At 68.2% G+C, this 91,162-nt stretch carries 72 protein-coding genes and 1 pseudogene; 48 read left to right on the top strand and 25 right to left on the bottom strand.

The window, feature by feature from the left end:
• Positions 1-15: 15 nt before the first annotated feature.
• On the bottom strand, positions 16-732 hold the full coding sequence (locus tag AB0L70_RS08980; protein WP_363681661.1) for a hypothetical protein: 717 nt from the start codon (positions 730-732) through the stop codon (positions 16-18).
• Positions 733-1,008: 276 nt separating this feature from the next.
• Here AB0L70_RS08980 and AB0L70_RS08985 point away from each other — a divergent pair, with 276 nt between their 5' ends.
• Both AB0L70_RS08985 and AB0L70_RS08990 read left to right on the top strand, forming a co-directional pair.
• Positions 1,009-1,842 (top strand): DUF4397 domain-containing protein, encoded by an 834-nt coding sequence (locus AB0L70_RS08985; RefSeq protein ID WP_363681663.1) that lies wholly within the window; start codon positions 1,009-1,011, stop codon positions 1,840-1,842.
• Between the two features lie 71 nt (positions 1,843-1,913).
• Positions 1,914-2,522: a class F sortase gene (locus tag AB0L70_RS08990; RefSeq protein WP_363681665.1), complete on the top strand. Its 609-nt coding sequence runs from the start codon at positions 1,914-1,916 to the stop codon at positions 2,520-2,522.
• Here AB0L70_RS08990 and AB0L70_RS08995 read toward each other — a convergent pair.
• Entirely contained in the window at positions 2,502-3,554 is a 1,053-nt protein-coding gene (locus AB0L70_RS08995) for a Gfo/Idh/MocA family oxidoreductase (protein ID WP_363681667.1), read from the bottom strand. The two genes, AB0L70_RS08990 and AB0L70_RS08995, sit on opposite strands and share 21 nt — an antisense overlap.
• A 128-nt stretch (positions 3,555-3,682) precedes the next feature.
• Between AB0L70_RS08995 and AB0L70_RS09000 the strand changes: the two genes are divergently transcribed.
• The 4 genes from AB0L70_RS09000 to AB0L70_RS09015 all read left to right on the top strand — a co-directional run bounded on the left by AB0L70_RS09000 (position 3,683) and on the right by AB0L70_RS09015 (position 7,501).
• Positions 3,683-5,047, top strand: a complete 1,365-nt coding sequence (locus AB0L70_RS09000; RefSeq protein WP_363681669.1) for a S41 family peptidase — start codon at positions 3,683-3,685, stop codon at positions 5,045-5,047.
• Between the two features lie 11 nt (positions 5,048-5,058).
• The gene (locus AB0L70_RS09005; protein WP_363681671.1) at positions 5,059-5,676 is read left to right on the top strand and encodes an L-threonylcarbamoyladenylate synthase; all 618 of its coding nucleotides are present in this window, start codon (positions 5,059-5,061) and stop codon (positions 5,674-5,676) included.
• Positions 5,677-5,755: 79 nt separating this feature from the next.
• The gene (locus AB0L70_RS09010) at positions 5,756-6,715 is read left to right on the top strand and encodes a penicillin-insensitive murein endopeptidase (RefSeq protein ID WP_363681673.1); all 960 of its coding nucleotides are present in this window, start codon (positions 5,756-5,758) and stop codon (positions 6,713-6,715) included.
• A gap of 138 nt (positions 6,716-6,853) precedes the next feature.
• Positions 6,854-7,501: a nitroreductase family protein gene (locus AB0L70_RS09015; protein WP_363681675.1), complete on the top strand. Its 648-nt coding sequence runs from the start codon at positions 6,854-6,856 to the stop codon at positions 7,499-7,501.
• On the opposite strand, the gene AB0L70_RS09020 is transcribed toward AB0L70_RS09015, so the two are convergent.
• The gene (locus tag AB0L70_RS09020) at positions 7,502-8,038 is read right to left on the bottom strand and encodes a DNA polymerase ligase N-terminal domain-containing protein (protein ID WP_363681829.1); all 537 of its coding nucleotides are present in this window, start codon (positions 8,036-8,038) and stop codon (positions 7,502-7,504) included.
• A 223-nt stretch (positions 8,039-8,261) separates the two neighbouring features.
• On the bottom strand, positions 8,262-8,399 hold the full coding sequence (locus tag AB0L70_RS09025) for a hypothetical protein (protein WP_363681677.1): 138 nt from the start codon (positions 8,397-8,399) through the stop codon (positions 8,262-8,264).
• 197 nt (positions 8,400-8,596) lie between these two features.
• Between AB0L70_RS09025 and AB0L70_RS09030 the strand changes: the two genes are divergently transcribed.
• From AB0L70_RS09030 to AB0L70_RS09045, 4 genes are all read left to right on the top strand, one after another.
• Positions 8,597-9,529 carry a LysR family transcriptional regulator gene (locus AB0L70_RS09030; protein WP_363681679.1) on the top strand — a complete coding sequence of 311 codons (933 nt, stop codon included), beginning with the start codon at positions 8,597-8,599 and terminating at the stop codon, positions 9,527-9,529.
• Between the two features lie 95 nt (positions 9,530-9,624).
• A complete protein-coding gene (locus tag AB0L70_RS09035; RefSeq protein ID WP_363681681.1) occupies positions 9,625-10,371 on the top strand; it encodes an SDR family oxidoreductase in 747 nt (248 codons plus the stop codon).
• 27 nt (positions 10,372-10,398) lie between these two features.
• Positions 10,399-11,292: an SDR family oxidoreductase gene (locus tag AB0L70_RS09040; RefSeq protein ID WP_363681683.1), complete on the top strand. Its 894-nt coding sequence runs from the start codon at positions 10,399-10,401 to the stop codon at positions 11,290-11,292.
• Positions 11,289-12,023 carry an amidohydrolase family protein gene (locus tag AB0L70_RS09045; RefSeq protein ID WP_363681685.1) on the top strand — a complete coding sequence of 245 codons (735 nt, stop codon included), beginning with the start codon at positions 11,289-11,291 and terminating at the stop codon, positions 12,021-12,023. Before AB0L70_RS09040 ends, AB0L70_RS09045 begins: the two co-directional genes overlap by 4 nt.
• Here the strand turns inward: AB0L70_RS09045 and AB0L70_RS09050 are convergent.
• Positions 11,999-12,907, bottom strand: a complete 909-nt coding sequence (locus AB0L70_RS09050; RefSeq protein ID WP_363681687.1) for a TIGR03564 family F420-dependent LLM class oxidoreductase — start codon at positions 12,905-12,907, stop codon at positions 11,999-12,001. The genes AB0L70_RS09045 and AB0L70_RS09050 overlap by 25 nt on opposite strands.
• 87 nt (positions 12,908-12,994) lie before the next feature.
• Between AB0L70_RS09050 and AB0L70_RS09055 the strand changes: the two genes are divergently transcribed.
• The 9 genes from AB0L70_RS09055 to AB0L70_RS09095 all read left to right on the top strand — a co-directional run bounded on the left by AB0L70_RS09055 (position 12,995) and on the right by AB0L70_RS09095 (position 24,312).
• Positions 12,995-13,846, top strand: coding sequence for a LysR family transcriptional regulator (locus tag AB0L70_RS09055; protein WP_363681689.1), 852 nt, complete (start codon positions 12,995-12,997; stop codon positions 13,844-13,846).
• A 282-nt stretch (positions 13,847-14,128) separates the two neighbouring features.
• Entirely contained in the window at positions 14,129-16,357 is a 2,229-nt protein-coding gene (locus AB0L70_RS09060; RefSeq protein WP_363681691.1) for an MFS transporter, read from the top strand.
• Between the two features lie 111 nt (positions 16,358-16,468).
• The gene (locus AB0L70_RS09065; RefSeq protein ID WP_363681693.1) at positions 16,469-17,740 is read left to right on the top strand and encodes an SWIM zinc finger family protein; all 1,272 of its coding nucleotides are present in this window, start codon (positions 16,469-16,471) and stop codon (positions 17,738-17,740) included.
• Entirely contained in the window at positions 17,737-19,140 is a 1,404-nt protein-coding gene (locus AB0L70_RS09070; RefSeq protein ID WP_363681695.1) for a DUF5691 domain-containing protein, read from the top strand. Before AB0L70_RS09065 ends, AB0L70_RS09070 begins: the two co-directional genes overlap by 4 nt.
• Positions 19,137-20,219 carry an AAA family ATPase gene (locus tag AB0L70_RS09075; RefSeq protein WP_363681697.1) on the top strand — a complete coding sequence of 361 codons (1,083 nt, stop codon included), beginning with the start codon at positions 19,137-19,139 and terminating at the stop codon, positions 20,217-20,219. The genes AB0L70_RS09070 and AB0L70_RS09075 overlap by 4 nt, the downstream gene beginning before the upstream one ends.
• Positions 20,216-22,393: a DUF5682 family protein gene (locus tag AB0L70_RS09080; protein ID WP_363681699.1), complete on the top strand. Its 2,178-nt coding sequence runs from the start codon at positions 20,216-20,218 to the stop codon at positions 22,391-22,393. Before AB0L70_RS09075 ends, AB0L70_RS09080 begins: the two co-directional genes overlap by 4 nt.
• Entirely contained in the window at positions 22,393-23,541 is a 1,149-nt protein-coding gene (locus AB0L70_RS09085) for a VWA domain-containing protein (protein WP_363681701.1), read from the top strand. Before AB0L70_RS09080 ends, AB0L70_RS09085 begins: the two co-directional genes overlap by 1 nt.
• Before the next feature lie 10 nt (positions 23,542-23,551).
• Positions 23,552-23,839: an antibiotic biosynthesis monooxygenase gene (locus AB0L70_RS09090; RefSeq protein ID WP_363681703.1), complete on the top strand. Its 288-nt coding sequence runs from the start codon at positions 23,552-23,554 to the stop codon at positions 23,837-23,839.
• 41 nt (positions 23,840-23,880) lie between these two features.
• A complete protein-coding gene (locus AB0L70_RS09095) occupies positions 23,881-24,312 on the top strand; it encodes a GNAT family N-acetyltransferase (protein WP_363681705.1) in 432 nt (143 codons plus the stop codon).
• On the opposite strand, the gene AB0L70_RS09100 is transcribed toward AB0L70_RS09095, so the two are convergent.
• Both AB0L70_RS09100 and AB0L70_RS09105 read right to left on the bottom strand, forming a co-directional pair.
• The gene (locus AB0L70_RS09100) at positions 24,309-24,653 is read right to left on the bottom strand and encodes a YciI family protein (RefSeq protein WP_363681707.1); all 345 of its coding nucleotides are present in this window, start codon (positions 24,651-24,653) and stop codon (positions 24,309-24,311) included. The two genes, AB0L70_RS09095 and AB0L70_RS09100, sit on opposite strands and share 4 nt — an antisense overlap.
• On the bottom strand, positions 24,650-25,597 hold the full coding sequence (locus tag AB0L70_RS09105; protein ID WP_363681831.1) for an aldo/keto reductase: 948 nt from the start codon (positions 25,595-25,597) through the stop codon (positions 24,650-24,652). Before AB0L70_RS09105 ends, AB0L70_RS09100 begins: the two co-directional genes overlap by 4 nt.
• 127 nt (positions 25,598-25,724) lie before the next feature.
• Here AB0L70_RS09105 and AB0L70_RS09110 point away from each other — a divergent pair, with 127 nt between their 5' ends.
• Complete coding sequence (locus AB0L70_RS09110; RefSeq protein WP_363681709.1) at positions 25,725-26,294, top strand: TIGR03086 family metal-binding protein; 570 nt, start codon at positions 25,725-25,727, stop codon at positions 26,292-26,294.
• Here the strand turns inward: AB0L70_RS09110 and AB0L70_RS09115 are convergent.
• Together AB0L70_RS09115 and AB0L70_RS09120 are read right to left on the bottom strand one after the other, a co-directional pair.
• On the bottom strand, positions 26,265-27,497 hold the full coding sequence (locus AB0L70_RS09115) for a hypothetical protein (protein ID WP_363681711.1): 1,233 nt from the start codon (positions 27,495-27,497) through the stop codon (positions 26,265-26,267). The genes AB0L70_RS09110 and AB0L70_RS09115 overlap by 30 nt on opposite strands.
• On the bottom strand, positions 27,415-28,476 hold the full coding sequence (locus tag AB0L70_RS09120) for a glycosyltransferase (protein ID WP_363681713.1): 1,062 nt from the start codon (positions 28,474-28,476) through the stop codon (positions 27,415-27,417). The genes AB0L70_RS09115 and AB0L70_RS09120 overlap by 83 nt, the downstream gene beginning before the upstream one ends.
• Before the next feature lie 523 nt (positions 28,477-28,999).
• Here AB0L70_RS09120 and AB0L70_RS09125 point away from each other — a divergent pair.
• The 3 genes from AB0L70_RS09125 (at position 29,000) to AB0L70_RS09135 (ending at position 33,626) form a co-directional block, all read left to right on the top strand.
• Positions 29,000-31,834 carry a S8 family serine peptidase gene (locus AB0L70_RS09125; RefSeq protein WP_363681715.1) on the top strand — a complete coding sequence of 945 codons (2,835 nt, stop codon included), beginning with the start codon at positions 29,000-29,002 and terminating at the stop codon, positions 31,832-31,834.
• A 371-nt stretch (positions 31,835-32,205) separates the two neighbouring features.
• Entirely contained in the window at positions 32,206-32,769 is a 564-nt protein-coding gene (locus AB0L70_RS09130) for a TetR/AcrR family transcriptional regulator (RefSeq protein ID WP_363681717.1), read from the top strand.
• On the top strand, positions 32,766-33,626 hold the full coding sequence (locus tag AB0L70_RS09135) for an LLM class F420-dependent oxidoreductase (RefSeq protein WP_363681719.1): 861 nt from the start codon (positions 32,766-32,768) through the stop codon (positions 33,624-33,626). The genes AB0L70_RS09130 and AB0L70_RS09135 overlap by 4 nt, the downstream gene beginning before the upstream one ends.
• Positions 33,627-33,637: 11 nt before the next feature.
• Here the strand turns inward: AB0L70_RS09135 and AB0L70_RS09140 are convergent, their stop codons facing one another.
• Complete coding sequence (locus AB0L70_RS09140; RefSeq protein ID WP_363681721.1) at positions 33,638-34,672, bottom strand: LacI family DNA-binding transcriptional regulator; 1,035 nt, start codon at positions 34,670-34,672, stop codon at positions 33,638-33,640.
• A gap of 135 nt (positions 34,673-34,807) precedes the next feature.
• Here AB0L70_RS09140 and AB0L70_RS09145 point away from each other — a divergent pair, with 135 nt between their 5' ends.
• The 6 genes from AB0L70_RS09145 to aceB are packed head-to-tail and all read left to right on the top strand — an operon-like array spanning position 34,808 to position 42,925.
• A complete protein-coding gene (locus tag AB0L70_RS09145) occupies positions 34,808-36,109 on the top strand; it encodes a sugar ABC transporter substrate-binding protein (RefSeq protein ID WP_363681723.1) in 1,302 nt (433 codons plus the stop codon).
• A 5-nt stretch (positions 36,110-36,114) separates the two neighbouring features.
• Positions 36,115-37,044, top strand: coding sequence for a sugar ABC transporter permease (locus tag AB0L70_RS09150; RefSeq protein WP_363681726.1), 930 nt, complete (start codon positions 36,115-36,117; stop codon positions 37,042-37,044).
• Positions 37,041-37,856, top strand: a complete 816-nt coding sequence (locus AB0L70_RS09155) for a carbohydrate ABC transporter permease (protein WP_363681728.1) — start codon at positions 37,041-37,043, stop codon at positions 37,854-37,856. The genes AB0L70_RS09150 and AB0L70_RS09155 overlap by 4 nt, the downstream gene beginning before the upstream one ends.
• Positions 37,853-39,316 carry a hypothetical protein gene (locus AB0L70_RS09160; RefSeq protein ID WP_363681730.1) on the top strand — a complete coding sequence of 488 codons (1,464 nt, stop codon included), beginning with the start codon at positions 37,853-37,855 and terminating at the stop codon, positions 39,314-39,316. Before AB0L70_RS09155 ends, AB0L70_RS09160 begins: the two co-directional genes overlap by 4 nt.
• A 20-nt stretch (positions 39,317-39,336) precedes the next feature.
• Positions 39,337-41,355 (top strand): alpha-amylase family protein, encoded by a 2,019-nt coding sequence (locus tag AB0L70_RS09165; RefSeq protein WP_363681731.1) that lies wholly within the window; start codon positions 39,337-39,339, stop codon positions 41,353-41,355.
• Positions 41,356-41,359: 4 nt separating this feature from the next.
• Entirely contained in the window at positions 41,360-42,925 is a 1,566-nt protein-coding gene (gene aceB, locus AB0L70_RS09170; RefSeq protein WP_363681733.1) for a malate synthase A, read from the top strand.
• Here aceB and AB0L70_RS09175 read toward each other — a convergent pair.
• Positions 42,907-43,287: a cupin domain-containing protein gene (locus AB0L70_RS09175; protein WP_363681735.1), complete on the bottom strand. Its 381-nt coding sequence runs from the start codon at positions 43,285-43,287 to the stop codon at positions 42,907-42,909. The two genes, aceB and AB0L70_RS09175, sit on opposite strands and share 19 nt — an antisense overlap.
• 63 nt (positions 43,288-43,350) lie before the next feature.
• On the opposite strand from AB0L70_RS09175, the gene AB0L70_RS09180 reads away from it, so the two are divergent.
• Positions 43,351-43,572 carry a hypothetical protein gene (locus AB0L70_RS09180; protein ID WP_363681737.1) on the top strand — a complete coding sequence of 74 codons (222 nt, stop codon included), beginning with the start codon at positions 43,351-43,353 and terminating at the stop codon, positions 43,570-43,572.
• On the opposite strand, the gene AB0L70_RS09185 is transcribed toward AB0L70_RS09180, so the two are convergent.
• Positions 43,567-44,331: a serine protease gene (locus AB0L70_RS09185; protein WP_363681739.1), complete on the bottom strand. Its 765-nt coding sequence runs from the start codon at positions 44,329-44,331 to the stop codon at positions 43,567-43,569. The genes AB0L70_RS09180 and AB0L70_RS09185 overlap by 6 nt on opposite strands.
• A 10-nt stretch (positions 44,332-44,341) precedes the next feature.
• A complete protein-coding gene (locus AB0L70_RS09190; protein ID WP_363681742.1) occupies positions 44,342-45,037 on the bottom strand; it encodes a DUF4386 domain-containing protein in 696 nt (231 codons plus the stop codon).
• Positions 45,038-45,111: 74 nt separating this feature from the next.
• Between AB0L70_RS09190 and AB0L70_RS09195 the strand changes: the two genes are divergently transcribed.
• The 4 genes from AB0L70_RS09195 to treZ all read left to right on the top strand — a co-directional run bounded on the left by AB0L70_RS09195 (position 45,112) and on the right by treZ (position 52,076).
• Positions 45,112-45,771, top strand: a complete 660-nt coding sequence (locus AB0L70_RS09195; protein ID WP_363681744.1) for a TetR/AcrR family transcriptional regulator C-terminal domain-containing protein — start codon at positions 45,112-45,114, stop codon at positions 45,769-45,771.
• A gap of 63 nt (positions 45,772-45,834) precedes the next feature.
• Complete coding sequence (gene glgX, locus AB0L70_RS09200; RefSeq protein ID WP_363681746.1) at positions 45,835-47,952, top strand: glycogen debranching protein GlgX; 2,118 nt, start codon at positions 45,835-45,837, stop codon at positions 47,950-47,952.
• The gene (treY, locus tag AB0L70_RS09205; protein WP_363681748.1) at positions 47,949-50,345 is read left to right on the top strand and encodes a malto-oligosyltrehalose synthase; all 2,397 of its coding nucleotides are present in this window, start codon (positions 47,949-47,951) and stop codon (positions 50,343-50,345) included. The genes glgX and treY overlap by 4 nt, the downstream gene beginning before the upstream one ends.
• A gap of 3 nt (positions 50,346-50,348) precedes the next feature.
• Positions 50,349-52,076 carry a malto-oligosyltrehalose trehalohydrolase gene (gene treZ, locus AB0L70_RS09210; RefSeq protein ID WP_363681750.1) on the top strand — a complete coding sequence of 576 codons (1,728 nt, stop codon included), beginning with the start codon at positions 50,349-50,351 and terminating at the stop codon, positions 52,074-52,076.
• Between the two features lie 629 nt (positions 52,077-52,705).
• Here treZ and AB0L70_RS09215 read toward each other — a convergent pair.
• The 4 genes from AB0L70_RS09215 to AB0L70_RS09230 are packed head-to-tail and all read right to left on the bottom strand — an operon-like array spanning position 52,706 to position 57,850.
• Positions 52,706-54,349 carry a right-handed parallel beta-helix repeat-containing protein gene (locus AB0L70_RS09215; RefSeq protein WP_363681752.1) on the bottom strand — a complete coding sequence of 548 codons (1,644 nt, stop codon included), beginning with the start codon at positions 54,347-54,349 and terminating at the stop codon, positions 52,706-52,708.
• A complete protein-coding gene (locus AB0L70_RS09220; RefSeq protein WP_363681754.1) occupies positions 54,349-54,996 on the bottom strand; it encodes a helix-turn-helix transcriptional regulator in 648 nt (215 codons plus the stop codon). The genes AB0L70_RS09215 and AB0L70_RS09220 overlap by 1 nt, the downstream gene beginning before the upstream one ends.
• Positions 54,993-56,264 (bottom strand): hypothetical protein, encoded by a 1,272-nt coding sequence (locus tag AB0L70_RS09225; RefSeq protein ID WP_363681756.1) that lies wholly within the window; start codon positions 56,262-56,264, stop codon positions 54,993-54,995. The genes AB0L70_RS09220 and AB0L70_RS09225 overlap by 4 nt, the downstream gene beginning before the upstream one ends.
• Positions 56,261-57,850, bottom strand: a complete 1,590-nt coding sequence (locus tag AB0L70_RS09230) for an AfsR/SARP family transcriptional regulator (RefSeq protein WP_363681758.1) — start codon at positions 57,848-57,850, stop codon at positions 56,261-56,263. Before AB0L70_RS09230 ends, AB0L70_RS09225 begins: the two co-directional genes overlap by 4 nt.
• A gap of 53 nt (positions 57,851-57,903) precedes the next feature.
• On the opposite strand from AB0L70_RS09230, the gene AB0L70_RS09235 reads away from it, so the two are divergent.
• From AB0L70_RS09235 to AB0L70_RS09265, 7 genes are all read left to right on the top strand, one after another.
• Positions 57,904-58,581: a response regulator transcription factor gene (locus AB0L70_RS09235; protein ID WP_363681833.1), complete on the top strand. Its 678-nt coding sequence runs from the start codon at positions 57,904-57,906 to the stop codon at positions 58,579-58,581.
• Positions 58,582-58,592: 11 nt separating this feature from the next.
• A complete protein-coding gene (locus AB0L70_RS09240; protein WP_363681760.1) occupies positions 58,593-59,849 on the top strand; it encodes a HAMP domain-containing sensor histidine kinase in 1,257 nt (418 codons plus the stop codon).
• A gap of 92 nt (positions 59,850-59,941) precedes the next feature.
• Positions 59,942-60,904, top strand: coding sequence for a MoxR family ATPase (locus AB0L70_RS09245; RefSeq protein ID WP_363681762.1), 963 nt, complete (start codon positions 59,942-59,944; stop codon positions 60,902-60,904).
• A 1-nt stretch (position 60,905) separates the two neighbouring features.
• Positions 60,906-62,966 carry a fibronectin type III domain-containing protein gene (locus tag AB0L70_RS09250; RefSeq protein ID WP_363681764.1) on the top strand — a complete coding sequence of 687 codons (2,061 nt, stop codon included), beginning with the start codon at positions 60,906-60,908 and terminating at the stop codon, positions 62,964-62,966.
• Between the two features lie 4 nt (positions 62,967-62,970).
• Positions 62,971-64,107, top strand: coding sequence for a DUF58 domain-containing protein (locus AB0L70_RS09255; protein ID WP_363681766.1), 1,137 nt, complete (start codon positions 62,971-62,973; stop codon positions 64,105-64,107).
• A complete protein-coding gene (locus tag AB0L70_RS09260) occupies positions 64,104-66,197 on the top strand; it encodes a DUF3488 and transglutaminase-like domain-containing protein (RefSeq protein WP_363681768.1) in 2,094 nt (697 codons plus the stop codon). Before AB0L70_RS09255 ends, AB0L70_RS09260 begins: the two co-directional genes overlap by 4 nt.
• A gap of 119 nt (positions 66,198-66,316) precedes the next feature.
• Positions 66,317-67,126 carry an SAM-dependent methyltransferase gene (locus AB0L70_RS09265; protein ID WP_363681770.1) on the top strand — a complete coding sequence of 270 codons (810 nt, stop codon included), beginning with the start codon at positions 66,317-66,319 and terminating at the stop codon, positions 67,124-67,126.
• A 4-nt stretch (positions 67,127-67,130) separates the two neighbouring features.
• On the opposite strand, the gene AB0L70_RS09270 is transcribed toward AB0L70_RS09265, so the two are convergent.
• Genes AB0L70_RS09270 through AB0L70_RS09285 form a run of 4 tightly spaced genes read right to left on the bottom strand, consistent with a single transcriptional unit; the run spans position 67,131 to position 72,139 of the window.
• Entirely contained in the window at positions 67,131-69,494 is a 2,364-nt protein-coding gene (locus AB0L70_RS09270; protein ID WP_363681772.1) for a fibronectin type III domain-containing protein, read from the bottom strand.
• Between the two features lie 54 nt (positions 69,495-69,548).
• Positions 69,549-70,898 (bottom strand): protein kinase, encoded by a 1,350-nt coding sequence (locus AB0L70_RS09275; protein WP_363681774.1) that lies wholly within the window; start codon positions 70,896-70,898, stop codon positions 69,549-69,551.
• Positions 70,899-70,922: 24 nt separating this feature from the next.
• The gene (locus AB0L70_RS09280; RefSeq protein ID WP_363681776.1) at positions 70,923-71,522 is read right to left on the bottom strand and encodes a hypothetical protein; all 600 of its coding nucleotides are present in this window, start codon (positions 71,520-71,522) and stop codon (positions 70,923-70,925) included.
• The gene (locus AB0L70_RS09285; protein WP_363681778.1) at positions 71,519-72,139 is read right to left on the bottom strand and encodes a hypothetical protein; all 621 of its coding nucleotides are present in this window, start codon (positions 72,137-72,139) and stop codon (positions 71,519-71,521) included. Before AB0L70_RS09285 ends, AB0L70_RS09280 begins: the two co-directional genes overlap by 4 nt.
• A 164-nt stretch (positions 72,140-72,303) precedes the next feature.
• On the opposite strand from AB0L70_RS09285, the gene eccD reads away from it, so the two are divergent.
• Positions 72,304-73,686 carry a type VII secretion integral membrane protein EccD gene (gene eccD / locus AB0L70_RS09290; RefSeq protein WP_363681780.1) on the top strand — a complete coding sequence of 461 codons (1,383 nt, stop codon included), beginning with the start codon at positions 72,304-72,306 and terminating at the stop codon, positions 73,684-73,686.
• A gap of 1 nt (position 73,687) precedes the next feature.
• The gene (gene eccB / locus AB0L70_RS09295; protein WP_363681782.1) at positions 73,688-75,112 is read left to right on the top strand and encodes a type VII secretion protein EccB; all 1,425 of its coding nucleotides are present in this window, start codon (positions 73,688-73,690) and stop codon (positions 75,110-75,112) included.
• 54 nt (positions 75,113-75,166) lie between these two features.
• Here the strand turns inward: eccB and AB0L70_RS09300 are convergent, their stop codons facing one another.
• The 3 genes from AB0L70_RS09300 to eccCa are packed head-to-tail and all read right to left on the bottom strand — an operon-like array spanning position 75,167 to position 81,226.
• Positions 75,167-76,864 carry a hypothetical protein gene (locus AB0L70_RS09300; RefSeq protein ID WP_363681784.1) on the bottom strand — a complete coding sequence of 566 codons (1,698 nt, stop codon included), beginning with the start codon at positions 76,862-76,864 and terminating at the stop codon, positions 75,167-75,169.
• Positions 76,864-77,226: a hypothetical protein gene (locus AB0L70_RS09305; protein WP_363681786.1), complete on the bottom strand. Its 363-nt coding sequence runs from the start codon at positions 77,224-77,226 to the stop codon at positions 76,864-76,866. Before AB0L70_RS09305 ends, AB0L70_RS09300 begins: the two co-directional genes overlap by 1 nt.
• 40 nt (positions 77,227-77,266) lie before the next feature.
• The gene (gene eccCa / locus AB0L70_RS09310) at positions 77,267-81,226 is read right to left on the bottom strand and encodes a type VII secretion protein EccCa (RefSeq protein WP_363681788.1); all 3,960 of its coding nucleotides are present in this window, start codon (positions 81,224-81,226) and stop codon (positions 77,267-77,269) included.
• Positions 81,227-81,381: 155 nt separating this feature from the next.
• On the opposite strand from eccCa, the gene AB0L70_RS09315 reads away from it, so the two are divergent.
• Both AB0L70_RS09315 and AB0L70_RS09320 read left to right on the top strand, forming a co-directional pair.
• Positions 81,382-81,693, top strand: coding sequence for a hypothetical protein (locus AB0L70_RS09315; protein ID WP_363681792.1), 312 nt, complete (start codon positions 81,382-81,384; stop codon positions 81,691-81,693).
• A 28-nt stretch (positions 81,694-81,721) separates the two neighbouring features.
• Complete coding sequence (locus AB0L70_RS09320) at positions 81,722-82,021, top strand: hypothetical protein (protein WP_363681795.1); 300 nt, start codon at positions 81,722-81,724, stop codon at positions 82,019-82,021.
• 63 nt (positions 82,022-82,084) lie between these two features.
• Here AB0L70_RS09320 and mycP read toward each other — a convergent pair whose 3' ends face one another.
• The gene (mycP, locus tag AB0L70_RS09325; RefSeq protein WP_363681797.1) at positions 82,085-83,383 is read right to left on the bottom strand and encodes a type VII secretion-associated serine protease mycosin; all 1,299 of its coding nucleotides are present in this window, start codon (positions 83,381-83,383) and stop codon (positions 82,085-82,087) included.
• A 120-nt stretch (positions 83,384-83,503) separates the two neighbouring features.
• On the opposite strand from mycP, the gene AB0L70_RS09330 reads away from it, so the two are divergent.
• The 3 genes and pseudogenes from AB0L70_RS09330 to AB0L70_RS09340 all read left to right on the top strand — a co-directional run.
• Positions 83,504-83,887 carry a YbaB/EbfC family nucleoid-associated protein gene (locus AB0L70_RS09330; RefSeq protein ID WP_363681799.1) on the top strand — a complete coding sequence of 128 codons (384 nt, stop codon included), beginning with the start codon at positions 83,504-83,506 and terminating at the stop codon, positions 83,885-83,887.
• Positions 83,884-84,234, top strand: a complete 351-nt coding sequence (locus AB0L70_RS09335; RefSeq protein ID WP_363681801.1) for a hypothetical protein — start codon at positions 83,884-83,886, stop codon at positions 84,232-84,234. Before AB0L70_RS09330 ends, AB0L70_RS09335 begins: the two co-directional genes overlap by 4 nt.
• Positions 84,231-91,162: pseudogene (locus AB0L70_RS09340) on the top strand (hypothetical protein); the annotation flags it as partial. The gene AB0L70_RS09335 and the pseudogene AB0L70_RS09340, both read left to right, overlap by 4 nt.

Genomic DNA, 91,162 nt, shown 5'->3' on the forward strand with positions numbered 1-91,162 from the left:
CAGGACAGCGTAGGCTCAGCGCGGCAGATTGAGCTGCAGTACGACGAGGGCCTTGCTGGCGGGGATGTCGGGCTGGATCGCGAGGTTCGGCGGGTCGCCGACCGCGCACCGGATATCGGTCAGCAACGGGCAGACGGCGTTGAGCAGTCCGCTGGTCACCGAGACACTGGTCGGCAGCGTCCCCTCGGCGGCCGAGCTGATCGGCCGGATCGCCGCTCCGGCCCGGTTCGTCGTCGACGGCTTGCTGATGACCGAGGATCCGGACAGCCGATAGGTCAGCCGGAGCTGGGTCGCCGCGATCGTCAACGGGATGTCGGCCTGCCGGTTGATCGTGGTCTCCTCGAGCGGCACCGGCTGGTCGTCTGCGACGATCTTCAGGTTCGTCACCTTGGGAGTGGTCTTGACCATCATCCCGGACAGGTGCTCGCCGGAGTCCGGCAGCTGGACCTGCAGGATGTTCAGGGCCTCCGGCAAGAGCACGTCCTCGGTGATGTCGAACGACCCGTCCTTGTGCGGTACGGCGACCAGCCGGATGCCCGGCTTGCTCATTCCGGTTCCGGGCGCTACCGGAACGGTCGGCTCCGACGTCGGGCTGACGGAGCCGGTGTCGACTCCCGGACTGGGCGCGACCGGGGTGTCGCCACCGGTCGAACAGGCGGCGGTCGCGCTGAGCCCCAGAGTCAGCGCCACCGCCGCCATCATCCGCACTGCGGTGCGGCTGAGATCCTCCACCCCCGATGCACCAGGGAGGAGCTCACGAGCCGGAAACCTGAGTACCGGCATGAGTCATCGCCCCCCAAACGGTCCTGGCCGGAAAACCCTACCTCTGGCGGTCGGAACGAACTTGGGCATACGATACGCCCGAATTAGTGGGGTGCGGCAATTAATGCCGTATTTTTCCGTGATCTTCGGAGGGGGAAGAGAATGCAGAGACGGAGCGTGTCCGGGCAATTCCGGTCAGTATCTCAACAGATATTATCGAGAATTCCCGGTCCGGTAATTCGGAGGGTGATTCCGCTGCTGCTGGGGGTAGCGGTGGTGGCGGTTCCGGTCGTACTCGCGGCGCCGTCCGACGCCGCCGCCGGCGGCAACCTGTACGTGGTGCAGGGTCTGCCCGGCCGCAGCCTGGACATCAGCATCGACGGCAAGTCGGTCGCCACCGGCGTCCAGACGGCGAAGCTGGTCGGGCCGTTCGGTGTTGCCTCGGGCAAGCGGATGATCACCGCCAAGCAGGACGGAAAGCTGGTGATCCAGCGTCAGGTGACGGTGGGCTCCGGCGCGAGTATGGACGTGGTGATCCACCAGCCGGCCTCGCCGACCGGTGCACCGGTGATCACGTCGTACCCGAACAAGCTGAACTCGATCCCGGCCGACAAGGCCGCGCTGCGGGTGGCGCACACCGCCGCCGTCGGCCCGGCCGACATCCGGGTGAACGGCAAGGTGCTGTTCTCGAACGTCGCGAACGGTGAATCGCTGGACGTGGTCGTTCCGGCCGCGACGTACAAGGTCGAGATCGTGCCCACCGGCGCGACTTCACCTGTTGTTCTCGGTCCGTTGGACCTGCCGGCCAAGGCCGGTTATCTGACCCGGGTATTCGCGGTCGGCGCACCGAGCCAGAAGACGATGACCGTTGCCGTCGGCACCATCAAACTCCCGGCCACCGGCTCGGGTAAGCCGACGTTGGTGAACACCGGAACCGGAGGACAGGCGGCAGGGCTTGACCAGGCGCGAAACTCTGCCGCGTCCAACGGATCCGGCCTCTGGGCCATCGCGATTCTGGCCGGGTTGCTGGCCGTCGTGGTGTCGGTCCGGAGGACGGCCCGGAAGGCGGTCCGTCGCTGAGGGCGTGGCTGATCGGGCCGGCACTGTGCTGTCTGGTCCTGGCGGGTTGCACCGCCAGGGCGGACAGCGCCGTGTCCACCTCTGGGACGGGTGGCGGCGCCTCAACGCCGGCGCCGTCGTCCGTCCCTGGTTTCACCGGCGAGATCACTCCGACAATCCCGCTGCCGACCGATCCGGGCACCGCACCGCCCGGCCGGGTCGGTACGCCGGCTCCCAGCCAGCGCATCCGCTTCGTCCCGGAACAGGTCGTGCTGCCCGGCGGCGCGGCGGCACCGGTGCTGCGGGCAACGACCGTCAACGGTCAGCTCCAGGTTCCGGCCGAGCCCAAGCGGGTCGGCTGGTGGGACGGTGGTGCGCAGGCCGGAGACCCGTTCGGCTCGGTCGTGCTGGCCGGTCACGTGGACAGCAAGAACGAGGGCATCGGCTACTTCGCCCGCCTGCGACAGGTGAAGACAGGCGAGGTCGTCGTGGTGCACGGCGCCGGACACACGGCGTCGTACCGGGTCACCTCGATCGTGTCCGTACCGAAGGACGCGCTCGCGACCAAGAGCGGCGCCTTCGACCAGACCGGCGCACATCGACTCGTGCTGATCACCTGCACGGGTGCGTACAACGCCTCCCGCGGTGGCTACGCGGACAACCTGGTGGTCACCGCGATCTCACTGGGCCTGGCGAAATAGCTCGTACAGCTTGAGGATCTCGCGGACGTCGGCGAGCGTGCCCTTCTCCGGTGGCTTCCCGGCCAGCACGCTCTCGCAGAAGTGCACCACCTCGGGCACGTAGCCGAGGTAGAACAGGTTCTTGTTGTAGAGCTGCCCGAGCGAGAACTCGGGCTCCCAGTGCAGCGGCGCGACGGCGTCGTCGGTGATGAACGACGCCGATCGCCCGTACGGAAGGTTGGCGCCGGCGCGGTAGTACGTGAGCCGGACCCCGTTGTCCACAACGATGTTCGCGCCGTCGCCGACGACCTCGACCCGCTCGAGGGGAGCTCCGTTCGCGGACCCGGCCGCGAGGTGGAGGGTGCCGACGGCGCCGGATTCGAAGAGCAGGCTGGACACGCTCGCGCCGGTCCGCGGCTCCCATTCGTAGCTGAGCCGCCGTACCGGGCCCATCAGGTGGGTCAGGATCGCGCCCGGATGGAAGATGTGGTCCAGGAAGCCGATCATCTTCACGGCGTCGGACCGGTCGGCCGGGGCCGGGAGCGCCTGCGGGTACCGGACCGAGATCGAGGTCGCCGGACCGAACTCCGGCGTGGTCAGGATCGCCTTCACCTTCTCCATCGCCGGGGTGAAGATCTTCTTCAACCCGGTCATCACCGTCAGCCCGGTCTCGTCGGCCACCGCCTGCAACTGGTCCAGCTGGACGAGCCCGGCCGCGGTCGGCTTCTCCATCCACACGTGGGCGCCCGCGCGCAGGCAGTCCTCGGCCAGCGCAGTCGCCTGTACGTCGCCATCCGCCGTGTAGGACGTGACGATGAAGACGGCGTCGGGCCGCTCCGTCGCCAGCATCTCCCGGTGGTCCGAGTACGCCGACGGTGCGCCGAAGGTCCGCGCGTACGTCTGGGCCCGGTCGAGCTGGACGTCGCAGACGGCCACCAGCTCGACGGGCGCGTACTGGAAGGTGGGATAGACGTTGCGGTACGAGTGCCCGCCCGCACCGATGAAGGCGCAGCGCAGGCGCTCGGCGTACTCGAATTGATAGGTCACGGTCATAGCCCGCCAGCTTGGCCGCTCGGGAGGCGCCGGTACAGGGCCATCTCGGCAATAGTGGACCTAGGTCTACCGCCGCCTGGGGAGCTCGCTTCCTGTCGGGGCGGCCCGCCGCCGACAAGGCTGGCGGTATGAGATTGACGAGGATTCGTCCTGCCCGTCGACTACTGGTCGCGGTCGGGATCGCCGCCGGACTGGTCGCCGTGCCGCTGTCCGTCCCACTCGCGGCCACCGCCGCCGCATCGCCCAACGGGGTCTGGCAGGCCGACGGCTACGGCACGCTAGTTGCCATCGACAACGGTAAGGCCCGGCTCTACCAGACGACCGGCATCAGTTGCACGCCGAACCCCGCCGAGTACACCCAGGACGGGACCACCTTCGCCGCCGACGGCGAGCAGTCGTTCACCTTCACCGTCCGGCGCGACCGGGCCGCGCTGCACCTCGAAGGTGACGTCGGCGAGAAGCGACTGCGCCGGCTGCCGAAGCTCCCGGCGCTCTGCACCAAACCGGGGGCGACCGGTCCGCTGGCGACCTTCGACCAGTTCTGGACCACGTTCGACGAGAACTACCCGTTCTTCGCCGCGAAGGGCATCGACTGGGACGCGGTCCGGGCGAAGTACCGCCCGCAGGTGACCTCGGACGCCGCGCTCTTCGACATCTTCACGAAGATGATCCGGCCGCTCGGTGACGCCCATACCGCGATCACCACGCCGGACCGCAGCGTCACCGGCGTCCGGCCCGGAACCACGTTCCCGACCCCGGACCTCGAGACGAACGTGATCCGCCCGTACATCGAGGACACCACGTTGCGCGGCGTCCACTACACGTCGTACGCGAACGACCTGATCGGGTACGCCCAGCTCCCCGGCGGGATCGGGTACCTCCGGGTCGTCGGTTTCCTCGGGTACGGCGACGTCCCGCACTACGCCCCCGAGAAGGAGGTGCTCGACCGGACGCTGGACACGATCCTCGCCACCAAACCACGCAAGCTGATCCTCGACCTGCGCCTCAACGGCGGCGGCTCCGACCAGCTCGCGCTCGATCTGGCCTCCCGGCTGACCGCACGGCCGTACTTCGCCTACGCGAAGCGGAACCGCAACGACCCCGCCGATCCCACGGCGTTCACTGCGCCACAACCGGCGTACGTCGTACCGACCTCGCGGTCGAAGTTCACCGGGCCGATGGCGATCCTGACCGGCGGCTCGCAGCTGAGCGCGGGCGAGACGTTCACGATGGCGATGATGAACCGGACCCCGCGGCCGATCCGGATCGGCCAGAACACCCAGGGCGTCTTCTCCGACACCATGAACCGCACGCTGCCGAACGGGTGGCAGTTCAACCTGCCGAACGAGGAGTACCTGACCGCCGGCGGGACGACGTACGACGGTGCCGGGATCCCGCCCGACCTCCGCCGACCGGTCTTCACTCCGGCCGAGCTCACCGGCCACCGCGACTCCGCCTTCACCACCGCATTAAGGCTGCTGAAGCAGCGGTAGGCTCGGCCGTTATGGCCAGGTATTTCGACGTCCATCCGGAGAATCCGCAGAAGCGGTCGATCGGGCAGGTGGTGGAGCTGGTCCGCGAGGGCGGGCTGATCGCCTACCCGACCGACTCCTGCTTCGCGCTCGGCTGCCAGCTGGGGAACCGGGACGGGATCGACCGGATCAAGATGATCCGGCACCTGGACGATCGGCACCACTTCACGCTGGTCTGCCAGGACTTCTCCCAGCTCGGGCAGTTCGTGCACATCAGCAACGCCGTCTTCCGGTCGATCAAGGCGGCGACGCCGGGCAGCTACACGTTCATCCTGCCGGCGACCAAGGAAGTGCCGCGGCGGTTGCTGCACCCGAAGAAGAAGACCGTCGGGGTGCGGATCCCGGATCACGTCGTCGCGCAGGCCCTGGTCGCCGAGTTGGGTGAACCGCTGGTCTCCAGCACGCTGCTCCTCCCGGACCAGGAGGAAGCGATGACGCAGGGCTGGGAGATCAAGGAAGAGCTGGACAACCAGGTGGACGCGGTGATCGAGGGCGAGGCCGGGACCGAACCGACCACGGTCATCGACTTCTCCGACGATGTGCCGGAGATCGTCCGCGTCGGAGCGGGGGATCCGAAGCTGTTCGAGTGAACCCTTGCGGTCGGGTAACGAATGCCCGATCGTGGCGGATGAGCGTTAATCAGTTACCTCACCCGCCCCGGAGGAACTCATGCGACGTCTGCTGTTCGCTGCGCTGGCCCTGATAATGATGGCCGGCGTCCCGGCCCCGGCGTACGCGTATGCGAACGCCTTCTTCCCGACCCAGAGCAGTGGGAACCGCGGTGCCGACGTACAGGCTCTCCAGTTTCTGCTGCAGCACAACGGTCAGTCGGTCACCGCGGACGGAGTGTTCGGCGCGACAACGGTCACCGCAGCCAAGGCGTTCCAGACGGCGAAGGGCCTGGGCGTCGACGGGATCGTCGGCCCGCAGACCTGGACCGCGCTCGTGCCGACGATCCGGTCCGGTGACAACAACGCGGCAGTGAAGGCCCTCCAGGTCGAGCTGAACGCCAAGCGCCGGCTGAGCCTGCCGGTCGACGGAGTATTCAGTACGGCGGTCCGCGACGCGGTCGTCGCCTTCCAATCACACGCGGGGATTGGCGCGGACGGGATCGTCGGCCCGATCACCTGGAAGAACCTCGCCTGGCACTACGACTACCCGGACTTCACCGCGAACTTCTGCGACCAGGACCCGGACGGCAACGGTACGGCGGCCAACTGGGCCGCAGCCGCTCCGGTCGCCCAGATCGAGGCCGCCGCCCGTTCGTTCGCAGCCACGGGCCAGGGCAAGGTGCCGTACGGCGATGCCGGGTTCGAGCACGGCGGTGACATCCCCGGTCACGCCAGCCACGACAACGGCATGGACATCGACATCTGGCCGATCCGCACGGACAACGGGCAATGCACCGCGGGCCGGATCACGTGGGAGTCGGCCACCTACGACCGCGCCGCCACCCGGCAGCTGATCCAGGCCGTCCGCGCGGCCGCCCCGGGCCACGTCAAGTACATCTGGTTCAACGACCCGACCCTGATCAACGAGGGCCTGACCATGAACTGGCCGGCCCACGACAACCACTTGCACGTCCGCTTCTGCGAGAAGGTCCACCCGAACAGCACCTACGTCTGCTGAATTGCGTACCTAAGGACAGGTAGTAGTCGGCATTCCGTGGCCGGACCGGGCCTGCCCAGGCGGGCGACGGGGTCTACGTATACGACTACTACCTGTCCTTCGGTACGGATCGAGTGACTCGGGAGGTAGAAATGGTGCGTGACGGAAACCCTGGAACTGAGTCCGGACGAGTTGTTGACCACCACCCGGACGGTCCGTAAGCGGCTGGATCTCGAGAAGCCGGTGCCGATGGAGTTGATCCGGGAGTGCATCGAGATCGCGCTACAGGCGCCGTCGGGGAGCAACCGGCAGACCTGGCACTGGCTGGTGATCACGGACGCGGACAAGCGGGCGGCGATCGGTGAGTACTACCGGCGCGCGGTCGAGTCGTACCTGGAGGGCCCCGGCGCGGCCGGCAAGTTGTACGCCGACGACCCGGTGCGCGCGCCGATCCAGCGCCGGATCGGCGACGGCGTGGCCTACCTGGGTGAGCGGATGGGCCAGGTCCCGGTGCTCGTGATCCCGTGTCTCGAGGCGAAGAACCTGCCGGCCGGGAACCAGGCCGGTCTCTGGGGCTCGATCCTCCCGTCGGCCTGGAGTTACATGCTTGCCGCCCGCGCCCGCGGACTGGGTACGGCGTGGACCACCCTGCACATGAACTACGAGCAGGAGGTGGCCGACGTACTCGGGCTGCCGGAGGAGATCCGGCAGACGGTGCTGATTCCGACCGCCTACACGATCGGGACCACCTTCAAGCCGGCCCCGCGGCAGCCGCTGGACGACGTACTCCACGTCAACGGCTGGTAGTCAGGAGGCAGCCATCTCCTCGATGGTCAGACCGCTCAGCACCGAGCGCGGCTCGGTCACGGTCAGGTCCACCGAGGGGTCGGCCGCCGAATCCTTCACCTTGACCAGCAGCCAATCCGCGCCGGTCCGGGTGAATGCCCATGCGCCATCCAGCTTGACGCCGTGAAATTGCACTTTCAAATGCCCGCGTTCGATCGCCGCCGCCGGGTCCACCAACTGCCGCCGATCATCGCGGGTCAGATTGGTGAACACCCCGGCGTCCCAGACGATCACCGCGCCACTGCCGTACTTGCTGCCTTCGTGCACACCTTCGTACGACGCGTACTCCAGGTCGTGGTCGGTGGTGAACACCGCGAGCCGTTTCACGGTCGGATCCAGCGACGGACCACGCGGAACCGCCCACGATTTCAGGACGCCGTCGACCTCGAGCCGGACGTCGTAGTGCAGCCGCCGGGCATCGTGCAGTTGCACCACGAAGATGGGCTTGGACGACGCCAGGCCGTGGCTGCCTGGGTCTGCTCCTGGACGTCCGGCGATGCCAGAATCTTACGCCGAGGCCCGGGGGACAGTGCTTCGTGAACAATCGGAGTTACCGCTAACGGTCTTTCCTGTAACGGTTGTAGGGTGGCCTTTGGTTGAGAAGCCAGCCCCCGAGCGCTGGCTTTGTTTCCCTAAGAGGGCGACGATGACCGATCTCCAGCACCACCCCAGAGCAACGCGACACCACCACCCCGTTCCTTCCGCCCCTGTCCAGAAGAAGTCAGGTGCCATGCCAGTAGCCACTGCCCCGGCTCGGCCCACCGCAGTCCAGGTCCGCATCGGCGGTCGCTGGATCGCCGGCCAGGAGGTCGGTCGCCGCGCCGGGACGTCCGGTGCCGACGAGGTTCTCGTCAGCCACCACGGCCATCTCGTCTGGATCGACGAACAGTCGGTGCGCGAGCCAAGCTGAAACTCCTTACAGGTAAGGGATTTCAGCAGAGAGCTTTCGCAACCAGACTACCGATCTCGACCGCCGTCGCCCGTCACTAGCCCGTTCGCCTCGCCCGAGGGCCTGGCCGGCGGCCGCTGCCTGCTGTTCTTCCGTACGCTCTCCTCGTGGAGTTGCGGCAGTTGGAGTACTTCGTGGCGGTGGCTCATGAGCGGAGCTTCACGCTGGCTGCGCGGCGGCTGCATGTGGTGCAGAGCGCGGTGAGTGCCGCGATCGCCGCACTCGAGAAGGATCTGAAGGTCACGCTGTTCGAGCGCAGCGCCCAGCGGGTGGTGCTGACGGAGGCGGGTACGGCGCTCCTCCCGGAGGCGCTCGCTGTGATGGACGCGGTGCAGGGGGCTCGGGATGTCGTGGACGAGCTTGGTGCAGGGATGCGCGGATCGGTGCGGGTCGGACTGTTGCCGGGGCTCGGGCTGATCGACCTGCCTGCGGCGGCCGGCGAGTTCCGTCGGCGGTATCCGAACGTCGAGTTGCAGTTGAGGGTCGACGCCGAGGGGTCGGCCGGGGTTGTGGTCGGGCTGCGGAACGGGGATATCGACGTCGGGTTCCTGGGGATTGCGGCCGGGAGTGTGCCGCGGGAGCTGACGGCTTGGGAGTTGCTTCGGGTGCCGCAGGTCCTCGCGGTGCCGGTCGGGCATCGGCTCGCCCGGCGGCGGTCGGTGGCGCTTGCTGATCTGGCCGATGAGGCGTTCGTGGACTTTCCGCCTGGGTTCGGCACCCGGACCTTGATCGATCAGGCCTTCGAGGCGGCTGGGATCGCTCGGCATGTGGTGGTCGAGGCGCTGGGGATCGAGAACGGTGTGCAGTTCGTGGCGCACGGGGTTGGGCTCGGCATTCTGCCTGGGTACGCCGTGAGTGGGGTGGAGGCGATCCGCGTCGTACAGATCGCGGACGAGTCGTTCCAATGGTCGCTGTACATGGCGACGCTGAAGAAGCGGAAGCCGACCGCCGCCCTGCGTGCCCTCCTCGGCCTCGTCAGCACCCACCTTCGCCAGCCCGAAGGCACCCAACTCGGCCGCGACGTGCATCAACAGAATTGATTTACCCATCGAGTTGATTCGTTGGACTTGATGCAGACTCCGCAGCAAGATCTTTGGTGTCAGCAAGAACCGCACCGAGATCGAGGAGTAGGACGATGACCGAGAACACCACCGCCGGACGGGTCGCGATCGTGACCGGTGGATCGAGCGGGATCGGCCGCGAGGCAGCGGCCCGGTTGGGCCGGGACGGCTACGCGGTGGCGATTGTGTACGCCGGCAACCAGGCAGCTGCCGAGGAAGCCGTCAAGGAGGTCGAGCAGGCCGGCGGCCGGGCGATCGCCGTACAGGCCGATGTCGCCGACGAGACCGCGGTGGCCGCGCTCTTCGACCGGACCGAGCAGGAGTTCGGCGGGGTCGACGTGGTCGTGAACGCCGCCGGCATCATGCCGCTGTCGCCGCTCGCCGACCTGGACCTGGAGGTCTTCGACCGGGTCGTGCGGACCAACCTCCGCGGGACGATCGTGGTCGACCAGCAGGCGGTACGGCGACTCCGCTCCGGCGGCGCGCTGATCAACGTCTCCAGCTCCCTCACCAAGCTGGCCCGGCCCGGGTACTCCGCCTACTCCGCCACCAAGGGCGGGGTCGAGGCGATCACGCTGATCCTGGCCCGCGAACTGCGCGGCCGCGACGTCACCGTCAACACCGTGGCGCCTGGTCCGACGGCGACCCCGTTGTTCTTCGAGGGCAAGCCGCAGGAACTGATCGACCGGATCGCCGCCGAGCCGCCGCTCGAGCGCCTGGGTGAGCCCTCCGACATCGCCGAGATCATCGCCTTCCTGGCCGGCCCGGCCCGCTGGATCAACGGCCAAACCATCTACGCCAACGGTGGCTCCGCCGCCTGAATCCCTCCACGTGGAAAGGAAAGTGTTGTGAGCAAGACAGTTCTCATCAGCGGTGCGTCGAGTGGCTTCGGTGCTCTGACCGCTCGCGCTCTCGCCGACGCCGGACACACCGTGTACGCCGGGATGCGTGATGTCGCCGGTCGCAACGCAGCTGCCGCGGCGGAGGCCAAGCAGTACTCGACCGAGCACAACGTCGACCTTCGCGCCGTCGAGCTGGACGTCAGCACCGACGCCTCCACCCAGCAAGCCGTCGCGACCGTGATCAGCGAGCAGGGGCGTCTCGACGTACTCGTGCACAACGCCGGTCACATGGTCACCGGGCCGTCCGAGGCCTTCACCCCGGAACAGCTCGCCGCCCTCTACGACACGAACGTCGTCGGCACCCAGCGGCTCAACCGCGCCGCCCTCCCACACCTTCGTGACCAGCAGGACGGCCTGCTGGTGTGGGTCGGTAGTTCGAGCACCCGCGGCGGCACCCCGCCGTACCTCGGCCCGTACTTCGCGGCGAAGGCAGCGATGGACGCCCTGGCGCAGAGCTACGCGCTCGAGGTCGCGCGGTTCGGGATCGAGACGACGATCGTCGTACCGGGCGCCTTCACCCACGGCACGAACCACTTCGCCCACAGCGGCTCACCGGCCGACGCGGACGTGGTCGCGGCGTACGAAACGAAGTACGCCGGACTGATGGAGCAGGTCAGCCAGAAGCTCGCCGAGCTCGAGCCGGAGTGGGCCGATGTCGCTGAGGTCGCCAAGGCGATCGTGACTGTGGTCGGCACCGAGAAGGGCCGGCGGCCGTTCCGGGTCCACATCGACCCGTCGGACGACGGTGCCATGGTGGTGAACGGCGTCGCGGACCGCGTCCGTACCGAGCTGCTCCGCCGGATCGGCCTCGACGACCTCCTCCACCCGGTGGCCGGATGATCGACCTTCACGCGCACTTCCTGCTGCCGGAGTACGTCGCAGCGGCGGAGCGAGCGGGACACCTTCGGCCAGACGGGATGCCCGGTTGGCCGAAGTGGTCTGTCCGGGAGCACCTGGACGTCATGGACGCGGCCGGCATCGAGAAAGCCGTGCTGTCGGTGCCGTCGCCAGGCGTGTACTTCGGCGACGACTTCCGCGCCCAGGTGCTCGCGCGCCGCGTCAACGAGGCCGCGGCAGAACTGGCTCGCGAGCACCCCGACCGCTTCGGCTTCTTCGCGAGCCTGCCGCTACCGGATGTCGAGGGCGCGCTGGTCGAGGTCGACTACGCGTACGACGTCCTGCACGCCGACGGCGTCGCTCTCCTGAGCAATGCCGGCGGGATGTATCCGGGCGAGCCGTCCTGGGAGCCACTGTGGCGGGCGTTGAACGCCCGGTCGGCGATGGTGCTGCTGCATCCGACGTCCCCACCACAGTGGCGGCAGGTCGCGCTCGACCGGCCCCGACCGATGATCGAGTTCCCCTTCGACACCGCCCGCGCGGTCACCGATCTCGCGCTGACGGGCGTGCTCACCCGCTACCCCGACATCCGCTTCGTCGTCGCCCACGGCGATCTGCTCCCGGTGCTCGGCGAACGCATCGACTCGTTCCAAGGGACGTCGAGCGTGGCCACCCAGCTGAAGAACCTCTCGTACGCCGTCGGCAGCGGCTACTGCTGCACCGTCGCCGCGTAGTCGAGCACGAACTTGATCGAGCGCTCCTGCTCCTCGGCCGTCCCGACCGGGCAGAACAAGAACTCGGTCGCCCCGGCATCGGCATACCGCTGGATCTCCTTCGCGACCGCCGCCTCGTCCCCCAGGATGGCCGTGTCCTCGGGTCCGGCCTTGCCGCCACGATCCAGCACCGCCCGGTACGCCGGCATGTCGCCGGCCGGTCCGAACCGTTGCCGGATCCATTCCCGGGTCCCGTCCGGATCGTCGGTCAGCGCCACCGCGACACCTGCGATGACCTCGGGCCGCGGACGACCGGCGGCGGCCTTGTCGATGGTCGGGCGGATGTAGGTCTCGATCACCTCGGGTCCGACCCAGCTGGTCGTCGTACCGGCGGTGAGTTCGCCGGCGATCTTCAGCATCTGCGGACCGAGGGCGGCCAGGATCAGTTCGGGGGTCTCGGTTCCGTGGATCTCGAGGTGGCCGCGGGCGGTCAGCCGCTCGCCGGTGTAGTTGGTGGGTTCGCCGGCGAGCAGTGGCCGCAGGGCTTCGACGTACTCGCGCATGTACCTGGCCGGCCGGTCCATCGAGAGCCCGAACATGCCCTCGATGATCTGCGGGTGGCTCGACCCCACGCCGAGGGTCAGTCGGTTGCCCGACACCGCCTGCACGCTGAGCGCCTGCGCCGCGAGGGCGATCGGGTGGCGCGGATACACCGGCACGATGCCGACCCCGAAGCGGATCGTCGAGGTGTACGGCGCCGCTCCCGCGATCAGCGTGAGGGCGTCCCAGCCGGTGCGTTGGCTGAACCAGATCCGGTGGACACCGGCCTCTTCAGCGGTCTTGGCGGCCGCGCCGACCTCGTCGATCCGGCGGCCTTCTTCGTCGATCCACAGTCCGATTCTCATGTCTTCCAGTGAATGAGCCACGGGCCTGTCGACCAAGACGCAGCTACGCTGTGCAGCGATAGCGAATCGTGATCGCTGGGGGTCTCCATGGAGCTGCGGCAACTGCGCTACTTCGTCACCGTCGCCGAGGAACTCCACTTCGGCAAGGCCGCCGAGCGGCTCAACATCGTCCAGCCCGCGGTCAGTCAGCAGGTCGCCCGGCTCGAACGCGAACTCGGCCTGAAGCTCCTCGACCGCTCGTCCCGGCACGTCCGGCTGACCGGCGACGGTGAGCGGATGCTGCGGGAGGCACGGACGGTTCTGGCCGCTGCCGACCGCGCCACCGAGGTCGCCGCGGAGCTCGCCTCCGGGCAGGCCGGCGTACTGCGGATCGGCACCGCCGCGGGTCTGCGGGACCGGCTCGAACGCGGGCTCGCGGCACTGCGGCAGACGACTCCCGGGATCGAGATCAAGCTCAGCTCCGGATCGGCCGCTGAACATCTGGAGGCGATTCGGGCCGGGGAGTTGGACGTGGCGTTCGTTCGGGGCGAGGTCGCGGCCGCCGATCTGCGGGTGGACGAACTGTGGCGGGATCCACTCTCCGTTCTGGTGCCGGCGGCGTACCGGGCTGATGACGGGGTCAAGCTGATCGACCTCGCCGGTTTGCCGCTGCGGTTGCCTCCGGATCCGTGGCTGCACGAGTACGTCGTCAGTGCGTGTCGCCAGGCCGGATTCGAGCCGGAGCTGGGTCGGCCGGTGGATGACCTGGAGGCGGCGGTCGTCGAGATGTCGGCCGGAGCGCCTGCCTGGACCGTGGTCTACGGGACGTCGTGCGAGACCGCGGAGGGCGAACCGTTGTGGATGGGACCGCTCGCTCCGTCGCTGAGCGCGCCTGGTCAGTTGGTCGTGTCCAGCCGGGCGCCGGCGTGTGTCGACGTACTGATCTCCGCCTTCGGCTGAGCGGGTGGCCCCCGGCGGGCCCTGACAGCACCGCCGGGGGCGAGTGTTGATCTCTCAACAAGACTGGGATCGTACGCGGGAAAACCTGTTCCGAGGAGGGCTCGTCTCATAAATGAACGCGTCGACGGTTTGGTGGCTCCCGGTGAGCGGTCGCTGACGCTGCGGGCTTATCGTTGGTACTTGCAACCAAATATCCGGCTGGGTGAGGACCCGACGGCCGTTTCCGCCCCGGGGTAGCGCTGTACGGCTGCTCCGGCCGCTGCGACCCGAAACGGAAATCGATTGTCTGCCCAGACCTTGGAGACGGCCCCGGCTACCGCTGTAGCGCCGTCCGCTGATCCTGAGCTCTCCCACCGCGAGATCCTGGAGATCCTGGCCGGACTGCTGGCCGCGCTGTTCACCGCCGTCCTGAGTTCGACCATCGTCAGCAACGCACTGCCGACGATCATCGCGGACCTGGAAGGCTCCCAGACGCAGTACACCTGGGTCATCACCGCGAGCCTGCTCGCGATGACCGTGTCCACGCCGGTCTGGGGCAAGCTGTCAGACCTGATCAGCAAGAAGCTGCTCGTCCAGCTCGCGATCGTCATGTTCGTGACCGGGTCGGCGCTCGCCGGCGCCGCGCACAACGTGCCGTTCCTGATCGGGGCGCGCGTTCTGCAGGGGCTGGCGATGGGCGGTCTGATGGCGCTGGCCCAGGCCATCATCGGTGCCGCGATCCCACCGCGTGACCGCGGTCGGTACTCCGGCTACATGGGTGCCGTAATGGCGGTCGCCACTGTGTCCGGGCCGCTCGTCGGTGGGGTCATCGTCGATACGTCGTGGCTCGGCTGGCGTTGGTGCTTCTACGTTTGCGTGCCCCTCGCCGTACTGTCGCTGATCATCCTGCAGCGGTTCCTTCACCTCCCGCTGATCAAGCGCAAGGTGAAGATGGACTACCTCGGCGCACTGCTGATCGCGGGGGCGGCGAGCCTGCCGCTGATCTGGGTGTCGTTCGCGGGGGAGCACTTCCCGTGGTGGTCGTGGCAGACCGGGGCCTACCTCGGAGGTACGGCGGTACTGGCGATCCTGGCCGTCGTCGTCGAGACCCATGCGTCCGAGCCGTTGGTGCCGGTGAAGGTGGTCCGGGAGCGGACGACCGCGCTGGCGATCCTGGCCAGCCTGTCGGTCGGGATCGCGATGTTCGGCAGTGCGGTGTTCCTCGGGCAGTACTTCCAGGTGGCCCGCGGATACAGCGCGACCGAGGCCGGGTTGCTGACGATCCCGATGATGTTCGGGTCGTTCCTCGGGTCGGTCGGGGCCGGGCAGTTGATCACCCGGTTCGGGAAGTGGAAGCGGTACCTCGTACTCGGTGGGCTCTTCCTCAGCGCCGGACTTGGGTTGCTCGGCACGATCGATCACACCAGTCCCTACTGGTACGTCGGCCTCGGGATGCTCTCGATGGGCATCGGCATGGGCATGATGATGCAGAACCTGGTGCTCGCCGTACAGAACACCGTCGATGTCAGCCAGGTGGGTGCGTCGAGCGCGACGGTCACGTTCTTCCGCAGTCTCGGTGGTGCGGTGGGAGTGTCGGTCCTCGGTGCGATCCTGGCCACGCGGGTGACGGACCTGATCAAGGAGAACATCGCAGCGCTCGGGCCGGAGGCGGCAGCTGCTGCGCAGGGCGGATCCGCGGGCAGCGTGCTGGATGTGAACGCGTTGCCGGCGCCGGTGGCGGAGATCGTGCGGCATGCGTACGGCGACGCGACCGGGAAGATCTTCGTGATCGCGGCCGGGGCTGCGGTGGTGAGCCTGCTCGCGGTGCTGTTCATCCGGGAGGTCCCGCTGCGTCGTACGGTCGCCATGAACGGAACCGCTCCTGATGGCCCTGACGGTGCTGGCGCTTCGGTGCGGGAGACGGTGCCTGACGATCCGGCTGAGCGGGCTGCGGTGGTCGCGCTGGAGGTGATCACGTCGGCTGAGCGGACGGCGCGTGAACGTGAGCGTGAGGCTAATGAACGGGTTCAGGCGGCGGCCAACGTCGTACGGCAGATGCGGACCGATGTCGCCGATCTGTTCACTCGGGTCGACCAGCAGATCGCCGCTCTGGAGGACACGCTGCCTGACGCTGTGCCGCAACCGGCTGCCGCGATCCTCGACTCCCAGCGGCCGGCTGGCGAGCTGGTCGATGAACTCCGTCGCTACGAGCTCAGCGTCCTGAGCGCCAGCCAGCGGACCGCCGATCACCTCCGCTCGACGGCCAAGTCGGAGGCCGATCACCTCCGCCAAGAAGCTCAAGCCGACGCCGACCACCTCTTGGCCCAAGCTCAGGCCGAAGAACAAGAAATCCGCCACCGCATCACCGAACTGGAAGCCGTAGAACACCGCCTCCTAGGCACCATCCGCGACAACCTCTCGACCACCCCACCCCCACCAGCCCCCCACCTCAACGGCCACCAGGAAGAGTCCCACCACGCCAACGCCAACGGCTACCCAGAAACCTCGCCCCACCGCCAAGCCTTCGGCTGATTCATCGCATCCCCTCACCTCCCACCTCCGGTGTCGGGGGTGGGTGGCATGCTTTTGGGGGTCGGGTGACTAGTGGGGAGTGCTGTGGGGCCTTGGGATGTGGAGCAGGTGGTGGGGCTGGCGCCTGATCCTGCATCCGCCAAGGCCGGGCAGGGACAGGCCCGTACGGCGAAGTGGTCGGGGACTGGGGCCTCGGAGCAGGCGGTGTGGGGGCTCTGCCAGGGGAGTGGGAAGCAGCCGTACCAGACCACGGTCGACCTGAGCGGACCGGCGTACAAGTGCTCCTGTCCCAGCCGGAAGTTTCCGTGTAAGCACGCGCTGGGGTTGATGTTGCTGTGGGCCGGCGGCGAGGTCCAGGCGGGGGATGAGCCGGACTGGGTGAGCTCGTGGGTCGAGCAGCGGGCCGCGCGTGCGGACCGGCCGGAGCGTAAGCCGGGCGAGGTCGCTGACCCACTGGCCGCGCAGCAGCGGGCATCACGGCGGGCTGACCGGGTATCGGCCGGGATGGCTGAGCTTCGGAGTTGGCTGGACGATCAGGTCCGGCAAGGCCTCGGCGGGTTCGACCAGCGGGCCTACACCGAGCTGAGCCGCTTGGCCGCGCGGATGGTGGACGCGCAGGCGCCGGGAGTAGCCGGAGCGGTACGGCGAGCAGCCGGCGTAGTCGGACGTGGTCACGGCTGGCCGGGTGAACTCCTGGAGGAGCTTTCGCTGATCCACCTGGTCGTGTCCGCGCACGACCGGCTCGCCGAACTCCCGCCGTCGCTCGCCGACACAGTGCAGTCCCGGATCGGCTGGACCGTCGAGACTGCCCGCGTACTGGCCGAAGGCGAGAAGGTCGAGGACGACTGGCTCGTACTCGGCCGCGTGATCGAACCCGACGACCGGCTCACGGTCCGCCGGGTCTGGTTGCGTGGGGCAACGACTGGCCGGCTCGGGTTGATCCTCAACTTCGCCGCTGCCGGCCGCCCACTGGACCCACTCCCGGGCCGACCGGGCGAATACGTCCCCGGCGCGCTCTCCTTCTACCCCGGTGCCCTCCCCATGCGCGCCCTCCTCACCCAGACCGCTCCCCGCCTACCCGCACCTCGACCGACCGGATTCACGGCTCAACAGGCGTTGGCGTCGTACGTCGAATCCGTTGCCGCCGACCCGTGGAACGAGCGCTGGCCACTGGTGCTGCAGGACGTCCGACCCGCCCGGTACGGCGAGGGCTGGGCGCTCGTGGACGCGGACGGCGACGGGCTGGAGTTGTTGCCCGGTGTGGATCCGTGGAAGCTGCTCGCGGTATCGGCTGGCGATCCGGTCACCGTTGCGGGTGAGTGGAATCGCGCCGGGTTTCGTCCGATGACGTGCTGGCACGGCGATCGGCCGGTGATCGTGTGAAGGGTTGGGACGGACTGGTCAGCTCGGCGCTCCTTGGTACGGAGCGGCGGCCGGCGCACTTCGAGGAACTGCCTGAGCACATCCAGGAACAGTTGGGTGAAGGCGGTCTGCTGGACGCGGCTGCGCTGGCCACCGTCTACAAACGGGCGGGGCGGAAGCCACTCAGTGAGGTCGAACCGTTGCCTGCGGCCCCTGGCGAGGATCGTCCCTTGCCTCGACCGGTTGCGATCAGGCGGTTGGCGGCGATGCTTGGCGGGTTCCAGACGGCGGCGTTGGGTGAATGGTTGCGCGCCGCCGACGCCCGTGGTTGGGGCGTGCCGCCGGAGCATCTGCCGGCGCTGGCGGACCATGCGCGCAACCGGGCTGAGTACCGCCCACTCGTCATCGCCGCGGCTGGTCGGCGGGCGCAGTGGCTCGCGGATCTCAACCCGGAGTGGAGATTCCTGCATGCTGGGGTTGCCGACAGCAACAACCCGGAGCTCTGGACCCACGGCAACGCACTGCAGCGTCGCAGCTGGCTTCGCGCCCTCCGTCAGCATGATCCAGCGGCGGCCCTCGACGCGCTGGTCGAGGTCTGGCCAACGGAATCCGCCGCCACCCGCGCGGACTTCCTCGGCCTCCTGACCAATGGATTGTCCTTACAGGATGAGGCATTCCTGGAGGCAGCCCTGGACGACCGCTCCAAAGAAGTCCGCGGAGCCGCCGCCCGTTTGCTGTCCCGAGTCCCAGGGGCCCAGTACGGCGTACGCATGACCGAGCGTCTGCATCCCCACCTCACCCCCACCCAAGGCGTCCTGGCCGTGGATCTCCCGCACCGCCTGACCCAGTCGATGGAACGAGACGGCCTGACCTCCCAGCCCCCAGAAGGCCTGGGCAAACGAGCTTGGTGGTTCCACCAGATCCTCGCCAACACCCCCTTGGCGGCGATGGAACTCAAGTGGTTGGAGACGCCCGTCGAGGGTTGTGCTGTCGAGGTGTTGCAGAGCGCTTGGACGGAGGCTGCAATCCGCGAAGGCTCAGAGATGTGGGCGCGTGCGTTGTTGCGTACCAATTCCAACACCGGCACTCGCAGTCCCGCGGAGCTCCTCCGCCTTCTCCCACCCGACGAGTGGGCCCAGGCCGTGGAGGCTCTCCGCACCACCGTGGACGTTGCCGAACTGGTAGGCGGACTGCCCGTCCCCTGGCCCGCCTCGCTCGCGAGCATGATCCTCGATCAGCTCGCCAAGGTCGGCGCCAACCGAGCGTGGGCACGCCTCGCGAGTATCACCGCCCGTGCCGCGCCCTTCGACGTACTGAATCATCCGATCACCAGAGAACCAACAGGTGAAGAAGACACCTGGCGTCGTCGTCTCGTCGAGACCCTGATCTTCCGCCGCGAAATGCACGAGGAGCTCTCATGACCACCGAAGTACTCAGGCCGCACGCGGAAGAGGAATACGCCCACGAGCTCGCCGCGCTGGCCGCCGTCGACGACAGGATGCGACCGCCCGCCTGGCGGCTCTCGCCAGCCGCCGTCGTCACCTACCTCCTCGGCGGGAAGGCCGGCGACGTAGAGATCTCACCCAAGTACGTCGGACCACGCCGGCTGATCGAGGTCGCGGTGGCCACCCTCGCCACCGACCGAGCCCTCCTGCTCCTCGGCGTACCGGGTACGGCGAAGACCTGGGTCAGCGAGCACCTGGCCGCGGCGATCAGCGGCGACTCCACCCTGCTCGTGCAAGGTACGGCGGGAACCGCGGAGGAATCCATCCGCTACGGCTGGAACTACGCCCAACTGATTGCCCAAGGACCCAGTGAGGCCGCCCTCGTCCCGAGCCCGGTCCAACGGGCGATGACGGATGCGAAGATCGCCCGGATCGAAGAGCTGACCCGGATGCCGTCCGACGTCCAGGACGCGCTGATCACGATCCTCTCCGAGAAGGTCCTCCCGATCTCCGAACTGGCCACGGAAGTCCAAGCCCGCAAGGGATTCAACGTCATCGCCACCGCGAACGACCGGGACAAGGGCATCAACGAACTCTCCAGCGCACTCCGCCGGCGGTTCAACACCGTCGTCCTGCCGCTGCCCGACTCGGCCGAGGACGAGGTGGAGATCGTCTCGCGACGTGTCGCCCAACTCGGTACGGCGCTCGAGCTGCCGCAACCAGACGACGCCCTCGACGAGATCCGCCGCGTGGTCACGATCTTCCGCGAACTCCGCTCCGGCCGGACCGAGGACGGCCGCACCGCGGTCAAGTCCCCGTCCGGCACGCTCTCCACCGCCGAGGCGATCAGCGTCGTCACCGGTGGTCTCGCCCTGGCGGCCCACTTCGGCGACGGCGTCCTCCGCCCGACCGACGTTGCCGGCGGCATCCTCGGCGCGGTCGTCAAGGACCCATCCGCCGATCGTGTCGTCTGGTCCGAGTATCTCGAAACCGTCGTCCGCGAACGCGACGACTGGGCCCCGTTCTACCGGGCCGCCCGAGAGATCACCGGATGACCGTTCATTTATTGGGGATTCGGCATCACGGGCCAGGCTCGGCGCGGGCAGTCGCGACCGCGCTGGCCGAGCTGCAGCCCGACCTCGTCCTGATCGAGGGACCGCCGGAGGCCGACAAGGTGGTCGAGCTGGCCGCGTCGGAGGAGATGGAGCCGCCGGTCGCGCTGCTCGCCTATGCGGTCGACGACTCGACCAAGGCGGCATTCTGGCCCTTCGCGGTGTTCAGCCCGGAGTGGCAGGCGATCAAGTACGCGCTGGCCGCCGACGTACCCGTGCGGTTCTGCGATCTGCCCGCCGCGTATCAGTTCGCGTCCTCCGGCCGGGAGTCCCGTCGCGCGGCGTCGATCGATCCGCTCGCCACGCTCGCGAATGCCGGTGGGTACGACGATCCTGAGCGCTGGTGGGACGACGTGATCGAGTCGCGACGCGACGGCGCCGAGCCCTTCACCGTGATCGCCGACGCCATGCGCGAACTGCGACTCGGCGAGGAAGCAACTGGCCGGGAAGCACAGCGTGAGGCCTACATGCGTACGACGCTACGCAAGGCGATCCGCGAGGGCTTCGAACGCATTGCGGTGATCTGCGGTGCGTGGCACGTCCCAGCCCTCGAACTACCGTTGCCTCCGGCAACGCACGATCAGCGGATCCTGAAGGGACTGCCGAAGCGAAAGGTCGCCTGCACCTGGGTCCCGTGGACGCACGGCCGTCTCGCGGCGACGAGCGGGTACGGAGCCGGCATCACCTCACCCGGCTGGTACCACCACCTGTTCTCCGCCCCGGACCAGATCACCACCCGCTGGCTGTCGAAGGTCGCCCGGGTCCTCCGCAAAGAGGATCTGCCGGTCTCCAGCGCGCACGTGATCGAGGCAGTCCGGCTCGCGGACACGTTGGCCGCCCTGCGAGAACGCCCACTCGCCGGACTGAGCGAGGTCACCGAGGCAACGAGGGCGGTCCTGTGCGGCGGAAACGACGTACTGCTTGACCTTGTGACCAGGGAAGCGGTCGTCGGCGAGCTGCTCGGGACGGTGCCAGGGGAGACGCCGCAGGCGCCGGTGGCGGCCGATCTGGCCGCGCAGGCGCGCCGGTTGCGGATGAAGCGGGACGCGACCGAGCGCGTGATCGAGCTCGACCTGCGCAAGCCGAACGACCTGGAGAAGTCCAGACTCCTGCACCGGTTGCGGATTCTCGGCGTGCACTGGGGTGTTCCGGCGGCGGATGAGCGACGGGCTCAGGGCACGTTCCGGGAGATGTGGCGGATGACCTGGGATCCCGGACTCGAGGTCGAGCTGGTCGCCGCCGGTGCCCACGGTACGACGGTGCTCGGTGCGGCGACGACCGTGATGCTGCGCGCCGCCGACGACTCTTCCACGCTCGCCGACGTCACGGCCGCGCTGGAGAAGTCGCTGCTCGCAGACCTGAGCGAGGCCATGCCGTCGCTGCTCCAAGGCGTCGACACCCGCGCGGCCGCCGATGCCGACGTCGGCCACCTGATGGCGGCGCTGCCGGCCCTCGCCAGGTCGTCGCGGTACGGCGATGTTCGCGGCACCGACTCCGCCGGGCTGGCCTCGGTCGCCGGCCGGATGGTGTCGCGGATCTGCGCCGGCCTCGGCCGGACCGTGCACGGACTCGATCCGGATGCGGCTGCCGCCGTACAGGAGCGGATCGACGGCGTGCAGGATGCGACCGCCCTACTGGTCGAGGATGTGCGGCTGGAGTGGTTGAACACGTTGGAGGGGTTGAGCGATCGCGCCTCGGTCCCGCCGTTGATCTGCGGGCGGTTGACCCGGTTGATGCTCGACACGTCCCGGCTGCCGGATCATGAGGTCGCATTGCGGCTCGGGCGGGCGTTGTCGCCGGGTACGCCAACCGCGGACGCGGCAGGATATGTCGAGGGCTTCCTGGCCGGCGGTGGTTTGCTGCTCGTGCATGACGAACGCCTGCTGGGTCTGGTGGATGCCTGGCTGGGCGCGATCCCGGACGATGCATTCCTCGAGGTGCTGCCGTTATTGCGTCGTACCTTCGGGACGTTCGCGGCGCCGGAGCGCCGGTCGATCGGCACGCGCGCTCGTGCCCTCGGCGATCCGGCCGCGGTGATCGTTGCTGATGACAACGAGCTCGACACCGAACTGGCCACGTCCGTGCTGCCGGTCGTCGCACAGTTGCTGGGGGTCTGATGAGCGACGAGAAGATGCGCCGCTGGCGACTGGTGCTCGGTGGCGAAGCCGAACCCGAGACGGGTACGACGCTCTCCAAGGCCGACCAGTCCGTTGATGCGGCTTTGGCGGCCCTGTACGACGCCGAGCCGGGCGAGTCGGGGACACAACGGTCGGCCGGTCTCGGTTCGTCGGCGCCGCGGGTGGCGCGGTGGTTGGGTGACATCAGGCAGTACTTCCCGAGCACCGTCGTACAGGTGATGCAGCGGGACGCCGTCGAGCGGCTCGGGATCACGCGGATGTTGATGGAGCCGGAGTTGCTCGGCGCGGTCGAGCCCGACGTACACCTGGTCAGCACGCTGCTCGCACTCAACGAGGTGATGCCGGAGGAGACCAAGCAGACCGCGCGGGACGTGGTCGGGCGGGTCGTCGCGGAGCTGGAGGCGCGGTTGGCCGAGCGGACCCGGGCGGCCGTCACCGGCGCGCTGGATCGGGCCGGGCGGACCGGGCGGCCGCGGCACTCGGACATCGACTGGGATCGGACCATCCGGGCCAACCTCAAGCACTTCTCGCCGGCGCTCGGCACCATCGTCCCGGACCGGCTGGTCGGGTACGCGCGCCGGAACCACAGCGTCCAGCGGGACGTGATCCTCGCGATCGACCAGTCGGGCTCGATGGCGGAGTCCGTCGTGTACGCGTCGCTCTTCGGCGCGGTGCTCGGATCGATCCGGACGCTGCGGACGAGCCTGGTCGTGTTCGACACCGCGGTGGTCGATCTGACCGATCAGCTGGAGGACCCGGTCGACGTACTGTTCGGCACGCAGCTCGGCGGGGGCACTGACATCAACCGCGCGCTCGCGTACTGCGAGGAGCTCGTCACCAAGCCGGCCGAGACGGTCATGGTGCTGATCTCGGATCTCTACGAGGGCGGCGTCCGGGAAGAGATGCTGCGTCGGGCGCGTTCATTGGTGGAGTCCGGCGTACAGCTGATCGCCCTGCTGGCGCTGGCCGACTCGGGCACTCCGTCGTACGACGCCGAGAATGCGACCGCGCTCGCGGACCTCGGCGTACCGACGTTTGCCTGTACTCCTGACCTGTTCCCCGATCTGATGGCGGCGGCGATCCGGCACGAAGACATCACCGGCTGGGCCGCCACCAATCTGAGCTGAAAGGTATTTCATGACGACCGTCGAGTTGACCCGCTTCCGCGTGCTGCCCGAGAAGGCCGAGGAGTTGCTGGCCGCGCGGGTGGACATGCTGAAGGACTTCGAGGCCGACCGGACCGGCTTCCTCGGCGCGCGGCTGGTGCGGCTGCCCGACGACGAGTGGCTGGACATCGTCGAGTGGGCGACGTCGGAGGACTACGCCGCGTCCCGCGACAAGGGTCCGAACCTCCCGGGTATCGCCCGTTTCTTCGCCGCGATCGACTCCCTGGTCAGCGCCGAAGAAGGCGTTGCCGCGGGGTAATCCACCTGACAGCGGCCGGACGCGGTGCGACGGTTGACGGTATGAACATCACGCCGATCCGGCCGGACGAGTACGACCGGGCGACGGAGCTGTGGGAGGCGTCCGTACGGGCGACCCACGACTTCGTCACCGACGCCGATCTGGACGTGTTCCGGCCGCTGGTACGGGCGTCGTTCGGGGAGATCGCGCAGTTGGCCGGGCTCCGGACCGAGGACGGGCTGCTGGTCGGGTTCATCGGGGTTGCCGAGGGCACCGTCGAGATGCTGTTCCTGGACCCGGCGTACCGGGGTCAGGGCGGCGGTTCGCTGTTGCTCTCACATGCCTTCGAGAATTTCGCCGCCACGGCGGTCGACGTCAACGAGCAGAATCCGCAGGCCGTCGGGTTCTATCTGCACCACGGCTTCCGGGTCGTGTCCCGGAGCGAGACCGACTCGACGAACAAGCCCTACCCGATCCTGCACCTGGTCCTCTAGCCGGCGATCTCGAGGATGTCGATGGGCGTGTTCGGGTCCGCCTCGGCGAAGCGCAGCGCCCACTTGATCGCCTCGTCCTTGGAGTCGACGCGGATGATCGACAGGCCCGCGACGAGCTCCTTGGTCTCCGCGAACGGTCCGTCGAGCACGCGCGGCTGTCCCGGAGTCGGGAACGTGACCCGGGCGCCGCGCGAGCTCGGCATCAGGCCCTCGCCGAGCACCAGGACGCCGGCCTGACGCATCTCCTCGAGCACCGCGTCCGCCCGCGCCATCATCTCCGCATCGGGCGGGTTGCCCGCCTCCAGGCTGTCGTTGGTCTTGTGCAGCAGCATGAACTTCATAGGGCAGACCCTAATGCCGCCCAGAAGTCATTCGGGATGTCGTGATCGAGCCACCCCGCCACCTCGGTGATCTCCTGCGGACTCCGCGCCCCGACAACCACAGCGGGCACGGCGGGATGCGCGAGCGGGAACTGGATCGCGGCGGCCAGCAGCGGTACGCCGTACTTCCGACAGAGCTCCCGCAGTACATCGATCCGCCGGAGCAGCGCCGGTGGGACCTTGGCATACCCGTGGGGCGCGCCCTCGGCGGTGTCCGCGAGTACGCCGCCCTGGAAGACCCCGGCGGCCAGTACGGCGACGCCGAGCTGTTCGCACAGCGGTAGGAGCTCGTCTGCGCCGGTCTGATCGAGCAGGGTGTACCGGCCGGCGAGCAGGATGCAGTCGGGACCGGTCGGCCCGGTCTCGCGGAGGAACTTGGCGGCCACGTCCGCGTGGTTCACGCCGAGGGAGATCGCGCGGATCGTGCCGCGACCCCGGAGCTCGCTGAGCGCTCGGAGCGCCTCGGTCGACGCGGTCAGGAAGTCGAGATCGGGATCGTGGATGTGCAGGATGTCGATCCGGTCGATGCCCATCCGCTCCAGGCTCGCTTCGAACGAGCGGATGACTGCGCCGTACGAATAATCGAGCCTCGGGCCGAGACCGGCGGGCGGCTCCGCCCAGATCGGCTGGACGTCCGGTCCGCCTGGCTCGATCAACCGGCCGACCTTGCTGCACAGGACGAACTCGCTCCGCGGCCGCCCGCGCAGGGCGAGCCCGGCCCGTTGCTCGGAGAGCCCGTAGCCGTACACCGGCGCGGTGTCGAACAGCCGGACGCCGAGCTCCCAGGCCCGATCGACCGTCGCGACGGCCTGGCCCTGCGGCACGGCCGAGAACATCCCCCCGATCGAGGCAAGCCCCAACCCGAGCCTGCTCACCGTCAACCCCGTCCGCCCAAGCTCCACCATCCGCACCCCCAAGACCCTAGAACCCGCCACCGACACTCCGCTTTTGTGCATCTCCAGCCGCTCGGTCCGTGCGCAAAGCGTCGGGCTCGGTCTTCCGTGACGGTGGCGGGGGCGGCAGGATGCGGGGATGGGTGAGATCGCGGAGCGGTACCGGCGGCGGGCCGAGGCGTTCGAGCGGAAGGTTGCGGCGGTGGAGCCGGACCAGTGGGAGGACCAGTCACCCTGCGCGCGCTGGACCGCCCGCGACGTCGTCGAGCATGTCGTGATGATGCACGGCGTCATGCTGCAACCGGTCGCCCGCAAGCTCGAGCCGGCCGACGACCCGCTGACCGCCTTCCAGGAGGCCCGCGCGGCCGTCGAGGAGGTGCTCGACGACCCGATCCTGGCGCTTACCGAGACCGATACCCCGACCGGTCCGTTGACGACCGAGCGGCACATCGACCAGGTGGTCTCGGACGACCTGGTCCTGCACGGCTGGGACCTGGCCCGGGCGACCGACCAGGACGAGACGATGGAGCCCGCCGACGTCGAACGGCTCTGGGCTGCCGCGGTGAAGATCCCGCCGGACCTGATGGAGAAGTTCCGTACGCCGGACGCATTCGGCGAGGGCATCGAGGTTTACGGACCCGAGGTCCACGTTCCAGCGGATGCGCCCCTGCAGGACCGCCTACTCGGGCTGATCGGCCGCGAGCCGTAGGAAATCGCTCGGCGCGTAGTATGCGCTGGGGTCGGTGCACAGCGGGGCGTCGGTGAGTTGCTTCGGGTTGGACATCAGGAGTGCGTGCCCACGCGCGATGGCGGGCTCCAGGTACTCGTGCCCTGGCAGGTTGGCCACCGCGGTCCGGCAGCCCAGCGCCATGCCTTCGAACAGCGCAGTCGTCGAGACGCCTACCTGGTACGTGGCTCTCGTCAGGAGATCGAGGGTGTCGCCGTCGGTCGACAGGTGCACGCCGGCGGGGATGGTGTAGTCGGAGGCGCGCTCGCTCGGGTGCAGGCGGTAGTGCACTTCCAGCTCCGGGTGTTCCTTCACGACCGCCTCGGCGACGTGCAGGAGCTCGGCGCCGATCGTGCCTTGCGAGAGGAACACGACCCGCTGCGGATCCTTCGGTCCCGCCGGCGGGAGGAACGTCGCGCCGACCACCTCCGTCTTCATCCCCGCGGGCAGGTCGGCGACGTCGGTCCAGTAGGAGCCGAAGCACCACAGCTCATCCGGTTGATCCGCGACGACCGGTCGTCCGGGGTAGCTGTACCCGAGGTGGAACGGGCTGATCGCCCCGTGCTGCAGCTCCACCACCCGGATCCCGAGATCCCGTGCAGCGCCGACGATGTGCTGGTGGAAGTAGGCGACCACGACGTACACGGTCTTGATCTGGTGCCGCCTCAGCAGGGCGCGGTAGAGCGCTCGCAGCCGTTGGTGCTTGGGGACCTCGCGGGCGAGGAGGGCGCCTACCGGGACCTGGACACCGGTCAGTTTCTGCAGTGCGGCGCTGATGCCGCGGTCGTCCAGGTGCTTCTGGTGGATCGCACCGGCGGCCGACGTGAAGAAGTCCAGGTTCTTGCTGCCGGGCAGCGGGGTGCCGTTGATGCCTGAGTCGAGGATCAGGGCTGACGAGCCGAGCTCGGCGCGGAGTTCGTCGGTGTAGATCTCGACACCGCCCGGTTTCCGGGGATGCGGTACGACGAGAGCGTCGTACCGGCCCAGGAACGGGTTCCGGGTGACCAGGCCGGCGATGTGACGGCCCACGAGTCGTGCTTTGTCGTACGGCGAACGTCGTACCGGATGGGGTGCTCCGTGGATGCCGCTGCGACGGGTCAGTTCATGGAAGACGCGCATCCGGATGATCGGCCACGGATGAGCGTCCTGGATCCGCCACTCGAGCAGATCCAGGTCCTTCTCCACCTGCCAGATCGCCTGACACAGGCTCGTCACGGTCGGCCGCTGATTCGGCCCCGTGGCGCTCCCGGTACTCGTCATGGTTGATCCCCACTATCCCCGCAAGACTGCCGACGCCCGAGAAGAACCGGCGGACCGCCTTCAGCAGGTGCGTCTTCCGGCCGAGCAACAGCCCGGCGAGGGCGAACCCGATCGCCGAGACCACCCGGGCCGAAGCATAGGCCAGGACCAGCACGTAGCTCACCGCGCCCGGGCGGATCAGCAGCCGGCTGATCGTGTCCCCGCTGCCGGACCGGAAGGCACGCCGTACGAGCCATTGCAGGGTGGTCCGGCCGACCGGGACCTCCTCGGCGATGCACGCCTCCTCGCACCACACGATCCGGAACCCGGCCCGGTGCACCCGGAGGAAGAAGTGCAGGTCGCTGGAGCCGGTGTAGCGGAACGCAGGATGGAATCCGGGCGTGACCGCGTGGTACACCCGCCGGCTGACCAGGGTGTTGTTCGTGTACGCCTTCTTCAGTTCCTCGCCCGAGGTGTGCCTGCCGGTCGAGTCGTGCACGTCGCTGTAGTGGCTCCACGGCGGGGCGCCGGGCGGGAGGTTGCCCTTCACCGGGCCGGTGACAACGTCGGCGCCGGACTGCTCCCAGGCGGCGAGGAGGGTCTCGAGCCAACCGGGCGGCGCCACCTCGTCGTCGTCCACGAAGATCAGGGCGTCGTCGTTCCAGCAGAGCTCGACCGACTTCTCGCGGGCGAAGGGGATTCCAGGCTCCGGTTCCACCACCGATTCGATCGGGTACGGCGTACCTTGTCCGAACTCTCCGATCACCTGGGCCGCCGACCCGTCCGCGTCGTTGTCGACCACCACGATCCGGATCGCGTAGTCGGAGTTCTCCGGCAGTTCCTGAGCTTCCAAGCTGGTCAGCAGGCCGTGCAGCAGAGCAGGTCGCCTGAACGTGATTACCGCAATGGCGACGCTGGTGCTCATGGCGCCCGAGACTATCGGTCCCCCCCAACAACCGCCTCCCGGCCGCCCGTGTTGCGAGCGAGTGTGGTTGGGACGTGGCGACGCGTAAAGGACACCGCTGCGCGGCGGCTGACTCTTGCCGCCTTCGGCGGGGCCGCGGATTGGGATCACGGGTGGAGGTGCTCGGCGGGCAGGCTGTGGATGGGCGGGCCGGGAGCGTCGAATCGTGGTCGAGGTAGGGCAGGATCGCGCGGATCCACGACCCGGTGGATCGGGTGGCGCCAATCGCCACGACTCGATGGATCGGGTGGGTGTGCTTGACAGGTGGGCTGTGGATGGTGATTGAAACGAGCGTTTGACGTGGTTTGGGAGGAGTGAACTTGTTGTCGGGGGCATCGGTTTGGTTTCGGTTTGGGTGGGGGTGGGGGTGGGTGTAACGCCGAGGGGTGGTGGAGCGATTTAGGGGCGGGCCGGGTCTCGGTCCTTCCGCCCGTGGCTCTTGGGGGTCCCGTTGTTGTCCCGTGCTCGATTGTTGCGACTGGCCGTGCCCGCGGCAGTGGTCGCAGGTGGTTTGGTTGCCGTCACCGGTTCGTCCGGGTCGGCGGCCGAGCCCAGGCCTTACCGTCCGGGGTTCGCCGCTCACCACAGCCCTGCGAAGGCTGAGTTCGAGCCGAACACGGTGATGGTGAAGTTCAAGGCGAAGTCCACCTCCTCGGCCCGGAAGGCCGCGGTCGCGAAGGTTGGTGCCGCCCAGGAGTCGGTGAGCTCGACCGTCGTGAAGATCAAGGGTGACCTGCCGGCGCCGGAGCTGCTGAAGAAGGTCAAGGCGGACCCGGCGGTTGAGCTCGTGTCGCTGAACTACAAGCGCCACGCGACCGCCGTACCGAATGACGAGTTCTACGGCTCGGACCAGGCGGCGTACCTGAACACCGTCCGGATGCCGCAGGCGTGGGACGTCTCCAAGACCACTGGAAGCCAGATCGTCGCGGTCCTGGACACCGGCGTCGACGCCGGCCACCCGGACCTCGTCGGGCACCTGGTCACCGGCTACAACGCGACCTCACCGAACCGCGGCCCGATCGACGACAACGGTCACGGGACCATGACGCTCGGCATCATTGCGGCCGCCGCGAACAACGGCGGAGGCGTCGCCGGAGTCGGCTGGAACGTGAAGGCGATGCCGGTCAAGGTCCTGGACTCGGAGGGATCCGGGTACGACGTGGACATTGCCGAAGGCATCGACTGGGCCGTTGCCCACGGCGCCAAGGTGATCAACATGTCGCTCGGCGGTCCGGGCGACAACCCGATCCTGCACCAGTCGGTCAGCAACGCGGTCAACTCGGGTGTCACCGTGGTCGCTGCCGCCGGCAACGATGGCAGCGACGACCTTCAGTACCCGGCGTCCTACACCGAGGCGATCGCCGTCGCGGCGACGGACTCGAGCGGTGCGCTGACCGACTTCAGCTCGTTCGGCGACTGGGTCGACATCGCGGCACCGGGCTGGGACATCCTGAGCACCGGTCCGCGGTCGCTGACCCCGTCCGGCTACCTGCCGTACTGGTACTGCACCGGCACCTCCTGCTCGGCGCCGATCGTCGCGGGCGTCGCGGCGCTGGTGAAGAACAAGTACCCGACGCTCGGCGCGTACGACATCGCGCAGCGACTTGAGGCACTCTCCCGGGATGCAGGTCCGCGCGGCATCGACCCGTACTACGGCCACGGCATCCTGGACGCGTACGCCGCCCTCGGCGGCCGGTTCGCACCGGACTTCCCAACGGCAGTTGCGGATGGCAACGACCAGCCGATCCGCGCCAAGAAGCTGAGTGGCTTCGGCTCGACGACCGGCACGATCGACTCCGAAGGTGACGTCGACTGGTACTCGGTCGACCTGGGATCGGACCAGAACGTCCGGGCCACGCTCACCAGCCCGTCCTTCGACGAGCGCAGCTTCTCCTCGAATGTCGGCCCGGTCGTCGACGTCTACAACTCGGACCTGAAGTTCCTCGGTCACGCCGAGAACGAGTTCCCGGTCGTTGATCCTGTCAACGGTCCGAAGTGGGGTCCGCTGACCTCGTCCGTCGACGTCAAGGCCACCACCTCCGGCACCATATATGTTGCCGTGCGCAACTACAATGGCTCGAAGGTCACGCGCCCGTACACACTGAGCGTGGGGAGTTCCAGCGCAGGCGCCGCCGCGACGGGTACGGCGTACCCGCTGCGTGACGTGTTCCCCGCGAACCTGGCGTCGGGTGTGCCGGCGTCCGCGAAACCGACCGTGACGTTCGCGCGGGACGTGATCGCGGCCTCCGTCAGCAGCGCCAACGTGGTGGTGCGTGACGCGAAGACCGACCTGCAGATCGACGCAGTGACGACGTACGACGCCGCGTCGCGCACAGCCACCATCACGCCGCAGCAGCCGCTCCTCGACAACCGCCCGTACAAGATCGAAGGCTGGGGTGTGCTCGGGGAGGACGGCACGGAGGAGCACTGGTTCCGGACGGTCTTCAGTACGGCGGACCTGGCGCCGCAGGCGCTGACCACCTTCACCGGCAGCGGCGCGTACCTGGCCGCCAACCTGGCCTGGAAGATCCCGCCGACCAACGACCTCGACCAGGTGATCGTCCGGCGCAACGTCGGCAGCAAGGCGCCGACGCCGACCACCGGCACACTCGTGTACGCCGGCACCGGGACCTCGGTGAAGAACACCGGCCTGGCCCAAGGCACGACGTACACGTATGCCGGCTGGGTCCTCGACCGGACCGGTCACTACAGCCCGATCGCGATCAAGCAGCTGCTCGGGATGAAGTCCGGGATCTCGACGACCTCCACCCTGATCAACTACGGCGGCTCGATCACCATCAAGGGCAGCACGCTGCGGATCGACAACCTCGCGTACGCCGGTCTGCCGGTCAACGTCTACGTACGTCCGAAGAACGTCTCCACGTTCAAGCTCCTGGCCGCACTCAAGACGTCCTCGACCGGGACCCTGTCGATTGTCGACAAACCGACGGTCTCCTCGGTGTACATGCTCACGTTCCCCGGCAACGCGGACCTGATGGGCACCCGCACCGCCGACATCACCGTGCAGGTAGCGCCGACGATCTCAGCGACCCTGGCACCGACGGCGATCACGCTGGGCAAGAGTGCTGCGTTCAGCGGGTATGTGGCTCCTGCGCATGCGGGTCAGTCCGTGTACCTGCAGCAGTACGGCAACAAGGTCTGGAAGTCGATCGCGTCGGTGAAGCTGACCACCTCCGGCAAATACGCCTTCGGCATCAAGCCAGCCACCCGAGGCCAGATCGCCTACCGAGTCTGGTTCCCGGGCGACGCCGACCACGCCCAGTCCTACACCGCAAACAAAATCCTCACCATCAGCTAAGAACCCAACGTCAGCCCGCCCGCGACCTCCCGTCGCGGGCGGGCTGCTTTGCGAGTGGGCGCCCCGAAAGGACACCGCTACGCGGCGCCTGCCTTTCGCCGCCTTCGGCGGGGCCGCGGCCTGTGCTTCCGTGCCGGCGTGCTCGGCGGGACGACTGTGGATTGAGTGGGCACCATCTGCCACGACTCTCGATGGACGACGAGGACCGTGGACAGCTGGCGCAGGTTCGGGCTGTCCCTCGCAGAGTGCAGCTGCGTGTGTCAGCGGTGTGCGGCGCCGACGGAGTCGGCTGAAAGGCAGGCGCCGCGTAGCGGTGTCGTTTTCGTGCGGTGTTGGCTGTTTGATCCTGTACCTGTGGGTACAGTGGTGGGGTGGAGACGGTGGAGCGGTTGATTCGTAGTACGCAGGAGCTGTTGTGGGAGCGGGGGTATGTGGGGACCTCGCCCAAGGCGATTCAGCGGGCTGCGGATGCGGGGCAGGGGAGTATGTACCACCACTTCACCGGCAAGGCGGAGCTGGCGAAGGCGGCGATCGAGCGGTCTTCGCAGGAGTTGAAGTCGGCTGCGGTTGAGCAGTTCAGTGGGTCGGGTACGGCGACGGAGAAGATCAGCGGGTATCTCGAGCGGGAGCGGGATGTACTGCGCGGATGCCGGATCGGGCGGTTGACGGCTGATCCGGATGTGATGGGTGATCCGGAGTTGCGGGCGCCGGTGGCGGAGACGTTCGACTGGTTGCGGCGTGAGCTGGCCGGGATTGTTGCTGAAGGCAAGCGGAACGGCGAGTATCCTGACTCGCTGGACCCTGAGCAGACGGCCGCAACCATCGCCGCCGTCTTGCAGGGTGGGTATGTGCTGGCGCGGGCGGCCGGTTCGGTCGAGCCGTTCGAGCTGGCGATCCAAGGGCTCGTCAACTTGTTGCCGGAGGCTACGAAGTGAAGATCGGTGCCGTGTTCCCGCAGCTCGAGATCGGTGCGGACCCGTCGGTCGTACGCGACTGGACGACGACCGTTGAGCAGGTCGGGTACAGCCACGCGCTCGCCTATGATCACGTGCTCGGCGCGGATGCGGCGAATCGGCCGGGGTGGACCGGGTATACCGACAAGTCCTTGTTTCACGAGGTTTTCGTCTTGTTCGGGTACATGGCGGCGATCACCACCAGTCTTGAGTTGGTGACCGGCGTACTGGTGTTCCCACAGCGGCAGACGGCCCTGGTCGCGAAGCAGGCGGCTGAGGTGGATGTGCTCTCCGGCGGACGGCTGCGGTTGGGTGTTGGCATCGGGTGGAACCAGGTTGAGTATCAGGCGCTCGGGGTGCCGTTCCGGCAGCGTGGTGCGTTGCTGGAGGAGCAGGTCGACGTACTGCGGAAGTTGTGGGCGGAGCCGGTGATCTCGTACGAGGGGAAGTTCCACGAGATCGTCGAGGCTGGGCTCAATCCGTTGCCCAAGCGGCAGATCCCGGTTTGGTTCGGTGGTGGTGCGGACGCCGTACTGCGTCGTACCGGCCGGATCGGGGACGGGTGGATGCCGCAGGGTCCGCCGGACGATGCGGCGAAGGCGAAGCTGCAGCTGATTCGTGAGGCGGCGGAGGAGGCGGGCAGAGATCCGGCCACCATCGGGATCGAGCCCAGGTTGACGCTTGGTGCCGTGCCCGAGCAGGACTGGCGCAGGTACGCCGACGCCTGGCGAGACCTCGGCGCCACCCATCTGACCGTCAACACCATGAACATGGGCCTGTCCAAACCCGAAGACCACGCCGAACTCCTCAGCAACGTCCTCCCACGACTCCAAGGCTGACGGGGGGAAATTCAGGCGCTGCCGGAGGCGGTGTCCTTTTTCCAGGGGGTTCGGGCTGTGGAGCCTCGGATTTCTAGGGGGCAGGGGAGGGTTACTACCTCTGTGGGGCGGTCGGGGTCTTCTATGCGTTTGCGGAGTAGCGACACCCCGGTTTCTACGATGGCGTGGACCGGTTGCGCGACCGACGTCAGGTCGAAGGACTCCCACGCCGCCAGGTCGGTGTTGTCGAAGCCGATTACCCAGACGTCGTCGGGGACCTTGCGGCCCAGGGCGCGGGTGCCGTCGAGGATGCCGAAGGCCAGTAGGTCTGTGACCGTGTAGATCGCGGTCGGCGGTTTCTTCTTGGAGAGCAGCTTCAAAGCCGCCGCGTGCCCGTCAGCGTGCGGTACGCCGACCGACACCACGTTGCTCGGTTTGATCTTCACCCCGGCGTCGTTGAGCGCCGCCCGGAAGCCGAGGTCGCGGTCGCGAGAGGTATTCCCGGTGTGGGTCAACGTCACCAGCCCGATGTCGGTGTGACCCGCCTCGACCAGATACCGGCCGGCGTCGTACGCGCCCTGCCAGTTGTCGCCGACGACCTGGTCGCAGTCGAGGCCGTCGATCCCACGGTGCAGCAGTACGGTCGGAGTCCCCGAGGCGAGCGCCATCGTGTGCAGCCGGGAGTCGTACGTCGCCGACGTCAGCAGGAACCCGTCGACGAGCCGCTGCTGCAGGACGTCGGCGATCGTCTCCTCGGGATCGTGCTCGATGTTCCACAGGATCATGTGCAGCCCGACCGAGCTGAGCACCCGGCCGATCTCGTCGAGCAGCTCGGCGTGGAACGGGCTGGTGACCCGGGTCATGAACACACCGATGGTGTCGGTCTTGCCGGTCTTCATCGCGCGGGCCAACGCGTTCGGGGTGTAGTTGGCGTCTTTCAGCACCTGCAGGACGCGGGCCCTGGTCTCCGGGTTGACCTTCGGATTGTTGGTCAGCACCCGGGAGACCGTCGCCTGGGACACCCCTGCCAGCCGAGCCAGATCCCTGCTCGTCGGTGGTCGCACCATGACCCCCGCCTCCCCTCAATGTCCGAATGCTGAACCCTACTCAAGAGTGTGGCCACGCGCCGTTGACCTCGGCATCCGCAGTGTGTATACGTATTCATTGTATACGTATTCATCCCACATGGATGGGAGATTCCGGTGCAGACACATCTCTCCGACCTGAGCCGCCGCAGGTTCCTCGCAGGGCTGGGAGGACTCGCGGCCGGTGGTGCACTCGCCGCTTGTGGGGGCAACGGCAACGCAGGTGGTGGTGGCAAGAAGGGCCTGACCTTCCTGAACTGGGAGCAGGTCAAGGGCAATCCGCTCGAGCAGGCGATCAAGGCCTTCGAGAAGGATTCGGGTACGTCGGTCACGATCCAGCCCGCGGTCACCACCGAGTACGACACCAAGATGCGCACGCTGATCGCGGGTGGTAGCCCGCCGGACGTGATGCGGATCAACGACGATTTCGTCCGCGGCTTCTCCACCCAGGGAGCCCTGCTGGACCTCAATCCGTACATCGAGAAGGACAAACTCGACACGTCGCAGTTCGCGAAGGAGACGTTCGAGTTCCCCAGGCAGCCGGACGGTTCACATACCGCGTGGGTGCTCGGGTACGAGCCCCGGCTGATCTTCTACAACGTCGATCTGTTCAAAAAGGCCGGCGTACCGCTGCCGCCGACGACCTGGTCGCCGGACGGCTGGACCTGGGCCGATTTCACCGAGAAGGCGAAGACGCTGACCGACCCGGGCAAGAAGCAGTACGGCGCTCTGGTCTATCTGGACACCGGGTACGAGCAGACGTTCACGGTCAATCACGGCAGTCAGACCGGGATCTTCTCGACCGACGGGACTCAGTTCACGCTACCCGGCGCCAAGGAGGTCGAGGCGTTGCAGTGGGCAACGGACCTGACCTGCAAGGACAAGGTGCAGCCGCCGTGGTCCGCTCTGCAGCAGGACAATGCGGAGACGCAGATGTTCGCGCAGGGCAAGCTGGCGATGATGTTCGCGACCTTCGGCACCGTGCCGTACCTGCGGACGACGGTCAAGGACTTCACCTGGGACGTGGCCGCACCGCCGGCCGATGTCGAGCAGAAGACCGAGTCCAGCGTGATCGTGTTCTGCATCCCGAAGAAGGCGAAGAACCCCGACCAGGCCTGGGCGCTGCTCAAGTACCTGGCCAGTGAAGCGGGCGGCAAGATCCTCCTGCAGGGCGGTGCCTTCACGCCCATCAACAACAAGGCCGCGGCCGACCTGGCGCCGAACGGGAAGATGCCCGAGCACATCGGGCTGTTCGCCGAGGCGGCCAAGCACCTGACCGCGACCAACCAGACCAAGAACACGCTCGGCGCCCGTGAGCTGTACCGGCCGGCGCTGGACCAGGCCTACAACTGCGAGAAGCCGGTCGGCGATGTTCTCTCCCAGATCAAGCCACAGGTGGAGACCGCCTTGAAGGGTTGATGTCGATGGCAACGATCACGATGGAGCGCGGCAGCACCGTCCACGTCACCGAGATCAAACGGGCCCGGCGCAAGCAGAACCTGGTGGGCTGGTTGTTCATCAGCCCGATCGTCGTCGGTGTGGTGGCCTTCCAGTTCTTCCCGATCCTGGTCTCGATGGGCGCGTCGCTGACCGACTGGAACGGCATCTCGGCCCCGAAGTTCGTCGGTCTGCGCAACTTCACCGATCTGTTCGGGAACGATCCGCTGTTCCTGCAGACGTTCAAGAACACGATCTACTTCACGCTCGCCAGCATTCCGCTCACGATCGGGATCGGGCTGGTCCTGGCCCTGTTGTGTTCCCGGCCGATCCGCGGTGTCGCCTTCTTCCGGACGGCGTACTTCGCGCCGTACGTCACGAATGTCGTCGCGATCGGATTCGTCTGGTTCTGGTTCTTCCAGCCGGACGACGGCGTGGTCAACGGGCTGCTCAGCCAGGTCGGGATCCACGGTCCACAGTGGTTGTCGAGCTCGAGCTGGGCGATGCCGGCCGTGATCCTGGTCAGCGTCTGGCAGGGCATCGGGTATCCGATGATCATCCTGCTGGCCGGTCTGCAGGGCTTGCCGACCGACTACTTCGAGTCCGCGAAACTAGACGGCGCCGGGGCGTTGCAACGGCTGCGGTACATCACGTTGCCGCTGCTGACGCCGCACTTCCTGTTCCTGTTGATCACGCAGTTCATCACGTCGTTCCAGGTGTTCGGCCTGATCTACGTGATGACGAAGGGCGGACCGGGGCACGCCACCAGCGTCTACATCTTCAACATCTACCAGAACGCGTTCGGCTTCGGGAAGATCGGCTACGCCTCGGCGATGGCGTGGATCCTCTTCGCGGTGATCGCGGCCGTCACCTACCTGCAGTGGAAGCTGCAGAAGAGGTGGGTGTTCTACTCATGAGGCTCGTCGGCAAGACCTCGCAGTACGTCGTGATGTCCCTGTTCGCACTGGTGTTCCTGGCGCCGTTGGTGTGGATGGTCAGCGCTTCGCTCCGGCCCGAGGCCAAGGTGCTGAGCGTGCCGCCGCAGTTCCTGCCCACCGATGCGCAGTGGGACAACTACCGGCAGGTCTTCGAGCTGATCCCGATCTTCTTGTGGAACAGCGTGAAACTGGCCGGGCTGAACGTGGTCGGGATCCTGATCGTCGCGTCGATGGCCGGGTACGCGTTCGCCCGGTTGAAGTTCGCCGGCCGGGATGCGGCGTTCATGGTGCTGCTCGCGACCTCGATCATCCCGGGCATCGCGTACCTGATCCCGCAGTACATCGTGTTCCGCCAGATCGGCTGGGTGGACACGCAGTACCCGCTGTGGGTGCCGAAGGTGCTCACGCCGGTGTTCGCGACGTTCCTGATGCGGCAGTCCTTCCTCACCATCCCGCAGGAGCTCGAGGACGCGGGCAAGATCGACGGGGCCTCCACGTTCGGCATCTACTGGCGGATCATGCTGCCGCAGACCAAGCCGGCGCTGGCCGCGATCGGGGTGTTCACGTTCCTCGAGTCGTGGAACGACCTGTTCGGTCCACTGATCTACATCAATTCCGAGAACCTGCAGACGCTGCCGGTGGCCCTCGCTCAGTTCCAGGGCGAGTACTTCACCCAGATCAGTCTGCTGATGTGCGGTGCGACGGTGTCCGTCGTACCCGTGATCGCTGTCTTCCTCTTTGCCCAGCGCTATTTCATCCAAGGCATCACGATGACAGGAATGAAGGGGTGAGCTCCGTGCCGGACCGGCTCGTTGCCATGCAGATCGGAGCGGTTTCGTTCGTCGACGAGGGCGTCGACCAGACATTGGACATCCTGGCCGACCGCGGCGCGGTGAACGCGCTGTTCCTGGCCACACCGACCTGGACCAGGGGGACGGGCGGGCGGCAGATTCCCGGACACCCGATCCCCGACCACGGCGGATCCGAGTACGACCTCGGTTGGGTCGGCGGCAACTATGCGACGCCGCATCCCGAGTACTACGGCAACACGGTGCTCGGCTCGGTCGGCCGGGCGCCGGAACACCCGGAGCTCGATCTGCTCGAGGAGGTCATCCCGAAGGCGCGTGAGCGCGGGATGAAGTCGTTCGCCTGGATGGAGGAGAGTGGTGGTGCCCGTCAGCTGCGGACCTACCCAAACTTCGCCAAGGTGCTCGAAGTGGACGCCTGGGGTCGTCCTGGCCGGCGGCCATGCTTCAACAATCCGGACTACCGCAACTGGCACCTCGGGTTCGTCGAGGACTACGTGCAGAGCTACCAGCTCGACGGCCTGGCCTGGTGCTCGGAGCGGCCCGGACCGCTGAACATGCTGATGCAGGGCACGGTCGACGTACCCGAGATCGGCTGCTTCTGCCAGCACTGCCGTGGGATCGCCCGCGACCGCGGGATCGACGTCGACCGGGCGATGCGGGGCTACCGCGAGCTGGTCGAGTGGAACCAGCGGGTTGGTGCCGGCGAGCGTCCGGTCGACGGCGCGTTCGTCACGTTCTGGCGGATCCTGCTCAACTTCCCGGAAGTCCTGGCGTGGCAGACGCTGTGGACCGAGAGCCAGCGGCAGTTGTACCGCGACATCTACGGTGTCGCCAAGGCCATCTCGTCCGACGTCCAGGTCGGCTGGCACGTCTACCACAACATCTCGTTCAGCCCGTTCTACCGGGCTGACCAGGACTACACCGAGATGGCGAAGTTCTCCGACTTCATCAAGGTCGTCATCTACAACAACTGCGCCGGGCCGCGGTTCTTCACCTGGGTGAAGAGCATCTGCGGTGCGTTGTTCGCGGACGCGGAGCCCGACGACGTCTACCCGTTGATGATGAAGCTCCTGCAGCTCGACGAAGGCTCGTACGAGAAGCTGCCGCAGACCGGCTTCAGTGCGGACTACGTACGGCGGGAGACCGTGCGGGCCGTCGCGGGGGTCGGTGGACAGAGCGCGATCTACCCGGGCATCGACATCGACATCCCGGTCGGCGTCGCCAAGCAGCGCGGGCTGGAGAAGCCTCGTGACGTCGGTACGAAGATCAACTGGGACGACAACGAGGGTGACCTGACCACGTGCACCCGTGAGTCCGTGCGGGACGCGACGCTGGCCGCGTTCGAGGGAGGCGCGGAGGGCGTCGTACTGAGTCGCAAGTACTCCGAGATGCTGCTGGAGAACGTGTCCGGGGCGGGCGACGCCGTACGGAGCCTGAAGTGAAACCTTGGTATCAAAGGACCTTGAGGTGGGCGCAGACCAATCTCACCGAGAAGGATCCGGCCCGGTACGACGCCGACTGGTGGCGGCAGCACTGGCGTCGCACCAAGGTGCAGGGGGTGATCGTCAACGCCGGCGGGATCGTTGCCTACTACCCCAGCAAGTTCGAACTGCAGCACCGCGCGGAGTTCCTCGGCGATCGCGACCTGTACGGCGAGATCGCCGCGCTCGCCAAGGAGGACGGGCTGACGGTACTGGCCCGGATGGACTCGAACCGGGCCCACCAGCCCTTGTACGACGCCCATCCGGACTGGTTCGCGGTCGATGCCGAGGGCAACCCTTACCGGGCCGGGAAGCTGTACGTCGCCTGCGTCACCGGGCCGTACTACCGGGACTTCCTGACCGGGATCCTCGAGGAGATCATCGAGCGCACCGCACCGGACGGGCTCACCGACAACAGCTGGAGCGGCCTCGGCCGGGACTCGATCTGTTACTGCCCGAACTGCCGGGACAGCTTCGGTCAGGACCTGCCGCGATCGCCCGACTGGAGCGATCCCGTCTACAAGCAATGGATCCGGTGGAGTTACGACCGCCGGCTGGACGTCTGGGACCTCAACAACGAGGTCACCCGGAAGGCCGGCGGGCCGGACTGCCTGTGGATCGGGATGAACGGCGGCGAGGTCGTTGCGCAGAGCAAGCGTTTGCGCGACGACCTGGAGATCTGCAAGCGGGCCTCGATCTTCATGCTCGACTCGCAGTGGCGGCACGAGGAGTCCGGGTTCCAGGCCAACGCCGACACCGGCAAACGGCTGCACGGACTGCTCGGCTGGGACACGCTGATCCCGGAGAGCACCGCGATGTACGACGCCGGCGTACCGACTTTCCGGCTCGGGAGCAAGCCCGAGCCGGAAGCGCGGATGTGGGCGCTGGAAGGGTTCGCCGGCGGCATCCAGCCGTGGTGGCACCACATCGGGTCGGTGCACGACGACCGGCGGCAGTACGCGACAGCCGAGCCGTTGTTCGAGTGGCATGCGGCGCACGAGAAGTACCTGGTGAACCGGGAGCCGGTCGCCACGGTCGGGCTGCTGTGGAGTCAGCGCAGTGTTGACTTCCACGGACAGGACGACCCGGAGACGGTCAGCCAGTTGCCGTACCGCGGCTGGGTGGACGCACTCGTCCGGGCCAGGATCCCGTACCTGCCGACCGCTGAGATCGACGATCGCTTCGAGGTGATCGTGGTCCCGAACGTCGGCGTACTGACCGACGACCAGTGCGCACAACTGCGCGCTTATGTGGAGGCAGGTGGGCGCCTGGTCGTGACTGGGGAGTCGGGGTTGTACGACGAGTGGGGTGATCGACGGGACGACTTCGCGCTCGGTGACCTGCTCGGGATTCGCTGGACCGGGAAGCGGCTCGGCGACGGCAAGGTGACCGACTGGGAGAACTACGACAGTCACAGCTACCTGCGGATCGAGGACCGATCGGTTTTCGAGGGCGACACCGACGTGCTGCCGTTCGGCGGGCAGTTGGAGGTGGTCGAGGCGGACTCCGGCAAGGCGCTCACGTGGATCCCGCCGTTCCCGATCTACCCGCCGGAGAAGTCGTGGATGACCGAGCCGCGGAGCGACGTACCGGCGGTGGTGCTCGGTGAGCGGACGGCGTACCTCGCGGCGGATCTCGACCGGCAGTACGCGCGGCATCATCATCCGGACCACGGCCGGGTGCTCGCGAATCTGGTCCGGGGTGCCGGGATCCCGCTCCAGGTCGACGGTGCCGGCGTACTCGACTGCCAGCTGTACCGGCAGGGCGAGTCGGTCGTCCTGCACCTGGTCAACCTTGACCAAGGCGGTGCCTGGCGTGGTCGCCTGGAGGAGTTCACCCCCGCCGGTCCCTTCACGGTGCGGCTCAAGGCGAGCGGCCGGCGGGCCCGGTTCCTGGTGGCTGGTGGGGAGGCGGAGGTGAACGAGCGGGACGGCTGGATTACGGTCGAGGTGGCGCGGATAACCGATCATGAGGTCGTCGTCTTCGACGAGAAGGAGTGAGTTCGTGACAGTCGAGGTCACCGGGGCACGGGGCGAGCGGTACGACGAGATCCTGACCGAGCAGGCGCTCGGTCTGATCGAGACACTGCACCGCGAGTACGACGGGCGGCGGCACGAGCTGCTCGAGCGACGCAAGCAGCGGATCGCGGAGATCGCGGCCGGGGCGTCACTCGGGTTCCTGCCGGAGACCAAGGATGTCCGGGACGACCCGGACTGGCGGGTCGCTCCCGCGGCACCGGGGCTGGTCGACCGGCGGGTGGAGATCACCGGGCCGACCGACCGGAAGATGACGATCAACGCGCTGAACTCGGGCGCGAAGGTCTGGCTGGCCGACCAGGAGGACGCGAACACGCCCACCTGGGAGAACGTGGTCGGCGGTCAGCTGAACCTGCTCGACGCGATCAAGCGGCAGATCGACTTCAGCACCGACGCGAAGAGCTACGCGCTGAAGCCGGACGACGAGCTGGCGACGATCGTCGTACGGCCGCGAGGCTGGCACCTGCCGGAGAAGCACCTCAAGGTCGACGGCGTACCGGTGAGCGGCGCGCTGGTCGACTTCGCGCTGTACTTCGCCGCCAGCGCGCAGCTGCAGCTGGATCGCGGGCAGGGGCCGTACTTCTACCTGCCGAAGATGGAGTCGCACCTGGAGGCGCGGCTCTGGAACGACGTGTTCGTGACCGCGCAGGATGCCCTCGGCATCCCGCAGGGCACGATCCGGGCGACGGTGCTGATCGAGACCTACCCGGCCGCGTTCGAGATGGAGGAGATTCTCTACGAGCTGCGGGACCACTCGGCCGGGCTGAACGCGGGTCGCTGGGACTACATGTTCAGCGTGATCAAGACGCACCGGACCCGCGGCACCGACTTCCAGTTGCCGGACCGGAACAGCGTCACGATGACGGTGCCGTTCATGCGCGCGTACACGGAGCTGCTGGTGCGGACGTGTCACAAGCGCGGGGCGCACGCGATCGGCGGGATGGCGGCGTTCATCCCGAGCAAGGATCCGGCCGTGAACGAGCAGGCGTTCGCGAAGGTCGAGGCGGACAAGACGCGCGAGGCCGGCGACGGCTTCGACGGTTCGTGGGTCGCGCACCCCGGTATGGTCGAGACCTGCCGGACCGTGTTCGACTCGGTCCTCGGCTCGGAGCCGAACCAGCTCGGCAAGCTCCGTGAGGACGTTTCGGTGACGGCCGAGCAGCTGCTCGACGTCGCGGCCACGCCTGGCGAGGTGACCGAGGCCGGTCTCCGTAACAACGTCAGCGTCGCGATCCAGTACCTGGCGGCCTGGCTGGAGGGGACGGGTGCCGTCGGCATCTTCAACCTGATGGAGGACGCCGCGACCGCCGAGATCTCGCGCTCGCAGATCTGGCAGTGGCGTCAGAACGGCGTGGTCCTCGACACCGGCGACACCGTCACGACCGAGCTGGTCGAGCGGATCGCGGACGAGGAGATCGCCAAGCTCGACCAGTACCTGCGCTACCAGTCCGCCCGGGCGCTGTTCCTCGAGGTTGCCCTGGCCGACGAGTACGTCGACTTCCTGACGCTCCCGGCCTACGAACGTTTCAGCTGAGGCGCATCGACGTTCACCGTAGGAATCCCACCGCCGGCCCGCGCGATGATCGCGAGCGACGGGTCGGCGGTGGGGTTGCTCTCGCGGTGAATCGTGAACGCCGGCACGTGCACGAAGTCGCCGGCGACCGCATCGAGGTACTCATCGGTGCCTTCGAACTCCAGCCGCAGTACGCCGGACACGATGTAGAGACTGCTCTCGTTCTTGTCATGGTGATGCCAGCCGGAGATCGCACCGGGCTGGGTGATGACCTGCCCGGCCCAGAGGATCGGCAACTCGAACGCCCGCATCCGCAACATCCCGGCCGTCGGATCCGCCGACACCAGCTCGCCCGCCTTGATCACCCGCACCGGCTCACTCATAACCCTCAGTCTGCCCCCGCGCGAGCTCTCCTGCCTGCACGGGGGCACGCGTAGTCTGCGGGGATGACGAGCATCGTGTTGCGGGTTCGGCTCCTCAGCGGTGACCAGCTTGACGTCACCTACGAGGGGGAAGGCGCGTCCGACGACGACCTCGTCGCACATGCGGTCGAGGCACTGACGGGGACCGACGGGGTGCTGCGCTGCAAACACGGCAACCGCCTGCTCGTGCTGTACGCCCGCGGCGTAGCCGCCATCGAGATCGCACCCCGAGGCGCAGTCCTATAGCTGGGCTGCGACTGCCTTCGCGACCGCGGCTGTTTCGGCGTAGACGCCGGGGTAGCCGGGTTGGGCGCAGCCCTTGCCCCAGGAGACGACGCCCAGGAGACGGCCGTTGAGGACCAGTGGGCCGCCGGAGTCGCCTTGGCAGGCGTCGGCGGTGCCTTGGAGGTAGCCGGCGCAGACGTTGGACGCCGCGGCGTACCCGTTGGCGACGTACTCCTTGTTGGCCAGGCAGGTCGCGTCACCGAGGTCGGGGGCCGCGAGTTTCTGCAGGGTGTCGTCGGGGCCGGTGCCGTTGGTGTCGCCCCAGCCGTAGACCGTCGGTACGGCGCCGCGTACGTCGGCCTTGGGGTTCGTCTCCAACGTGATCACCGGGACCCCCGTGAACGGCTTCGACAGCGTCAGTACGGCCAAGTCGTTGCGACTGTTCTTCGGGCTGTACCCGGGGTGGATCCACACCTTGCTGATCTTGGACACGCGCCCGGTGCTGTCGGCGGTGAGATCGGCCCGGCCCTGGATAGCGGCGTACGTCGAGATCGGTTTGCTCATGCAGTGAGCGGCCGTGACGAGCTTGTCCGGGCGGACGAGCACCGCACCACACCAGCGACCGGTCGGCCGCACGGACTGCGTGTTCGTCAGCGCGACCGCCCACGGGGCCTCACTCACACTCGCCAGCGTCCCACCGATCACCAGCGGCTGACCCGGGGAGGCGCCGGCGGTGACAAGCACGAGAATGCCCACGAGAAGGAGGGCCCGTTTCACCATGCGCGCGAATTTACTCCAAGTAAGCCCGCGTGCGCTTTAGGTGAACGGCCAGTCCTACGCCCAGCAGGATCGTCCAGACGCCCCACGCCGTACTGCCGAGCAGTCCGGCCGGCTCCCACACCGGGAAGCCGGGTACGGCGGTCGCCATGATGTCGCCCTGATTGAGGAAGTACAGGACGCTCGCGACCAGGCCGGCCCAGCCGATCCACCGCGGCAGGACCTGCGTCTGCAGGATGACGACGCTGACCCCGACACTCCACGCGATGGCGAGAATCTCCCCCAGGTGCTCGCCGAGCAGCGCACCGCCGTACTGGTGTTGTGCGTTCCATGCGGCCGCGACCGTGGTGTCGCCGGCAGCGTGTGCCCGAGCCAGCGGCGGTACGACGAAAACCCAGCGCAGGAAGCCGATCATCGACAACAGGACCGATGCCGCACCGATCACGGTGGCGATCCGCAGCACGGTCGATCCCTCCCGATTGATTGCTTTGGGCAACATCAAGATCGGGATCGCGAGCAGCCCGTAGCTCCACGCGACGGCAAGCCAGGTCCAGGTCAAGCCGGCCCCACCGGCGACGTACTCGGTCAGGACCTTGTCCGCCGGTTCGCGCAGGATGTCCGGCCAGTCGAAGGTCGCGGACAGGACGGACGCGGCGATCGCGAAAGCGACGGCGGCGACGATGAACAGCACTCCGGTGATGCGGCGCATGATGTGGGTTCCCCTCCCAGAAATTGTACGGCGTACAGAGATAGGATGCATGTAATCCTGTACGCTGTCCAGAGATGGCGACTAGAGGGCGGCCCGGGCCGCGGCGGACACTGAGCGAGGACGAGCTGCTGGCCGCGGCGCTCGAGCTGCTCGACAGCGAGGGGCAGCTGTCGATCCGGGGGATCGCGGCGAAGGTGGGGGTCGCGCCGAATGCGGTCTACACCTATTTCCCGGACAAGTCGGCGGTGATTCGCGCGCTGGTGGAGAAGCTCCTCGGGGAGTCCGACACGGGTGCGTTCACCGACGAGACCAAGCCGTGGCGCGACCGCATCGAGGCACTCGCGCTCGGTGTTCGTGAGCGGCTGGTCGCCCACCCGAGCGCGGCCGGCCTGCTGATGAGTGCGCCCATGGACGGCCCGCGCACCACCGCCCTGAACGAGCGCCTCCTGGACGTCCTGATCGGCGCCGGACTCGATCCGGCCGACGCGGCCCGGGCGACGTACCTGCTGATCGTTTACGTCCTGGGTGCGATCGCGCTCGAGGTGGCGGACGAGACCGACCCCGGCCCGCTGCCGCCCGAGGAGGACCGGATCACCCGCCGCCGAGCCACCTTCGACCAGATCCCCGCCGAGATCTTCCCGCGCTCCGCGGCGGCGGCCCCCACCATGGCCCGCTTCATCAGCACCGATCAGTACCTCTGGGGTCTACGCCGCTTACTCGACGGCCTCGAGTGAACAGTCAGACCTAAAATTCGCACCGATGAGGTCTGAACGGCTTGAGGTGGCTACTGTCGTCGGGTGCAGAAATGGCCTGGTCGTCCTTATCCCCTCGGAGCCACGTACGACGGCTCCGGGACGAACTTCGCGGTGTTCTCGGAGGTAGCTGAGCGAGTAGATCTGGCTCTGATCGGTGACGACGGGACCGAGCAGCTGGTGCAGCTGTCCGAGGTGGACGGTTTCGTCCACCATGCCTACCTGCCGGCGGTCCAGCCGGGGCAGCGGTACGGGTTCCGGGTGCACGGACCGTACAACCCGCCCGAGGGGCACCGGTGCAACCCGTCCAAGCTGCTGCTCGATCCGTACGCGAAGGCCATCGACGGGCAGGTCGACGCCGACGAGTCACTGTTCAGTTACCGGTTCGCCAAGCCCGACGAGCTGAACACGATGGACAACCGTGAGCACACGATGCTCTCGGTCGTCACGAACCCGTTCTTCGACTGGGGCAACGACCGTCCGCCGGGGCACGCGTACCACGAGACCGTGATCTACGAAGCGCACGTCAAGGGCCTGACCAAGACCCACCCGGGCCTGCCGGAGGAGATCCGCGGCACGTACGCCGGAATCGGGCACCCGGCGATCATCGAGCACCTCAAGGAGCTCGGGGTGACCGCGATCGAACTGATGCCGGTGCACCAGTTCGCCCAGGACGGGCACCTGCAGGAGCGGGGCCTGTCCAACTACTGGGGCTACAACACGATCGGCTTCTTCGCCCCGCACAACGCCTACTCCTCGCTGGGCGGCCGCGGTCAGCAGGTGACCGAGTTCAAGACGATGGTGCAGGCCCTGCACGAGGCCGGCATCGAGGTCATCCTCGACGTCGTCTACAACCACACCGCGGAGGGCAACGAGTTCGGTCCGACGCTGTCGTTCAAGGGCATCGACAACGCGGCGTACTACCGGCTGGTGGACTCGGACAAGTCGCACTACTACGACACCACCGGCACCGGGAACAGCCTGCTGATGCGGCACCCGCACGTACTGCAGCTGATCATGGACTCGCTGCGCTACTGGGTCACCGAGATGCACGTGGACGGGTTCCGGTTCGACCTCGCGTCGACACTGGCCCGCCAGTTCCATGAAGTGGACCGGCTGTCGGCGTTCTTCGACCTGGTCCAGCAGGACCCGGTGGTGAGCCAGGTGAAGCTGATCGCGGAGCCGTGGGACGTCGGCGACGGCGGCTACCAGGTGGGCAACTTCCCGCCGCTGTGGACCGAGTGGAACGGCAAGTACCGCGACACCGTCCGCGACTTCTGGCGCGGCGAGAAGTACACGCTGGCCGAGTTCGGCTCGCGGCTGACCGGCTCGTCGGACCTGTACCGCGACGACAGCCGCCGCCCGCTCGCGAGCATCAACTTCATCACCGCGCACGACGGCTTCACGCTGCGCGACCTGGTCTCGTACAACGAGAAGCACAACGAGGCGAACGGCGAGGGCGGCAAGGACGGCGAGAGCCACAACCGCTCCTGGAACTGCGGCGCCGAAGGCCCGACCGACGACGCCGAGGTCGTGAAGCTGCGGGCCAAGCAGCAGCGCAACTTCCTGGCCACCTTGCTGATCTCGCAGGGCGTCCCGATGCTGGCCCACGGCGACGAGCTGGGCCGGACCCAGTCCGGCAACAACAACGTCTACTGCCAGGACAACGAGCTCGCCTGGGTGAACTGGGACCTGACCGAGGAGCAGCAGGACCTGCTGGAGTTCACCGGCGAACTGGTCCGGTTGCGCAACGAGCACCCGGTGTTCCGGCGCCGCCGGTTCTTCCACGGCGACCAGGGGGTCGACGGGCTGGGTGACCTGGTCTGGTTCACCCCGGACGGCCAGGAGATGCAGGACGGGGACTGGAGCCGCGACGACGCCCGGGCAGTGGCGGTCTTCCTCAACGGTGACGCGATCTCGGAGCCGGACCCGCGCGGCGAGCCGGTGGTGGACGACTCGTTCCTGATCCTGCTGAACAGCAACTACGAGCCGGAGGACTTCCTGCTGCCCGTGAAGGAGTACGGCGAGGCGTGGTCCGTGGTGGTCGACACCGTCAGGCCGACCGGCCGGGCCGAGGAAGGCGAGCACATCGCGGGCAGCACGATCCGGATCGAGGCCCACGGCATGCTGGTCCTGACCCGGCCGCGACGGGCAGCTCAGTGACAGCAGTCCCACAGGCCACCTACCGGCTGCAACTGCGCGCGGAGTTCGGCTTCGACGACGCCGCGGCGGTAGTGCCGTACCTGAACAACCTCGGGATCTCGCACGCGTACCTGTCCCCGATCCTGCAGGCCGCGCCCGGTTCCACCCATGGGTACGACGTGGTCGACCACAGCCGGCTGTCCGAGCCGGCGGGCGGTCGCCCGGCGTTCGATCGGCTGTCCGCACAGCTGGCCGATCACCGCATGGGCGCTGTGGCTGACGTCGTACCCAACCATGTCGCGGTGCCGACGCCGGCCCGGTTGAACAAGGCGCTGTGGTCGGTGCTGCGGGACGGGCCGGGTTCGCCGTACGCCGAGTGGTTCGACGTGGACTGGGGTTCGGGGAACCAGCCGCTGCTGATGGCGGTGCTGGGTCAGCGGATCGGGAAGGTGCTGGCGGACAACGAGCTGTCGATCGATGGCGACGTACTTCGGTACTACGACCACGAGTACCCGCTCCGGCCGGGCACAGAGGGTCTGCCGATCGAGGAGCTCGTGACCGAGCAGTGGTACCGCCTCGCGCACTGGCGGGTTGCGGACGAGGAGCTGAACTACCGGCGCTTTTTCGACGTCGACACGCTCGCAGCGGTCCGTGTGGAGACGCAGGAGGTCTTCGAGGCGACGCATGCGCTGCTGCTGGAGCTCTCGCACGAAGGCAAGCTCAACGGCTTCCGCATCGACCACCCGGACGGTCTGGCCGACCCACGCAGCTATCTGCGCCGGCTGGCCGAGCGCACCGGCGGTGCGTGGGTCGTGGTCGAGAAGATCCTCGAGGGCGACGAGGACCTGCCCCGTGACTGGCCCTGTGCCGGCACTACTGGGTACGACGCTCTGCTCCGGGTCGGTGGCCTCTTCGTCGACCCCACGGGTGCCGCGCCGCTCTCGGCGCTGCACTCCGAGCTGACCGGCGAGCCTGCCGACTTCGGCCGGGTCGTCGAGGAGGCGAAGCGCGAGATCGTCCAGCACGGTCAGTACGCCGAGGTGCACCGGCTGGTGGAGTTGCTGGCCCGCATCTGCCAGGACGACGTACGACTGCGCGATCACACCCGCAGGGCGTTCCACGAGGTCGTTGTCGAGCTGCTGGTCCAGTTCGACATCTACCGGGCGTACGTCGTACCTGGCGAGGAGCCGTCGCCGACCGCGGTGGAGGCGCTGGAGCGGGCGGCCGAGAAGGCGCGGGTGAATCTTGACGACGACCGGCAGGAGACGCTGGACGTCGTACTGCATCTGCTGCTGGGCCGGGAGACGAGCCGGATCGACGAGCACGCGCGGCACGAGCTGATCGTGCGGTTCCAGCAGACCTGTGGGCCGGTGATGGCCAAGGGCGTCGAGGACACCGCGTTCTACCGGTGGTTCCGGCTCACGGCTCTGAACGAGGTCGGTGGGGACCCGGAGCACTTCGGGGTCTCGCCCGAGGAGTTCCACGCCTTCGCGGGCCGGTTGAACCAGCACTGGCCGAAGACGATGACCACGCTGTCCACCCACGACACCAAGCGGTCCGAGGACGTGCGGGCCCGGCTCGGTGTGTTGTCGGAGCAGCCCGCCGCCTGGGCCGAGGCGGTCCGGGAGTGGCGACGGCTGTCGGAGGACCACCGCAGTCCCTTGCTGGACGGGAGTACGGAGTACCTGTTCTGGCAGACGCTCTTCGGCACCTGGGACGACGGACCGATCTCTGCGGAGCGTCTGCAGGGCTACCTGCTCAAGGCGATCCGTGAGGCCAAGCGCCTCACCACCTGGACCTCGCCGGACGAGGAGTACGAGCAGACCGTCGCAACCTTCGCCACGGCGGTCCTCAACGACCAGGCCGTGCTGGAGTCGGTACGGCGCTTTGCCGCCAACCAGACCGAGTTCGTCCGGGCGGCGACGCTCGGGCAGAAGCTGGTCCAGCTCACGATGCCCGGCGTACCTGATGTCTATCAGGGCAGTGAGCTGATCGACCTGTCGCTCGTGGACCCGGACAACCGGCGGCCGGTGGACTACCAGCACCGGGTCGACCGCCTGCGCCGACTGGACGACGGGGGCGCGCCGGCGGACCTGTCCGACGAGAAGCTGCTCGTCACCTCGCGGGCGCTCCGCATCCGCCGGCAGTACCCGGAGGCGTTCGCCGGGAGCTACACCCCGCTGCCGACGTCCAACGGCCACGCCGTCGCGTTCGCCCGCGGGGATGCGGTCATCACCGTGGCCACCAGACTCCCCGCGGCCCTGCACCGCCTCGGCGGGTGGGGCGACAGCACGCTGGTTCTCCCGCCGGGCCAGTGGAAGAACGTGTTGACCGGCCGTGAGCTGGGTAGTGGAGCAGCCCGAATCCACGAGCTGCTGGAAGACCTCCCGGTAGCGCTGCTGGTCAGGAGCTGAAGCATGCACACGTTCCGCGTCTGGGCCCCGTCCGCGTCAGCTGTCGACGTGGTGCTCAGGGACGGCACTCTGCCGCTGAACTCGGTGGATGACGGATGGTGGGAGCGGGAGGTCGTGGAGGCTCACCACGGGACCGACTACGCGTTCTCGGTCGACGGGAGCGAGCCGCTGCCGGATCCGCGGAGTGCATGGCAGCCGGACGGCGTGCACGGGTTCAGCCGGGTCTTCGACGCGGACCGATTCGAGTGGACCGATGAGGTCTGGACCGGCCGGGATGTACGCGGCTCGGTGTTCTACGAGCTGCACATCGGGACGTTCACGCCGGAAGGCACTCTGGACGCGGCGGCGGACAACGTGGACTACCTGGCGCTGCTGGGCGTCGAGGTGGTGTCGCTGCTACCGGTCGCGGCGTTCCCCGGCACGCAAGGCTGGGGGTACGACGGTGTGCACCTCTATGCCGTCCATGACCCCTATGGCGGACCGGAGGCGTTGCAGCGGTTCGTCGACCGGTGTCATGAGGCCGGACTGGCCGTGTGCCTCGATGTCGTCTACAACCACCTCGGTCCGAGTGGGAACCGGCTGGCCGAGTTCGGTCCGTACTTCACCGATCGTCACTCGACCCCCTGGGGTCCGGCGGTCAACCTCGACGACACCGGCAGCACTGAGGTACGCCGGTGGATCTGTGACAACGCGCTGCGGTGGTTCCGGTCGTTCCACTTCGACGCTTTGCGACTGGACGCCGTACACGCGTTTCTGGATGACAGTCCGACGCATCTGCTCGCGCAGCTGTCGACCGAGACCGCGGAACTGTCCGCGGAGGTGGGCAGGCCGTTGGGGCTGGTGGCCGAGTCCGATCTGAACGACCCGCGCATGGTCGAGCCGGTGTCTGCGGGCGGCCGTGGGATGACCGCGCAGTGGAGTGACGACTTCCACCATGCGCTGCACTCGCTGCTGACCGGCGAGCGGTTCGGGTACTACGTGGACTTCGGTCCGGTGGAGGTCTTCGCGAAGACGCTGACCAAGGTGTTCCTGCACGACGGGTCGTACTCGACCTTCCGGGGCGCGAACTGGGGCCGGCCGGTCGACCCGGCGAAGCACAGTGGTGGTGAGTTCCTCGTGTACACGTCGAACCACGACCAGGTCGGCAACCGTGCGCTCGGCGACCGGCCCGCGCTCACGCCGGGACAGTTGGCGATCGGTGCGGCGCTCGTACTGACGTCGCCGTACACGCCGATGCTGTTCATGGGGGAGGAGTGGGGCGCGTCGACGCCGTGGCGGTTCTTCACCGACTACGAGGAACCTGAGCTGGCCGAGGCGGTGCGGACCGGTCGGCGGCGTGAGTTCGCTGCCTTTGGATGGGATGCCGAGCAGATCCCGGATCCGCAGGACCCCGAGACCTGGCGCAGTTCGGTGCTCGACTGGTCCGAGCCGGACGAGTCGCCGCATCACGAGCTGTTGCACTGGTACCGGCATCTGCTCACGTTCCGGGCCAAGATGCCTGAGCTGCGCGATGACCGGCTGGAATCGGTCGGGATCTCGTACGATCCGGGCGGTGCCTGGCTGGTCGTGACGCGCGGGAGCCTGCGGGTGGTGGCGAATCTGCAGGCGGCCGAGGCCGTGGTGCCGATCGACGCGGGCGACGCGTGGATCGTGATGGCGTACGGTACGGCGGATACGGTCGATGGCGGAGTGCGGTTGCCGGGTCACGGTGTCGCGATCGTCGCTGTCTGAGACTTTCCAACAGCTCAGATTTCCAGCGCAATCCAACAGAACACGGCGTTCATCCGTGTTCATCGGTGGTGATTTCTGGAATCCCTTGTGCCGTGGGGGTCTGGTGACGGACTGTTGTTGAGGCAGCAGGGGACGGGGGGTCGAGGGAGGATTTCTGGATGACCGTCGGAGGCGTTGACACCTACTACGACTACGAAGAAAAACAGTGGAAGAGCCGGCGACTGGGAGGCGGACCGATCCGCCGAGGACCCGTGTGCCCGGCCCCACGGACTGCTGATCGCAGCGCCCATGAACCATCCCGTGAGCGGCGTCCGGCCGGCGCTCGGGAGCGCGCGACGAAAGCACCGCAGTCCTAGGCTGATCCACCCGGTGGCAGGGCCCGCCAGACCAGGTCACCGAACACAAGCCGCCACCCCAGTGGCCGTCGTGCCGGAACCCGACGGCCACTGCGGCACGTCCTCTCGCAAAAGAGCAAAAGAAGAAAAGATAGGTGAGGGGGAGGGGAACCCGACGGCCACTGCGGCACGCCTTCTTGCAAGAAGAGGAAGTTGGGATGCCCCCGACCTCAGGGGTTGGGGAGGATTGTGGACCGGATCGGGTGGGTAATCCTCCCCAGCTTCGGGCGGGAGCTAGGTGGCGGCGACTTTTACGTCGGCGGCCTGGAGGGAGCGGAGTTCTTCCAGGGTGGGGCGGCGGCCTAGGGATCGTAAGCGTTGGGATTGGGCTTTTCGCATGGCTTCTACCAGGCGGCGGGCCTCGCGGGCGTTGCCGAAGTTTGCGCCGCCGGCGATCCGGTCGAAGTACGACGTGAGCGGTGGCGCGGCCGCCGGATCGAGCTGATAGTCGCCCCCGGCAACCATTCGCCCGGTGATCAGCAGCAACTCCTCCGCCGAGTAGTTCTCGAACTCGATCGTCTTCGAGAACCGCGACGCCAACCCAGGGTTGGCCGCCAGGAAATCCGTCATCTCCGCCGTATACCCCGCCACGATGATCGCGATCTCGTCCCGGTGGTCCTCCATCAACTTCACCAGCGCATCGATCGCCTCCTGCCCGAAATCCCCACCAGTCCCGGCAGACCGCGACAACGTGTACGCCTCGTCGATGAACAGCACCCCACCGAGCGAATTCTCGAACACCTGCGTGGTCTTCTCCGCGGTGTGCCCGATGTACTGCCCGACCAGATCCCGCCGCGACACCTCGGTGAACCCACCCTCAGGCAGTACGCCGAGAGCCTTCAACAACTTCCCGTACAACCGCGCAACCGTCGTCTTCCCGGTCCCAGGCGCCCCGGCGAAGATCAGGTGATGACTGACCGCGCCCACCGACAATCCGGCCGACCGCCGCCACTCGTCCACCTGAATCTCGTCCACCATCGCCCGGACCTCGGCCTTCACCCCCGGCAGCCCGACCATCGTGTCCAGCTCGGTCAGCAACTCCTCAACAGGCCCACCCTCGCCGACAGCCGCCGTACTCTCCTCGATCACCTCCACCGTGCTGCCCGCCGCGATCGACAGCACCGGTTCGGCGGTGTTGGACGCCCGTAACCCCTCGACCGTCCCACCGCAGCCGACCGCGACCGTGATCGCGGACCCCCGGGTGTCATGTACGCCGGCCCGCCGGATCGCCGGCGTACTCCCGTGCGCGACCCCGATCCCCTCAGTGCCGGTGTGCCCGACCTCGACATCCACGAGCTCGGGCCGGCTGTACTGGTAGATGTACACACCCCGCCCACCGCACCCGGAGATCGTGCAGCCGCGGATCAGCGGATCGGCGCCCAAGGCAACGACTATCCCGTCGCCGGAGATGTCCCGGATCGTCGTGTCCACGATCTGTCCACCGGCACCCTCGACCACGATCCCGGTCTCCGCGCCGCTCACCGTGCATTTCTCGATCGAGAACGTCGTACTGGCGTGCACACTGATCGCCGGCCTGGTCCGGCCGGTCACGGTGCACTCCTCGAGCGTCAGCGCCGTACGGTCGACCGAGACGCCGACGCCCGCCTCCGCGCGGATATCCAGCCCGCGCACCGTGAGCTCGCAGTCGACGGCCCGGATCGTCGGCCAGTCGGCGCCGGAGCCGTCCAGGATCACCGTCGCGCCGTTCTCGGCCAGCAGGGTGACCGAGCGGCCGGTGAGTTCGAGCGTCTCGGCGTACGTCCCGGCGGCGATCGCGACCGCGGCACCCTCGGGCGCCTCGAGCAAGGCCGTGCCGATGGTCGGATACGCGCCGGGACGGTCCGCCGCGACCGTCAGGACCCGGGTCGGCGTGGGCATCAGGACGCCCGTTCCAGCAGCCAGCCCCGGTCGGCGGCCTTCACGCCGGCCTGGAAGCGGCTGCGCGCCCCGAGCCGGTTCATGATCTGCGCGACCATCCGCCGTACGGTCCGGACCGAGATGTCGAGCTGTGCCGCGGCGACCTCGTCGGTGGCGCCGAGGGCCAGCAGCCGGAGCATCTCCTGCTCGCGCATCGACAGGTCGGTGTCGTCCGGCAGGTCCTGGTCGGCCAGCGGTACGGCGTCCGGCCAGATCCGCTCGAACAGTTCGAGGGCCGTGACCACCACGCTGCTCAGCCGCAGCACCGCGACGCTGCCGGTGCTCGAGTCCGCGGGCAGGACCGCGACCGAACCGTCGATGACGATCGCGTTCATCGGTACATGTGGGATCGTCCGGACCGCGACCCCGGCCAGCGAGAGCGAGCCGAGGTGGCGGCTGGCGGTTGGGGTGGTGCGCGCGGTGTCGGGATAGATCGCCCGGTACCGAACGCCGTGCCGGACCTCGCGCGGCCCGAACACCGGCCCGGCCGGAGTCAGGTTGCTCATCGCGATCACCTCGTGCTCTGCTCCCGCCAGCAACTCGGCAAGCCCACTGTGCGCAGGAATCTGCTGAAAACCGCCGGCGCGGTTGATCATCGTCACGGTCATGAGATGGGGACCCCCAGAGGTAGCGTGGCGGCTACGCCGGTGGCGTGGCGGCCGTCGAGGCGTTCCGGCTCGATCCCGAAGGACCGGGCCAACGTGGTCAGGACGGAGAAGGCTGTGTCCAGCGTGGCCGGATGTGAGGCGGCCAGGCGGAGCACGATGTCGTGATGGGCAGGAGTCGCGCGGCCTGCGCTGGTGACGGTGACCGCGATCGTCTGGGCGGCACCGGTGCCGGTGCCGAGAAGCGTGCCGATCAACGCCTGCGAAGTTGCCGCAGGCAACGATGCGGACCCGGTCAGCCGGACGCAGAGCTGCCGGACCGGCCCGCAGGACCAGGACAACCAGCGCTCGTGGATCTGCCCACGCCCGGCGTTCGCATGTGCGAGCGCACCAACGGAAGCGAGCACATCAGTGGTGTCCAGCGGCAGACACTCGATCCGCTCGCGGTCCAAGCGCCGTACCAATCGACGGACGGTGTTGGCCAGCACCTGACCCAGCTGCTCGTCGGTGGCGATGTCCGGCGTCCGCTCGGCCGCGATCGCGATCCAGGCCCGCGGCGGCTGGTTCTGCTTGACCCCGGTGTGAAGCACTAGTTGTACGCCGATGCCGACCGGTTGCTCGTCCGTGGCGTCAGCCAGCGAGCCGAGCCGGTCCAGCAGCTCATGTTGCGCTCCCGGGCCGAGCCGCAGGGCCACGCTGGCCCCGGACGGCCGGCTGAGCACGCCGTACGGCTGCTCGCGAACGATCACCTCGGCGGTCGTCGTCCGGCCATGGAACGTGCTGACCAGCCGGACCGCGATGTCGTCGCCGAGATCGTGCTTGCGCCGCCGGATCACGAAGACCAGCAGGAGCCCGGCCCAGCGGTACAGCCACAGACCACGGACGCGGATCGTAGTGAGCAGAATCAGCGACACGGCCGCGATCGAGGTCAGGATCAGCACGGTCCGCGAGGCGGCGGTCGCCGCGCCGATCGCGACCACCGCGAGCTGCCAGCAGACGATCTGCCCAACGTGAACGACCCGATCCGGACGCTTGATCTCATCCGCCACCGGCTCTGCGGCGGGCGGTTCGGCCACTAGGCTCAGGCGCTCCGCTGCCGGAGCCGCCGCCGACGCCGCGGCAACCAGGGTCCGCCGCAGGGGCGCCTCGATCCTGGGCTGGGCGAGCGGGACCCCGACCGATGTGGCCTGCGGGACCGCTGTGGTCGCCGCGGCGTCCGCGACCGCCCGCTCGTGCGCGGGGGCAACAGCCGCGGAGGCAGGCGGCTTCATGCGACCAGCTCAGCTTTCGGCTCGGTCGCGGTCAGCAGCTGGTGAGCGTGATCGCGGACCAGCGGGAGCAGCTCGAACTGGCCAGGCGCCGACTCGGCGATCAGGTTGAGATCCATCAGGCGATCGATCATCAGCTCCACCTCGGACTGGTCGGTACCCGCGAGCCGTGCGGCCCGGCGGAGATCGAAGTGCGGTGTCATCGCGATCAGCCGGTAGAACTGCTGCACCGGTTCGGGCAGGGCGTCGTACCCGGCGTCGAAGCGGGCCAGGACCTCGGTCAGTGCCTGGCAGCGGGCGGCCGGGTCGTCCAGGCGGGCGGCCATCCGCGCAACCGTCCAGGGCTGCCGGTTGCGCAGCCGCTCGACCAGGTGCCGGATCGCGCCGGGGTGTCCGTCGCAGGACCGCAGGACCTGCTCGACATCCGTGAGCTGCGCGGCCTCGTTGGGCGTCAGGGCTGTCAGCGTGATCGCGTCGGTGCGGTCCAGGCCGGCCAGGCGGTGGCGGCTGATCACGAGGACCAACGCAGCCGGGTCGTTCGGCAGCAGGCGCCGTACCTCGTCGGCGTCCTCGGCGTTGTCGAGGATCAGCAAGCCCGTTGCCTGGGGCAACGAGATGCTGGCGCGGAGATCGACGTACTGCTGGGTTTCGAAGCCGGAGGCCGCGGCAGCCTCGAGGGCGAACGCGGTCTTGCCGATGCCCGGCATGCCGTCGATCGTGACCACGCCGGTCGCGCCGCGCAGGACCCGCAGCTCAGGCGTGCGGCCGACGAAGCCACTCACCCGCGGCGGAAGGTTCGAACTCACCGGGGCGGTGATGAGCTTGGGTGCCTCCTCGCTCAGGATCTGCTGGTGCAGCGCGGTCAGTTCGGCACCCGGCTCGATCCCCAGGTCGCGGACGAGCGCGGTCCGGGCCCGCTGGTACGCCGTCAGTGCGTCCGGCCGGCGTCCCACCTGGCGGTACGCCGCCATCAGCCGGGCCCAGGCCAGCTCGCGCAGCGGCTCCTCCGCGGTCAGCGCCCGCAGTACGGCGATGGCCTCCGTCGGCCGCCCGAGCGCGAGATGTGCGTCGGCCAGGTCCTCGCGCAGCGTCCGGTGCAGCTCCACCAGCCGGTCGACCGCGGAGGCCGAGTCGACGGTCAGACCGTCGTACGGCGCTCCACGCCACAGCCCGAGAGCCCGCTGGACCAGCGCGATCGCCTCAGCGGCGGCCTTGCGACTGAGCAGCTCACGGGCCTCGTCACACAGGCCGGCCGCGACGTCGGCGTCGAGCTCGCCGGGCCGGACGCACACCCGGTACGCACCCGGGCGGCTCTCGATCCGGTCCTCGGGCAGGGACCGGCGCAGCTGCCACACATAGGTCTTCAGGTTGTTCTGGGCCGACGCCGGAACGTCCCGGCCGGCCCAGACCGCGTCGATCAGCTGGTCGGTGCTGACCCAGGCGTTGCGGTGCAGCAGGAGCAGCGTGAGCACCGTCGCCGGCTTGCCGCCGCAGACGTCGAGCGGGTGTCCGTCCGGGCCGTCGACCTCGAGCGGGCCCAGCACCCGGAAGCTCAACCGCTCTGGTGTATGCGCTGAGTGACCGTTCATGACACATACGATCCGGGGTGACGATGACATTTCGATGACACCGGGGGATGACTGTGCGCGTACTGGTGGTAGAGGACGATCCGGACCTGCAGATCGCCGTCCCGGCCGCGCTGCGATCGGCCATGCTGGCGGTCGACCTGGTCACCGACATCGCGGCGGCCGACGAGGCCCTCTTCGTGAACGAGTACGACTGCGTGGTCTTCGACCGGAGGCTGCCGGACGGCGACTCGATCCGGTACGTTCGCAGCCGGCGCCAGGACGGCTGGGTGGTGCCAGTACTGTTCCTGACCGCGATGGACACCCTGGCCGACCGGGTGGACGGGTTCGAGCACGGCGGTGACGACTACCTGGTCAAGCCGTTCGCGGTCCAGGAGCTGATCCTCCGGGTACTGGCCCTGAGCCGCCGGGGTCTCACCATCCGGCCACCGATCCTGCGGTACGCCGATATCGAGCTGGACGCCGGCCGCCGTGAGGTCCGCAGGGCGGGAGTCCTGGTCACGTTGCGAGCGAAGGAGTTCTGCGTGCTGGAGTACCTGATGGCCCGCCCCGAGCAGACCGTGTCCCGGACCGACCTGCTCGAGCACTGCTGGGACGCGGCCGCCGATCCGATGTCGAACGTCGTCGACGTCACGATCACGCGGTTGCGGGCGCGGTTGCGCGGTGGTCCCGATGTGATCCAGGCGGTCCGCGGTCGGGGCTACAAGCTGCTCAGCGCGGGCGGCGCGGGATGAGCCGGCGTGGGATGAAGGGCCCTGCGGCTGAGCGGCTCCGGCGGCTGCGGTGGTGGCTGACGGTGCTGTTCACCGCGACGAACACGGTCGGCCTGATCATCCTGGCGCCGGTGATCATCACGCTGGACGCGCAGCGCGGAGCGGCCGAGATCGACAACCAGCTCAACGTGGTCACGCAGCCCGTGCTGCGGCTGATCAACACCAGCAACGACGCCCTGATCACCGCCCGGGTGTCGGGCGATGTGCTGAACACGAAGTGCCCGCAGTTCGCCATCCTGCCGGGCACCGCGGCCGAATCCTTCCCACGCGCGGACAGCGGGCGCAACTGCACGCCGGTCGATCCCAAGGTCCTGGAGGATCTCGCCAACACTGCGGTCACCGACGGGAACCCGTTGCTGGCCGACCGGAAGGCACAGAACGGGCACCGGATCCGCGTCGCGATCGAGCCGTTCAAGAACCCGAACGGCCTCCCGGCCGGCGCCGTACTCGCGTGGGTCGACACCGAGGACCAACTGCACCAGCACAATCGGCTGACCACGGTTGTCCTGCTCGTCTGCGCCGTACTGATCGGCGCGGCCGCGTTACTCGGCTATTGGTTGTCCGGGCGGGCGATCCGGCCCGCGATGGCGGCTCTGGAGCAGCAGGAGACTCTGCTGGCCGAAACCGCCCATGACCTGCGTACGCCGGTTGCCGCACTGCGAGCCCTCGCCGAGACGGCGGCACGTGATCCAGAGCAGCGAGCGGAACTGCTGCCGCGGACTGTGCGGCTGGCCGGCCGGATGGGCGACATCATCGACGGACTGCTGGTCCGGGCCCGACTGGCCGCGGGCGTGGAACACCTTGCGGTGCAGCCGGTCTGGCTCGATCAGCTCGTTGCCGGTGTGGTCGAGGACCTGCCGACCGAGGGCGCCCGGATCTCGCTGGTGAGCGCGCCGACCATGGTCCGGGCCGATCCAACCCTGCTGCAACGGGCCATCGGCAACCTTCTCGACAACGCCATGCGGCACGGCCGCGCGCCGGGCGCGGACCAGGCGATCGTCACGGTCACGGTCGCGGACGGCCGGGTCACGGTGGCCGATCAGGGGCCGGGAATCGATCCGGCCGTCGGCGCGGATCTGTTCGACTCGTTCACCAGCGGGGCGGGCTCCACCGGTCTCGGGCTGTCCATCGTGCGGTGGGTCGCACTGTCCCACGGCGGTGACCTGAAGGTCTACAACGCCGAAGAAGGCGGCGCGATCTTCGAGTTCGAGCTGCCTACGGCTCAGTAGCGAGCCGGCCCTGGACCGGTTTTGGACGGTTGATGGACCGTGCCCAGGTAGTGTCACTCGGTGCAGTCTGGCGAACACCACGGGAGATCATCATGAGCGCGACGATTCCGCCTGGCGAGGCGTACCGGCTGGTGGCCGACAACCTCGGCAAGGTCATGCACGGCAAGCCGGAGGTGATCCGGCTGGCGCTGACCGCGCTGTTCGCCGAGGGGCACCTGCTGATCGAGGACGTCCCCGGCCTGGGCAAGACCACGCTGGCCCGGTGTATCGCCCGCAGCATCGACGCGAGCTGGAACCGGATCCAGTTCACCCCCGACCTGCTGCCTGGTGACATCACCGGCGTGATGGTCTATCACCAGGGCAACGAGACGTTCGAGTTCCACCCGGGCGGCATCTTCGCCAATGTGGTGGTCGCCGACGAGATCAACCGCGGTACGCCGAAGACGCAGTCCGCGCTGCTCGAGGTGATGGCCGAGCGCCGGGTCACGGTCGACTCGAACACCCGCGCCGTACCGGATCCGTTCCTGGTCATCGGCACCCAGAACCCGATCGAGATGGAGGGCACCTACCGGCTGCCCGAGGCCCAGCTCGACCGGTTCCTGATGCGGATCGAGATCGGATACCCCGACCACGAGGCCGAGGTCCGGATCGTGCTCGGCGACACCGGGAGGGTCGGCCCCGACTCACTCAGCCCGGTCATCGACGTACCCGCGCTGCGCAACGCGATCGCGGCCGTCCGGTCCGTCCACGTCGACCCCGCGATCAGCTCGTACGCCGTGAAGCTGGCGGCCGCGACCCGCGAACACACCGCGGTCAGGTACGGCGCCAGTCCGCGCGGCAGCATCGCCCTCGTCCGGGCCGCCCGGGCGTTCGCCGCGACCGACGGGCGTGCGTTCACCACGCCGGACGATGTCAAGGAGGTCGCGCAACCGGTGCTCGCACACCGGCTGGTGCTGACCCCCGATGCGGAACTGAGTCAGCGTCCACCCTCGTCGGTCGTCGACGAGGTGATGGCTTCCGTGCCGGCCCCGACGGCCGGTGTGAGCGCGGGCTGAGATGAGGTCCCTCAAAGCGGTCCTGCGCCACGAGGCGTGGCGATCGCGAGCGGGACTGGCCGCTGTCGTCGGGGTCTGCATGGTGGCCACGACGCTGGCGGTGACCGGAGCCGGTGCGGACACGGCCGGGATGAAGTTCCTCCAGTCCGGTCACCTGATCTACAACAGCACGCTCGGTACGGTCTTCCACATCGACGGCGGTACGAAGAACGTCGACGGTCACCTGTCGGTGCCTGGGCTCGGCCCCGGGGTGCGGACGGTGCAGACCGATACCCACGGGTTCCTGCTCGCGCGTGGCAGCGTCACCGAGTTCGGCAAGTCCGATCTGAAGGTGGCCGACCCGGTTCCGGCCCCGTCCGACGAGCAACCTGCCGCGCTCGAGGCCCCCGGAGCGGCGTACGCGATCTATCGGGAGGCCGGGTCGATCAGTCGGCTAGGCCTCAACCCGGTGACCCTGCCGGCCGGCGGTGCTCTCGGCCCGCCGATCGTGACCGCGGACGGGACGCTTTGGGTGCACCGCCTCGCCAGTCGCGAGCTCTGCCAGTTGCCTGTGCAGGCAGCCCGGCTGTCCTGCCCGGCCGAACTCCCCAGTGGACACGCGGGTGCGCTCACGGTCGTCGGTGACCAGGTCGTGTTCGTCGACACCACCGCCCGCGAGCTGCGCGCGGTCAACGCCGACGGGTTCGGCCGGACAGTACCGGTCCCCGAGGTCCCGATGGCGCCGACGTCGATGGTTGCGCCGTACGACGTGAACGGGCGGATCGCGATCGTGGATCCGGCGACGAACCAATTGCAACTCGTCGACGCCGCCACTGTGGTGGGTGACCGCGATGCGGCCGCACCGGTCGCCAAGCCACTCCGGCCGGGCAAGTACTCGCAGATCGCGTCCTCCGGGCACGGCCTCGCCTTGATCGACTCGACCAGCGGCACTCTCGTCACGTTGGATGCCGACGGCAAGGAAAAGTCCGTCAAGCGGATCCCGCCGCCGTCCGCGGCCGCCAAGCCGGACAAGGCCGACCAGCCCGGCCTGTTCCGGGGTGCGGACAAGCGGGTGTACGTCGACAGCGTCGCCGGCGAACATGTGATGGTCGTCGATGACGATGGTGGGGTGACCGACGTCCCTGCTACCGGCGAGGAGAAGACGAAGCCGCGGAAACCCAAGCAGAACAGGCCGCCCAGCACACCACCGTCGACCCCGCCCTCGACGCCCCCGCCTGTTGAGAAACCCGTCCGGCACCAACCCAGGCAGCCGGAGCACACCCAGCAACCGGACAAGCGCCGCAACCAGAAGACCACCCCGCCGGAGAAGACCCGACCGCCGGAGAAGACCCGGCCACCGGAACGGACCGAGCCCCCGCGGACCCACAAGCCGCCGGTGAAGACCAATCCGCCACGAAAGCCACAGCCGAAGCCGACTCCCCAACCGACACCGAAACCCAAGCCCAAACCGAAGCCGAAGCCGCCGGTGAAGGCGAGCCCGGCCGCGGCCCCGACCGGAGTAAAGGCGACGCCGGGCGACGGACAGGTGCGGCTGAGCTGGCGCCGGCCGAACCTGAACGGCGGCAAGCTGATCGGGTACAGCGTGATGCTGAACGGCGATCCGGAGTCGACCGCGACGACGTCGTACACCTGGGACGGACTGACGAACGGGAAGACCTACACGTTCCAGATCCGGGCCGCCACCACCGGAACGGACGGCGAGACGCTCGTCGGTGTGGCCGCGACGGTGACCGCGACCCCGGGAGGTGCCGGCAAGTTGTCGATCAGCCAGGGACCGCACGTCACGAAGTTCACCGACTCGAACTGCCCGAAAGGCAGTAAGGACGACTGCTTCTACATCATGATGCACATCAGTGGCTTCGCGCCGAACTCCGACTACGTCTTCAAGGCGTACTCGAACGGTCAGCAGATCCACGAGTCCTACACCCTGACCACCGACGACAACGGCGACCTGAGCCAGGAGAAGTTCCACAACTCACGGGTCGGCGAGGTCGTGTACGTGACCGCGACGGGTTCCGGCGGCACGTATCGGTCGAACTCGTTCACCTGGAAGAGTGGATAACGGCATGCGTCTGACTGGTCGCGGGATCGCCGTACTCCTCGGGTCGATCGCCGCCTACGCAGTAGGAGAGCTCGCCGGGTACGCCGTGTTCCGCGCGCTGGCCGGGATCGGGCTGGGAGCGCTGATCGCGGCGACCGTGCTGACGGTGCGGCAGCCGCAGGTCACCGTACAGCGGGTGCTGTCACCGGATCGGGTCGAGCGTGGACGTCCGGCGCTGGCCACACTCCGAGTGCGGAACGAGGGCACCCGATGGCAAGCAGCCTTCGCAGCACACGATTCGGCCGGCCTCGAGCAGCAGGAAGTCCGGATCCGGCGGCTCGGTCCGGGGAGTGAGGCGACGTACCGGTATGAGCTGCCGACCTCGCGTCGCGGCCGGATCGCGGTCGGCCCGTTGACCTTGGAACGACGTGATCCGTTGGGGCTGGCGCGGAACAGCAAGGCAACCGGCGAGGTCGCGACGCTGTGGGTGCACCCGAAACGGCATCCGACCAAGACCGTCGTGGCCGGCCGTCCGCGGCATCACCACGTCGGGCGGACCGCGGACGACTCGCTGCGCGGCTCGGCCGACCTGCGCGATGTGCGTCCGTACGTCGTCGGCGACGAGGTGCGGCACCTGCATTGGAAGGCGACCGCGCGGACCGGGCAGTTGATGGTCCGCGACTATGCGGATCCCGACCAGCCCCGGCTCACCGTGCTACTCGACACCCGCAGCGAACCGTTGTCTGAGGCAACCTTCGAAGAAGCGACCGAGGTGGCGGCCTCGATCCTGTTCGCCGCGTCGACGGCCGGCCATCGCTGCCGGCTCGTCACCACGGCGGGCGCCGACCTGGCCGCTCCAGGTGGTGCGACGGCCTCCCGGATGTTCCTCGACGAGTTGTGTGTGGTCGAGCAACGGGACGACAAGTCCGGGTTGTTGCCGGCGGCACTCACCACTGGGGTGTCGGCCGGCGGTGCGATCGTCGTCGTTACCGGTGCGCGTGGTTCGGCCTCGGAGTTGGCTCCGCTGCTCAGTCGCTACTCCTCGGTGACCGTCCTCGGCCTCGGTCCGGCCCAGGGAGTCGCGCCGATCCTCGGTGCGCAGGTCATCCTCGGCACGACCGCGTCCGAAGCTCTCCAGCAGTGGACGGGGGTGCTGCAGTGAGTCGGCGTCGTACGGTCGCGGTCCTGGCCGGCGTACTCATCGGTGGGCTGTGTTTCGGGCCGGTGTTCGGGCTCGGCAATCTGTGGCTGCCGGTGGGTGCGGTGTGTCTGGTCACGTTCGTGGTCACCGAGATCTGCCGGCAGTGGCTGCCGTCCTGGCGGCCGTTGTTCGTGGTGGTCGCGGGATTGCTGGCGATCGTGGAAACGGTGCTCAGGACAACGACCACGGCCGGATTTCCCACGCTGGCGTCGATCCGGGCGATCGGGCACGGCCTGACCTCCTGGCGGTTGACGCTCGAGTCGACCTGGCCGGCCCGGCCGGATCCCGAGCTGGTGGTGTTCGTTCCGCTGCTGACGTTGGTGGCGTGCCTGCTGGCTGTGGAGTTACTCGATCGCGCGCCACCTCTGGTCGCGCTGATCCCCGGGATCGCGGTCGTCGGCGTCAGCCAGCTGTACATCGCGGCTGACGGATGGACCGCCGTACTGATCGCGGGCGCGCTCGGCCTGATCGTGGTCGCGTTGCTGATCCCGGACAACCTTGATTACCGCCGGATCGCGCCCTGGGTCGCGACCGCGGCGGTCACCGTAGCCGCCGTCGTCTGCGGACTCGTCATCGGTGCGCTCGATCCGGTCGGACGTGCGCCGTACTCGCTCCAGCAGGTCCAGTCGGCGACCGCGCCGGGGACCCGGCTGACGAGCCCGCTCGATGAACTGGGCAGCCGGGTGAGCACGGGCTCCCGCGATGATGTGGTGTTCCGGTACCAGTCGTCGCAGCCGGTCGATCGGTGGCGGCAGGTCGCGCTGGATGATTTCGACGGCGTGAACTGGACGACGGATCACCCGTTCCTGCGGATGGGTTCCACGTTGTCGCCGAGTTCGGCCATGGCCGTCTCGACCACGACCGAGCACGCGTCGGTCCAGCTCGACGACCTGGACGGCCCGTGGTTGCCCGGTCAGTTGCTTCCGGCAACTGTGGCCGGTGTGACCGAGCCGCAGGTCGAGCCGATCGGCAGCACGTTGATGGCCGACGTACGGCCGGATCACTACGACCTGACCTGGCGGAAGCCGACGGTCGACGCGCAGTACCTGCTCAGCGCCGGCATCGACGGGAACGCACCGGGCGGCCTTGCCGACCTCGTCGCGGTGCCGGCGGAGATCGCCGCAATCGACCCGCTGCAAGGCAAACGGGCCACCTTCGCGACCGCGATCGCGCTGGAGAAGTACATGCGCGACCACTACAAGCACGCCGTCGGCCCCACCCTGCCGAGCGGCTACGGCTGGCCGCAGCTGAAGACCTTCCTGGTCGACGACCAACCGGGCACGAGCGAGCAGTTCGCCGCCGGGTACGTCGCTCTCGCCCGGCTGAACGGGATCCCGGCCCGGCTCGTGGTCGGGTTCCGCGCACCGACGAAGGCGGACGCGGACGGGTACTACACGGTCCACAACCGGGATGCATACGCGTGGCCCGAGGTCGCGGTCGACGGCGTCGGTTGGTGGCCGCTCGATCCGGCCGAGGACGCGGCCAGCGGTAAGACGTCGGTGGCCGGGTCCATCGACGACATCACCAACCAGGCGCGGGCCGCCGTTCCGCCGGTGGAGAAGATCAAGGATCCGGACGTACCGCCGCAGACCGACAAGCAGGGCACGGACCCGACCTGGACGCCACCACGGCCTCCGCTGTTGGTCGTCTTCCTCGTGTCCGCGGGCCTGCTGCTGGCGTGGTTGCTCGGCGTACCGCTGTTGAAGTTCGTCCGTTCGTTGCGGCGTAGGCGTCGTACCGGCAGCGCGGCGGTGGTGGGGGCCTGGGCCGAGGCACGGGATCGGCTGCGGGCGCACGGCGTACCGGTGACTGCGGGGATGACGGTGCGGGACCTCGCTCATGCGGCCCGGGAGTTGCCGGACACGGCCGGCGGGCTGACCAGCGTCGCCCAGGCGGTCGACCGCGCGCTCTGGTCCGGTGGGCCGACCACGCCAGAGGTCAGTCACCAGGCTTGGTCAGGCGTGCACGACCTCCGGAAAGCGCTTCGCGCGCGGCCCTGGACGGATCGGCTGCAGGCCTCACTGGAGCTTCGCACGCTGTTCAGTCGTTGACGCCGCAGACGTCCGGGAACCGGTCAGTTCAGTAAGGCGCGCCGGGGTGCCGGACGCGGTAGTTTCCGGGTCGCATAGAGTCACCTCTGGCGCTACCGAACCGGATCGGAAGGACCGCGATGGCCGACGCAGAGAAGCCGCCGTACCCAGGCTTCGACATGAACAAGCCCAGCATCGCGCGGACGTACGACTACCTGCTCGGCGGCAAGGACAACTTCGCCGTGGACCGTGCGTTCGGGGACCGGTTCATCAACGACCTGCCCGGCTCCCGGCAGATCCCGTTCGACAACCGCGGCGCGCTGATCCGGGCCGTCCGCGAACTCGTCACGACCACGCCGGTGCGTCAGTTCATCGACCTGGGCAGCGGTCTGCCGACGGCGGACAACGTCCACCAGGTCGCCCAGCGGTACGCGCCCGAAGCGAAGGTCGTGTACGTCGACAACGATCCGATCGTGCTCGCCCACGGCCGGGCGCTGCTGGCGGAGAACGACAACACCGCCGTCATCCAGGCCGACCTGCGTGACCCGAAGGCGATCCTCGACCATCCGGACACCCAGCGGCTGATCGACTTCGGCAAGCCGGTCGCCGTGATGTTCAGCGCCACGCTGCACCACGTGAACGACGACGAGGACCCGGCCGGTCTGGTCCGGTTCTGGTACGACCAGATCGCCTCCGGTAGCCACGTCTTCATCAGCCACTTCCGCAGCGAGAACGACCCGCGCAGCCAGGAGCTGGAGCAGGTGCTGCAGGGATCCCTCGGCCGCGGCCGCTGGCGCACCGACGAGCAGATTCTCGCGTTGTACGGCGACGGTTTCACCGTCCTCGAGCCCGGCATCGTCCCGTCGGCCGAGTGGCGCAACCCGGAGGCCCCGGACGACCTCGGCGACTACCAGCGCCTGATCGCCACGGTCCTCGCGGTCAAGGACTGACCCGTCAGTCGTCCGCCTTCCAGAAGAACTTGTTCGACGTGTAGGTGCCTTCGGGTCCGGTGACCGTGACCCAGGTGAGCTGGCCGACCGCGCTGCACGGGAACTGGTCCGGGATCAGCAGCTGGCCCTTGTTGCTCGTCGTACCGGTGTAGCCGCCGTTGAAGTTGCCCCAGTCCTCGGTGTACGGCTTGACCGAGTAGGCCGTGTTCGGCTTCAGGTTCTCCAGACGGACCTGGATGAACGCGCAGTCGCCCGGAGGACACTTGTCGTACGACGTCCCTGCACCGCGGGAGGCGACGATCCGGGTGGTTGCGACGTCGTGGCCGATCGAGGCCGCGGACAGGCTGGCGTACTTGCCGACGACCTCCTGCCCGTCCGAAGCCCGGGTGATCGCGCGAACGTAGTACGTGTACTTCCGCCCGTCGACCAGCCCACTGATCGTTGCCGTCAGCCCGGTTGTGGTCTTGCTCGGTGGCGCGGTCCGCGAGTTGATGCTCACCTCGTAGCGGAGGAACGTGCCGTCGCCGAACGTCGGCTGGTCCCATTCAAGGCCGATCGAACCGCTGGTGCCGTCGGTCCTGACGAGTAGCTCGCGCGGCGACTCCGCCGGCGCCCACTTGAGCTCGATCCGGTTCGACCGGACCGCCGGTCCGGTGCCGACGCTGTTCACCGCGCTGACCGTGAAGTAGTACCCGGTCTTCGTCTTGAGGTTCGGGACGGACGCCGACAGGCCGGTGACAGTCGTCGATCCACCGGTCCAGCTCACCTTGTACGACGAGACCGTCGCCCCGTGCGCCGCAGCGGCCTTCCAGGTCACGGTCGCGCCGCCGTCGATGACGCGGGCCTGCACACCGACCGGCGCGCCGGGCTTGCCGGGCTTCGCAGTCGGCTGGTTGGTGGGCTTCTTCGCCGGCGGTGTTGTCGGGGGTGTCGTCTTCCGGGGTGGGGTCGTCCTGGTCGGATCCTGCCGAGGTGGCGTGGTCTTCTTCCCCGGGTTCGGCTTGTGCTCCGGCGGGGTCGACTTCTCACCGTTGCCCGGCTTGTTCGGCTGCTCGGGCTGGTGCGTCGGCGGCTGCGCCGGCTTGTGCGTGACGGGCCGCTCGGGCGTGACCGGGGGCTTCGGTGTCTTGCCGGGCGGAGGAGTGGTGGTCGGCTTCACCGTGGTCTTGCCTTGACCGGGCTTGCCGTTGCCGACGTCAACGACATCGGCCTTGCCGCCGCGGTCGACGACGATGACCCGGTCACCGGTCCCACTCTCGACGTATACCCGGGAGTCGTCACCGCGGTAGAGGTTCGGCTCCGGCTTGTCCTTGCCGCCGTCGGCCTGGCTCGGGATCTTCTTCTCGTCGATCTGCCGGCCGTCCGCGTCCAGCGTGACCAGAGCAGCGTTCTTGCGGTCCAGCAAGGCCAGGCCGTCGCCGGAGGACGCGACCCGGTCGTAGTGGCCCGGCGTGATCTTCTGGCTGATCGGTGCCTGCGGCTTGTCCCGATGGCTGATGTCAACCAGGTGGACGACGTTGTGTTCGGGATCGACGATCGCGACCCTGCCACGGACATCGTTGCCCGCCACCAGCGCGTCATCGGGTACGTCGTTGTCGCCGAGGCTCAGGTCCGTGCGGTTGTCGATGCCATCGCCCTTCAGCGAGTACACCTGCCCCGCGGTGAGGTCGACGAAGACCGCGCCTTCGCCGACCGCGGTCAACCCGCCCCTGTGACCCTTCGGAACCGAGGCCGGGCAGGACATCCGGTCCGCGGTCAGGGCCAGCTGGCACAGGTCGCCCTGGTCGGTCCGATGCACCCACAGCGTGCCGTCCGAGGTCACCACCGGATCGCCGAGCTTCCCGCCCGGGAAGGCGACCGTCTGCTTGTCACCGAGCCGTACGACCCGGCCGGAGTCCTTGTAGACCGCGAACGCCGCGCCCGCGGCCTCCAGGCCGACCGGCTGCTCGTTGGCGGCCGGAGCCTCAATCGGGTCCGCCACGGTCAGATCGGACTTGCCGAACTGGTCGATCCGGGACCGGGACAGCACGAACCCGCCCTTGTCCGTCTGCACGACCTGGGCACCCGGCGTGCCACCGGGGAGTTCGACGCCCTGGGCATCGACCTCGCGGGTCGCACCGTCCAGGTGGAAGACCTTGCCGACCACGCTGTTGTAGACGAAGTGGCCGGACTGGGTGAACTTCAGCCCGGTGTTCGGGTTGCCGGCGCCGGTCAGCACGACCACGCTCATCAACGCGACACACCCGGCCACCACGGCTGCGAGCCCGACGCGGGACTTCCGGCTGGAGCCGGCTTCGCGCGTGGAGCGACGCAGACGCCGGCGCGCCAGTTCGGTGAGCCGCCCGGGGCGGAGTCTGATCGGCTTCACCACCACAGCCTAGGTGACGAAGGTCCAGGACCGGTCCAGTTCCCGTCTAGGGGGTCAGCTCCGGGTGCAGGTCGCGCCCCGGATACCGAGCGGCTGGCTGATGAAGAACTCGACCCCATCGGTGCCCTGCACCTCGAAGCAGTACTTGAGCCCGGCGCTCACCTGGACGGTGAGGCTCGTCCCCGGGCCCTTGTACGTCGGCTGCGGCTGCTTGCTGCCCTGCTCGGCGACGAACACGTAGTACGTCAGTTTGCGCGGGAACGTCCAGTTCAGGACCACGGACGTGCCCTTGTCCTGCGGAGCGTTCAGCCGGATGCCCTGTTTGGGCACGGGCGTCGGTGTCACGGAGGCACTCGGCGTACTGATCGTTGGTGGCGGTTCCGTGGTGGTGTCGTCATCGCCAGGCTGGAGCATCACGGGTACGACGGCAACGAGTGCCAGGGCCGCACCCGCGCCGATCAGCAGGGTCTTGCTCGGGCGCCAGGACTTGCGAGCAACGATCGGTTTCGCCTGCCGGGGCTTGGGTTTGGGAGAGACCGTTGCTATCGGCACGCTTCGACCCGCGGCCAGTTCGTCGCGGAAGTCGTCGAAATCAAGGTCGTCCTCGGCGCCGGCCGCCGTACCGGCGAGCAACGACTCGAACTCGCCCACCACCGCTGCCGCCTCGGGACGCAGATCGGGGTCCTTCGCCATCATCCGCTGCAGCAGCGCGGACAACGCCGGCGGCACGTCCCGCCCCGACACCGCAGGGGGCGGCTCCCGCAACACCCGCAGGACAACGTCATCCGGCGATTCACCCGTCCGCGTCGGGAACGGCGGACCACCGGTCAGAGCCAGATACAGTACGGCGCCCAGCCCGTAGACGTCGGCCTGCTCAGACAATTCGCCGTCCCGCAGTACCTCCGGTGCCGTATACGCGGCATCACCCATCAGATCGCGCGGGAACCGTAACCGCAGTACCAACCCGAAGTCCGCCAGCGCAGGCTGTCCGTTGGGCCGCTCGAGAATGTTGGCCGGCGTCACCCCGCCATGCACCAGCCCGGCGTCGTGAGCCTCGGCGAGCACCGAGCTCAGGATCTGCCCGAGCACGATCACATCGCTGATCGGCAGCGGCCCGTTCGCGACCAGATCCGGCAGTGCCTGCGGGCAGAACTCCATCCGCAGCCCGGTCCGCCCGTCCGGCAGGTCGTCCAGCGACTCGATCCGCAGGATCGACGGCGCGCACCGCAGCCCGGCCAGCTTGGCCTGCTCGACCTCGATCCCGTTGTACGTCCGCCGATCCAGCGGCTGCGGATAGACCTTCAGTACGGCGGTCCGCCCACCGGCCGGCGGGGTCATCAGGAACACCGAGGCCACCGGCCCGGTGGCCCGCGGCACCAGCGCGTCGGGCGAGATCTCAGCCATCAGAGTCATTTTCGCATCCCACCTTCAGCCGGCGACGTCCAGACAGACACATCCATGGGCGAGGAGGTACCGCAGATCTCCGAGGATTTCGGCCAACGCGTCGACAGGCTCGGCCGTCTGCCCGAGCCGCGCGGTGACCGTGGCCCGGACCTCGCAGCTGTGCCAGAGCGTCGGCGCCACCGATCCCCACTGCCACAACTCGTAGCAGTCCGGATCGAGGATCGCGGCCGTCCCGAGCCCGGGTATCCCGACCGCATGCCCATCCAGCCGATCCGGTGCGTTCCCCAGGCCGATGAAGAGCACGTCCAGCCGATGCCGCTGCGCGAACTGCGTGGCCAGGAGCGAGTTGTCCTCGACGACCGCCAACAGCCCGGCGTCGGCCAGCCGCTCGACCTGCATCGCCGGATCATCCACGTCCGACTGGTCTGCCTGCTTGAGGACGTCGTCCACCGTCCACGCACCCTTGCCGCCTTCCGGCAGTCCATGCGCCATCACCCACACCGCAAAGGCATCCGCCCCGATCCGGTGCTGGCTCCACCCGACGCGTACGACGTGTTCCGGCGCATCCCCTTCTCCCGGGCGAACCCCGCCGTACTGGCCGATGGGGAACACCAACGCGCTCATCGCTTCCTCCGCCGGTCGAAGTACGCCGCCCGCACACACAGGAGCCCGTGCACCTGACCGAGTACGCCGGTCAGGACCTGCCGGGGATCCGTCTCCTCCGGACTCGTCGAGCCGACCTGCTCGGCCACCTTCGCCGCGTGATGGCAGCCGGTCCACAACTCCGGGGCGAGATGTGCCCAGACCCAGACGTCGTACACGGTGTTCGACACCTGCGCGATCGGCCGGTTCGTCAGGCCCACGCTCTGCAACCAGGGCTGATCCGGATCCGCGCCGAGCCCGTGCATCAAGGGGAACAGCTGATGCGCTTGGGCGAAGTCGATCGCAGCGTCCGCAGTCGGATCCACCGCCACCAGGAGTCCGTCGGCCAGGAACCGCTCGATCACGCCGTCGACCGGCAGGCCGAGCCGTTCGGCCCGCTCGGTCAGCGATGCCCGGGTCGGTCGATCCTCGTCATCGGCTCCGTGGGCCAACACCCAGACCGCGAACTCGGCATCGGCCAGCTCGAACAGCTCGACGCCGACCCGGACCTGCTGTCTGCGCTGGTCGGCGCCACCACTCCCGGAGTAGAGCACGCCGATGTCGTGCCCCACCGGGATCAACAGCTCCTGCTCGGTCACGGGTGCTCCTTCAGCTCTGTCCCGGTCAGGTTAGGGCGGTCCGGAGCGCCGTACCGGGCACGGCAGGAAGCTGACGCGGACCGTTGCCCGGGGCCCGGTCGGCCGATGGTTGAGGCACCGGCCGACAGCAGGAGCAGGGCCGATCTTCAGGGAAAGAGGGGTCGATGAACATCACAGGACTGGTCCGGGTCACGGTGTCCGCGCCGCAACGACGCGTCGACCTGGCTCTGCCCGAGCAGTCGTCGGTGGCCGAACTGGTGCCCGGCCTGCTCGCCAAGGCGGGCGAGCACCTGGCCGACGACGGCGTACCGGATGGAGGGTGGGTCCTTCGTCGCGCCGACGGTTCGCCGCTGACGCTCGGGCGCAGCCTCGGTTCACACCGGATCAGGGACGGCGAGGTCCTGCATCTGGTCCGTCGTGAGGTCGACTGGCCCGAGCTCGAGTACGACGACCTCGTCGACGCGGTCGCCCGTGGTTCGAGTCGGCTCGGTTCGGTCTGGACTGCCTGGCACACGCGGGCAGCGGGGCTGTGCGTTGCCGTGGCCGCACTGCTCACCGCCTTGGTCACCGTGCTCCGCGGCGGTGCGCCGTGGGCGGAGACGTCCGGTCGGCTGCTCTTGCTGACGTTGCTTCTCGTCGGCGCGGCCGTCGTACTGGCGAGGGTGGTCGGCGACTCCGGAGCGGGCGCAATCGTTGGTGGAATCAGCCTGCCGTTCGCGGCGGCTGGTGGTGGTCTGCTGCTGGCCGGGACCGACGGCGCGCCGGCGATCGGCGCACCACAGTTGCTGGCGGCATCGGCCGCCGTACTGGTCGTTGCGGTTGCTTGTTACGTCGGCGTGGTCGACGGCGCAGCCTTCTTCGCGGGCGCGATCGCTGCGGGGGTCCTTGGCGTCATCAGCGGCTGGATCGGTACGTCGAGCGCATTGGGTGGCGCCGATGTGGCAGCAATCGTTGGCCCGGCGCTGCTCGGGTTCTCGCCACTGCTGGCACCACTGGCGCTCCGGATCGGTCGCCTGCCCATGCCGATCCTGCCGCGCAGCACCGCGGACCTCGTCCGCGACGATCCACTGCCACCACGCCGTCAGGTGTACGGCGCAGTCGTTCGCGCCGACGGGCTGCTCACCGGAATGCTCGGCGCCCTCCTGGTCACGGAGACGGTCTGCCTGATCCATCTGCTCCGCGAGGAAAGCCGCTCAGCGACCGTCCTCGTCGGCCTGCTGACCGTCGGCTGCCTCATCCGCTCTCGCCTGTACCCGATCGTCAAGCAGCGATTGATGCTCCTGCTACTCGGCCTGGTCGGTGCGGTCGGTCTGGCGATCGGCCCGCTGAGCCACCAGTACGCCGATGCCGTGCCGGTCGTGGTTCCACTGGTCTGCGCCGTCGCCGCAGCGGCCATCTTCCTAGGCCTGCGCTACAGCACCAGACCGCCGAGCCCCTACTTCGGCCGGTACGCCGAGATCCTCGAAGTACTGATCACCCTGGCCCTGATTCCGGTCGCCTGTGCCGTGCTCGGCCTCTACGGCATCGTCCGCGGATTCGGAGGCTGAGATGGCGACCCGCAAGGATCAGCTGCAGTCCCACCAGTTCTCGGTCCAGCGGATGGTGTCGGCGCTGGTGACGCGTGAGTCGGATCCCGAGCAACCACCCTTCAAGCGTTCCACCGGAGCGGCCTTCGGCAGCGTCGCGATCGCGGTTGTCGCACTGGCCGGCGTGTGGGTCTACGGAATGGTCGTCCCCGGCGGCAGCAAAGCCTGGGCGACCGGCGACGCCGTCATCGTCGAGAAGGAGACCGGCACCCGATTCGTCTATGTCGACGGCCATCTGCACCCGGTCACCAACTACACCTCGGCGTTGCTTGCCTTGGGCAAATATGCGGAGACCCGCCGGATCTCGGCGAAGTCGCTGCGCGGCGTCCCGAGGGGACCACTCATTGGCATCGAGGACGCACCCGACGCGCTGCCACCGAAGAACCGGTTGCTGGCCGGTGGGTGGACCCTGTGCTCGCAGCCCGCTCTCGACGCCACCGGTGCCAGCACCAGCGAGTCCGTGCTGATGGTCGGTCAGCAGCCGGCCACCGGGCAGCCGATGAGTGACACGGCGATGCTCGTCCAGGTGATCGAGACCGGCGACCAATACCTGATCAGCAAGGGCTACCGGCACAAGATCGCCAGGGCCGACATGGTCACGGTCGGGCGAGCGCTCGCCGCGAAACCCTGGGCCCGGGTCGGTGCGGCCTTCGTCGCTGCGCTCCCGGACGGGCAGCCGATCGCGCCGATCAAGCCGGCCGGCATCGGTCTGCCGTCGCAAGCGATCCCGGACCGCCCGGCCACCCGGATCGGCCAGTTGTTCATGGTACGAACGGCCGCTGGGACTCTGCAGTACTACCTCGCGGCCAAGGATCGCCCGATCGCGATCTCGCCGCTGCAGTACGACGTACAACGTGCGTACGAACCGATGCGGGCGGCGTACGGCGGTAAGTCGCCACGAGCCATCGAGCTCGGTCTGCTCTCCGTAGGGCAGGCGGTTCAGCCGGACTCGGACAGTGATCCCGGCCGGGCGCCACACACCTGGCCCGAGTTCGTCGCGCCTCGGGACGGACAGGGGACCGTTTGCGCGGCGTTCGCCCCCGGTAGCGCGCTGCCGCAGATCACGGTCGATCCGCGGATGCCGCCGCGTGATCCGGCCACCGCGACCGCTCACCGCGAGCCGATCGGTACGCCGTTGGCCGATCGCGTGCTCGTCTCACCGGGCTCGGCGGCCGTGGTCGAGGCGATGCCGACCAATCGCGCGCCGGCCGGGACGGTGTCGATCGTCACCGACATGGGCCGCAACTACCCACTGGCGAAGCCGGAGGTACTCGAGGTGCTCGGCTACAAGGACATCGTACCGGTGCGGATCCCGGCCGCGCTGGTCAGCCGGATCCCGTTGGGCAGTGGACTGAACCCGGCCACGGCGACCCGGTCGGTCCAGTAGCCCAAGGCAACGAAACGTCCCGGCCGTGCTGGCCGGGGCGTTCGTTCGTGCGGTTCAGTGGGACAGGCGGCGTACCGGGGCCGGAGCCGCGTCCGGTGTGTCGACGGTCCACAACTCGTCGTCGAGGACTTCCAGGGTGTCGGACTCCGCCTTGACCCGCCGTTGCGGCTTGGCCGCGGCCTGGAAACTGGCGGGCCGGCCGGACTTACCCTGCAGACCTTCCGGTACGCCGGGTGGCGCGCCGGCCGGCCGCTTCCGCTCCCGGCCACCGGCCCGGATCGCTCCGGACCCCGGCTTGCCGCCACTGTTGCCCGCGCCGCCCATGCCACCGCCCATCGGCGGCATCATCGGTGGGACGCCACCGCCGCCGGCGCCGGCCGGACCTGCCGTGCCGGTTCCGATACCCGACGGCAGAGCCGGTGCCTGACCGCTCCCAACAGGCGCGGCCGGTGACATCTTGGCCGCCTGCGCGATCTGCTGCTCCCCGTTGACCAGTCCGCCGGTTGGCTTGCCCAGCTCGGCGTGCTTACCCAGACCGCCGATCCCGCCGGTGCCGATCCCGCCGCCGATCCCGCCGCCGATCCCGCCCTTGCCGAGGCCCCCACCGATTCCGCCACCGCCGATCCCGCCGGGGATGCCGCCGGTGGGGATCCGTGCGGCGTTGTTCGCCGCGGGGGAGAGGAGACCGGGAGTGATCGGTGCCAACGGCATACCGACCGGTGGCGAGGACGACGGCATCGGCATGTTGGATCCCGGCACCATCGGCACGCCCGTCAGCGGTGGCGGGGTCAGCGTCTGACTTCCCGCCAGCCCTGGCCCGGTGGGCACTCCGCCACCCGGCAGCTCGCCACTGGGCTGCTCCCCGCCAGGCTGTACCGCCCCGGCCTGGTCGCCGCCCGCCTGCTCACCACCGGCTTGCTCTCCACCCGCCTGCTCTCCGCCCGCCTGCTCTCCGCCCGCTTGCTCGCCGCCGGCTTGGTCGCCGCCGGCCTGTTCCCCGCCAGCCTGCTCTCCGCCGGGTTGCTGTCCACCGCCCCCGGCCTGCTGACCGCTCGGTCCACCCGGCGAACCTCCAGGCGCCGACGTCTTCCCGGTCGGTCCGACCCACTTCAACTGCTGAGCCGCATCCAGGATCTGCCGGCCGATCGACTCGTACGACGTGTTCTGCGTCGTCAGCAGCCCACCCGTCGCCTGGACGCCGGGCAACGCCGCCTTGACTGCCGCCGCCTCCTCAGCCGCGGCGGACACGTACTCCAGATGCCCTTCGACCGTCCCGATCTTCTGTCCGTTCGGGTACTGATCGAGGAACTCCTGCCAGGCCGCGTGGACGGCCTCGACGCTCTTGCGGGCGCTGTCCGTGGTCGTCGTCATGTAGCGGACCAGGTCGGTGCACATCATCTCGATGGTGCCGCGGCCCTGCCCGGGTCCGCCCGCCTCGACGCCGTCGATCGCGCCGGCCGAACTGACCATCGCACTCTGAGTGGCATCGCTGGCGCTCTCGAACTTCACCGACTCGCGCTTGCTGGTCCAGCCCTGCATGAGCTCACCGGCCGCGCTCTTGAAAGAGTCCGCCATCGTGTGAACGCCCTGGCCGGTCGCACTCCACAACGGACCCTCTTGGGTCAGGGTCTTGCCGGTGGTGTCCAGTTCGGCCTGGGCCACGTTGGCCATCGCCACCGCGGCCTCGCGCAGTACGGCGAACGTCGTCGCCATCGTCGCCTTCTGGATGGAATCTGCTGGTTCGTTCGCCATCAGTGGCCTCCGTCCTTGGATGACCGCACGGTCTCGACGGCTTTCATCAGTCCGGTCGTCGCGGACCCGAACTTCGTGTGCTCGGCACCGACGGCGGTCATCACGGTCTCGTAGCCCTGCAGGCCGGTGTTGGTCGCGTCGATGTACTCCGCCCGGAGCTGGCCGGCCTGGTCCAGCTGCCCGATCAGGCCCGGGCTTCCACTCAACGGCCCTGGGGTCCCGGGTTCGGCCGACCGCGCCTGGCCGGTGGTGCCCCGGAACGCACTGCCGTTGTTCTCGATGGTCGAGGCGAAGCGGGTGAAGATCGCCGGTGAGGTGATGCCGATGTCGGGCTGGTCACCGGCCTGGTTGGGAGTGCCCATCGTGAGCATCCTTTCTGGTTGTCTGACGACATCCGATGGCTCATTCGTCCACCGGGGCTTGGGTGAGCTGGATCAGCCGGCTGCTGCCCTGGCGGGCGATCAGCCAGCCACGGCCGGGCGGAAGTGGCTGTGGCCGTAGGCCCCCGAGCAGCGGGCCTTCCTCGCGGCCGCCGGACATCATCAGTCCGGGCGAGCCGACATCGCGGAGACGGGCGAGCACCGGCTCGAAGAAGCCGCGGCCGGCGCCGCCGATCCGCCGGGTCACGATCACCCGAAGGCCGATGTCGGAGGCCTGGGCGATGTACGGCATCAGCGGCATCAGCGGATGGCCTTCGGCCGCGGCGACCAGGTCGTAGTCGTCGACCAGCAGGAAGAGATCGGGTCCGCGCCACCACGACCGGTCCCGCAGCTGTTGCGGCGTCACCTCAGGACCGGGCAGCCGCGCCTCGAGTGCGTGGCAGGCATCGGAGATGAGCTGCGCGCTGTTCTGGTGGTTGGTGCCGTAGCCGATCAGGTGGTCGCCTTCGACGCCGCCGATCAGGCTGCGCCGGTGGTCGATCACGAGCAGCCGAGCCTGATCCGGTGCGTAGGTTTGCTGCACCCGCCGGGCCACACCGCGCAGGAAGCTGCTCTTCCCGACGCCCGTGTCACCGAGCACGATGAAGCACGGATGGGCATCCGGATCGAGCCGGACGGGGGACAGATCGCTCTCCGCGATACCGATCGCGAGGCCGCGCTCGGTGTCGCTCTGACCGTCGAGCTCCTCGAACGGCAGGCTGCCCGGGAGAAGCCGGACCACCGGTGCCGGCGCTGCGCTCCAGGCCGACCGGATCCGTTCCACCAGGGCCGCCATCCCGGTCGCCCGGTCGCTCGAAGCGGCGTCCATCCGCGGCTGGGCCATCAGGAAGTGATGTTTGCTGCTCGTCACCCCACGACCGGGTGTGTTGGCCGGTACGAGCGTCGCCGTCCGCCGATCCACCATCGAGTCGGTCGGATCGCCGAGATGCAGTTCGAGCCGGGTCCCACACAGGTCGCGCACGTTGGTCCGCAGGTCGAACCACCGGGCCGCGCCGATCATCAGGTGAACGCCGTACGCGAGTCCGCGGGTGGCGATGTCGGCCAGCACCGGTTCGAGATCGTCGAATTCGTTGCGGATCGTCAGCCAGCCGTCCACGACGAGGAACACGTCGCCGTACGGCGAATCGGCGTACGCACCGTTCCTCCGCAGGTGCCGGTACGCCGCCATCCCGTCGATCCCCGACTGCGAGAACTCACGCTCGCGGGCCGCGATGATGCCGATCACCTCGGCGATGGTCCGGCGTACGGCGTTGACGTCCTGACGGCCCGCCACCCCGCCGACGTGCGGTAGCCCGCGGAGGCCGCCGAGCACGCCACCACCGAAGTCCAGGCAGTAGAACTGGACTTCGCGGGGAGTGTGGGTCAGGGCGAGGCCGGTGATCACGGACGCGAGCGCGGTGCTCTTGCCGCTCTGCGGACCGCCGACAACGGCGACGTGGCCACCGCTCGCGGACAGGTCGAGCGTGAGCGGATCGCGGCGTTGCTCGAGCGGCCGGTCGACGATCCCGGCGATCGTGGTCAGGCTGCCCGCGAGCTCGGCGGGACCCGCCATCAGGCCACGGTCGGAGGTGATCGTCGGTGCGCCGAGTACCTCGTCCAGGCCGGGCGACTTGTCCAGCGGCGGCAGCCAGATCTGGTGGGCCATCGTTCCTTGCCCAGCCAGTCGATCAACGAGGATGTCCATCAGCGATTCGCCGATGGCGTCGTCGAACGCGTCGTCAACGGTAGGCTGCTCGGCGTCCTCGTCCTCGACCTCGGCGGCGACGTACGAACTGGTGTAGTCGTGCAGGATCAGCGAGTTGTCCGCAGCAACAGGCAAAGCACCGGCCACCGGCCGACGATGTACGCCGGACACGTAGGCGGCGCGGAACCTGTCGAGCTCCTCGGTCCCGACCCGGAGGAAGCCGTGACCAGGTGCCCTCGGCAACCTGAACGCGTCACCGATGCCGAGCACCGTCCGGCTGTCCATGTCGGAGAACGTGCGCAGCCCGATCCGGTACGAGAGGTGCGCCTCGAGCCCGCGCAGCCGGCCCTCGTCCAGCCGCTGGCTGGCGAGCAGCAGGTGGACGCCGAGCGATCGGCCGACCCGGCCGATCTGGACGAACATCTCGATGAAGTCCGGCCGGATCGTCAGCAGCTCGCTGAACTCGTCACAGATCACAAACAACGTCGGGACCTCCGGCAGCGGCGCGCCGGCAGCACGTGCCTTCTCGTAGTCGCGCAACGACGAGAAGTTGCCTGCGGCCCGTAACAGCTCCTGCCGGCGGATCAGCTCGCCGTTGATCGCATCCGTCATCCGGTCGACCAGGTGCAACTCCTCGGCCAGGTTGGTGATCACCGCGCTGGTGTGCGGCAACTTGTCCAGCCGGGTGAAGGTCGCGCCACCCTTGAAGTCGATCAGGGCGAAGTTCAGCGACCGGGGCGGATGAGTGATCGCGAGAGCGAGGACGAGGGTGCGCAGCAGCTCGCTCTTGCCCGAGCCGGTCGCACCGATCAGCAGGCCGTGCGGGCCCATCCCTTCCTGGGCGGACTCCTTCAGGTCCAGCTCGATCGCCTGACCGTCCGGGCGAATCCCGAACTTGACCCGGAGCCGGTCCCGGTTGGGCCGCTGGATCCAGGTGTCCGTCGGGTCGAAGTCGTAGGGATCGCCGAGGTCGAGCAACTCCGCGAGCCCGAGGTCCGCGGTCAGGGACTGTTCACCGATCGAACCCACGGTCAGCCGCAGCGGCGCCAGTTGCCGGGCCAAGCCTTCCGCGCTGACCAGATCCAGCTCGTCCGCGACTCCCAGCCGTGCGTCGCCGTCCATGGTCTCGCTGGTCAGCGCACCGTCGGCGTCGACATCCAGGATGATCGCGCCGCTGTCGGTCGCTCGGGGCGGTACCGAGCTGAGGTCGATGACGGTGACCCCTTCGAGGCCCGGACCGACCAGGAGGTGATCGGATCCGTCGGCGATCCCCCCGTCGATGACCACGATCAGGTGCGGCCCCGGAAGCCGTGTATCGGATTGCGGATCGAAGCGGGGCCGGTTCGCCAGTACGTCGTCCAGCATCGCCTCGATCGCGGTGATCGAGCCGGCCAGTAGTCGCAGTGGTCCGAGTGCGTCGGAGCGGTCCGGATGGAGTGCATGCGGCAACCACTTGACCCAGTCCCACTCCGACCGTACGTCGTCGCCTGCGCAGACCGCGACGCGCAGGTTGTCGGGTGCCTGCAGAGTGACGAGTTGGGCCAGCATCGCCCGTACCAGCGCCGCCGAACGGGTCCGGTCACCCAGCAGGTAGATCCGGGCGAACCCGGTCACGGCCATCGCGATCGGCAACCCGGGGACGGTCGCGTACGTGGACACGAAACGCCGCAACGCCAACGCAGACAGGGGTTCCAGCCGCTCGAGCGGTTGGGTGTCCGGCGATACGATGGTGACCGCCGGACCCTGTGGACCGACACCGATCCGGGCGATCCCGAAGTCGGCGTCGTCGCGGCGTCGCTCCCACAACCGATAGCTACCGGCCAACGCCCACAGGCTGCTGGGCTCGGGATGCACGTAGAACAAGGTGGTTCGCTGCTGGTCGATCGAGCGGCTGAGCCGGGTCCGGTGCTGGGCCAGCTGGCGAAGATAGGTCCGGCGGGCGGTCCCCATCTCGGCCTTTCCGCCGCCGGACCTGGCCAGCACGCCGACCAGGATCATCCCGACCATGGCCAGCCCGAACAGGCCGAAGATGACGTAACGCAGGCCGCCCGCGATGCTGCCGGAGAACATCAGCATCATCGCGCCCATCATCGCGACCATGGGCACGACCATCATCGCCTGCATCCACTGCCGGCCACCGGGCTCGGGCACCTCGGGTGGTGCCGAGAGCAACAATTCGCCGGTGGGCAGCTCGGGAGCCGGGCGTCGCTCGGGCCGTCGGACCACCATCGTCGCCATGCCGAACCTCGTTTCTCGCCGGGATCTGTCCCGATCATCACGGCGCGCGGCCCGGGTTTCGGCGTACTGGCAGGAACGTGCCGTAGGCACCGTCGGCGGTCCACCGGTTCCTACCGTCGAAGACGGTCCTATCCATCCATGAAAGGAATCGACCGATGGCCCACTCCTTCATCCATGTCTTCTCCGGAGACGTGAGCAGACTCGGCACGCACGCCGATCACACCGCCGACCAGCACCAGGCGCACGTCGGGCGGTACGTGTCCGAGACCGACATGCTGGGTTCGTCGTTCCAGTGCACCGCGGCCGACATCAACCAGCAGGGCGTCATGAACGCCTCCGACCGCACCAAGCTGCACTCGATCGAGCGCGGTCGCAACGAGGCCTCCGGGCTGTACCAGTCGGCGAACCTGGTCGACGGCGCGATCGGGCACACCACCCAGCTGATGATGCAGCAGCTGAACCTCTGATCATCCGTCCCTGACGAAAGGATCACTCATGCAGAGCGACTTCATGATGCAGAAATTCGAGGGTGTCTTCGCAGCCGGTACCGGCTACAAGGGCATCGGCCAGGCCCAGGGCGAGACCGCTGGCGACCACATGTCGACAATCAACGCGGCCGGTGCGAACTGGACCAGCCCCGAGTTCCTCGAGCTGCACGGCAACATGCTGGCGATGACGAACGACGGCCTCGACGAGAGCCAGCGGACCATCAGCCGTGGTGACGCGACGATCGGTTGTGGTGAACTCGGCCAGGCGTGCTCGAGCCAGGTCTCGGGCATCCTCAGCGCCCTGTAAGGCCGTACAACCAGTGAGCCTCGGCCGAGCAGTCGGCCGAGGCTCACAGCTCTGTGGGGTGGCTCAGTCGCGATCGCCCGCGAACAGGTACTCCGGTGGAAGATCGTCCGGGCGACCGGACGCGCCGGCCCGCACGATCGGGGTACGCGCTGCCGCCCAGCGCCGACGGCGGCCGGCGAGCAGGATGCTGCTGAGCAGAGCCACCACCAGAGCGGCTCCCGTTGCGAGCAACGTCAGCTCGCGGGCGCGATCACCGGCCGATCGCCACCACCCCAGGACAGCCAGCTTCTGCTGGTCGGGTGGCGGTATCGTCATCCCCGGGATCTTCTTCGCCGGTGCGACGATCAGCCCCTCGGTCACAGCCCGGTAAGGGTCGACGATGCCGGCGCCGTACTCCACACTGTCGCGACCGCCGCGCGCTGGTGTCGCGGTCGCCTTCAGTCGCTGGATCACCTGTGCTGCCGTGAGTTTCGGCCACGCGGACCGGACGAGTGCGGCGGTCGCCGCGACGAAGGGCGTGGCGAAGCTGGTCCCGGACACGTAGGCATGCCCGGTCCGGCGGGTGGCCGCGAGTACGCCGTCACCGGGCGCCATCAGGTCGACGTACGGACCGATCTGGGAGTCCTCGGAGCGCGCGCCGGCCATGTCGACCGAGCCGACTCCCAGTACGCCGGAATAGGCGGCCGGGTACGACGGCAACGATCCGGCGCTGTTGCGTTGATCGTTGCCCACGGCAGCGACCACGACGACGTCTTTGCGGACGGCGTACGCGACGGCCTTGCGGACCGGGGCTTGATCCTGGTCGCCGGCCATTGACAGGTTGATCACCTTCGCGCCGGCGTTGACGGCGTACACGATGCCTCTGGCAAGGACATTCGGATCGACGTAGCGGACGCCGCCGGTGTCCACAGTCTCCCGATCGGTCACCCGGACCGGCAGGATGCGCGCGCCGGGGGCGACGCCGCGGAACCCGACCCCGGCGGTGGCATCGGCGACGATGATGCTCGCGACACCGGTGCCGTGTGAGACACAGTCGAAGTTCCCGGGCAGGTTGCCGACCAAGAAGAAGTCGCGGCCGGGCAATACCTTGCCGGGTCGGTGCAGCTGCGGATGGTCGGCGTCGACGCCGGAGTCCACCACGGCCACAGTCACTCCGGTGCCGGTCGTGTAGGGCCAGGCACGTTGGGGCATCAGCGCGTCCTGGGCCCACGGCAACAATCGGACCGCTTTGCGTCCCGGTTCCGGATTGGAGCACGCGCCCTTGGGTGGCGCGGCTGCAGCGGTCGCGGGCAGGAGGGCAGGGACCAGCAGTCCGCCGGCCAGCAGACCTGATGCCAGTGATCGGATCCGTGTGATGGTCACCCGAGCATCGTCGGGGCCGCGCGTCTGACCTCAGCCGCGATGGCCTGAACCGGTCACCGGCGCCGGAGCGGCCGGATCGACAGGCACCGTGAGTTCGACTGCTCGGGAACGGGAGGCGTGATGAACGACGATCACAGGATCCGTGGCGGCTGGCTGGACGACCTGGAACAGATGGAGAAGCAGACCCGCAACGCCCAGCGACTGATGGAGACAGCCACCGGTACGGCGGAGGCCGCCGACGGACTGATCGAGGCGAGCGTCACCGCGCGCGGTGAGCTGACCGAACTCATCCTGGATCCGCGGGTCTACCGGGAGCTGGATTCGGAAGCGCTGGCGGCGGAGATCCGTACTGCCGTCAACGATGCCCACACCCGGGCGCAGGAGGAGGTCCTGCTGGCCTTCGCCGCGCAGCTGCCACCGGCGGATCGGCCCGCCGACGACGATCCCGCCTTCGGTCCGTTTCTTGCGGAACTGGCCAAGCTGCAAGGGAAGTCGCCGCGATGAGCCCGCAGCCGGTCAACTTCGGCGGCATTGGCGATATCGACATGTACCCGGATGACACCTTCCGCGCCTCCCAGCAGATCTATCAGGCTGGCGGACTGTTCGGGTCGAAATGGCCGGGGTTGCTGAAGGCAATCGATGACGACGAGCAGGTCGTGTCGACCGGGTTCGACGAGCTCAGCGTTGCTTATCGCGCTGCGTACAACGCGTACAAAGAGGTGGTCCCGAAGCAGGCCGCCGAGGTCGCGCCGAAGCTCTACAAGACAGCCGACGCCGGCCGGCGCGGTGTGGTCGAGTACCTCCAGCTGAGTGAGCAGGATCAACCTGCCTACATGCGTGCACTCGAGTGATTCCCGAACCGACGACGGTGCTGTGGCTGTGGCTCCGTCAACAGATCGACGGGTTCTTCCCGGTCTGGGTCAACGAGGACGCCGCCAACCGGATGGGGGACAACTGGGCGGCCGCGGCCCAGGCGCTGACCGCGACCAAGGACGCGGCCACGGTGGGGATGAACGCGCTGCCCGCGGCCTGGGCCGACGCGAACGGGATCCTGTACCACGCCAAGGTCGACCAGACGATCAACGGGATCGCCGGTAGCGGTGGGTTCGACGAGCTCATCAAGATGATGAACGACATGGCGGTGATGTCGCACGACTACGCCCGCCAGATCGCCAACATCAAGGACTCCATCTACGCCGAGCTGATCGCGAACGGGGTGGCGTTCGCGGCCAGCTTCGCGTTGCCTTTGCCGCTGGGGCAGTGGATCCGCGGCCGGATCGTGTCGGGGATCGCGATGCGGATCGCGGCCATCGTTCGGGCTGCCGCGGCGACGATGAGGCTGTCGGAGGGTGCGGCCGGGCTGCTGGCCAAGGCCGCGAAGGAGGTCGGCAAGGAGGTCTTCGAGGAAGCCGGGGTCGAGGTCGGTGGCGAGGGGATCGACATGCTCCGTGGGTATCGGGACCACCTCGATCCGAAGCAGATCGCGGTCGCGGCCGGGGCGGGCGGTGGTGGGGCTCTACTGGCCCCTGTCTTCACGCCGGCTGGTTGGTTGGTGTCGAAGCCGGCCGGAGCGCTGATCCGTGCGGTGCCGGCGCCGCAGCGTTTCCGCCCTGCCGTGAACGGCATCGGCAACTCGATCGAGCGACAGTCCCAGGCCTTCGTCGTCAACGGTGTCTCGTCGCCCATCACGTCAGTCACGGCGCAGGCGATCGCCGACGGAAAGCTCGGCGACCTCAAACGAGAAGACTTCGAGAAGGCGATCGGCCAGCAATTCCTGGGCTCAGGTGCCTTAGCCGGCGGCCGAGTAGCAGCCCACGACACCGGCCACGCCGCAGGCCACTACGCAGCCACGAAACTCAACCCACCGGCCACAGCCTCTAATCCCGGCGGCGGCGACCCACCCCACACCCCACCCCCCGGCAACCCCACAACCCCCAACCCAAATTCCCCCACCCCAGACCCCACCCAAACCCAGCCCCCGACCTCCCAGGACGCGGGCTCTCAATCCACCAACTCCCAAAACACCACCTCTCAAGACACCAGCTCCCAAAACACGAGCGCTCAAGACACCAGCTCCCAAAACACGAGCTCTCAGGACTCCGGCGCTCAGAGCACGAACTCAACCTCAGACGCCAACTCCACAACCAACCACCAAAGCCCCGCCCATTCGACCGGAGACCAACCCTCAACCAACAACCAATCCACCACCAATACCCACGACCCAGGCGCCACCACCCGCCCACCCACAGCCACCCTCAACCCAGCCCCCCACGCCCCCACCACCACCTCAACCCCAGAACTCCACACCCAACACCCCACCCCCACCCAAGCAACCCAACAACCCGCCCCCACCCAACCAACAACCGCCCAACCGGCATCCACCCAACCCGCAGCCACCCAACAACCAGCGACCACCCAGTCCGCCGCCACCCAACAACCAACAACCACCCAACCCGCCGCCACCCAACAGCAACCCCCAGCCACGCAGCAATCGCCAACCACACAACAGTCCTCAGCCACCCAGCAGTCCTCAGCCACCCAGCAGTCCTCGTCCACCCAACAACCCACCACCAACCAGCAGCCCACCAGCCCCCAGTCCCAGACCTCCTCCCAACCCCAGACCTCCTCCCAAGCTCAGACCGCCAACACCCAACCCCCAGCCCAGTCCCAAAACACCCAAGCCACTCAGAACACCAACCCAGCCCAGACCCCCAACCCCGCCCAGGGATCCACCACCGCAAGGCCATCTCAAGCCGACTCCACCACCACACCCCGCACCAAGAACCCCGCCAACGCCACAGACCCCATCACCCCACCCAACGACGACCCGCCACCCCCCAACACCCCCACCGAGGACCTCGACACCAACCTCACCCCCAACCCCACAGCCCCAGACCCCACGAGCCCTGGCCCAGCAACCCCCGGCCCCGCAGCTCCAGGAACCATGGCCCCCGACCTCACCGCGCCCGGCCCCCTCACCTCAGCCCCCGGCGCACCAGGAGCCCTCGCGGTTGCGCCCGGGACCGTGCAGCCCACGACCGAGAAGCAGGACCCGCGGACCGAGCTAACCCACGCCTCACGCCCATTACCCACGCACTCCCACGCCGGCCCAGCCACCCCCGCAGAGAACGCCGACCCGGCCGGCCCCGCCATACCGCACGCACCGGCCGATCTCACCGCACCACCTGAACCCGGTGCACCGGCCGATCTCACCGCACCACCTGAACTCGGTGCATCGACCGATCCCGCCGCATCGACCGATCCCGCCGCATCGGCCGATCCCGCCGTACCGGCCGATCCCGCCGTACCGGCCGATCCCGCCGTACCGGCCGATCCCGCCGTACCGGCCGATCCCGCCGTACCGGCCGATCCCGCCGTATCGGCCGGTCCCGTCGTACCGGGTGGGTCGCGGACATCGCATTCGCCCGCGCCGCAGCGGACCAACCGGGGGGTGTTTGAGAGTGGTGAAGGTTTACCTCGTACTGCGGAGACCGTGGCTGAGGTGGCTGCGGCTGCTGGTGTGGACTTGAGTGATGTTGACGTTGTGATTGTCGACGATCTTGCGGAGATTGACCTGCTCGACAGCGAACCGGCGTACGCCACCACCCCGCACGAATACGGCGGCGACCAGATCCGCCTCGGCCCGGCGAGCTTTGCTGACCGCGAGACGCTGGCCGCGACCCTCGCGCACGAGCGCACCCACGTCGACCAACTCCGGGCCGGCATCGATCCGACGACGGACAACATCGAGGACCTCGAGGCCGAGGCGGTCTCGAGTGAAGCTCCAGCACTCGAAAGGATGCATGACCATGACGGAGATCGAGTTCACGGTCGAGACGACGTTCGACCTCCCGAGCCGGGGCGGGATCCTGGTACCCGGGCAGCTGAAGACCGGCGTGATCCGGCGCGGAACGACGCTCCGGACGGACACCGACCGGACGGTGCGCGTACTGGGCGTCGAGTTCCATTCTTCCGTCCCATCAACCCCGGGGACTCGACGAGTGACCCTGCTGATCGAGAGGGCGGACGCGACGGCGATCCAAACGGGAACAGTGCTGACGAACCAAACCTGACCCCGCCCGCCGACCGGATGCTCGAGGTCGAACCCGGGACCGCAGGGTCGTTCGAGCAGGCGGCGTACGACGCCTTCGTAGCAGCCCTGAACGAGGTCGACGCCAACGGCGAACTCACCCCAGCCGCCCAACAACTCCGCGAGTACTACTACCAGAAGCCCGACATCGCGAAGGCGACCGGCAAGCCCACCACCGTGGTCAAGCGCTTCGGCCGTGGGAAGCCGGCCAGCGACATGACGTTCCCGGCGAGCGAGCCGGGCGGACCGGTGCGGCACATCCCGGTCCCGGTCCTCCGCTACCTGCAGAACGGTCGGTTCGCGCCGATCGAGGTGGTGCCCGGATGGCCGATCGGACGTACGGTCGTCAACTTCGACGATCCCGTACTCCGGTTGACCCAGGACGAGCGCATCCACCTGCAGCGCTGGACCGACCGCTGGATGAAGAGCATGGGCAAGCTCAAGCGAGTCGTCCGGCGCCCGACCCAGGCGGAGAAGGAGGCCCGGCGCGGTCTGACGAAGGAGGAGGTACGCCGCCTGCTCGCCGAGGAGGCCGCACGTCAGCCCGGTAGGCCGCAGGCGGCCGGCGAGAACATGGGCGAGTCGTACGCCATGGCCATGCTGCGCTGGCTCGAAGCGCAGTTCCCGGGCGAGGAGATTCTCCGCGTTCCCGGTACGTCGATGGGTGGGTCAGGCCGGTTCGACCAGATCTACGTACGCATGGACGCGGCCAGCGGGAAGATCCTGGGCTTCGCCGTGATCGAGGCGAAGAGCGCCGGCGGCACATTGGGCACCCGCCGCGGTGCCGACGGAAAGTCCTACGAACAAGGGCATCGCGAGTACGTTCGCAGCATCCTGGCCGCGATGAACCGCCGCAACGGCCCCGACAACGAACGCGGCGTAGCAGCCGCAATGGAAGCGGCCCTGGACGCCGGCGACCTCCAGTACTTCGTCGTCAAAGCCCGCGTAGAACTCCTCCCCAGCCGAGCCCGCGCCAAGGGCATAGCTATCACCGAATACGACCTAACCCCCGATCCGGGAACCGATCACACCACCGACTCGCCACCCACCCACCTGCCGACCGACAGCACGTCTCCCACCAACGACGAGCCCCACGACCCACCCGAGGAGAGTCGTGGCCGTCCGGAGAATCTGCCGGGACGGCATCGGTTGCGTGATCTGAGCAACGAGAACGGCCGTCATCACGCGGTGGAGGACGGGCCGCGGGTCGAGGACGGGCCGCGGGTCGAGGTCGGGCCGCCGGGTGAGCCGGGTGAGTTGGCGCGGGTGTTGAACCCGTATGTGGTCGGTGCGCGGGTGAATGCCGCGGACGGGCCGGTGTCGGGGGAGGTGATGTCGAACCAGTCGGCCAATCGGGCGACCTGGAGCTTCGGTACGGCGGGGCAACCGGACGAGGTCGTGCTTGAACTACACGAGATTCTTCCGCCGGAAGGACTTCCGGTACCTGGGACGGGTCGGGTGGAGGCGCTACCGCGGATCGCCCTCGACTGGGCCTTCGCGCGAGACCGTGCGCGGGGATTGATCCCGCCGGGTGTCTCGGTTTCGGACGAGTCGTTCGCCGAGCTGGAGCAGCAGGTACGCCGATTGCTCGAAGCCGGTCAGGTTGTCACCCTCAGACTTCAAGCGATCCCAGGACCCGAGGGCCGACCGCACATCGCAGTCACCACAGACGTCACCGACCCCCAAACCAACCGCACCACGGTCTACCGCGCCCGCCCCCTGACCACCGCAATCGATGCCCTGGACAACCACCACCTACACCCAACCGAACAACACCACCAGCAGCCGCCCGAGCCCACCCAACCCCAGCACACACAAGCCGAACACCCGCAACCTGAGCACACGCAGGCCGACCAGGCGGAGGGCGAAAGCGCTCCGGTGGGCGAGGTGCGGACTGGGGAGGTGGAGAGCGGGCAGGTGGAGGGCGAACAGGCTCCGGTGGGCGAGGTGCGGCCCGGGGAGGTGGAGAGCGGGCAGGTGGAGGGCGAACAGGCTCCGGTGGGCGAGGTGCGGACTGGGGAGGTGGAGTTGGTTGGTGAGGTTGGGGTGGCGGTTGGGTATGGGGTGGGGGTTGTTGCGCCGGATGCGATTCCCTTGCAGGACGGGAGTGTTCGGATCGCTGGTGTCGGGGGACAGCCGACGGTCATCTCCCGGCAGACTCTCGAGCAGATCGCAACCGAGCTGGGTCAACACCAAGGTGCCACTCAGGCAGAGCTCAACGCAGAAGCCGTACGCCGTCTCACCGAGCACCTCGGCACCCCGGTGGAGCAGCCGATCGCCCAGTCTCCCCAGGACCTCCTCCGCGCCGCAGCCCGTCGCCTGGCAGCCGAGCAAATAGCCCGCCAAGCCCACGAACTAACCGGCGCCCCCACCACAACCCAACCCTCCACCACAACCCAACCCTCGAACGCAGCCCAACCCTCGAACGCAGCCCAACCCTCCAACGCAGCCCAACCCTCCAACGCAGCCCAACCCTCCAACGACACCTCAACACCAGCGGCCCAGGCAACCGATGACAGCTCGGTGAGTAGCTCACACTCCAGCGACCGTGGGTCAGCGGAGACATCTCGGGACTCCGCTGGTGAAGGGCAGATGGGTGGGGTGAACGACGGCCGTGGGGCGCGAGGGGATGTTACGCATGCACCTCGTGTCAAGGGGACGCGGTTTGTGGGGGATGGGCGTGGGGTGGACGACTCGCCGCTGACTGTTGATGTGGTGCTTGCGGCGGTTGGCGGCGTACTGGGGTCTGATTTTGGTGGGGTTGTCAGTGGGGACCCGGTGGTGGTTGGGCGGGTTGTGGTGGTTAGGGCGGAGGGGTTCGGGGAGGCTCAGCACTTCCGGGTTGAGGTGGGGCGGGTAGGGCGGCGGAAGCTCGCGGCTACTCAGGCTCATGCTGGGACGGCCGCCGATCCGCACGTTGTCACGATCTCGCCGGGGGTTGCGAATGATCAGCTGGCTCGGCTGTGGGTACACGAGATCAGTCACACGCTGCAGGAACTGAAGGCGCCGGCCGGTGGTCCGCTGAGGGCGATCTGGAATCGCCTCATCGGTGGTGGGCGAAACCATTGTGTCGATGCCCAGTTCAACGAATTCCGCTATCTCCGCCGGAAGTGGGCGACCGCGGCGGACAGCGTCGAGGAACAGCTGCTCCGGCGAGACATCGAAGGGCTCGTCGAGGCGATCCGGAAGCGCGGGTTCGCCCCGCCGATGCTTCCGTGGCAGGCGCCGTTCGTTGGTCCAGTGGCGGAGCTCAAGGCTTCCATCACACGCGAAGTGCGAGCCCTCGACGGAACCATCGCTACCCTTCAAGCGCTGATCGAGAGCAAACGGAACGCGGCCGAGGCTGCGACAACCGCTGCGCAGGAGGCGAACGAGAAGGCCGCCAAGGCAGCGAACGCCAAGGACAACGGCGCCCTCGCTCGCAGGCGGGCCGCGGAAGCCGAGGCGAAGAAGCAGTCCGACCTGGCCGACTGGCACCACCGAGTAGCCGCCCGCTACGACCAAGCTCTAACCCGAGCCACCAACGCCCACAACGGCTACACCCAACTCCTAACAGACCTCAACGCCAGTACGACGCAACACGCAAGCGCTGACACGACGCAACACGCAAGCGCTGACACGACGCAACACGCAAGCGCTGACACGACGCAACACGCAAGCGCTGACACGACGCAACACGCAAGCGCTGA

This window comes from Kribbella sp. NPDC051952 (genome assembly GCF_040680855.1).
Taxonomy (GTDB): Bacteria; Actinomycetota; Actinomycetes; order Propionibacteriales; family Kribbellaceae; genus Kribbella.

What these genes read in the sequence shown, in the direction of transcription:
- AB0L70_RS08995 (WP_363681667.1), bottom strand. Translation starts at nt 3,554, where the DNA reads ATGACCGTGACCTATCAATTCGAGTACGCCGAGCGCCTGCGCTGCGCC.
- AB0L70_RS09000 (WP_363681669.1), top strand. Translation starts at nt 3,683, where the DNA reads ATGAGATTGACGAGGATTCGTCCTGCCCGTCGACTACTGGTCGCGGTC.
- AB0L70_RS09005 (WP_363681671.1), top strand. Translation starts at nt 5,059, where the DNA reads ATGGCCAGGTATTTCGACGTCCATCCGGAGAATCCGCAGAAGCGGTCG.
- AB0L70_RS09010 (WP_363681673.1), top strand. Translation starts at nt 5,756, where the DNA reads ATGCGACGTCTGCTGTTCGCTGCGCTGGCCCTGATAATGATGGCCGGC.
- AB0L70_RS09035 (WP_363681681.1), top strand. Translation starts at nt 9,625, where the DNA reads ATGACCGAGAACACCACCGCCGGACGGGTCGCGATCGTGACCGGTGGA.
- AB0L70_RS09045 (WP_363681685.1), top strand. Translation starts at nt 11,289, where the DNA reads ATGATCGACCTTCACGCGCACTTCCTGCTGCCGGAGTACGTCGCAGCG.
- AB0L70_RS09050 (WP_363681687.1), bottom strand. Translation starts at nt 12,907, where the DNA reads ATGAGAATCGGACTGTGGATCGACGAAGAAGGCCGCCGGATCGACGAG.
- AB0L70_RS09055 (WP_363681689.1), top strand. Translation starts at nt 12,995, where the DNA reads ATGGAGCTGCGGCAACTGCGCTACTTCGTCACCGTCGCCGAGGAACTC.
- AB0L70_RS09075 (WP_363681697.1), top strand. Translation starts at nt 19,137, where the DNA reads ATGACCACCGAAGTACTCAGGCCGCACGCGGAAGAGGAATACGCCCAC.
- AB0L70_RS09080 (WP_363681699.1), top strand. Translation starts at nt 20,216, where the DNA reads ATGACCGTTCATTTATTGGGGATTCGGCATCACGGGCCAGGCTCGGCG.
- AB0L70_RS09085 (WP_363681701.1), top strand. Translation starts at nt 22,393, where the DNA reads ATGAGCGACGAGAAGATGCGCCGCTGGCGACTGGTGCTCGGTGGCGAA.
- AB0L70_RS09090 (WP_363681703.1), top strand. Translation starts at nt 23,552, where the DNA reads ATGACGACCGTCGAGTTGACCCGCTTCCGCGTGCTGCCCGAGAAGGCC.
- AB0L70_RS09095 (WP_363681705.1), top strand. Translation starts at nt 23,881, where the DNA reads ATGAACATCACGCCGATCCGGCCGGACGAGTACGACCGGGCGACGGAG.
- AB0L70_RS09100 (WP_363681707.1), bottom strand. Translation starts at nt 24,653, where the DNA reads ATGAAGTTCATGCTGCTGCACAAGACCAACGACAGCCTGGAGGCGGGC.
- AB0L70_RS09105 (WP_363681831.1), bottom strand. Translation starts at nt 25,597, where the DNA reads ATGGTGGAGCTTGGGCGGACGGGGTTGACGGTGAGCAGGCTCGGGTTG.
- AB0L70_RS09110 (WP_363681709.1), top strand. Translation starts at nt 25,725, where the DNA reads ATGGGTGAGATCGCGGAGCGGTACCGGCGGCGGGCCGAGGCGTTCGAG.
- AB0L70_RS09120 (WP_363681713.1), bottom strand. Translation starts at nt 28,476, where the DNA reads ATGAGCACCAGCGTCGCCATTGCGGTAATCACGTTCAGGCGACCTGCT.
- AB0L70_RS09140 (WP_363681721.1), bottom strand. Translation starts at nt 34,672, where the DNA reads ATGGTGCGACCACCGACGAGCAGGGATCTGGCTCGGCTGGCAGGGGTG.
- AB0L70_RS09150 (WP_363681726.1), top strand. Translation starts at nt 36,115, where the DNA reads ATGGCAACGATCACGATGGAGCGCGGCAGCACCGTCCACGTCACCGAG.
- AB0L70_RS09155 (WP_363681728.1), top strand. Translation starts at nt 37,041, where the DNA reads ATGAGGCTCGTCGGCAAGACCTCGCAGTACGTCGTGATGTCCCTGTTC.
- AB0L70_RS09175 (WP_363681735.1), bottom strand. Translation starts at nt 43,287, where the DNA reads ATGAGTGAGCCGGTGCGGGTGATCAAGGCGGGCGAGCTGGTGTCGGCG.
- AB0L70_RS09180 (WP_363681737.1), top strand. Translation starts at nt 43,351, where the DNA reads ATGACGAGCATCGTGTTGCGGGTTCGGCTCCTCAGCGGTGACCAGCTT.
- AB0L70_RS09185 (WP_363681739.1), bottom strand. Translation starts at nt 44,331, where the DNA reads ATGGTGAAACGGGCCCTCCTTCTCGTGGGCATTCTCGTGCTTGTCACC.
- AB0L70_RS09190 (WP_363681742.1), bottom strand. Translation starts at nt 45,037, where the DNA reads ATGCGCCGCATCACCGGAGTGCTGTTCATCGTCGCCGCCGTCGCTTTC.
- AB0L70_RS09195 (WP_363681744.1), top strand. Translation starts at nt 45,112, where the DNA reads ATGGCGACTAGAGGGCGGCCCGGGCCGCGGCGGACACTGAGCGAGGAC.
- treZ (WP_363681750.1), top strand. Translation starts at nt 50,349, where the DNA reads ATGCACACGTTCCGCGTCTGGGCCCCGTCCGCGTCAGCTGTCGACGTG.
- AB0L70_RS09215 (WP_363681752.1), bottom strand. Translation starts at nt 54,349, where the DNA reads ATGCCCACGCCGACCCGGGTCCTGACGGTCGCGGCGGACCGTCCCGGC.
- AB0L70_RS09220 (WP_363681754.1), bottom strand. Translation starts at nt 54,996, where the DNA reads ATGACCGTGACGATGATCAACCGCGCCGGCGGTTTTCAGCAGATTCCT.
- AB0L70_RS09225 (WP_363681756.1), bottom strand. Translation starts at nt 56,264, where the DNA reads ATGAAGCCGCCTGCCTCCGCGGCTGTTGCCCCCGCGCACGAGCGGGCG.
- AB0L70_RS09230 (WP_363681758.1), bottom strand. Translation starts at nt 57,850, where the DNA reads ATGAACGGTCACTCAGCGCATACACCAGAGCGGTTGAGCTTCCGGGTG.
- AB0L70_RS09240 (WP_363681760.1), top strand. Translation starts at nt 58,593, where the DNA reads ATGAAGGGCCCTGCGGCTGAGCGGCTCCGGCGGCTGCGGTGGTGGCTG.
- AB0L70_RS09245 (WP_363681762.1), top strand. Translation starts at nt 59,942, where the DNA reads ATGAGCGCGACGATTCCGCCTGGCGAGGCGTACCGGCTGGTGGCCGAC.
- AB0L70_RS09250 (WP_363681764.1), top strand. Translation starts at nt 60,906, where the DNA reads ATGAGGTCCCTCAAAGCGGTCCTGCGCCACGAGGCGTGGCGATCGCGA.
- AB0L70_RS09255 (WP_363681766.1), top strand. Translation starts at nt 62,971, where the DNA reads ATGCGTCTGACTGGTCGCGGGATCGCCGTACTCCTCGGGTCGATCGCC.
- AB0L70_RS09265 (WP_363681770.1), top strand. Translation starts at nt 66,317, where the DNA reads ATGGCCGACGCAGAGAAGCCGCCGTACCCAGGCTTCGACATGAACAAG.
- AB0L70_RS09275 (WP_363681774.1), bottom strand. Translation starts at nt 70,898, where the DNA reads ATGGCTGAGATCTCGCCCGACGCGCTGGTGCCGCGGGCCACCGGGCCG.
- AB0L70_RS09280 (WP_363681776.1), bottom strand. Translation starts at nt 71,522, where the DNA reads ATGAGCGCGTTGGTGTTCCCCATCGGCCAGTACGGCGGGGTTCGCCCG.
- eccD (WP_363681780.1), top strand. Translation starts at nt 72,304, where the DNA reads ATGAACATCACAGGACTGGTCCGGGTCACGGTGTCCGCGCCGCAACGA.
- eccB (WP_363681782.1), top strand. Translation starts at nt 73,688, where the DNA reads ATGGCGACCCGCAAGGATCAGCTGCAGTCCCACCAGTTCTCGGTCCAG.
- AB0L70_RS09300 (WP_363681784.1), bottom strand. Translation starts at nt 76,864, where the DNA reads ATGGCGAACGAACCAGCAGATTCCATCCAGAAGGCGACGATGGCGACG.
- AB0L70_RS09305 (WP_363681786.1), bottom strand. Translation starts at nt 77,226, where the DNA reads ATGGGCACTCCCAACCAGGCCGGTGACCAGCCCGACATCGGCATCACC.
- eccCa (WP_363681788.1), bottom strand. Translation starts at nt 81,226, where the DNA reads ATGGCGACGATGGTGGTCCGACGGCCCGAGCGACGCCCGGCTCCCGAG.
- AB0L70_RS09315 (WP_363681792.1), top strand. Translation starts at nt 81,382, where the DNA reads ATGGCCCACTCCTTCATCCATGTCTTCTCCGGAGACGTGAGCAGACTC.
- AB0L70_RS09320 (WP_363681795.1), top strand. Translation starts at nt 81,722, where the DNA reads ATGCAGAGCGACTTCATGATGCAGAAATTCGAGGGTGTCTTCGCAGCC.
- AB0L70_RS09330 (WP_363681799.1), top strand. Translation starts at nt 83,504, where the DNA reads ATGAACGACGATCACAGGATCCGTGGCGGCTGGCTGGACGACCTGGAA.
- AB0L70_RS09335 (WP_363681801.1), top strand. Translation starts at nt 83,884, where the DNA reads ATGAGCCCGCAGCCGGTCAACTTCGGCGGCATTGGCGATATCGACATG.